Annotated in this window: 98 protein-coding genes, 4 tRNA genes, 1 pseudogene and 1 riboswitch (2 of these 104 running past the window's edge); of the genes and pseudogenes, 55 read left to right on the top strand and 48 right to left on the bottom strand. The window is 67.6% G+C overall.

Annotated elements, in window-relative coordinates:
• On the bottom strand, window positions 1-1398 hold the 5' portion of the coding sequence (locus ACE11G_RS06090; protein ID WP_375003936.1) for a DNA/RNA helicase domain-containing protein. Its footprint begins 483 nt before the window's first position; 1398 of the gene's 1881 nt are visible here — the first part of the coding sequence; it begins with the start codon at window positions 1396-1398; its stop codon lies off the left edge, out of view.
• A 308-nt stretch (window positions 1399-1706) separates the two neighbouring features.
• On the opposite strand from ACE11G_RS06090, the gene ACE11G_RS06095 reads away from it, so the two are divergent.
• The 6 genes from ACE11G_RS06095 (at window position 1707) to ACE11G_RS06120 (ending at window position 10246) form a co-directional block, all read left to right on the top strand.
• Window positions 1707-2885, top strand: coding sequence for a hypothetical protein (locus ACE11G_RS06095; protein ID WP_375003937.1), 1179 nt, complete (start codon window positions 1707-1709; stop codon window positions 2883-2885).
• Window positions 2882-3463 (top strand): hypothetical protein, encoded by a 582-nt coding sequence (locus ACE11G_RS06100; RefSeq protein ID WP_009677650.1) that lies wholly within the window; start codon window positions 2882-2884, stop codon window positions 3461-3463. Before ACE11G_RS06095 ends, ACE11G_RS06100 begins: the two co-directional genes overlap by 4 nt.
• Entirely contained in the window at window positions 3445-5139 is a 1695-nt protein-coding gene (locus tag ACE11G_RS06105; protein ID WP_040517331.1) for a DEAD/DEAH box helicase, read from the top strand. Before ACE11G_RS06100 ends, ACE11G_RS06105 begins: the two co-directional genes overlap by 19 nt.
• A gap of 85 nt (window positions 5140-5224) precedes the next feature.
• Window positions 5225-7687: an AAA family ATPase gene (locus tag ACE11G_RS06110; protein ID WP_375003938.1), complete on the top strand. Its 2463-nt coding sequence runs from the start codon at window positions 5225-5227 to the stop codon at window positions 7685-7687.
• A complete protein-coding gene (locus tag ACE11G_RS06115; protein WP_009677653.1) occupies window positions 7684-8019 on the top strand; it encodes a hypothetical protein in 336 nt (111 codons plus the stop codon). The genes ACE11G_RS06110 and ACE11G_RS06115 overlap by 4 nt, the downstream gene beginning before the upstream one ends.
• Window positions 8020-8149: 130 nt before the next feature.
• A complete protein-coding gene (locus ACE11G_RS06120) occupies window positions 8150-10246 on the top strand; it encodes a DUF262 domain-containing protein (protein ID WP_375003939.1) in 2097 nt (698 codons plus the stop codon).
• A gap of 39 nt (window positions 10247-10285) precedes the next feature.
• Here the strand turns inward: ACE11G_RS06120 and ACE11G_RS06125 are convergent, their stop codons facing one another.
• The 4 genes from ACE11G_RS06125 to ACE11G_RS06140 form a co-directional block, all read right to left on the bottom strand.
• Window positions 10286-11416 (bottom strand): aminotransferase class V-fold PLP-dependent enzyme, encoded by a 1131-nt coding sequence (locus ACE11G_RS06125; RefSeq protein ID WP_009677655.1) that lies wholly within the window; start codon window positions 11414-11416, stop codon window positions 10286-10288.
• Between the two features lie 102 nt (window positions 11417-11518).
• Window positions 11519-13147: a DUF726 domain-containing protein gene (locus tag ACE11G_RS06130; protein ID WP_009677656.1), complete on the bottom strand. Its 1629-nt coding sequence runs from the start codon at window positions 13145-13147 to the stop codon at window positions 11519-11521.
• A 74-nt stretch (window positions 13148-13221) separates the two neighbouring features.
• Window positions 13222-19266, bottom strand: coding sequence for a DUF4011 domain-containing protein (locus ACE11G_RS06135; protein ID WP_375003940.1), 6045 nt, complete (start codon window positions 19264-19266; stop codon window positions 13222-13224).
• 153 nt (window positions 19267-19419) lie between these two features.
• Entirely contained in the window at window positions 19420-20163 is a 744-nt protein-coding gene (locus ACE11G_RS06140) for an N-formylglutamate amidohydrolase (protein ID WP_375003941.1), read from the bottom strand.
• 206 nt (window positions 20164-20369) lie between these two features.
• Here ACE11G_RS06140 and ACE11G_RS06145 point away from each other — a divergent pair, with 206 nt between their 5' ends.
• Window positions 20370-22034, top strand: a complete 1665-nt coding sequence (locus ACE11G_RS06145; RefSeq protein WP_375003942.1) for a DUF222 domain-containing protein — start codon at window positions 20370-20372, stop codon at window positions 22032-22034.
• Between the two features lie 93 nt (window positions 22035-22127).
• On the opposite strand, the gene ACE11G_RS06150 is transcribed toward ACE11G_RS06145, so the two are convergent.
• Complete coding sequence (locus tag ACE11G_RS06150) at window positions 22128-22709, bottom strand: TetR/AcrR family transcriptional regulator (RefSeq protein ID WP_375003943.1); 582 nt, start codon at window positions 22707-22709, stop codon at window positions 22128-22130.
• Between the two features lie 57 nt (window positions 22710-22766).
• Between ACE11G_RS06150 and ACE11G_RS06155 the strand changes: the two genes are divergently transcribed.
• The 3 genes from ACE11G_RS06155 to ACE11G_RS06165 are packed head-to-tail and all read left to right on the top strand — an operon-like array spanning window position 22767 to window position 24812.
• Window positions 22767-23804: a hypothetical protein gene (locus ACE11G_RS06155; protein ID WP_375003944.1), complete on the top strand. Its 1038-nt coding sequence runs from the start codon at window positions 22767-22769 to the stop codon at window positions 23802-23804.
• Between the two features lie 48 nt (window positions 23805-23852).
• Window positions 23853-24536 (top strand): IMPACT family protein, encoded by a 684-nt coding sequence (locus ACE11G_RS06160; protein WP_375003945.1) that lies wholly within the window; start codon window positions 23853-23855, stop codon window positions 24534-24536.
• Window positions 24537-24593: 57 nt separating this feature from the next.
• Complete coding sequence (locus ACE11G_RS06165; RefSeq protein ID WP_006897834.1) at window positions 24594-24812, top strand: dodecin; 219 nt, start codon at window positions 24594-24596, stop codon at window positions 24810-24812.
• A 13-nt stretch (window positions 24813-24825) separates the two neighbouring features.
• Here ACE11G_RS06165 and ACE11G_RS06170 read toward each other — a convergent pair whose 3' ends face one another.
• The 3 genes from ACE11G_RS06170 to ACE11G_RS06180 are packed head-to-tail and all read right to left on the bottom strand — an operon-like array spanning window position 24826 to window position 30334.
• Window positions 24826-28230 carry an ATP-binding protein gene (locus ACE11G_RS06170; RefSeq protein ID WP_006897833.1) on the bottom strand — a complete coding sequence of 1135 codons (3405 nt, stop codon included), beginning with the start codon at window positions 28228-28230 and terminating at the stop codon, window positions 24826-24828.
• Window positions 28227-28826 (bottom strand): DUF4194 domain-containing protein, encoded by a 600-nt coding sequence (locus tag ACE11G_RS06175; protein WP_006897832.1) that lies wholly within the window; start codon window positions 28824-28826, stop codon window positions 28227-28229. Before ACE11G_RS06175 ends, ACE11G_RS06170 begins: the two co-directional genes overlap by 4 nt.
• Window positions 28823-30334 carry a DUF3375 domain-containing protein gene (locus ACE11G_RS06180; protein ID WP_006897831.1) on the bottom strand — a complete coding sequence of 504 codons (1512 nt, stop codon included), beginning with the start codon at window positions 30332-30334 and terminating at the stop codon, window positions 28823-28825. The genes ACE11G_RS06175 and ACE11G_RS06180 overlap by 4 nt, the downstream gene beginning before the upstream one ends.
• A gap of 112 nt (window positions 30335-30446) precedes the next feature.
• Between ACE11G_RS06180 and ACE11G_RS06185 the strand changes: the two genes are divergently transcribed.
• Together ACE11G_RS06185 and ACE11G_RS06190 are read left to right on the top strand one after the other, a co-directional pair.
• On the top strand, window positions 30447-30932 hold the full coding sequence (locus ACE11G_RS06185; RefSeq protein ID WP_062366583.1) for a PPOX class F420-dependent oxidoreductase: 486 nt from the start codon (window positions 30447-30449) through the stop codon (window positions 30930-30932).
• Window positions 30933-30972: 40 nt separating this feature from the next.
• On the top strand, window positions 30973-31473 hold the full coding sequence (locus ACE11G_RS06190; protein WP_062366585.1) for an O-acetyl-ADP-ribose deacetylase: 501 nt from the start codon (window positions 30973-30975) through the stop codon (window positions 31471-31473).
• Between the two features lie 34 nt (window positions 31474-31507).
• Here ACE11G_RS06190 and ACE11G_RS06195 read toward each other — a convergent pair whose 3' ends face one another.
• Window positions 31508-31852: a VOC family protein gene (locus ACE11G_RS06195; RefSeq protein ID WP_062366754.1), complete on the bottom strand. Its 345-nt coding sequence runs from the start codon at window positions 31850-31852 to the stop codon at window positions 31508-31510.
• Between the two features lie 127 nt (window positions 31853-31979).
• A complete protein-coding gene (locus ACE11G_RS06200; protein WP_231875676.1) occupies window positions 31980-32534 on the bottom strand; it encodes a S1 family peptidase in 555 nt (184 codons plus the stop codon).
• 376 nt (window positions 32535-32910) lie between these two features.
• A riboswitch (M-box (ykoK) riboswitch) is annotated at window positions 32911-33088 on the top strand.
• Window positions 33089-33351: 263 nt separating this feature from the next.
• Here ACE11G_RS06200 and mgtA point away from each other — a divergent pair.
• On the top strand, window positions 33352-36108 hold the full coding sequence (mgtA, locus tag ACE11G_RS06205; RefSeq protein WP_375003946.1) for a magnesium-translocating P-type ATPase: 2757 nt from the start codon (window positions 33352-33354) through the stop codon (window positions 36106-36108).
• Between the two features lie 69 nt (window positions 36109-36177).
• Here mgtA and ACE11G_RS06210 read toward each other — a convergent pair whose 3' ends face one another.
• The gene (locus tag ACE11G_RS06210) at window positions 36178-37005 is read right to left on the bottom strand and encodes an alpha/beta fold hydrolase (RefSeq protein ID WP_375003947.1); all 828 of its coding nucleotides are present in this window, start codon (window positions 37003-37005) and stop codon (window positions 36178-36180) included.
• Between the two features lie 144 nt (window positions 37006-37149).
• Here ACE11G_RS06210 and ACE11G_RS06215 point away from each other — a divergent pair, with 144 nt between their 5' ends.
• Both ACE11G_RS06215 and ACE11G_RS06220 read left to right on the top strand, forming a co-directional pair.
• Complete coding sequence (locus tag ACE11G_RS06215; RefSeq protein ID WP_062366591.1) at window positions 37150-38520, top strand: FAD-binding oxidoreductase; 1371 nt, start codon at window positions 37150-37152, stop codon at window positions 38518-38520.
• Window positions 38521-38745: 225 nt separating this feature from the next.
• A complete protein-coding gene (locus ACE11G_RS06220; RefSeq protein ID WP_375003948.1) occupies window positions 38746-41784 on the top strand; it encodes a hypothetical protein in 3039 nt (1012 codons plus the stop codon).
• Here the strand turns inward: ACE11G_RS06220 and ACE11G_RS06225 are convergent.
• Entirely contained in the window at window positions 41774-42523 is a 750-nt protein-coding gene (locus tag ACE11G_RS06225) for an AraC family transcriptional regulator (protein WP_062366595.1), read from the bottom strand. The genes ACE11G_RS06220 and ACE11G_RS06225 overlap by 11 nt on opposite strands.
• Window positions 42524-42686: 163 nt before the next feature.
• Between ACE11G_RS06225 and ACE11G_RS06230 the strand changes: the two genes are divergently transcribed.
• The 6 genes from ACE11G_RS06230 (at window position 42687) to ACE11G_RS06255 (ending at window position 50812) form a co-directional block, all read left to right on the top strand.
• Window positions 42687-43691 (top strand): ABC transporter substrate-binding protein, encoded by a 1005-nt coding sequence (locus ACE11G_RS06230; RefSeq protein WP_006897821.1) that lies wholly within the window; start codon window positions 42687-42689, stop codon window positions 43689-43691.
• Window positions 43691-44164: a siderophore-interacting protein gene (locus ACE11G_RS06235; RefSeq protein WP_052692453.1), complete on the top strand. Its 474-nt coding sequence runs from the start codon at window positions 43691-43693 to the stop codon at window positions 44162-44164. The genes ACE11G_RS06230 and ACE11G_RS06235 overlap by 1 nt, the downstream gene beginning before the upstream one ends.
• Window positions 44113-45483 (top strand): siderophore-interacting protein, encoded by a 1371-nt coding sequence (locus ACE11G_RS06240; protein ID WP_375003949.1) that lies wholly within the window; start codon window positions 44113-44115, stop codon window positions 45481-45483. Before ACE11G_RS06235 ends, ACE11G_RS06240 begins: the two co-directional genes overlap by 52 nt.
• Complete coding sequence (locus tag ACE11G_RS06245) at window positions 45480-46532, top strand: iron chelate uptake ABC transporter family permease subunit (protein ID WP_375003950.1); 1053 nt, start codon at window positions 45480-45482, stop codon at window positions 46530-46532. Before ACE11G_RS06240 ends, ACE11G_RS06245 begins: the two co-directional genes overlap by 4 nt.
• A complete protein-coding gene (locus ACE11G_RS06250) occupies window positions 46529-47557 on the top strand; it encodes an iron chelate uptake ABC transporter family permease subunit (protein WP_006897818.1) in 1029 nt (342 codons plus the stop codon). The genes ACE11G_RS06245 and ACE11G_RS06250 overlap by 4 nt, the downstream gene beginning before the upstream one ends.
• Window positions 47558-47623: 66 nt before the next feature.
• The gene (locus tag ACE11G_RS06255; protein WP_375003951.1) at window positions 47624-50812 is read left to right on the top strand and encodes a BTAD domain-containing putative transcriptional regulator; all 3189 of its coding nucleotides are present in this window, start codon (window positions 47624-47626) and stop codon (window positions 50810-50812) included.
• Between the two features lie 16 nt (window positions 50813-50828).
• Here the strand turns inward: ACE11G_RS06255 and ACE11G_RS06260 are convergent, their stop codons facing one another.
• The 3 genes from ACE11G_RS06260 to ACE11G_RS06270 form a co-directional block, all read right to left on the bottom strand.
• A complete protein-coding gene (locus tag ACE11G_RS06260; RefSeq protein ID WP_278124236.1) occupies window positions 50829-51671 on the bottom strand; it encodes an ABC transporter permease in 843 nt (280 codons plus the stop codon).
• Window positions 51668-52708 carry an ATP-binding cassette domain-containing protein gene (locus tag ACE11G_RS06265; protein ID WP_062366756.1) on the bottom strand — a complete coding sequence of 347 codons (1041 nt, stop codon included), beginning with the start codon at window positions 52706-52708 and terminating at the stop codon, window positions 51668-51670. The genes ACE11G_RS06260 and ACE11G_RS06265 overlap by 4 nt, the downstream gene beginning before the upstream one ends.
• A gap of 65 nt (window positions 52709-52773) precedes the next feature.
• Window positions 52774-53250, bottom strand: a complete 477-nt coding sequence (locus ACE11G_RS06270; RefSeq protein WP_006897814.1) for a DUF4262 domain-containing protein — start codon at window positions 53248-53250, stop codon at window positions 52774-52776.
• Between the two features lie 155 nt (window positions 53251-53405).
• On the opposite strand from ACE11G_RS06270, the gene dnaG reads away from it, so the two are divergent.
• From dnaG to ACE11G_RS06285, 3 genes are all read left to right on the top strand, one after another.
• On the top strand, window positions 53406-55316 hold the full coding sequence (gene dnaG, locus ACE11G_RS06275; protein WP_375003952.1) for a DNA primase: 1911 nt from the start codon (window positions 53406-53408) through the stop codon (window positions 55314-55316).
• Window positions 55317-55428: 112 nt separating this feature from the next.
• Entirely contained in the window at window positions 55429-57432 is a 2004-nt protein-coding gene (locus tag ACE11G_RS06280) for an OPT family oligopeptide transporter (protein ID WP_006897812.1), read from the top strand.
• 38 nt (window positions 57433-57470) lie between these two features.
• Window positions 57471-57544, top strand: a tRNA-Ile gene (locus ACE11G_RS06285).
• 51 nt (window positions 57545-57595) lie between these two features.
• Here ACE11G_RS06285 and ACE11G_RS06290 read toward each other — a convergent pair.
• Window positions 57596-58330 carry a hypothetical protein gene (locus ACE11G_RS06290; RefSeq protein WP_375003953.1) on the bottom strand — a complete coding sequence of 245 codons (735 nt, stop codon included), beginning with the start codon at window positions 58328-58330 and terminating at the stop codon, window positions 57596-57598.
• 111 nt (window positions 58331-58441) lie between these two features.
• Between ACE11G_RS06290 and ACE11G_RS06295 the strand changes: the two genes are divergently transcribed.
• The 4 genes from ACE11G_RS06295 (at window position 58442) to ACE11G_RS06310 (ending at window position 62527) form a co-directional block, all read left to right on the top strand.
• On the top strand, window positions 58442-59638 hold the full coding sequence (locus ACE11G_RS06295; protein WP_006895157.1) for a sensor histidine kinase: 1197 nt from the start codon (window positions 58442-58444) through the stop codon (window positions 59636-59638).
• A complete protein-coding gene (locus ACE11G_RS06300) occupies window positions 59635-60276 on the top strand; it encodes a response regulator transcription factor (protein ID WP_006895159.1) in 642 nt (213 codons plus the stop codon). The genes ACE11G_RS06295 and ACE11G_RS06300 overlap by 4 nt, the downstream gene beginning before the upstream one ends.
• A gap of 119 nt (window positions 60277-60395) precedes the next feature.
• The gene (locus ACE11G_RS06305; protein ID WP_375003954.1) at window positions 60396-61160 is read left to right on the top strand and encodes an ABC transporter ATP-binding protein; all 765 of its coding nucleotides are present in this window, start codon (window positions 60396-60398) and stop codon (window positions 61158-61160) included.
• Entirely contained in the window at window positions 61157-62527 is a 1371-nt protein-coding gene (locus ACE11G_RS06310; protein ID WP_062366605.1) for an FtsX-like permease family protein, read from the top strand. The genes ACE11G_RS06305 and ACE11G_RS06310 overlap by 4 nt, the downstream gene beginning before the upstream one ends.
• Window positions 62528-62616: 89 nt before the next feature.
• On the opposite strand, the gene ACE11G_RS06315 is transcribed toward ACE11G_RS06310, so the two are convergent.
• Together ACE11G_RS06315 and ACE11G_RS06320 are read right to left on the bottom strand one after the other, a co-directional pair.
• Complete coding sequence (locus tag ACE11G_RS06315; protein ID WP_375003955.1) at window positions 62617-64275, bottom strand: MDR family MFS transporter; 1659 nt, start codon at window positions 64273-64275, stop codon at window positions 62617-62619.
• Window positions 64272-64886 carry a TetR/AcrR family transcriptional regulator gene (locus ACE11G_RS06320; protein ID WP_045539747.1) on the bottom strand — a complete coding sequence of 205 codons (615 nt, stop codon included), beginning with the start codon at window positions 64884-64886 and terminating at the stop codon, window positions 64272-64274. Before ACE11G_RS06320 ends, ACE11G_RS06315 begins: the two co-directional genes overlap by 4 nt.
• A gap of 97 nt (window positions 64887-64983) precedes the next feature.
• Here ACE11G_RS06320 and ACE11G_RS06325 point away from each other — a divergent pair, with 97 nt between their 5' ends.
• A complete protein-coding gene (locus ACE11G_RS06325; protein WP_375003956.1) occupies window positions 64984-66183 on the top strand; it encodes an NAD(P)-binding domain-containing protein in 1200 nt (399 codons plus the stop codon).
• On the opposite strand, the gene ACE11G_RS06330 is transcribed toward ACE11G_RS06325, so the two are convergent.
• Window positions 66081-66575: an FBP domain-containing protein gene (locus ACE11G_RS06330; protein WP_045537654.1), complete on the bottom strand. Its 495-nt coding sequence runs from the start codon at window positions 66573-66575 to the stop codon at window positions 66081-66083. The two genes, ACE11G_RS06325 and ACE11G_RS06330, sit on opposite strands and share 103 nt — an antisense overlap.
• A gap of 387 nt (window positions 66576-66962) precedes the next feature.
• Here ACE11G_RS06330 and ACE11G_RS06335 point away from each other — a divergent pair, with 387 nt between their 5' ends.
• Together ACE11G_RS06335 and ACE11G_RS06340 are read left to right on the top strand one after the other, a co-directional pair.
• Window positions 66963-67550: an HdeD family acid-resistance protein gene (locus ACE11G_RS06335; RefSeq protein ID WP_006895167.1), complete on the top strand. Its 588-nt coding sequence runs from the start codon at window positions 66963-66965 to the stop codon at window positions 67548-67550.
• 254 nt (window positions 67551-67804) lie between these two features.
• Window positions 67805-68563 (top strand): SigB/SigF/SigG family RNA polymerase sigma factor, encoded by a 759-nt coding sequence (locus ACE11G_RS06340; protein WP_375003957.1) that lies wholly within the window; start codon window positions 67805-67807, stop codon window positions 68561-68563.
• 22 nt (window positions 68564-68585) lie between these two features.
• Here the strand turns inward: ACE11G_RS06340 and ACE11G_RS06345 are convergent, their stop codons facing one another.
• The 3 genes from ACE11G_RS06345 to ACE11G_RS06355 all read right to left on the bottom strand — a co-directional run bounded on the left by ACE11G_RS06345 (window position 68586) and on the right by ACE11G_RS06355 (window position 70953).
• Complete coding sequence (locus tag ACE11G_RS06345; protein ID WP_278124216.1) at window positions 68586-68951, bottom strand: VOC family protein; 366 nt, start codon at window positions 68949-68951, stop codon at window positions 68586-68588.
• A 44-nt stretch (window positions 68952-68995) separates the two neighbouring features.
• The gene (locus ACE11G_RS06350; RefSeq protein ID WP_006895170.1) at window positions 68996-70168 is read right to left on the bottom strand and encodes a zinc-dependent alcohol dehydrogenase; all 1173 of its coding nucleotides are present in this window, start codon (window positions 70166-70168) and stop codon (window positions 68996-68998) included.
• 80 nt (window positions 70169-70248) lie between these two features.
• On the bottom strand, window positions 70249-70953 hold the full coding sequence (locus tag ACE11G_RS06355) for a PAS and ANTAR domain-containing protein (RefSeq protein ID WP_006895171.1): 705 nt from the start codon (window positions 70951-70953) through the stop codon (window positions 70249-70251).
• Window positions 70954-71101: 148 nt separating this feature from the next.
• Here ACE11G_RS06355 and ACE11G_RS06360 point away from each other — a divergent pair, with 148 nt between their 5' ends.
• Window positions 71102-71752 carry a response regulator transcription factor gene (locus ACE11G_RS06360; RefSeq protein WP_006895172.1) on the top strand — a complete coding sequence of 217 codons (651 nt, stop codon included), beginning with the start codon at window positions 71102-71104 and terminating at the stop codon, window positions 71750-71752.
• Here ACE11G_RS06360 and ACE11G_RS06365 read toward each other — a convergent pair.
• From ACE11G_RS06365 to ACE11G_RS06375, 3 genes are all read right to left on the bottom strand, one after another.
• Complete coding sequence (locus tag ACE11G_RS06365; RefSeq protein WP_006895173.1) at window positions 71749-71976, bottom strand: CDGSH iron-sulfur domain-containing protein; 228 nt, start codon at window positions 71974-71976, stop codon at window positions 71749-71751. The two genes, ACE11G_RS06360 and ACE11G_RS06365, sit on opposite strands and share 4 nt — an antisense overlap.
• Window positions 71973-72695, bottom strand: coding sequence for a HemK2/MTQ2 family protein methyltransferase (locus ACE11G_RS06370; protein ID WP_375003958.1), 723 nt, complete (start codon window positions 72693-72695; stop codon window positions 71973-71975). Before ACE11G_RS06370 ends, ACE11G_RS06365 begins: the two co-directional genes overlap by 4 nt.
• A gap of 130 nt (window positions 72696-72825) precedes the next feature.
• Entirely contained in the window at window positions 72826-73323 is a 498-nt protein-coding gene (locus ACE11G_RS06375; RefSeq protein WP_006895175.1) for a DUF6098 family protein, read from the bottom strand.
• A 143-nt stretch (window positions 73324-73466) separates the two neighbouring features.
• On the opposite strand from ACE11G_RS06375, the gene ACE11G_RS06380 reads away from it, so the two are divergent.
• Window positions 73467-74474 (top strand): iron-containing redox enzyme family protein, encoded by a 1008-nt coding sequence (locus tag ACE11G_RS06380; protein WP_006895176.1) that lies wholly within the window; start codon window positions 73467-73469, stop codon window positions 74472-74474.
• Between the two features lie 545 nt (window positions 74475-75019).
• Here ACE11G_RS06380 and ACE11G_RS06385 read toward each other — a convergent pair.
• The 4 genes from ACE11G_RS06385 to ACE11G_RS06400 form a co-directional block, all read right to left on the bottom strand.
• Window positions 75020-75280, bottom strand: a complete 261-nt coding sequence (locus ACE11G_RS06385) for a hypothetical protein (protein ID WP_278124204.1) — start codon at window positions 75278-75280, stop codon at window positions 75020-75022.
• 222 nt (window positions 75281-75502) lie between these two features.
• Window positions 75503-75925, bottom strand: coding sequence for a hypothetical protein (locus ACE11G_RS06390; protein WP_006895178.1), 423 nt, complete (start codon window positions 75923-75925; stop codon window positions 75503-75505).
• Between the two features lie 84 nt (window positions 75926-76009).
• Window positions 76010-76348, bottom strand: coding sequence for a hypothetical protein (locus ACE11G_RS06395; protein ID WP_006895179.1), 339 nt, complete (start codon window positions 76346-76348; stop codon window positions 76010-76012).
• Window positions 76349-76986: 638 nt separating this feature from the next.
• Window positions 76987-77928, bottom strand: coding sequence for a GlxA family transcriptional regulator (locus tag ACE11G_RS06400; RefSeq protein WP_003941078.1), 942 nt, complete (start codon window positions 77926-77928; stop codon window positions 76987-76989).
• Window positions 77929-78036: 108 nt separating this feature from the next.
• Between ACE11G_RS06400 and ACE11G_RS06405 the strand changes: the two genes are divergently transcribed.
• From ACE11G_RS06405 to ACE11G_RS06415, 3 genes and pseudogenes are all read left to right on the top strand, one after another.
• A complete protein-coding gene (locus ACE11G_RS06405; protein ID WP_375003959.1) occupies window positions 78037-78348 on the top strand; it encodes a putative quinol monooxygenase in 312 nt (103 codons plus the stop codon).
• 643 nt (window positions 78349-78991) lie between these two features.
• Window positions 78992-80318, top strand: a pseudogene (locus ACE11G_RS06410) (ISL3-like element ISPfr2 family transposase).
• Between the two features lie 49 nt (window positions 80319-80367).
• Window positions 80368-80598: a hypothetical protein gene (locus ACE11G_RS06415; protein ID WP_157225309.1), complete on the top strand. Its 231-nt coding sequence runs from the start codon at window positions 80368-80370 to the stop codon at window positions 80596-80598.
• A gap of 93 nt (window positions 80599-80691) precedes the next feature.
• On the opposite strand, the gene ACE11G_RS06420 is transcribed toward ACE11G_RS06415, so the two are convergent.
• From ACE11G_RS06420 to ACE11G_RS06430, 3 genes are all read right to left on the bottom strand, one after another.
• Window positions 80692-80763 (bottom strand) — tRNA-Asn (locus tag ACE11G_RS06420).
• A 64-nt stretch (window positions 80764-80827) separates the two neighbouring features.
• Window positions 80828-81517, bottom strand: a complete 690-nt coding sequence (locus tag ACE11G_RS06425) for a GntR family transcriptional regulator (RefSeq protein ID WP_006895185.1) — start codon at window positions 81515-81517, stop codon at window positions 80828-80830.
• Entirely contained in the window at window positions 81507-82646 is a 1140-nt protein-coding gene (locus tag ACE11G_RS06430) for an acyl-CoA dehydrogenase family protein (protein ID WP_006895186.1), read from the bottom strand. Before ACE11G_RS06430 ends, ACE11G_RS06425 begins: the two co-directional genes overlap by 11 nt.
• A gap of 127 nt (window positions 82647-82773) precedes the next feature.
• Between ACE11G_RS06430 and ACE11G_RS06435 the strand changes: the two genes are divergently transcribed.
• Window positions 82774-83445, top strand: coding sequence for a hypothetical protein (locus ACE11G_RS06435; RefSeq protein WP_278124201.1), 672 nt, complete (start codon window positions 82774-82776; stop codon window positions 83443-83445).
• Here ACE11G_RS06435 and ACE11G_RS06440 read toward each other — a convergent pair.
• Window positions 83390-84652 (bottom strand): TetR/AcrR family transcriptional regulator, encoded by a 1263-nt coding sequence (locus ACE11G_RS06440; RefSeq protein ID WP_278124198.1) that lies wholly within the window; start codon window positions 84650-84652, stop codon window positions 83390-83392. The genes ACE11G_RS06435 and ACE11G_RS06440 overlap by 56 nt on opposite strands.
• 173 nt (window positions 84653-84825) lie before the next feature.
• Between ACE11G_RS06440 and ACE11G_RS06445 the strand changes: the two genes are divergently transcribed.
• The 7 genes from ACE11G_RS06445 to ACE11G_RS06475 all read left to right on the top strand — a co-directional run bounded on the left by ACE11G_RS06445 (window position 84826) and on the right by ACE11G_RS06475 (window position 92014).
• A complete protein-coding gene (locus tag ACE11G_RS06445) occupies window positions 84826-85626 on the top strand; it encodes an enoyl-CoA hydratase/isomerase family protein (protein WP_062366624.1) in 801 nt (266 codons plus the stop codon).
• A gap of 63 nt (window positions 85627-85689) precedes the next feature.
• The gene (fadD5, locus tag ACE11G_RS06450; protein ID WP_006895192.1) at window positions 85690-87288 is read left to right on the top strand and encodes a fatty-acid--CoA ligase FadD5; all 1599 of its coding nucleotides are present in this window, start codon (window positions 85690-85692) and stop codon (window positions 87286-87288) included.
• A 125-nt stretch (window positions 87289-87413) separates the two neighbouring features.
• Window positions 87414-88544, top strand: coding sequence for an NDMA-dependent alcohol dehydrogenase (locus tag ACE11G_RS06455; protein ID WP_039866974.1), 1131 nt, complete (start codon window positions 87414-87416; stop codon window positions 88542-88544).
• 120 nt (window positions 88545-88664) lie between these two features.
• A complete protein-coding gene (locus tag ACE11G_RS06460; RefSeq protein WP_045537672.1) occupies window positions 88665-89543 on the top strand; it encodes a hypothetical protein in 879 nt (292 codons plus the stop codon).
• Between the two features lie 27 nt (window positions 89544-89570).
• Complete coding sequence (locus ACE11G_RS06465) at window positions 89571-89951, top strand: hypothetical protein (RefSeq protein ID WP_045537674.1); 381 nt, start codon at window positions 89571-89573, stop codon at window positions 89949-89951.
• A gap of 11 nt (window positions 89952-89962) precedes the next feature.
• Window positions 89963-90784, top strand: a complete 822-nt coding sequence (locus ACE11G_RS06470; RefSeq protein ID WP_062366625.1) for a serine hydrolase — start codon at window positions 89963-89965, stop codon at window positions 90782-90784.
• A gap of 105 nt (window positions 90785-90889) precedes the next feature.
• Window positions 90890-92014, top strand: coding sequence for a hypothetical protein (locus ACE11G_RS06475; RefSeq protein ID WP_062366626.1), 1125 nt, complete (start codon window positions 90890-90892; stop codon window positions 92012-92014).
• 87 nt (window positions 92015-92101) lie between these two features.
• Here ACE11G_RS06475 and ACE11G_RS06480 read toward each other — a convergent pair whose 3' ends face one another.
• The 7 genes from ACE11G_RS06480 to aceE all read right to left on the bottom strand — a co-directional run bounded on the left by ACE11G_RS06480 (window position 92102) and on the right by aceE (window position 101382).
• On the bottom strand, window positions 92102-92620 hold the full coding sequence (locus tag ACE11G_RS06480; protein ID WP_045537680.1) for a DUF3145 domain-containing protein: 519 nt from the start codon (window positions 92618-92620) through the stop codon (window positions 92102-92104).
• Between the two features lie 272 nt (window positions 92621-92892).
• Complete coding sequence (locus tag ACE11G_RS06485; RefSeq protein WP_006895204.1) at window positions 92893-94344, bottom strand: acyl-CoA carboxylase subunit beta; 1452 nt, start codon at window positions 94342-94344, stop codon at window positions 92893-92895.
• Window positions 94345-94371: 27 nt separating this feature from the next.
• Window positions 94372-95637 carry a KasA/KasB family beta-ketoacyl-ACP synthase gene (locus tag ACE11G_RS06490; RefSeq protein WP_062366627.1) on the bottom strand — a complete coding sequence of 422 codons (1266 nt, stop codon included), beginning with the start codon at window positions 95635-95637 and terminating at the stop codon, window positions 94372-94374.
• Between the two features lies 1 nt (window position 95638).
• Window positions 95639-95941 (bottom strand): meromycolate extension acyl carrier protein AcpM, encoded by a 303-nt coding sequence (gene acpM / locus ACE11G_RS06495; protein WP_006895207.1) that lies wholly within the window; start codon window positions 95939-95941, stop codon window positions 95639-95641.
• 107 nt (window positions 95942-96048) lie between these two features.
• Window positions 96049-96960 carry an ACP S-malonyltransferase gene (locus ACE11G_RS06500; RefSeq protein ID WP_375003960.1) on the bottom strand — a complete coding sequence of 304 codons (912 nt, stop codon included), beginning with the start codon at window positions 96958-96960 and terminating at the stop codon, window positions 96049-96051.
• 195 nt (window positions 96961-97155) lie between these two features.
• Complete coding sequence (locus tag ACE11G_RS06505) at window positions 97156-98433, bottom strand: CdaR family transcriptional regulator (protein WP_006895210.1); 1278 nt, start codon at window positions 98431-98433, stop codon at window positions 97156-97158.
• Window positions 98434-98595: 162 nt separating this feature from the next.
• A complete protein-coding gene (gene aceE, locus ACE11G_RS06510) occupies window positions 98596-101382 on the bottom strand; it encodes a pyruvate dehydrogenase (acetyl-transferring), homodimeric type (protein WP_278124189.1) in 2787 nt (928 codons plus the stop codon).
• Between the two features lie 224 nt (window positions 101383-101606).
• On the opposite strand from aceE, the gene ACE11G_RS06515 reads away from it, so the two are divergent.
• The 3 genes from ACE11G_RS06515 to ACE11G_RS06525 all read left to right on the top strand — a co-directional run bounded on the left by ACE11G_RS06515 (window position 101607) and on the right by ACE11G_RS06525 (window position 103197).
• Window positions 101607-102131 (top strand): hypothetical protein, encoded by a 525-nt coding sequence (locus ACE11G_RS06515; RefSeq protein ID WP_278124187.1) that lies wholly within the window; start codon window positions 101607-101609, stop codon window positions 102129-102131.
• A gap of 167 nt (window positions 102132-102298) precedes the next feature.
• Window positions 102299-102715 carry a DUF3052 domain-containing protein gene (locus ACE11G_RS06520; protein ID WP_006895215.1) on the top strand — a complete coding sequence of 139 codons (417 nt, stop codon included), beginning with the start codon at window positions 102299-102301 and terminating at the stop codon, window positions 102713-102715.
• Entirely contained in the window at window positions 102715-103197 is a 483-nt protein-coding gene (locus tag ACE11G_RS06525; protein WP_006895216.1) for a redoxin domain-containing protein, read from the top strand. The genes ACE11G_RS06520 and ACE11G_RS06525 overlap by 1 nt, the downstream gene beginning before the upstream one ends.
• Before the next feature lie 49 nt (window positions 103198-103246).
• Here ACE11G_RS06525 and ACE11G_RS06530 read toward each other — a convergent pair whose 3' ends face one another.
• Window positions 103247-104125 (bottom strand): SGNH/GDSL hydrolase family protein, encoded by an 879-nt coding sequence (locus ACE11G_RS06530; protein WP_375003961.1) that lies wholly within the window; start codon window positions 104123-104125, stop codon window positions 103247-103249.
• 121 nt (window positions 104126-104246) lie between these two features.
• Window positions 104247-105059 (bottom strand): maleylpyruvate isomerase family mycothiol-dependent enzyme, encoded by an 813-nt coding sequence (locus tag ACE11G_RS06535; RefSeq protein WP_062366632.1) that lies wholly within the window; start codon window positions 105057-105059, stop codon window positions 104247-104249.
• Window positions 105060-105183: 124 nt separating this feature from the next.
• Between ACE11G_RS06535 and ACE11G_RS06540 the strand changes: the two genes are divergently transcribed.
• Window positions 105184-105258: transfer RNA gene (locus tag ACE11G_RS06540), tRNA-Val, on the top strand.
• Window positions 105259-105300: 42 nt separating this feature from the next.
• Here ACE11G_RS06540 and ACE11G_RS06545 read toward each other — a convergent pair.
• The gene (locus ACE11G_RS06545) at window positions 105301-106107 is read right to left on the bottom strand and encodes a GNAT family N-acetyltransferase (protein WP_062366634.1); all 807 of its coding nucleotides are present in this window, start codon (window positions 106105-106107) and stop codon (window positions 105301-105303) included.
• Window positions 106108-106218: 111 nt separating this feature from the next.
• Between ACE11G_RS06545 and ACE11G_RS06550 the strand changes: the two genes are divergently transcribed.
• A complete protein-coding gene (locus ACE11G_RS06550; protein WP_156479411.1) occupies window positions 106219-107340 on the top strand; it encodes a hypothetical protein in 1122 nt (373 codons plus the stop codon).
• Between the two features lie 11 nt (window positions 107341-107351).
• Here ACE11G_RS06550 and ACE11G_RS06555 read toward each other — a convergent pair.
• A tRNA-Cys gene (locus ACE11G_RS06555) sits at window positions 107352-107426 on the bottom strand.
• 57 nt (window positions 107427-107483) lie between these two features.
• Window positions 107484-108314 (bottom strand): spermidine synthase, encoded by an 831-nt coding sequence (locus tag ACE11G_RS06560; protein WP_375003962.1) that lies wholly within the window; start codon window positions 108312-108314, stop codon window positions 107484-107486.
• Between the two features lie 35 nt (window positions 108315-108349).
• Between ACE11G_RS06560 and ACE11G_RS06565 the strand changes: the two genes are divergently transcribed.
• Together ACE11G_RS06565 and ACE11G_RS06570 are read left to right on the top strand one after the other, a co-directional pair.
• Complete coding sequence (locus ACE11G_RS06565) at window positions 108350-109303, top strand: cobalamin biosynthesis protein (RefSeq protein ID WP_375003963.1); 954 nt, start codon at window positions 108350-108352, stop codon at window positions 109301-109303.
• Between the two features lie 85 nt (window positions 109304-109388).
• Window positions 109389-110036 carry a hypothetical protein gene (locus ACE11G_RS06570; protein WP_045538697.1) on the top strand — a complete coding sequence of 216 codons (648 nt, stop codon included), beginning with the start codon at window positions 109389-109391 and terminating at the stop codon, window positions 110034-110036.
• Window positions 110037-110052: 16 nt separating this feature from the next.
• On the opposite strand, the gene ACE11G_RS06575 is transcribed toward ACE11G_RS06570, so the two are convergent.
• Both ACE11G_RS06575 and ACE11G_RS06580 read right to left on the bottom strand, forming a co-directional pair.
• Window positions 110053-110994: an SURF1 family protein gene (locus ACE11G_RS06575; protein ID WP_045538695.1), complete on the bottom strand. Its 942-nt coding sequence runs from the start codon at window positions 110992-110994 to the stop codon at window positions 110053-110055.
• Window positions 110995-111028: 34 nt separating this feature from the next.
• On the bottom strand, window positions 111029-111517 hold the full coding sequence (locus ACE11G_RS06580) for a low molecular weight protein-tyrosine-phosphatase (RefSeq protein WP_006895231.1): 489 nt from the start codon (window positions 111515-111517) through the stop codon (window positions 111029-111031).
• A gap of 287 nt (window positions 111518-111804) precedes the next feature.
• Here ACE11G_RS06580 and cobC point away from each other — a divergent pair, with 287 nt between their 5' ends.
• The 4 genes in view from cobC to ACE11G_RS06600 are tightly spaced (at most 50 nt apart) and all read left to right on the top strand, a layout consistent with a single transcriptional unit that may run on beyond the window.
• Window positions 111805-112947, top strand: coding sequence for an Rv2231c family pyridoxal phosphate-dependent protein CobC (gene cobC, locus ACE11G_RS06585; protein ID WP_081598072.1), 1143 nt, complete (start codon window positions 111805-111807; stop codon window positions 112945-112947).
• Window positions 112944-114089 (top strand): Nif3-like dinuclear metal center hexameric protein, encoded by a 1146-nt coding sequence (locus ACE11G_RS06590; protein ID WP_006895234.1) that lies wholly within the window; start codon window positions 112944-112946, stop codon window positions 114087-114089. The genes cobC and ACE11G_RS06590 overlap by 4 nt, the downstream gene beginning before the upstream one ends.
• On the top strand, window positions 114086-114844 hold the full coding sequence (locus ACE11G_RS06595; protein ID WP_006895235.1) for a zinc ribbon domain-containing protein: 759 nt from the start codon (window positions 114086-114088) through the stop codon (window positions 114842-114844). The genes ACE11G_RS06590 and ACE11G_RS06595 overlap by 4 nt, the downstream gene beginning before the upstream one ends.
• Window positions 114845-114894: 50 nt before the next feature.
• Window positions 114895-115343 carry the 5' portion of a histidine phosphatase family protein gene (locus tag ACE11G_RS06600; RefSeq protein WP_045538702.1) on the top strand. The gene runs 175 nt beyond the window's last position, so the window shows 449 of its 624 coding nt (coding positions 1-449); the start codon lies at window positions 114895-114897; the stop codon falls past the right edge of the window.

Raw genomic sequence — 115343 nt, forward strand, 5'->3', positions numbered from 1 at the left:
CTGAAGTCGGCGTTCGAGGTCCCACGGGCTGTCGACCACTTCGACCTGAAACTGTGGGTCTGGACTCCATGGGTTGGGTGCCGCCGGACCGGCGAGGCCGAGCAATCGTTGGACCCAACGGACGTACTCTTCGCTACCGCCACAGCGGAACTGTGATTCCAACGGAATGTGGACGACCTCGAGTCCCAGAGACTTCGCATAGGCGGTGATCTGCTCCAGCGATCCCATCTCTCCTGGGCGGACCACTTGGTGCTCGTCGAGTAGGAACACCGGTACCCGGGCCGCGGAGATCAACTCGTCGACCTGCGGGCGCCCGGTGCGGAGTTCGGCCTTGGTGTATCGGTCGACAGACGTTTCGCGTACACGGTGCGCCTCGTCCATGATCAGCACGTCCAGGCCGTTGGTTTCCGCGGTCATGAAACTGTTGAAATAGGCGAACATCTTCTGAACGCGCGGTGCTCGATAGCCAGCGACCTTCCGCAGGGTCTGGGTGAATGATCGGGACCCCGTCGCATGCAGGACGGACCTGCCCTGCCGTGCGATCTCGCCGAGTAGCTCCAAGGCGATCACGCTCTTACCGCTGCCGGGACCGCCCGTCACGACGATGACGCGTTTCGAGTTGGACCTCCGTGACTGCTCGACTTGATGCAGCACCAGGTCAACAGCGAGTTGCTGGTTGCCCAGCAACTGGAACTGCGAGCGGTGCTTGACCTCGTCGGCCGCAACCTTCAGCAGCTGGCGAGAAGGGGCGACGTGCGAGTTGAGCAGAAGATCGGCAGAGGTCTTGCCTGCGACCCCGGCAGCGAGTCGAGTCCGGAGGAAGTCGTGGAATCGTCCGCGTTCGGCAGCAGTGAACAGCTGCCCACGAGTACTGACCGGGACGCCGCGGAGGTCGGCGACGAGCGAGGGATCGGTGGCATTGTGCAGGTACGCGACGCCGGCGAGCGAGTCCGGTTGATCCTCAAGGACGCGCGCGAAGTCGGCGAGGTAGTCGCAGTAACCGCGCACCTGATTGATCGGATTCAGCTTCGGGCCGCCGGGCATGCCGGGTACGTCGACGAGTTCGCTGCTGTCCTCGAAGGCGTACGCGGCCGTCCACTGCTTGAGCTCGACAACGACGTACGACGGCGCGCCGGTCTCCGGGTGAACTCCCGCTAACACCACATCGGCGCGCTGTGACGTCAGTGGCATGTGGTACTCGATGAGCATTTCGACGTCTGCGAGGCCGGCGTCGCGAAGGTCGTCGGCGAGCGTGGGAAGGCTGCGACGCCAAGAATTCTGCTCGCGCGGGCCTGCCCTACGTCCGGTGGCGAAGACCATTTGCTCCAACAACTGCTCCACCAGCGAATCAGGTTGAGAGAAGCGCACGTCAGTGGCGGTGGTGCGAAGCAGCGTCACAGATAAGTCCCCAGGGCAGCACGAAACATCGTGCGGGTGGGGACATATCAGGCGGTGCGGTGCACCAGAAGTCCGTCGGGCCGCTTTTGGTCAGGTTAGCGGATGTGCGATGGGTCCGGAACGACCCGCGGTGGCGGTGAGTCTCGTTGACTGGTCGATTGTGCGTCGAACAGTGCGGCAGGCGCGTCAGGAAGAAGTTATTCACCCAAATTGTCAGAGTAGCGTGCGACACTTCGTTCGAACTTCCTGGCGGACCTGCACCAACGGTGGAATCGCCTGGAGCTGAGCGATTCTGGTGGAGGTGCTAAGTGGCTGCGGTGCTCGAACGCCTGCTGTGGATCTGGGGCGATGACGGCAAGTTCGTGATCGACGACCGGCACCTGTGGCTGCTCCGAGAAGGCGGTGGCGCGGACCGGGATTCGGCCCTGCGTCTCATGATTGCGCAGATCGACTCCTTTGCGGTCGCGGAAACGGCTGACCGTCGATATCGCGTTCGACCTGTGCTGACCTCGTTGGCGAAAAAGCCCGGCGCGGAACTGGTGCAGAATTCGGCTCGAGACGCGATTGAGATGCCATACGAGGAGTACTGGCGGTTGTGTGAATGGGCCAGAAGCAGGGGCCTGCAGATCAAGAATCCGTCGAAGGACCAGCGGAACGCGTCGATCAGGAGATCTGTTGACCCGCCGACGTCGACCGTTGTCGTGCCGAGGCCTGCGCGGCCGACGCCGCGTGAATTCGTCGATGTGCTCGACCGTTCGTGCGGAATCGCGACCGTGGGGGAACTGGTCGCCGCCCTGGGCACGCGTCTTGAGGCGTGGGGCGTCGACTCGAAGGATGACGCAGCGGTGGTCGAGGCGTTCGCTGCCGTCTCGGCCAGTACTGAAGTGCGAGGGCGGCTCGTCGTGGTGCGGCGTCAGGAAGGCAAGCAGAAGGGGCGCCATCGCAAGATGATGAAGGTCTTAGCCGCCATTGACGCGCACGGACGAACGGGCGACCCGATCATGCTCCGGGAACAACTGAAAGAGCTTCGCCGGTTTGCCGCCGGCAGTCGATTCCGAGCGTTGTGCGACGCGCTCGGTCTGGCACGGTCGGAGTCAGTCCACACGGAAGGCCGCAGTCGACCGCGGTCGGATCACGCTCGGAGCAGTGGGAAGGGAGTCTTGCCAGAACTTCCTGACAGCCGTGCTGAATCGCGTCGACTGCTGGCTATGGCGCGGGACTGGCCGGTGTCCATGGGCAGCATCGTCAGGGTGAGCCTCGATGCCGGTGAGCAGCGAATCAATGGCGTCTGCGACACGTCGACCGGACGCACTCGGATCACGAGCGGGGCTTTGGACGGTCGGAACTTTCTTGATCCGACTTCGGCTGCGATCGCGGCTGTGGGGCAGAGTCGCCCCGGCACGGAGCTGCCGACCGACGGTTGGGCAGTCTGGGTCGCGAACGGACGCACGTTGGCAGAACTGGTCGGGGAGAGGGCGACGCGGTGACGGCGCAGAGTGTGCGAGTCGTTCGGCGGCCAGCGCCGGACGGTATCGCTGATTCAGAACTCGTTGTACCAACAGGCTGGGTCGAGGTTCCGGCTGTCGAGGTTCCGGACGGTGGGCAGGAACTACTCGATCGTGTCTCGATCTGCCGAAAACGGGGCGTCGCCGAACTCCTCGACATCGCCGACGCGCTCAACCTCGACGCGGGGCTGGTCCGCTATGCGCTGACCGTGCTCAGCCCGCTCGTCGAAGTGGTCCCGATTCTTCCAGATTCAGACACGGTGCAATCCGATGGTGCCGACTCCGAGTCGACCGTTGTGATTCCGCAGGATCCGGCTGTGAGCCGTGCTCTGAAGTCGGCCGCCGAACTCGCTGCCGCGCTGCCGACGGCACGGATCGAGACCGCGAGACTGCTGTTCAAGGTCGCCGCTGCAACTCGGCCACTGACTGTCGAGCGCGCGAAAGCGATCACACGGTTGGGCGGCGATGACTTCGAGGACATACTCGATGACTTGGTTGTGTCCGGTGATCTGATTCTGACCGCAGAGGAAGGACCACGCGCATGGACCCGAATCAAGTGACGTTCGACAAGATCGAACTTCGGGACTGGCAGCGCGAGGCGCTTGATTCCTGGATCGGCACTGGGCGTCGGGCAATTGTTGAGGCGGTGACAGGATCCGGTAAGACGACCCTCGGTTTGGCTGCGGCCGCCGACGCGTTGAGCAGAGGAGTCCGAGTACTGGTCATCGTGCCGGGAACACCGCTCGTTGAGCAGTGGTATAGGGCAGTACGCACCGCGCTCGGGCCGATCCGGATTGGCCGATCAGGCGACGGTTTTCATGATGAGTTGGGCGACGTCGACGTTCTGATCACAACAGTTCAGTCGGGATATCGCGATACGTTCGCAGTTCCCGACTGTCAGATTCTGTGTATTGCCGACGAGGTTCATCGGTATGGGTCGGAGAGCTTCTCTCGGGCATTGAGGGACTCGTTCACCGAGAGGTTGGGCCTCACTGCGACCCTTGAGCGATCGGACGACGGCGTAGAGGAGAAGCTCCTGCCGTTCTTCGGCGAATCCATCGTCGGCTGCGATTATCGGCGTGCCCGAGCGGACAAGATCATCGCACCGATTCGGGTGATGACCGTCGCGGTTCAATTCTCGGCACTCGAGTTCAATAGGAATCAACGACTCGAGGACGAACTCAGACGCGAACGCCGGAGCCTGATCGACAACTACGGGTGCAGCGAGTCGTCGTTCGGGGTGTTCTTTCGACAAGTGCAGGATCTCGCCAAGAACGGCGATTTCCGGGCAGCCAGGACAGCGGGCCGGTACTTGCACGCGTTCTCTGCACGACGTGAACTGCTCGCTACGTGTCGGGCGAAGCTGAAGGCCATTGAGAAGCTCGGTGCGGTCCTCGCCGGCGCAGGCAAGACACTGGTGTTCTCCGAGACGAAGGAGTCGGCGCGAGGGTGCGCCGACGCGCTGGCGAGCGCTGGCGTCTATGCCGAGTCGATGTCGAGTGACGACGTCGGCGCCGAGCGAACCAGGCTGCTCCGGCAGTTCGATGAAGGGCGAATCACCGCACTCGCGGCACCGCGAATCCTCGACGAGGGAATCGACGTTCCGGAAGCGGATGTCGGAATCATCGCTGCAGCGAGTTCATCCCGTCGACAGATGGTGCAGCGGATCGGCCGAGTGATCCGGGTGAAACCGGATGGACGACCCGCATCATTCGTCATTCTGTACATGCAGAGCAGCATTGAGGACCCGGCCAGAGGGGCGCACGAGTCGTTCCTCGAGCAACTGCTGGAGATTGCGGACGAGAAACTCGACGTACCGGCCGACGGCGCTGCGGTGCAGCTTGCGAACTGGCTGGGGCAGTCGATGGAGACGGTGGAATCGGCACGAAGCATGCCGCGACTCCACGCCCTCAGCGCTGTCGTGAACGGCAAGGACGTTATCGATCCGGTTCGCGCTGGCTCTGTAACTAACGTACTTCTCCATGAAGCGATCAGGGCGGATCCAGATCGATTCGATCTGCTGCTGTCATGCCTGGCGATTCTCTCGCCGCAGCAGATCCGGGTCATCGTCACGAGATTCGGCCTCGGCGGCGGGCCTCGGCGTTCGGTCCGTGAAACCGCTCAACTTCTGAGGATCGGCGCGCGCGACGTTGTCCGGGTAGAAGACGAGTCACTCGGTCGCCTCGAGGGTCAGGACGTGCTGCCGATCATACAATTGCTGTGCGGTGAAGCCTGATTGCGTGATCGACGATGCGACCGCTTGTCACAGCCCTATGCCAAGGTGAGGGTAATGAACCTCATGACACCGGACGGAGGCCACAATGTCTGGCGGGATCGGCGCACGGACTACAGAAGAAGAAGTTTGGGACCTCTTCGAGCAGACCGATACCCAGGATGAAGTGGCGTTCATCGTCGCCGCAGCGATGAAGGGTGACGCTGAGCTGGCGACTCAACTCGGTGATTCCGGGGCCCAGCAACCGAAGCCGCACCCCGGTGGCGAGCTGCGTGCCGATCCAGTCAAAGCCTACGTACGGAGCATCGCCGTTGAGGGTTTCCGCGGAATCGGTGCCAGGGCGACACTGAACGTGAGCCCGCGCCCGGGCATCACGGTGGTGAGCGGGCGAAACGGGTCGGGCAAGTCGAGCTTCGCAGAGGCGCTCGAGTTCGCCATCACAGGTAAGAGCTACCGATGGTCGAAGGACAAGAAGGCGGCGTTCTGGAAAGACTCGTGGCGGAACAAGCACCACGGGCATCCATGCACCATCTCGCTCAACTTCGTGGGTGAGCCCGACGACTTGGACCACGATTCGTTCGCCGTCCAGGTCGGCGTCAAGTGGGCCGCCGATGAGAAGGACGTCGAAGCGGCAACGTTCTGGGCCAAACTCGGAGACGGTGCCAAGACCGACCTCGACACGTTGGGATGGACGAGGCCGGCCGAGATCTATCGGCCGATTCTCAGTTACGACGAGGTCGGCGGATTGTTCGAGGACGGCCGGTCCGCGCTGTACGACGCACTCAACAAGATCCTCGGACTCGACGAGATCGGCGACGCGGAGAAGCGGATCAATGCAGAGTGCAGGGCCGCAGGCGAGGATCGCAAGGCCGCCGACGCTTCGTTGCGCCTCTTGAAGAAGTCGTTGGCGGCGTGCGACGATCCGCGTGCTGCGGCGGTGCTTGCCGAGGTCAAGCGTCGCCCGTACGACCTGGAGGTCGTGTCTGCGGCGATTGCGGGCAGCAGTTCACCGCAGACCATGGTCATCCATGCGTTGCGGGCCTTCGCCGAGCAGCCCAGGGTGACGCTCGATGACGTTGTCGGGCGCACTGCCGAGCTGCGGTCAGCTCACGCGGCGGTGGTCGGAGGGACTGCCCGGGTTCTGGAACTACTGGCCGAGAAGGCCGACTTGCTGCGTTCCGCGCGTGCCTACGTGGCGGCGGCAGAAGCGGACGACTGTCCGGTCTGCGATCGTCCCCTTCCGGAAGGGTGGGATGACCGCGCAACGACAACGCTCCACGAGTCGGATGCCCGGCTCGGTGAGCATCGCACAGCGCTGGCCCGACTCGTATCCGCGAAAGACGACGCGGAGTCGATTCTCGGCGGACTCGCGACGATGGACGTGAGCGGGATCGAGCTCGAATCGCATGACGCCTATCAGACGGCGGTCGCCGCAGCGCGCGCTCTGCCCGACGATTCCGCAGAGTGGGCTTCGCATCTCGATGCGAGGATGCCCGAGGTGATCGACGCCGCGGAAACGCTTGCGGCGGAATCGAGGCAGCGTGCCGACGAGCTGGAGGACGCGTGGTCGCCGGTCGCCGTCGAGGTCGCAGCCTGGATGCGGGCGGAAAAGACAGCACGAGAGAAGCAGGGACGACTCGATCGTTTGACCGCGGCCAAGGACTGGCTGCGCGATCAAGGCGAGGTTCTCAGGGAGCGACGACTGGAGCCGATCGAGTCAGCCGCGCGAGACATCTGGGCGCTGCTCCGGCAGGAGAGTGGCGTCGACCTCGGCAGCATCGCGCTCGAAGGCTCCGGGACCTCGACTCAACGGCACGTGAGCGTGCGCGGGGCCGTGGACGGCGAGGAAACCGGCGTGCTCTCGGTGATGAGTCAGGGGGAGCTGCACGCGCTGGCTCTCGCGCTGTTCATCCCGCGTGCGACAGTCGGTGCGAGCCCGTTCGGGTTCCTCGTGCTCGACGATCCGATCCAGGCGATGGACCCGGCGAAGATCGACGGCTTCCTCACTGTCTTGGAAGAGCTGTCGAAAACCCGGCAGGTGATCGTGTTCTCGCACGACGACCGGCTGCCTGCCGCCATCCGCAGGATGTCGGTGGAAGCAGATTTGATCGAGGTGAGCCGCGAACCTGGATCGCGGGTCATCGCGAAGCGCGCCGAGTCGCCGGCTCACCGGTACGTCGACGACGCGTTCGCGCTCATCGTCGATGACGGGGTCACCGATCTGGTGAAGGCGCGGGCGGCACCGGGACTGTTCCGCCTCGCGGTGGAAGCTGCGGCCCGGCAACGATTCTTCACTGAGTCGATGAAGGAGGGGAACGCCATCGGTACGGCGGAGAAGCGGTGGTCGGACGTGCGAAACACGGGCCCGTCGGTGGCGCTGGCGGTGTATGGCGATCAGAAGAGGCCGCTGGGCAGTTGGGTGAATCATCGGCAGTACCGCAACGCGACGCTCAGGGTCTGTACCAAGGGTGTTCACAACGGTCAGATCCTCGATCGCGGATCGGTCAGAGACTTGCGCAATACGGTGGACGACATTCTGGACGGTCGATGAACACGGCGGCGCTCGCGCTCCTCGGCCATGCGTCCGCGCTGCTCTCCGGGGGCGTCACCGTTGAGTCGGGCAACTCCGCGCGCCTCGCGGCGTTCCTCGCGCGGCAGGCAGCCGAGATCTTGATCGATCAACGGTGCGAGGAACTCGGCGCACCGTGCCCGAACGGAACGATGCGGTCGAAGATATCGATCCTCAAGTCGCTTGATCGGCACGGTCCCGGCACCAACCTGATCTACGCCTGGCATCGACTGAGCGAGTGTTGCCACCACCACTCATACGAGCTGCCGCCGACCGTGTCCGAGGTGCGTGCGCTGTGCGCAGCGCTCGTGTGACGCGACGGCGGTGAGCTGATGAACGTGGACTGAGTCGGTCGAAACGGCGATGACGAGTTCTCTTCGTGCAACGTCTTCCTGTGGCAGAAGATTCGCACAGGCTGTCCGCGATGCATGTCATGATCGCCGTGTGGAGACCAACAAGCGCACACCACAGGAACTGTTCATCCAGCCTCAGCACTTCGTGATTCCGCTGTTTCAGCGAGGGTATGTGTGGAAGCAGGAAGAGCAGTGGGAACCACTGTGGAAGGACGTCTGTCGAGTCGCCGACTTCCACCTGGCAGAGCCGGGCCGAGTCGTCCAGCACTTCCTCGGCGCTGTCGTGCTGCAGGGAAGTGAATCGCGGAGCTACACGATGCCGATGTGGAACGTCATCGACGGACAGCAGCGGCTCACCACGTTGCAGATCATGATGGATGCAGTCAGTGCCGCCATCATGCGGGACGGCACCGATCGCTATGGTCGCCGTCTCGAGGCGTTGACGCACAACTCTCCTGACTACGTGCCAGTGGGCGAGAGCCGACTCAAGCTGCGCCACCTCAACAATGATCGCGCCGCATTCGACGAGGTGATGGATGCCGAGCCGCCGGTCGACTATCCCGCATTGGTTGCCGGCGATTCACTGATCGTTCGCGCACACCAGTTCTTCACTACGGCCGCCGCGCAGTGGCTTGGAGACGTTGACGACGACAGATTCGTAGACAGGGCGGAGGCTCTGGCGACGGTGCTGCAATCCGATCTTCAGCTGGTCACCATCGAACTCGCGGCCGCAGAGGACTCGCAAGAGATCTTCGAGACGCTGAACGCCCGTGGCACCCCGCTCACCGCGGCCGATCTCGTCCGCAACTTCGTTTTCCAGCGGATCGAGGCCGAGGGCGGAGACGCCGAAGAGGTGTACAAGGAGGTCTGGCCCTTCGAGACCAAGTTCTGGGCGGCGGAAGTCAGTATCGGACGCTACCTCGCGAGCAGGAGCTCGGTGTTCATCAATCAGTGGCTGATGGCGCGGACCGGCGAGGATGTCCGCCTCCAGGCGACCTTCACGCGATTCAAGAGCTACGTCGAACATCTCCCCGACAGTAGGGTCGGGGAGTTGCTCCCCGTGATCAAACAGCAGGCGGACGCGTACGAAGGGTGGACGAATGCTGCGAGCCGTGCGGAGGGTTCCCTGGATCGGACCGAGCTGGCCGTTTATCGAATGAAGGCCGCCGGATCGGAGGTGCTCAAGCCCCTCCTCATATGGCTGCACGAGCCCGCTCGTCAGCTGCCATCGTCGGTCATCGACCAAGTTGTGGGGGTATGCGAGAGCTGGGTCCAACGTCGCCAGCTTCTTCGGCTGACGAACACCGACATCGGTCGCGTCGTCGCCGATCTCATGCGTGTCAATACAGCGACGCCGGCAGACGAACTGGTGAAGCGTGTGACGGAGTACCTCTCGAGGTTGAACTTCACCAGCAGCTACTGGCCGGGGGACGCGGAGGTCCGAAGCACGTTGGTGTCGGAGAACGTCTACCGGCGGTTCCCGAGGCCACGTCTGCGGTCGCTTCTTGAAGCGATCGAGAACGAGTACCGGGCCGAGACCGGTCAACCTCAAGTGCCGCGCAGTGGCCTTCCGATCGAGCACATCCTGCCTCAGAAGTGGGAGGAGAACTGGCCCGTAGGCGACGATGCCGCGGCGCTCAGACGCCAGGACCATGTGCATCGCCTCGGAAATCTGACGTTGTTGACCCAGAAGCTCAACTCAAAGGTGTCGAACTCACCGTGGCCGATCAAGCGCTCGGCGTTGCTCCAGAACAACACCCTCACGCTCACCGGCAGACTCGTTGAGTCGACGAGTGGCGCCGAATGGGACGAGGAGATGATCGACCAGCGGACTGAATCGATGATCGACACCTTGTTGACCGTGTGGCCGGTGCCGGATGGTCATACGGGCACGGTGCTCGACCCGCAATCTAAACCACAGGAGTGGGTGGAGCTCAAGCATCTGATCGACGCCGGCTTGCTGGCCCCGGGGGAGGTCGTCCAGCCAGTTTCACAAGACTTGGCGGGAACCCGGGCAATCGTGACGGCGCACGGAACGCTTGCACTCGACGGGCGTGAGTTCAGCACGCCCTCTGGCGCCGGTCACCACGTGCGGAAGCGTGCCACCAACGGGTGGCATTTCTGGGTCCTCGACGACGGACGGAAGCTCAACGACCTGCGAGCGGACTTCCTCGCTTCGAAAGGATAGCCTCCGCCGTTACGTCGGGGTCTGTACGCAGGCCAGTCCCTACCCCTGCAGCCGCTTCAGCGCAGCACTCAACCGCTCAACGGTCCCATCCACATCCATCAGCTTGTCCACGCCGAACAGGCCGATGCGCAGCGATGAGTAGTCCTCGCCCTCGCCGCACTGCAGCGGGACGCCGGCGGCGATCTGCAGACCGACCTCCTTGAACGCGGCGCCGGTCTTGCGGGTGGCGTCGTCGGTGAAGGCGACGACCACCGTCGCGGCATCGAAGCCCTCGGCGGCGACCGACGGCATGCCGTGTGCGGCGAGCAACTCGCGGACGCGGGTACCCAGCTCGATCTGGCGCTTGCGCAGTTCTTCGACGCCGAGGTCGACGGTCTTCTGCATGAGCTCGACGTTGTGCGCAAGCGAGTCGGTGGGCATCGTCGCGTGGTACGGCGCCTGGCCGTCGACGTACGAGTCGCTGATCGACAGCCACTTGCGCAGGTCCATCGCGAAGCTGGTGGACGTCGAGTTGAGGACGGCGTCGCGGCCGCGCTCCCGCAGCATCACGTAGCCGGCGCACGGGGTGCCGCTCCAGCCCTTCTGAGGGGCGGTGAGGAGGACGTCGACGTCGATCGCCTCCATGTCGACCCACAGCGCGCCGGATGCAACGCAATCGAGGACGAACAGTCCACCGACCTCGTGGACTGCGGTGGCGAGAGTCGTCAGGTAGTCGTCGGGCAGCACGATGCCGGACGCGGTCTCGACGTGGGGCGCGAAGACGATCTCCGGGCGCTGCTCGCGGATCGCGGCGACGACCTCGTCGATCGGTGCCGGGGCCCACGCGGTCTGGTGCGCGTCGCTCGTCGGACGAGCCATGCACACGGTCACCTGATCGGTGATGCCGCCGGCCTCGAGGATCTGCGACCACCGGAAGGAGAACAGGCCGTTGCGCACGACGAGCGCACGACGACCGGTCGCCAGCTGACGGGCGACGGCCTCCATGCCGTAGGTGCCGCCGCCAGGCACGACAGCGACGCTGCCTGCCTGGTAGGTGGTGCGCAGGATGCCGAGAAGATCCTGCATGACGCCGATGAACCGCTTGGACATGTGGTTCAGGGAGCGGTCGGTGAACACCACCGAGTACTCGAGCAGGCCGTCCGGATCGATGTCGTCATGAGGAAGAGTCACCCGTCCAGGGTCTCATGTCGTGGTCGTTCGCACGTAGTCGGCCTGGAGCGATCGCAGCTGGGCGAGGGTTCGCCACCTCGGTATCCACATTGCCCGCGCGGCCTATCTCAGCCGAACGTTGGAGAAGTACTCGGAGTGGCCCGACACGTTTGCCGTGACGTCGTGATCCTTGATCTTCGGAAAGCTTGAGCCGAAGCCGTACAGACCCAGCGGCCTACTACCGGCTTGGGCTGATTGGTAGGCGAACTTCAGAACCTTGTCGTTCTTAGACATGTAGTTATGCACGCACTCATCCACGGCGTCGTTCAGGGGACGCCAATCGCCCTTGGCTCCTTCTGCGGCTCCGAGTACATGCAGTGCTTGGATTCGCGGTGCACCCGCGCTGGTGCCGAGGGTCTCAGTTGCGGTGATCATCGCTCGGGCACCTAGACTGTGGCCGACCAGTATGTAACGCTCCGCAGTCGTCCGCGCAATCACACCGGCGAGCGCGACGCCTGTGCGGTCGGCCCGAACAAGTGCGGTGTGCCACGGATTTTTGACGACCTCGGTGCCGATGAAAAGCGCACCGGCCACTGGCACCTTCTTGGCGGCGACCTTGCCGGCCCGCGCCGCTGCGCCGGCCACTCCAGCGGCAGCCTGTTGGGCCCCGATGCCCTTCAGCGCGAGCTTGCTGAGTGCTTTCAGTTCCTTACTGCCCCAATGCACGCGGTAGATCGGCGAATCAGGATAACGACGTTCCACCATCTGCATCGCGGCACTCCATTCGGTGTCGCTCTCCGTCAGGAAGCCGCGCGCGACGATCACGGGGGTTCCGGTGCCGTCGCGAAACTTCTTGATACTGAACGAAGGGTCCTCGCCGATGTAGGAGTTGGTGATGATGCTGCCCATTGCTCCGCCCAGCGCGGCGCCGGCGGCAGTGACGACATATGTCCCGCCGACCATGCCGAATGCGAGGGCTCCTCCGCTCGCGACGGAACCTCCGCCGAGCAAGGCGAGACCGTAACTGGTCGCGGCAGCGCCGGTGTACCCAGCCAGACTTCCGATAGCTCCGCCGATCGCCGGCGCGGCGAGCATGCCGCCCGTCGCCACGACGCCAGCTCCTGCTCCGATCGCCATCGCAACCTTGGACAACCGGGAGAGGTTTCGCTCGTCGAACTCGTGCAACTGCGCGTAGTCGGCGATGTCGTCGACCTTCTCCGTGGCGCGCTCGAAGCTAGGGATGTCGTGCCGATGCTCGGCACAGAAGCGAGGTACTCGCACCGCTCCCGGCCGGCGGATCGCCATGTAGGTGCAGTTCGGGGCGGCACAGGTGAGGGTCGGCGTCCCACATTCCTGACACAGGTACGTCGGGACGCGTGTCGCTGAGGACTTGACACTGCGATGATTGGCGAGCGTGTAGCACCCCGAGCAGTAGTCAGACTTCAGTTTGTCGCCGGGTGCTTCCACCAGAGGAGCCAACTCCTTGACGACCTTTTCGTGGGCAGCAGCTTGCTTCAGATGACTTTGTTTCTTGTCGGCAGCCTTCGAACGTCGGTACAGCTTCTCGTGACGGGCGTACGCCCACGTGTTGTGCACGAGTGCCCGGTTCTCGGTCATCAGGTTGTCGCCGTCGACGACAGGTTCGACATCGCTCAGGTCGCCGGAGACAGTGAGACGGAAGCCGAGAGGGGAACGAACTTCACATGACATTCCCGAATGAGATGCCGGCGTGAACGTGAGTGTGGTGGGCATAGGTCCTCGCGTGATGTAAGAGGTGGTGGTTGAGGATTGATCGCTAGTTCGGGTGAGGGTTCTGAGACAGACGTTCAGCGGGCGGCCCGGTAGACACCGTCGTCGAAGGTGATCTGGCCTGTTTGAAGTGCCAGGTCAAGACACGACTCGAGACGATCTCTCGAAGGCTGCGCAAGTCGTGTCAGGCCGAATTCGCCAAGAGCCGCGCGAACCACCTGCTCCGCGTCCTTTCGACGGCCATCGGCCGCGTAGACGAGGGCATTGATGATCTCCTCCGGGGCGATCTCGTCGAGTGCGCGCTTGTCGTCGCCGACAGCGGGAACTCGGAATGCCGACCACGTACCCGGATCGAGCTGGACCGGCCACACGAACGACCCCAGATCTCCGTACTTGATCAGGTTCGACGGCAGCAGAGTCTCGACGAACTGCCTGCGGCGTCCGTGAGCCTTCTCGAATCCGAAGCGGCGCACGATGCTTCCGCTGAGGGCGGTCAGTTCGATCGGCCCGCAGGTGTTGACGGTGTCGATCAATGCGTTGCGAATCGTGGCGCGCAGGGCCGCGTCGTCGGTGTTCTCCAGATCGTCGCGGGAACCGAGTGGTGTGGTCGGTACCTGCTGATACACCTGCTTGACGGGCACGCGAGACGTCGGCTCGTCGATCGTCGCGGCCGCGGTGCTCGCGATGACCAACGATGGTTGGGATGCCGGGGCGTCGTCGTACCCCTCGGGGGCCTCCGAGGGGATGGGGGATTCGAGGACGGTCTTGGATTCGGGCGCCGAAACGTCTGCAGGATCCTCGGATTCCTCGACGGCAGGAGCCGCAACGACTTCGTCCGGGGGTGACGATTCGTCATCGACCGGCACGTCGTGGGGCCGCTCGCCGTTCGCGGACGCGGCTGCGACTCGCTCGGCCGCAGCCTGTTCAGCGGCAGCACGTTCGGCTTCCGCCCGCTCCTCCTCGGCCACCTCCACAGCTGCCCGCACCTGAGCGATCGCGGACTGGGAGTCGCTCAGCCACTCCGGCAGCCAGACGCGCAGCACGCTGCTCCAGCCCATGCGGTCGTGCAGGAGACCGGGCATCACGTCGCGGTCCGTGACGGTCTCGCGGCGATCCCACCGCGGCCCGTCGAGCATGACGGCGACCTGCCACCGCTCCGACTGCGGCGAGCGGACGGCGATGTCGACCACGAAGTCCGACATCCCGTAGTTCTGCTGGACCTCGAATCCGTTGTCGCGCAGCGTGTCCGCGATCTGCGTCTGCAGGGAGTCGGAGCTCTTCGGGTCGAAGGTCTCGGTGCCGGAGGTCTGGGCCGCGGCGGCTTCGAGGTAGCCGCGCAGGTGCGCCATGCCGATCGAACGCGTCCGGCTCAAGTCGATGTCGGTCGGGTCGAACGAGCTGAACACGACCACCTTGCGCTTGGCGCGAGTGACGGCGACGTTGAGCCGCTTCTCGCCGCCGGCGCGTGTGAGCGGACCGAAGTTCAGCGGCATCTGCGAGTCGCCGGGCCGCTTCGAGAACGCGGTCGAGAACAGGATCACGTCGCGCTCGTCGCCCTGGACGTTCTCCAGATTCTTGACGAACAGACCGTCGACGGCGTCGGCGTCCAACAGATCCAGAATGGTCTCGTCCTTCGTCTCCTCCAGCAGATTGAGGACCATGTCCTGCTGCTGGCGGTTGAAGGTGACGATGCCGATGCTGCGCTGCGGAGGAGTGGCGTGGACGAGGCGTCGAACTTCCTCGACGATCGCGTCGGCTTCGACGCGGTTGGTGCGGTAGTCGTTCTTCGTGTCCTCGCGGTTGAAGTGACCGTCGACGCGGCGCCACTCGATCCCGGCGTCGGCACTTCGTCCCGGGCTGGGCAGACTGGCGAGCTTGGAGTCGTAGTACTTCTCGTTCGAGAACGCGATCAGCGACTCGTCCTGACTCCGGTAGTGCCAGGTGAGTGGGAGTCGGGGCACGCCGGATTCGACGCACTCGGTGAGGATGCTCTCGAGATCTTCGGGAACCGATTCCTCAAGATCCTCCTCGTCCTCGGCGTCACCGCCGGAGGCGACGCCGATCATCGTGGGCGGCATCTGCTTCGAATCGCCGACGATGACCGCGGACTTCGCGCGTCCGAGGGCGCCGATGGACTGAGCGACGGTGACCTGGGAGGCCTCGTCGAAGACGACGACGTCGAAGGTGATGGAGCCCGGCGGCACGTACTGCGCCAGTGAGCTCGGACTGACGAGGAAACACGGTGCGGCGGCCTGGATCTCGGGGCCGTACTTGTGGACGAGCGACCGCACGGTCGACGCATTGCGCTTGCCGCCGAGCGCGCGATGGAGATCGCCGAACTTCCCGGTGAGGCGATCGGGATCGAAGGAGCGCTGGGCGGCGAGCTGCGCGGGGAGCGCGTCGGCGAGCAGTTCACGGATCCTGTCTGACGCGGCGGCGAAGTCGCCGACGTTGCCGTCCTGTTTGGCCTGAACGAACTCGGTGAGACCGCCATGCGCCAACCGCTCGCGGACGGAGGTCCGGGCGAGGCCGGCGAGGAATCGCGCCTCGCCCTCGGCTGCGGGGGTGCGGCCGGCGAGGAGGTCGTCGGCGATGGCGTCGAGCCCCGCGTTCCGCAAGGGCTGGAGGTGGTTCTGCAGGGTGACGTATCGCCGCACGACCGCCGCGCCGCGGTCCGTGATGTCCGACGACCACGCCGCCTGGGTCTGGTCCCACGCGTCGAGCCAGCGACGACCGCCGCGCCACCGGGCCTGGGAGTCGATCGTGGCACCGAGGGCTCCGACCCAGGACCGCCACGCGGCCCCGAGCTCGGACAGCACGTCGAGGGTCTGTGGGCCCACCGCGCTCTCGGCTCGCAGCGCCTGCCACTCGCGGGGGTGGTTCCGGGCGAACTCGAACACCGTCGACAGCCGCGCGGCGACGCCGTCGAGGATGGTGCGAGCGGCGGGGTCGAGCGGATCCCACGTGGTCGGGAGGTGGCTCCCGAGCACGTCGGCGACGGAAGCGCGGAGGCTCTGGTGCTCGGCGCGCAATCCGGGGATCGAGTCGAGGAGAGGCAGAGCGTCCTCGAGCGTGACGTCGACGCCAGGGTTGAGGACCGCGCGCAGCAGGACCGTGGCCTGTTCGGCGCGCTTGCGCTTACCGAGCATTCCGTGTTGCGAGTCGCGGATCGCGGTGGCGATCGTCGCGGCGTCGCCGGTGGTGAGGAAGGTCGGGATGAAGCGATCGGTGTACGGCCGCGTGCGCTCGATGAATGTCGTGAATTGGCCGGTGCAGTGCTGATACTGCTGCTGCCAGGCCGGATTCTGGAACCTGACGAGTTCGTCCGCCGTCACGACCGGCGAGCCGGCCTCCCACCGCGCATGGGCGACGAGCGTGTCGATCGCGTCGGGATCGTCGAGCGTACCGGCGATGCGTTCCGCGGCCGGGTCGGCGTGAAGTGCGGCAAGAGCTCGCCCGGCCCGGGCGCATTCCGCAGCGAGCACATCGTCGGTCCCGACCTCGGCGCCGATCACCCACGGGCTGTCGGGGACGGTGTCGGCCGGTCTGGCGGTGCGGCCGAAGTCGAGCAGGGCGTCGCGCACGACGCGCATCTGCTCGGCCGAGGTGGTCGCGGCGAACGTCATCGGAATGTCGAGATACGGACTGTCCGGGTTGCTCGCGACCGCCTGCGCCGCGCTCCACAGCGAGTCGTTGGCGGCGTTGCGGTCGTGGATCAAGCCCGGATACACGTCGAGAGTCTGATGCCGGACACGCCAGGTCGCGACCTCGGTGTCCCAGGTGCGCTGGTTGTAGTCGGCCTTGAACTCGAGGGCGTCCTTCAACTGCTTGCGGATGTTCTCACTCTTCTGCGCGGCACCGTGCAGGTCGAGCGTGAAGGGCGCCAGTCCGACGGCCTCCAGACGTCGCTTCACGACCTGCAGCGCGGCCTGCTTCTCCGCGACGAACAGAACGGTTCGTCCGGCAGCGAGGTTCCGGGCGATCAGGTTGGTGATGGTCTGGGACTTGCCCGTGCCGGGAGGTCCCTCGAGGACGAACGTGCGTCCCGCCGCGGAGAGCTCGATCGCCTTCAGCTGCGAGCCGTCGTAGTGGACGGGCAGCGGATGCGTGGTCTCGCGCGGTTTGAACGCGTCGAGCGGCTCGTCGGAGGTGGCCTCGGGATCGATGAACGTCTCACCCGCGGTGTGCGTGAGGTGGCGGACGAGTGGGCTCTGCTCCAGCGTGTCCCACGACTCCTGCAGGTCCTGCCACAGGCCGAGGGTGCCGAACTTGAAGATCGCGATCGCCGCGGTCTCGTCGATCCGGAAGTCGAGGTTGTTGTGCAGCAACGCTTCGCGGATCGCGGACAGTGCGGCGGGGATGTCGATGCCGGACTCGTCGGTAGGCGGGTTGTTCAGGGCGTCGATGACGACGTTGTGCTTGACCCGCAGCCATTCGATGAGGCAGTGGTTGGGTGCGGCGATACCGGTGGTGTCGACGATGATCTCGTAGCGGCTCTTGCCGGTCCCGCCGACGACGCGGACCGGGAGGAGGAACAGCGGAGCGTTGGCCTCGCTGCCGGTCGTGGTGCGGTGGACGAGCGACCCGAACGCGATGAACAGGTTGGTGTTGCCCGTTTCTTCCAGGAGTGTGCGGGCGCTGCGCTGCAGGTGCTTCATCGTCGCGAGGTATTTCTGCTCGCTGACCATCGCGAAGACTTCGCGGCGCTTGGCGAGGACATCGATGAGCGCGTCTTCGCCGAGGTCGAACGGCGAGCGGACGCCGCTGAGGACCTGCACGCCGCTGAAGTCGTCGCCGGGGCGGAGCGTCAGCTTCTTGCCCGCATGGACGAGATCGTCCGCCATGGCGAGTGCCTGTCCCGGCAGGACGAGATGAATCACCTCCCGCGACGGCCGCATGTTGAGCAGGCGATTACGGGTGCTGAGGTCGAGCAGTGCGCGCTTCCACTTCTTGACGCGAGTGGGGGCGTTGTCGGTGAGGTCGAGCACCTGGTCGTCGTCGCGGATTGCGGTCAGGGTGGCGGGCAGCGACAGATCACGAGTGGCCGCAGCCTTCGAGAGCTCGGCCTGCGCCATCTGCTGCTCGGTCTGCACGCCGGTCGCGAAGGGTGTGACACCGGCGTTGCCTGCCGCGCGGACGTCGAGGACGAACATCAGGCTCGACGGATTCGCCAGGTGCTTCGCCGCCGCGTTGACCGCCTGGAGGAATGTGGGAGCGTTCTCACCGCCGTAGAAGGCGGCCTCCAGGATCACCGCGCGGCCCGACTCGGCGAGGTTCAGCATCTTGTTGGGCTCATCGAGGACCGGGCGCGGCAAAGCGGTGTCCTCGCGCATGAATCCTACGAAGGCGTGACCCTTCGTCAGCCAGATCAGCGGGTTCAAGCCCGCTTGTTCGAGGCAGGCTGCGTACAGCACCGCAAGGTCGATACAGGTGCCGAACCGCTGATCGAGAACGTCCTGTGGACTGCGGATCTTCTGACCGAGGTTCTCGAACGACGCCGGCGGGTTGATGTAGCGGAGGTTCCGGGCACACAGAGCGGCGTAGACGGCGGCGGCGATGGTGCCGGCACGCTGGGGACCGCCCTGGTAGCCCTCGAGCGAATTGCTGCCGGTGGAGGTCTGGAGGATGTCCGACGCCTCGCTGAGCAGGGCGTGCACCCCGGCCGTGTTCGGCTGGACGAACGATGCGAGCGATTCGAAACAGAAGGAGGCGGCGAACCATTCGTTCTGGGCGAGGAGTCGCAGCGGGATGTCGACGGAGATCGACCGTTCGTCGACCCCGGCCGCGACGACGATCTGTGCGTCGTACGCCTCGTTGAGGGTGCTCAGGTGGTGGCGCGAGGGAGCGACCGCGCGGATCAGTTCCCAGCGATGTGCTTCGCCCGGCGCGAGTCGCGGCAGCGTCTCCGACCACTCGGGAGCAGTGCCGTCCGCCAACCCGGACAGTCGTGCCGTCACGCGCAGGTCGTCGATCGGCCGATCGCTGACGTTCGTGATCTGAACCGACCGCAAGATCGGCACATTGTTGTGCAGCAGAGCGAGATTCGCGATCGGGTGGGCGAAGACGTCGAGCTTGACCGCGCCGTCGGACGCGTCATGACCGAGGACGAGAGAAGGGGTCACAGTGATCTCCTGGAGCGCGTTACTGGAGGGTGAATAGGAGGGCGGAAGAGCGGTCGACTTGAGCGATCTCGGTCGATTGGCCGGGAAGTCGGTGCCACGATCCTCCAGTTTGAGTGAGATGCCTTACTTGCCTTACTTGCCTTACTTAAGGGCTTAACTATAGGACTGGGGTCTGACATTCGTCCGTTCGATCGACAGGTCTGGGGAGCTGTCGTCCTGGTGTACCGCGGGTGGTGACACCCGTGCCCCGATCACTTCGCCGATCGCTCGGCCCAGTCGCTCGACCGACTCCGGGTTGACCGCGAAGTGTCCGTCGAGCAGGACGTCGTTGCGGATCGCCACCGTGATCGCCTGGACACGCTGGTCGTTTCCGTACTGTGTCTGGGGCACGTACCGCCGCGGCTGCGGTATGTCGGGTCCGGCGGAGACCAACTCACCGAACGCGATGACCGCCGCATCGAGAAGCGCCGCCGGAGTGTGTGAAAAGTCGATGCCGCGACAGACCTCGGGGTGTGGCTGCGGCTGATCGTCGACTGGAGTCGACTCGTTCGGGTACGAACTAATGTCGACGATCACGGCGCGGCCGGTCGCGGTCAACCGCTCTTCGATCAGATCGGTTACCAGCCAGGCGTAGGGCTGGATGTGGTCGATCGGGTCCGCATCACCGGGCAGACGTGCTGCTTCTGGTAGCGGCGAGAGGTCGTTCACGATCAGGTGCGGGCGAACCGCCGCGTGCGTCCGCGCGCACTTGGCCACCGATTCGGTTGCGGCGTCCAGGGACTCGAGTGGGATCGACGGTGCGATGGAATCCGGCAGCGCGAGCTGAGCACGGCGGGCGACATGAAGCAGGACCGGCGAGTCGGGGTTTCCGTTGAGAATCGTTGCGCGAGGGGGCATGTTGGTCCTTCACACGTAGTGGCGCCGACGAACGGCACGTCCCCGCCCATGCGGCAACGTGACAGACAAGCACGGGCCTACGACAATCCGGATCCTCGATCTACACGTGGCGGTCCGCTCAGGGTCGGCGGAAGTCCTCGCGATCATTCATGTCAGACCCTCCGGATAACATCGAATGCAAGTTCGATTCGAACGGAGGGGGATCAATGAACATCAAGGTCAGAGGTGATTCGGGATCCGCGTCGGCGGGCTCGTCGGTGGTGGTCGACGAGAGTGCGATCGTGATTCGGATCGGTCGTCCGGGAGCTACGGGAGAGTCGGCGGACTGCACCTCGCGGGCCGATCGTGCTGCTCTGCTCGGGTTCGCGGCGCGGGCGGACTGCTACCAGGGGCTGGTGTTGTGGCATCGCTACGAAGCGGTGCATGCACTGCTGCTAGCGAAGCAGGCCGAGTCCGATGGCCCGGCCGGCGGTGTCGAGTCGGGTGCCGACGCGTACACACGGCTCTACGATCCGCTGTGCCAGGTCGCGGCGTCTTATGCGACGGTGGCGGGGGTGAGGCAGTGCACGGCCGAGCATTTCGTGGAGGCCGCGGTGGCGTGCATGGAGCGGATTCCGGCGGTGGGCCGGTTGATGCGTGACGGCCTGATCTGCCCGGCGTGGTTTCGTCGGGTGGTCGAGCAGACGGCGCTCGTCGACGATTCGGATCTGCTGGCTTTCATCGACGCCGAGATCGCGCACACGCTTGCCGACGCAGGCGCGCTGTCGGCCGCCCGGGTGGAATCGCTGGTGAGTTCGATTGTGGCTGAGCATGATCCAGATGCCGTGACGTTGACCCGCGAGCAGGTCAAGCTCGCCAAGCAAGTGCGGGTGAACACGCTCGGCGAGGGCGTGTCAGAGGTGATCGTGACGGCCTCGGCTGAGGACGCGATGGTCGTGAAAGACGTGCTGGACGCGGTGATCGCCGGGGTGTGCCCGCACGATCCGCGGACGCGCGGCGAACGTCGATCGGCGGCGGCCGTCGCGCGGCTGACGGGGACCGACTTCGCATGCGAGTGCGGTCGGGACGATTGCACCGCCGAATTGTCGGCGGAGGCGATCGCGTCGCGGTGCGCACGGGTGGTGCTGCACGTGGTGGTTCGCAAGGAGACTCTCGGAGGAGAGTCCGACACCCCGGCCTATCTGGACGGGTACGGTCCGATCTCGGCCGAGCACGCGCGGGAGCTGGCGGCTTGTCCGGACGCGGTTCGGCGAGAGGTGGATCTCGATGAGCTCGTCGATCATCAGGCGCAGCCCGGCAACGCCTATCGGCCGACTGCGGCAGTGGATGCGGCGATGCGGGGTCTGTTCGGTACCTGCTCGTGGCCGGGATGCGAGCGGGCGGCGTGGAAGTCGGACCTGGACCACGTGTGCGAGTTCAACCACGCCGATCCGACTGCCGGCGGCCCGACGTGCGTGTGCAACCTGAATCCGAAGTGCCGCTTCCACCATGGTCTGAAGACCTTCGTCGGCGGATGGGTCGACGATCAGGTCGTGGACGCGAACGGTGTGATCTGGACAGAGGTCACCACGCCGGAGGGGTTCACGGTACGTCAGCGGGCGTTGAACATGTGGCTCCTGCCGGAGCTCGGCCACCTCACTTGCAGACACCCGGCGCCGACACGCCCAGGATCCGGACACGCCGGTGTTGCACCGGAACGACCGCGTACGCGAGTGGAGGCCAAGCATCAGTACCGGATGCGGCGGCGGGCGGCGAATCGTCGAGCTCGTGAGGTCGTGGAGGCTGTGGTGCCGACTGGAGCTTCGGTGACGGAGTGCGGGACGGAGTGCGGGACTGCGTGGGGGACGGAGTGGGGTGAGCCCCAGTTCTGAGGGTGCGAGAACGCCGGCCGCGCCACCGAGCGGGCGGATGAACCGGTGTGTCATCGCGTTCGAGCTGATTGAGAATGCCGATCGTGGCGCCGGTCAGATCTGGGTGAGGGCACCGAGATGGCGGTCGACCGCCTCGATCGCGCCGGCCGCCGACAGTCCCCGCGGGTCGCTCAACAGATTCAGCAGGAGTCCGTCGATCAGAGCGACGGTGGTCCAGGCGGCTTGATCGGCGTCGAAGACCGTCACGTTCTGGCCGCGTTGCTGCGCGAGCCGGAAGGCGTCGGCGCAGAGCCGATGCTGTTCGGTGATGAGGTCGTGGCGGATGGCAGCGAGCGTCGGCTCCACCACCGCTCGCGTGCTGAACGCGAGGTACACCGCCGCCTCGCGGCGGCGCACGTCGTCGATAGGGAGGAACTCGAGGAGGGCGCGTCGCAACACGGCACCGACCGGCCCGTCGTACTCGATCGCGTCGACCCGGGCGGCGATCCGCCGGTTCACTTCGTCGAAGGCCATCGTCAGCATCTGCTCTTTGGAGTGGCAGTAGTACTGCACGGTGCCGATCGACACCGCGGCGGCGGAGGCGACTTCCCGCACGGTGACGCCCTCGGCGCCGCGTTCGGCCGCCAGCCGCAGCAGGGTGTCGAGGATGCGGTCGCGGACGGAGGAGGCGGGCATGAGAACAGTGTAGCCGAGTATCTATACACTCGTATGATACGAGCGTATGATTCTAGTATGGCTGGCACGCGAGACCTGGTCCTCGACCGCCGCTCCGCATCACGGCGGAGGCGACGGCCCGGTCGCGCCGTCTGGCTCGCGGCCGCCGGATGGTTGGTGATCAACGCGGTGCTGATCGCGGTGGCCGGACGGCATCTGCCGCTGCACGCGAGCGAACTCGCCGAACCGCCCACCGCCCAGAAGGTGATCGGCACCGACCTGATGTATCTCGAGGTCTTCGCGCTGATGGTCGTCGTGCATCTGCTCACGCGCCATCGGAGGGTGCCCGACGTCGCGACGCGGGCACCCGAGCGGACCAGGGCGCGCGCCGAGGTGGCGGCGACGCTCGGCTACGGCGTCGCGGGCATGGTCGGCGGCTTCCTGCTCGGGCGCGCCTTCGGCTGGCACGCCTTCAGCTTCCACCTCGACGGCATGGTGATCCGCACCGACCAGCCCGTGACGATTCCGGAGACGCTGAGCTGGGCGTTGTACAACCTCATCGTGTTCGCCGTGGTGCCGCTGATCGTCTTCCGGCGGCGGTACACCTCCGAGCAACTGAGCCTGACGTCGTCCGACCGCCGTGCCGACCTCGTGCTGATCGTCGTGGTCCTGCTCATCGAGTCGGCCGTGCAGTTGGCGGTGGCGGGATCGTCGTCGATCCTCGGACTGCCCGCGCATCAGGCACTGCTGGGCGCCCCGCTGACCCTCGTGCTGGGGTTGGCGGGCACAGCTCTGCCGACGATGGTCTTCATCTACTGCATCCTGACGCCGCGGTACCTGAAGCTGACCGGGTCGGTGCCCGCGACGGTGGTGCTCGGCGGTCTGACATATGCGACCCTGCACTTCTTCGACGGATGGACCAACTTCGCCTCGCCGTCGGACGCACTCGTCTCAGTGCTGTACCTGTTCCTCTTCTACACCGGTCCGGGGATGTTCAAGACCTTCATCACCATCCGCAGCGCCAACGCGTGGACGCATCTGTGGGCCTATCACGCCATCGCACCGCACACCCTGCTCGATACGCCGATGTTCGTGAAGATCTTCGGGATCAGATGAGTTCGCGCTCGCGGCGATCGCAGCCGGTGGTACGGCAAGATGAACTCCATGGACACTCGGCCGCCCCGGACAGAACCCGACGCCGGCCCGACCGGTCATCTCACGCTCGCCGGCGGGCCGGACGCCGTCGCGACGCTCGATGTGAAGCGCTCGAAGTTCCTCGCCGTGGTGCGCCGCGTGGACTCCGAAGCCGCGGCCCGCGAACTGATCGCCGAGCAGAGGCGCGCTCACCGCGACGCGCGGCACCACTGCTCGGCATTCGTGCTGGGAGCCAGAGGCGAGACGACCCGCACCAACGACGACGGAGAGCCGTCGGGCACCGCCGGCGGCCCGATGCTCGACGTGCTGGTGGGAGCCGGACTCAGCGATGTCTGCGCGGTGGTGGTGCGCTGGTTCGGCGGAACCCTCCTCGGCGCCGGCGGGCTCGTCCGCGCCTACGGCGACGCGGTGTCGCTGGCATTGCAGACGGCACCGCTGGTGCGCCGGGAGCCGCGCTCGCTGTGGCGGATCCGGCTGGCACACGCGGACGCGGGACGTGTCGAGGGGCTGCTCCGCTCGAAGGGCGCGCAGGTGATCGACACCGAGTACGGCGCCGACGTGACCCTGGTGGTCGCGGCCGAGGCCGACGACGTCGAGGCGGTGGTCGCGGCGGCGACCTCGGGTGCGGGGACGGCCGAGCCGGCGGGCCGGACATGGGTGGACGTGCCAGTTCCAGACGCCCAAACCCGCTGACGACCGAGCCGGAACTGATAGACAGGGGAGAGGCACCCCAATCGATAGGAGCGAGTCATGGGCGACAATGTCTACCGCGTGATCGAGGTCGTGGGTTCGTCGACCACCGGCACCGACGACGCCATCCGCAATGCGATCAGCCGGGCGGGTGAGACCGTCAAGAACCTCGACTGGTTCGAGGTGGTGTCGACCCGCGGCCACATCGAGGACGGCGCCATCGCGCACTTCCAGGTCACCGTCAAGATCGGGTTCGCACTGGAACCGCGCGATACCTGAGCAGGCTCCCGACTCAGGCCTCGTGCACCAACTCCCGCACCGCACGCTTCTCGCGGTACTGCTCGATGGTGAGGCACTGGAGCTGTGAGTAGCTGCCGCCGCGGTTCTCCACGTATCCGACCGCGGAGACGAAGGGTTCGATCGTGTAGATCTTCGTCAGCGGCGTGACGATCAGCAACTGCAGGCCGAGGCGCGCGAACAGCGACAGCGCGTAACGGGCCGAATCGTCCGAGCCCCGGCCGAAGGCCTCGTCGATCACCACGAAACGGAAATCGCGCGAGCGGGTGGCTCCCCACTTGAGGTCGAACTGATAGGCGAGCGATGCGGCCAGGATCGTGTACGCGAGCTTCTCCTTCTGGCCGCCGGACTTGCCGTCGGAGTCGGTGTAGTTCTCGTACTCCCCGTCGCCGTCGAGGTATCGCTCCGACGCCGCGAAGGTGACCCAGTTGCGCACGTCCGTGACCTGCTCGGTCCACTTGCGATCGAGGTCGGTGAAACCCTCGCGGCCGCGGAAGCGCTCCACCAGAGCCTTGACGAGGAGGAACTTCTCCTCGGCGTACTGATCGTCGCCGCCGGAATCGAAGGAACCGTCACTGCACTTGCGCAGATCGGCGCGGAACTCCCGAATGTCTTGCGCGGCCGTTGGATTCACGTCGAGCCGGATGTAGCGTCCCGGGTTGTACTCGATCCCGGCCAGCGACTCGTTGATCGTGTCGATCTTCGAGTGGATCTGGTGGACTTCTTTGTTGAGCTTGGCGGCGAAGATCGCGATGTCGCGGATCGCATTGGTGTTCAGATAGTTCTTGAACTCCGATTCGAAGCGGGGGAGATCGTCCTCCGCCAGCCGACGATGCAACTCGCGGTACTCGTCGGCCGATGCGATGTCCGCGTCGAACTCCGTGGTGAGAACCGGATGGTTGCGGTTGAACTCCGACATCCGGTTCACCACACGCGTCTCGTACGTTCCCGCACGGCTCGTGTGCTGCTCGGATTCGTCCGTGAGCTTCTCGGTCAGCGACGCCTCCAACTCTGCGCATTCGGCGACGGTGAGCACTTGGTCGGCACCGCCGTCGACCTTGGCTCGGTAGGCCTGGACCGCCTCGGCGATCGCTTCGAAGTAGGCTTCGGCCTCGGCGAACTCCGGTTCGGCGAGCACCGCCTGCGCCGCATTGCGCGCCTTCTCTCCTTGATCGCGCGCCATCTCCAGGCGGGAGACCTTGTCGCGCAATCCGTCTCGAGTCGCGTCGGCGGCCGACAGCTGTTCGCGCGTGGCGGCGACGGCGTCGGTGACTTCCGCGAGTTCGGTCGAGGAATGCTCGAGCTCGGTCTTGCGCTCGGTGATTTCGGCGATCCGGGCCGCCGAACTCATCCAGTCGATGACATCGAAGCTCGGGTAGGCGTCCAAACCGGTGAGCGCATTGCGGCGGTCCATCAGGGCTCGCCGCCGATCCTCGAGATCGGCGATCTCCTGATCGACCCGGTTGAGGTCGTCCTGCACCCGCTGGCCGGCGGTGAAGAGCGCGGTGATCTTCTGCTCGTTGCTCCAGCCGAGGACGAAGTTCCGACGGTCGTCGACCCGCTGGGAATCGTCCTTCTCGTGCCGCCCGCCGCCGGAGCGGACCTGCCCGTTGACCGTCACCGCGTAGTCCGCGGCGCGGAACTCCTCGAGCGTCTCGGCGCACACATGCCGGGCCCGCTCGAACAGCCGGCGTTCCAGCCAGGTCTCGAAGCGTCCCTCCTTGATGTCGATCTTGTGTGCGAGCGCGGTCGGCGGCGGCGTCGGCGCACCCTTCGACGAGACGTGATCGGACACCTTGAAGTAGACGACGCGCCCGCCCAGATGATTCGCGTCGATCCATGCCGAGACCTCGTCGTACAGGTCGGCGGCGACCAGCAGGGACAGGCCGAAGCCGCGCAGCACCCGTTCGGCGGCGCCCTCCCAGCGGCTCTCGTCCGCGCGGACGCCGATGAGTTCGCCGACGAACGGCAGCTCGTCGTGCGGAAGGCCGACGCCCTGGCAGATCAGCTCGCGGATCCGCAGATTGCGTTCGGGGATATTGCTGGTCCGCCCGCGCAGGCTGGCGATCTCGCCGGCGACGCGCCGCCCCTCGCCGTCCAACTGCCTGCGGCTGTACCGGACCTCGTTGAGCGCGTTGTCGACCTCCGCGGCCTCGGCGTCCAGCGCCTCGACGGCGTCCGCGACCTCGGTGCGGCGCTGTTCGAACTGTCCGCGGTCGGAGACCGGCGCCAGCCCGGCGTCCTCGATCATCCGGGTGTACCGCTCGTGTGCCGCGGCGCGTTCCTCGCGTTGGCGCGCAGCGTCGACGATCTGCTGTTCGAGCGCCGCGATGTCGGTGCCGCCGAGACCCGCCTGGCGCAGCTCCAGCTCCCGCAGGCCGATCCGCAGGTCGGCCAGATCACGGTCGACCGCTTCGAGCGCCGCGCGGGTGGCCGCGAGGTCACGGTTGTGGTTCTCCAGTTCACCGGCGAGAAGGTCGTGGCGCTGCTGGGCGAAGTAGTGGCGCAGGGCGCCGCGCCGGGCCTTGAGCTCGGCGGCCATCTCGACGTGACGGCGGTAGCGGTCGTCGTCGGCGAGCAGCGGTCCGAGTTCCTCGAGCTGAGTGCGTGCCAGGACCACCGCGTCGTGGGCGGCGGTCAGGTCCTCGAAATGCGAGACCATCGTGTCGACCCATCCGCTGGAGTCGAACGGCTCGAGCATGTGGTCGCGGACGAAGTCGTTGAGGTTGCCGACCGCCTTCATCGACACGGTCTGATGGAACAGTTCCATGGCCTGCTCGGAGCGGATGGCGAGCGCCCGCCGGTAATCGCGCCCGTACTCCGGGAAGTGCTCGTGGATGCGGGTGTCGCCGTCTTTGAGGCGCTTGCGGAGGGCGCGCAGGTCGGAGCCGAAGTCGGCGAAGTCGGTGGCGATGTCCAGGGCGCGGTCGGTGACGGTGAAGAACCGCTCGGGCTGGCCGCTGTCGTGCCGCATCGAGAACACCTGCGCCAGCGTGACCGTCTCGTCGTGGCCTTCGTTGTGGAAGACGCCGAGGATCACCGAATAGTTCGACATCCCGCGCAGTGCCACCGGACGCGACGCGCCGGTCACCTCGTTGCGCTCGGACTTGTAGTAGCCCAGAACGTATGAGCGCAGGTCGCGCTCGCGCGACTCGCCGCCCGCGGCCTTGTTGTAGGCCACCCGGTGGGCCGGCAGGAGCAGCGTGGTCAGGGCGTCGACCAGCGTCGACTTGCCGGACCCGATGTCGCCGGTGAGCAATCCGTTCTGGCCGTCGAGCACCAGCGTCCACACACGCTGGTCGAAGGTGCCCCAGTTGAGCACCTGGAAGCGCTGGAGCCGGAATCCCGACCGTGCCGAATCGGCGTTCTCGAGTTCGGTGGGCGCGAACAGTCCGGTCATCGTCGCTCCTCGGTGGCGATCTCGGCGTACTCGGCCAGGTGGGCGTCCAGATCCGACAGCCACTGGGCGTCGACGTAGGCCTTGATGACCCGCCGGACCTCGTACTCGCCGTCCTGGCCGGGCATGCGGCGCAGGAAGCCGAGTTCGACGACGCGCCGGATCGCGGTGTCCGCCTGGTCGGCGATCCGAGCTTCGTTGGTGGTGGCGGGGAAGAAGGGGCTGACCATTTCACGCAGCTGCGCACCGGTCACGATCAGACGGTTGCCCGCATCGGACGTGTCGTGCTCGGCGAGCTTCTTGCGCAACAGGGCCAGCAGCAACGACGGATGCAGCGGCAGTTGGTGGCGGGCGACCAGACGCCCGATCCCGAGGTCGGCCAGCTCGTCGTCGCTCTTGGACCGCAGGAAGGCATATCCCTCGGCCTCGTCGATCACGACGGTGAGACCGAGCGTGGCGACGTAATCGCTCACCTGCGCGGCCAGGCCGAGGACGTGGCGCCAGGCGGTCTCGGCGGTGTCGCGGTAGACGACGCCCTTCATCAGCGAGGTGACCGCGAGCGAGAGGTTCAGCTCGTCGCGGGGGACGGGGCGGCTCATCGAGTCTCCTGGTCGGGGGCGGTGGGGTCGGCGGTCGGATTCACGGTGGGGCCCGCGGTGGGGCTCGCGGTAGGGGACGGCCGGGTGTAGATCACGCGCGGGACGCGAGCGACACGGCGGCCACCGCTCTCGTCAGTCCACGAGACCGTCTCGTCGGCGCTTTCGTCGAAGACCTTCCCGAAGCCGTCGTCGGTGAGAGACAGATAGGTGACCAGTTCGGCGAGCCCCTGTTCGAGGGGACGTTCGGCGAGGACTTCGGCGAGCGTGACCTGGCCGGAGCGGCGCAGCGCCCGTCGGACGCCGTCGATCAGCGGCGCGGGGTCGACGTGGATCTGCTCGAACAGCGCTTCCGAGGCCCCCTGAGCCTCGCCCTCCTCGATGCCCTCGCTGGCGACCTCGACCGCCGCGGCGGGACGGTACAGCGGACGCTCGAGGGGCAGATTCACGCTCGGTGCCGGGGAGTCGATCTCCTGGGCGAAGTCGTCGACGCGGCGGTCGCGGATGGCGTAGGCCGACGACTCGATGCTCCGCAGCAGGTCCATGACGCGGCGGTTCTCGAGCCACGCCTGGTCGTCGAGGAAGCGGCGCAGCTGCTCCGACAGCCGGCGGACCGTGTCCTGCGCGCGGGTTCCGGCGTCGAGCCAGTCGTGGTGGATGTTGGTGAGCCGGATGTCGGAGTCGGCGACCTCGTCGAGGCCCTGCGCATGCCGGACCAGTTCGTCGAGCTCGTCGAGTCGGTCGGCGGAGAGCAGGAGGTCGTAGAAGGCCTGGAAGCTGCGGCCCTGGTCGGAGTCGCTGATGACGTTTCGGCTGCCGACGATCTCGTCGAGCAGTTCGCCCTTGGTGCCGCGCCAGGTGGCGATGCGCTCCCGCATCTGGCGGTCGAGGGTGCGGAAGTTGGTCTCCACCTCACGGAAGTCGGAGAGCAGCGCGCGGGCGATGTCGGCGAACTGCTGGTAGCGCTCCCGTCGGCTGGTGGCGTCGAGGACCTGGAACTCGCCCCGCTCGGCGGCCTCGATCTCCGCGTCGAGTTCGGCGCGACGGCGGCGCAGTTCGGCGAGCCGGACCTCGGCGTCGGTGGTGGTGCCGTAGACGATCTGCCGCAGTAGTTCCAGCACGGTCTTGAGACGTGACTCGGTGCCCACGAAGTCGCGGTCGCGCAGCGACCGGACCCAGGCCACGGCGCGCTCGACCGCCGGGGTCGCGTCGTAGTGCGGCTCGTCGCTCTCGATCACGTAGTACTTGCGCAGCCACGCAGTATCGGCGGCCGACCACTCGTCGAGGTAGGCCTTCGGCGATCGCGGATAGGTTCCCTCGCCGAGCCGCTCGTTCAACGAGTACAACTCCTCGTCGAGCAGGCTGACCAGTGCCGACTCCGAGATCTCGCGGACGTTGTCGTCGACGAAGACCCGTCCCAGGAACGACAGCAGCAACGGCGCGTTGTCGGCCCTCAGCAGTCGCCAGGCAGCATTGCTCCTCCGGACGGCGACGATCTCGTCGAATTGCACTGGGTCAGGGTAGCGGGGTCCGGAGCGTGGGCGGGCTCACGGTGGCGGCGCCGCCGGACCGATGATCGCCGAGCCCTGTCCGGAGCGCAGTGCTCGGACTACCCTCGGCGACATGGCACGCACCATCGCAACCAATACCTCTGTGACCCTGCCCGAAGTCCTCGACTTCGCCCGATCGCGGCATCACATGATCCTCTCGACGACGCGGCGGGACGGCACCGCGCAGATGTCACCGGTCACCGCGGGAGTGGACGATCAGGGCCGGATCGTCATCGCGACGTATCCGGGCCGGGCGAAGACCGCCAACGCGCGCAGGAACCCGATCGTCAGCGTTCTGGTGCTCTCGGAGAGCTTCAACGATGCGTGGGTGCAGATCGACGGGACGGCCGAGGTCCTGGACATGCCCGAGGCCGAGGACGCCCTCGTGGACTACTTCCGCAGCATCGCCGGTGAGCACTCGGACTGGGACGAGTACCGGGCGGCGATGCGGCTGCAGAACAAGTCCCTGATCCGGATCACGCCGCAGCGGTGGGGGCCCATCGCGACCGGTGGCTTCCCCCAGGAGGTCGCGGACCGGCTGGACGCCGCGGAGAACTGAGGACACGGGAACTGAGGACACTGAGGAGACGGAGGAGACGATGGCGAGCATCGACGTGGTGCGCGCGGACATCACCACCCTCGACGTGGACGCGATCGTCAACGCGGCCAACAACGCGATGCGGGGCGGCGGGGGTGTGGACGGCGCGATACATCGCGCCGGCGGGCCGGCGATCCTGCGTGACTGCATCGCACGGTTTCCGGACGGCCTCGCGACCGGCGATGCCGGACACACCACCGCGGGCGATCTCCCGGCGCGATGGGTGATCCACACCGTGGGGCCGAATTACGCAGCGGGACAGAGGGATCGGTCGCTGCTGGAGTCGTGCTACCGCAGGTCGCTGGAAGTAGCCGACACGCTGGGGGCGGCGACCGTCGCATTTCCGCTGATCAGTGCCGGTGTGTACGGGTGGCCCAAGTACGACGCCGCCGCGGCGGCGGTGCAGACGGTCCGTGCGACGCCGACCGGGGTGTCGTCGGTGCTGCTCGTGGCGTTCGACGGCGCGCTCGAACAACTGCTGCGCGAGGCCGTCGCGCACTGAGCATCCGCGGTTGCGGCGCTTCCGGGGTCCCGGTTCAGTCACGGTGCTGAACTATGTTCAGCACGGTTCCGTCGGGTGCACGGACGAAGAACCGGCGGACACCCCATTCCTCGGTGGTCAGCGGGTAGACGATCTCGTATCCGGCCGCCTGTGCCTCGGCGTAGGCAGCGTCGACGTCGTCGGCGTGCACAGACAGTGCCGAATCGACCGGGGCGGTCTTGTCGCGTGAGACGAGTTGGACGTGCGCGCCGGAATCGGGGTCGGTGCAGCGGGCGACCCAGCCCATGTTGAACTCTTCCTCGCGCAAGCCGAGGAAGTCGGTGTAGAACGACTTGGCGCGGTCGACGTCGTCGACCGGGATGCTGGTGCTGATCTTCATGGTGCGCACAGTCGGCTCCCTCGGTTCGGCGTCACCCTCGGCTTCGACGTTAGTACTCGCGCCCGCCGAGACGGCGAGAGCGGACCGATCCGTGAGAATCGGTCCGCTCCGGCGGTGGGCTCCGGCGTCAGACTGTACGGAATCCCGCGCCGACGAGACCGCTGGCGTTGAGCGACCGCAGAATGTCGGTCATCTTCGTGGCCGCCATCGGCGTGTAGACCGGCAGTGCCGGATCGACGCACGCGATCGACGTGCCGGGGCCGGCCAGACGCAGCGAGCCGTTCAGCATCCCGACGACGCGTCCGCGTTCGATGATCGGCCCGCCCGAGTCGCCGGGTGCCGAACACACGTAGCTGTAGCTTCGCGAGCCGTTCACCAGCAGAGTGGGACCGCAGGTGAATCCGGTGGTGCGACCGGCCTTGCAGACATTGCTGAACGGCTGCGGATAGACGCCGACGCCGGTGATCCGGGCGTGCCCGACGGTGCGGACCGCGCGGACGCGTGCCGGATCGAGGCGGATGACGGCGACGTCCCAGCCCTTGCTCTTGGTGACGATCCGGCCGATGGTGCCGGCCCGGCGGTTGCGCTCGAGGCTGACCGCGTCGCCGACATCGCCGCAGTGGCCGGCGGTGAGGCCGACCAGCCTGCCGCCGCGGTCGTGACCGACGCGGTCACCGTGCACAGCGACCGATTGTCGATGACGATGCCGCTCCCGCCTCCGACGGCGGCGGCCGGCGCGGCGTGCGCGACCGCGGCCGGGCTCAGCGCGACGGCGGCAGCGCCGATCGCGATCACCGCTGTACGAAGTCTCTTCATTCATCCTCCCCAGAATGTGCCGATCGGGTAGTCGACCGACGCCGCGACACGGCGCAGTGCCGGTACCGAAGGCCGACAGCCTTCCCCCGCAATGGAATTGCGACGATATGCCGAATCCGGAGTCAGTCCAGCACAGCAGCGGGCCGAACTCAAAACGCGGATCTGCCGGATTCGCCGAGAACAACGCCTCCGGCGCGCCGCTCGAGTTGCGGTGTCACGTGTAGCGACGCACAATGGTCGGGCAAGCACTTCGTTAGGCGAAGCTCCTGCACGAACACAGGCCACTGATCTCACGACGTCGAGAGACGCCCAAGGTTAGGACAGGTCCTCCCGGATTAAGGGTTGACCCGAAGTGGCTTCCGTCCGCTCCCGCGGACGGACACGTCGTGCAGTGCCGAAGCTCTTACGTGGAAGTCGTTCGTCGATCCATCTCCGTGGTTCCGGCCTCCTCGTGCGCGTCGTGTATGCCGAGCGTGAGGAGGTGATCGGCCGTGAGCGACGACGGAAGTAGTCGATTGCCGTACCCGCGCAGGCCGACCGGCCTCGGCTCTCGTAGCGACGGCCGCTGAGAACGGTCCTGCCCGGGTCACCGTCCCATTCCTTTCACCTCGCACTGGCGTGGAGAACCGCGCTGCCCCAGGCAGCGCGGGGCTCCGTCGTGCCCGAATCACCGGGGATTCCTCATGCAGAATTTCAGCACTCCATTGGACGTGCTCGGCCGACGCGCCGAGCACTCGCACGACAGCCGGCCATCCGGCGCCGACGTGCGCCGGCAGGCCACGACCAGCACCATCGACTCCACGCGCGTGCAAGCGTTGCTCGACGCCGCCACCGGCACCGCAGACGCGGTGCTTTCCGCGCAGTCGACCTCGCTCGACGGCCTCGTCGACGAGGCGGTCGGTGCACGCCGACTCCGCTACGGCGCCAATGAACTCGATCATGACAGGCCCGCGCCGGTGGTCGTGCAATTCGCTCGCGCCTTCGTCAACCCCTTCATTGCGATCCTCGTATTCCTGGCCGTCGTGATGGTGTTCACCGATGTAGTCTTCGCCGATCCGGCCGGCGGCCGTGACTACACCGGCGTCGTCACTGTCGGTGCGATGGTCCTGGTCAGCGCGATCTTGCGGTTCTGGCAGGAGTACCGGTCGGGGAGGGCGGCCGAGAACCTCAAGGCGATGGTCCGGACGACGGCGGCGGTCACCCGGAACCGGCGGGGAGTCGCGGTGACCGAGGAACTCCCGGTCGAGCACCTGGTGCCGGGAGACATCGTCCGGCTCGCGGCGGGCGACATGATCCCGGCCGACGTGCGGCTGATCGCGGTCAACGACCTCCAGATCAACGAGGCCATGCTCACCGGCGAGGCATTGCCCGCCGAGAAGACCGCCGAACAGGTCGTCGAGGTGACGGCAGCAGACCTGCTCGATGCCCCCAACCTGGCCTTCATGGGCACTTCCGTGGTGTCGGGATCGGGCACCGCCGTCGTCCTCGGAACGGGAAGGAACAGCTATTTCGGCTCGATGTCGAAGGCTATCGTCGGTGAGCGACCGGAGACCGCTTTCGACGTCGGGATCAAGAAGGTCAGCTACACGCTGATCCGGTTCATGTTGGTGATGGTGCCGGTGGTGTTCGTGATCAACGGACTGACCAAGGATTGGACCACCGCATTCCTGTTCGGCGTCACGACCGCCGTCGGACTCACGCCGGAGATGCTTCCGCTGATCGTGACCGCGAACCTCGCCAAGGGCGCGAACTTCATGGCGCGGAGGAAGGTGATCGTCAAGCGGCTCGGCAGCATCCAGAACGTCGGCGCGATGGATGTGCTGGCCACCGACAAGACCGGAACGCTCACTGAAGACCGCATCGTTCTGGAGCGGCACATCGACGTCACGGCGAACGACAGTGACGATCCGCTGTGGTACGCGGCGGTCAACGCACACTTTCAGACGGGGCTGCGGAATCTGCTGGACGATGCGGTGCTCGATTCGGCCGGCTCGCGGATCGTGCGCCGCATCGAACGCGAGTACACCCTCGTCGATGAGATTCCGTTCGATTTCGAGCGCCGGCGGCTGTCGGTGGTGGTGGACGACGGACTGTCGCACCTGATCGTCACCAAGGGGGCCGTGGAAGAACTGCTCGACAGGTGCGTCGCCGAACGTCGCGACGGGACCGAACTGCCGCTGACCGTCCAGCGCCGCACCGAACTCGACGATCTGGTAGCGGAACAGAATGCGCTCGGAATGCGCGTGCTCGCCGTCGCCGTCCGGTCGGTCGTCGCAGAACGCGGTGACCACCCCGAGGGCGGTCTCACCGAGAACGAGTACACCAAGGACGACGAGGCGAGCATGACGCTCGTCGGGTTCCTGCTGTTCCTCGACCCGCCGAAGGATTCGGCCGCGGCGGCGATCACCAGTCTGCGGCTACGCGGCGTGGCGGTGAAGGTGATCACCGGCGACAACCCGATGGTGGCCGCCACCGTCTGCCGGAAGGTCGGCGTCGACGCCCGGCGGGTGGTGAGCGGCGCCGAAATCGACGACCTGTCCCTGAAGGAGCTCGCCGAACTCGCCGAGCGCACCAGTGTGTTCGCGAAGGTGAACCCCACGCAGAAGGCGCGGATCGTCGAGGCGATGCGGACGCGGGGACACACCGTCGGGTTCCTGGGCGACGGCATCAACGATGCGCCCGCTCTGCGGACCGCGGATGTCGGAATCTCGGTGGACACGGCGGTCGACATCGCCAAGGAATCGGCCGACATCATTCTCCTGGAGAAGGACCTGACAGTTCTCGAATCGGGAGTGATCGAGGGCCGGCGGACCTTCGTGAACACCATGAAGTACATCAAGATGACGGCGTCGTCGAATTTCGGCAACATGTTCTCGGTGCTGGTCGCCAGCGCATTGCTCCCGTTCATCCCGATGATTCCGATCGTGGTGCTCGTGCAGAACCTGGCCTACGACCTCGCGATGCTCACTCTGCCGTGGGATCGCGCGGACTCGGAGGACCTGGCGCGTCCGCGCAAGTGGGAGAGCCGCGGACTGGGGAGGTTCATGGTGCGGATCGGTCCGTTGTCGTCGATCTTCGACATCACGACCTACGCGCTGATGTGGTTCGTCTTCGCGGCGAACTCACCGGTTCACGCGGCGCTGTTTCAGTCCGGCTGGTTCGTGGAGTCGATCATCTCGCAGACGCTCATCGTGCATCTGCTGCGGACCGGCCGGGTTCCGTTCGTCCAGTCCCGGGCCGGACTCCCGGTGGTGCTCGCCACTGCCGCAGTCTGCGTGTTCGGACTGGTCCTGCCTTTCACCGGCTTCGGTCAGGGCCTGGGTCTGGTGCCGCTGCCGTGGTCGTACTTCCCGTGGCTGATCGTCACGTTGGTCGGTTACTGCGTCGTGACGCAAGTGGCGAAGCGGATGTTCGTGCGCCGATACGGTGCGTGGATCTGACCGCGGCAGAAACTTTGGCTCCCGGAACGGTCTCTCACACCGTTCCGGGAGCCAAAGTTTTCACAGTTCTCAGTTCTCGATCCGGTCGAGGATGATCTCGGTCAGTTCGGCGGCGTTCTGTTCGGGGATCCAGTGGTTGGCGTGTTCGAGGATCCGGAGCCGGAAGTCGGCGTCGACGTAGTCTCCGGCCAGCTCGGCGCCGCGGCGCGCCAACGCGGTGTCGCCTGCGCCCCACACGTGAGTGGTCGGCACGGTGATGCGGCGCGCCAGAGCGCCGGGGCGGCCGAACGGAAGCGCGCGATACCAGTTCAGGCCGCCGGTCAGTGCCCCCGAGTCGATGATCTGCCGGTGGGTGTCGGCGATCATCTGATCGTCCATGCCGGTCGCGGCGAGCATGCGGTCGAAGAACTCGGGTTTCCGGGCGATCAGCAGTTCCGGCAGGCGGGGCGGTTGAAAGGCGGCCATGTACCAGGAGCGGCGGAACTGGTCGCTCTGCAGCATCGATTTCAGGAAGGCCGCGGGATGCGGCACCGAGACGGTGGTGAGCGTGGCGACCAGGTCCGGTCGCGTGGCGGTCAGCATCCACGCCACCTGCGCTCCCCAGTCGTGGCCGACCAGATGCACCTGCCGCGCATCGGACTGGATGATGAGGGACTCGATGTCGGAGACGAGTTCGCCGATGCGGTACTCGACTCGCCTGCGCGGCCGGGCGCGGGGAGAGTAGCCGCGCTGGTCCGGCGCGATGGTGCGGTAGCCCCGCTGATTCAACAGCTCCGATACTCCGGTCCACGACTGCGAGGTCTGCGGAAAGCCGTGCAGCAGAACGACTGTGCCGTTGTCGGCGGTGCCCGTGTCGGCGACGTCGAAGGTGAAACCGGCTCGCGAAAAGGTCTCCATGACTGCTCCCGAGGCAAGCCGCGGAAATTTACGTAACCGCGGGTAACGGAAAAACTCTCTCTGCCGAACGCTATGTGGTGCCCGAGGCCCGGTCAAGGGTTCGTTCACCGGTCCGCACACTCCGGTGCTGCCTATCGTGGACCCATGACTGCACCGGACCTGACGTCGTTGATCGAGTCGCTGCCCCGCGGGATGGTGATCACCGACCCCGACGTGCTGAGCGCCTATCGATACGACCGCGCCAACGACCCGGACGCGGGGACACCGGCAGCGCTGGTGCGGCCGATGACGACCGAGCACGTGCAGACGGCGGTCAGATGGGCGGCGGCCCACGACGTGCCGATCATCACCCGGGGCGCTGGGACGAGCCTGTCGGGAGGATCGACCGCGGTCGACGGCGCGTTGACGATCTCGACCGAGAAGATGCGGCAGCTCACCGTCGACACCGCGACCCGCACCGCCGTCACCCAACCGGGAATGCTGAATGCCGAGGTGAAGGCGGCCGCGGCCGAGAAGGGGCTCTGGTATCCGCCGGACCCGTCGTCGTTCGAGATCTGCAGCATCGGCGGCAACGTCGCGACCAACGCCGGTGGGCTGTGCTGCGTGAAGTACGGGGTCACCACCGATTATGTGCTGGGCCTGGAAGTGGTCCTGGCCGACGGCCGGGCGCTCCGGCTCGGCGGCAAGCAGTTGAAGGACTCCGCGGGCCTGCCACTGACCAAGCTGTTCGTCGGCAGCGAGGGCCTGCTCGGCATCGTCACCGAGGTGACACTGCGACTGCTGCCGCCACAGGCTCCGGCCTGCACCGTCGTGGGCTCGTTCGGGTCGGTCCGGGCGGCCGTCGAGGCGGTGCTGGCGGTGACGTCCCAGATCCGGCCGGCGATGCTCGAGTTCATGGACGGCGTCTCGATCAACGCCGTCGAAGACATGCTGAAGATGGGCCTCGATCGCGAGGCGGGCGCCCTGCTGGTGGCGCAGTCGGACGCGCCGGGACCCGCCGGTGCGGCGGAGGTGGCGCTGATCGAGGAGGCCTTCGGCGCCTGCGGGGCCGCCGAGGTCTTCGCCACGTCGGATCCGGTCGAGTCGGAGGCGTTCACGGCCGCGCGGCGTGCGGCGATCCCCGCGGTGGAGCGGATCGGCGCGCTGCTGCTCGAGGACGTCGGCGTGCCGCTGCCCGCCCTGCCGGATCTGATCGACGGCGTCGGCGCCATCGCAGCCGAGAACGACGTGCTGATCTCGGTGATCGCCCACGCGGGTGACGGGAACACCCATCCGCTGATCGTTCACGACCCCGCCGACGCCGAGGAGACCGCCCGCGCCAACCGCGCCTTCGGCCAGATCATGGACCTCGCCATCTCGCTCGGCGGCACCATCACCGGCGAACACGGTGTGGGCCGGCTCAAGAAGGGATGGCTTCGCGACCAGGTGGGCGACGACGTCATGGACCTGATGGAGATGATCAAGTCGGCCGTCGATCCGAAGGGGCTCTTGAACCCCGGCGTGATGCTCTCGTAGCGCCATCAGTCGACTTACGGTGAGCGTGTCCGGGAGGCGTTCGTCAAGCCCGCGTGAACATGGACACAGACCTCGAAGCGGGTTCGGGGAAAGCTCTCGGCACCGGGTAATGTCCGTCTGTCTCGGTGGCCTCCCCAATTGATCGCCACCCATTGGTGCGGCCCTGCCCCGGGGTCGGTAGACGTTGCGAAAAGGTGTGGTGAGAACGCTCGAATGACCACTTCGGTGACTGATCGTGCGACCGGATTCGAAGCCGAGCTGCGGAACGCTTTCACCGCCGACGGGCTGGTGCTGGACGCGGACCTCGACGCGCGACAGTATCGATGCGCCCGCGGCCAGATCGGTGCCCTGATGGGGGAGATCCCGCCGGGGGCGTACATCGCCCTGCTGATGCGGTTCCCCGCTCTGACCCTCGCCGGGCTGGTGGGTCACGCGGCGCTGCGGACCGACCCGAAGGACGACTACTGGCCGGACTTCTGGGACGCCATCGGCCGCGACCGGGATCCGGCGTTCGAGACGGTGGTCGGACAGCTGATCGGCGACCTGCTGCGCGAATGCGGGCTCCGCGACGTGCCGTCGCTGCGCGAGAGCTCGGTGGTGCCGCTGCTGAAGCTCCACGCGGGTCCGACCGTGCCGACGGTGGACGCGCTCGTGGGGGTGATCGAGGATCATGTGGCAGCCGGGCACGAGCCCACCGGCGTCGCCGTTCTCGAACGCCTCACCGAGCAGGGCTTCGAGCACCGGCGCCGCGCCCTGCCCGCCGACTATCGCGTGCTGCTGCAGCATGCCCCCGAGGTGGCCGTCGGTCTTCTCAATCGCCTGTGCGAACTTCTGCTCGCGACGGTCGTGCATCCGGACACCTGGACGCCGGACGCGATCACTCCGGGCACCGCGGATCTCCCGCGGGCGATGCTCGAATCGGTGCTCGACCGAGTGCGGCGCACTCCCTTCCTGAACGACGATGCCGCCGCGCGCGACCTGTGCCGCCACCGCGCGCCCGACCTCCGCTTCGACGCGATCGACGGCGAGGTGCGGATCGTGGTTCCCGCGCGGGACGACGCCGCGGTGTGGCGGGTGTGGACCGGCGACGCCCCGGAGGAACTCGCGGTTCCGGCCGGTGAGGCGATCGCACTTCCGATCGGCGTCGCGGTGCGCGAGAGCGTCCTGATCCGGCTCGACACCGGCGTGCGACGCTCGGTACCTCTGTTCGATCCCGCCGACCCGATCATCGTGTTCGCCGACGACGGCCGTCGCATCTCGCGGTTCGAGTCGCTGCCGGCGGGAGAGGTGCTCGTCCTGATGCCGCGCGACGCCGACCTGGTCTCGGGCACACGGAGGAAGATCGCCGTGACCGATACCGTGCCCGCCCCGTGGGAGGGCTGGGAACTGCGGACCGTCGACCTTGCCGGGCACACCGAACTGACCCTGAAACGCGATGGAAGAGCCGGGCGCACGCGCCGGATCCTGCCGGTGGAGTCGCCGGCCTACGCGCTCCCGGAGCCGATCGCGGGCGTCACCACGGCAGACGGCGATCCCGTCTACGGCGAACGCCCGCTGGTGGATCTGCCCGCGCACGACGGAGACGACACCAAGGAGTGGCGGGTGCGCGTGCGGCGAGCGGGCGACCTGGACTGGCTGATCGACTATCCGTGGGCCGCTGCCGATTACGTGACCTCGGCCGACCCGTTCGACGGTCTCGAGGAACCCCTGGTGGGACGGTTCGAGATCGCCGCCGGCGACTCGTACGGACTCGATCGGCGACTGACGGTGGTGCTCGCCGAAGGGCTCGAGGTGACCCATGATCCCGTCGTCCGACTGCCGCAGGCCGACGGACTCGCGGAATCGGTGAGCGAACTCGTCGCCGAGACCGGACTCAAGATCGACGAGGGCGAACTGGCGTTCGGTCCCGGTGACACCGAACGCGTCGCGACCGTCCATGCGGGCGACGACGATCTGCCGCTGCTGATCCGTCCGCCGCACGCCGAGATCCGCTTCGAGCATCCGGGCCACCCATCGGCCTGGCAGACCTCACTGCCGACGATCGGAGTCGACGACGCCGGTGCCGGTCGTCTCACCGTCCGGGTGCCCGGCGCCGTGGACGTGTCGTTCGCGCTGCTGGACGGGGACGGCGACATCGTCCGCGAATGGGCGGCCGACTCCCGCGCGGGCACTGAGTTCACCCTCGCGGCCAGGTCGGTCGTCGACGCCGCCAAACGGCTTCTGCGGGGCAGCCTCGTCGCGTTGATCGAGGATGAGCACGGAGATTCCGAGGAGGCGGAGGTAGCCCGCGTGGCGCGCTCGGCGTCCACCTCTCAGGCGCCGGTGGCGGACTCCGCAGCCGGCGCCGACGCCCTCACCGCCGAATGGCTGCGTCTGGACACCGTCCAGGCCGCGGAGGTGGCGGCGCCCGCCCCCGATGCGGCACCGATCGAGGCGGTCGGGGCTCCGGCCGATGAGTTGTTGACCGCGGACCCCACCGCCTCGCTCATCGCCCTCGGCGACAGCCCGGTGGCGCCCTCGCGCATCCCGGCGCTGCTGATCCGGTCGGGACTGGCCGAGAGCGTGTTCACCGCACCCGAGCCGTACGACGGCGCCCACCCGAACCCGTACGTCAGCTGCCTCCTCGCGACCTCGGCCATCGTCGACCCGGCCAGTCCGCAGCGCGACGAGTTGCAGTCCTACCTGGCCACACGCGGCGGCGACGATCTGCTCCGGGTGATCGCGACCGGCCGCATGGAGGACCCGCGGACCGGTGTCTTCGACCGGAACGTGCTGGCCGTCGACGCGATGGCACGGGCGCAGGTGGAGTCGCTGTTCGAAAGTTTCCGCATCGTTCCCGGCCCGCTGGTCGATCTCGACATGCGGACCGCGGCGACCATCGAGGCCTTCCATCGCCGCGCCGAGTGGATGACCGATCCGGTCAGCCTGGAGGCGCCGCGGTACGTGAACAAGACGCTGCGCGATGTACGCCGCGCCTCGCCCGAACTGTACGACCTGATCGCCGCGCGCAACGAGGCGCTCGACGGCGTCGACACGATCAGCAATCCCTGGATGCTGCTCTCGATGCAATCGCTGGCGTTCGCGGCCATCGGGCGCCTGCAGGCGTACGGCCGGCTCAAGCAGCCGGTGCTGACCGACGAGGGTCGCGCGATGTGGGCCACGCTGGCCGACTACTGTCCGGCTATGGTGGCCGCCGACCTGCTGATCGCGAATGCGGTGGCGGTGCGTTCGGACGCGCTCGACCGGGTGCGCGCTAAGAAGTGAGTCGTGTGCGGCGAGCGGATCGAATCGATTCGGCGTCCACCCCGGCCTCACGCCGCAGCGCCTTCTGCAGGCCCGACGCGGTCTCGTAGCCGGCCGCGAGCGCTGCGCGGCGGACGGAGGAGCCCGCGCGCAGGCGGTCGATCGCCACGTTGAGCCGGGCGCGGACTCGCCACTGCCGGAACGGGATCCCGGTCTCTGACACGAACAGGCGTTGGACGTGCCGGACGCTCGTTCCGTGCCGGTCGGCGAGTTCGTCGAGCGGCCGTGCCGACAGCGGTGCCTCCACCGCGATCGCGGCCGCCACCGGATGTCGCGGCATCGGCAGGGCGAAGTACGGGCCGCTCAATCCGGCCAGGACCTCCTCGATCGCCTCGCGGAACACCGCGACCTGTTCTGCGGTCGAGGGCGCTGCCCCGAGCACACCGGTCATCACGGCGGTGAGAGCGGGCACCGAGCCGAGCCGATGCACCGGCTCGGGTGGGGTGGTCGTCGGCGACAGCAGCGGGCCCAGGACCAGACTGCCGGGGGAGTAGCGCGCCGAATGCGGAAGGTCGGCCGCCAGCCACACGGCCTCCTGGTCCGCGAGCAATACCTGCTCACCGGCGACGTCGAGTGTCGCCGAACCGGCCGCGACGTAGATGAGGTGCGGGAGGTGGTGGCTGTGCGTTCCGTGCCCCAGGAACTTCGGAGCGGCGCCGGGGACCAGGGTCGCGAGGCGGCTCGGTACGCGTTCGGCCATCGTTCACACCTCTCATCGTGTCGGCGACCGGCATGTCAGGTTGGTCGGCAGATCGTGTCACGTCCGGACCGAATCCGGTCGTTCGGTCCATTAGCTTAGTCTTGCCTAATAAGATGTGCGCGCTGGGCCGTCTCCCGTGCGCCGAACCGAGATGGTGGAAGTGATGCTCAGATCTCGTGCACTGCCTGCGACGATGCTGGCCGTGGTCGCCGTGCTGACCCTGGCGCTCGGGGGCTGTTCGACGTCCGGGGGCGATGCGTCTGGACAGACTCGTGCGGTCAAGACGTCCCAGGGCGAGGTGGACGTCCCGGTGGCACCGAAGCGGGTGGTGCTGCTCAACTACGCCCTGGCCGGCTATCTCTTCGATATGGACGTCCCGGTGGTTGCGACGACCCCCGAGGTGACCGACGGCAAGCACGAGTTCAACGCCGCGTGGGCCGAGAAGGCGCAGAAGGCGGGCACGACCTTCCTCCCCTGGAGCAACGACGGATTCGACATGGAGTCGATCCTGGAGGCCGAACCCGATCTCATCGTCGCAGGTGGTCTCGGATTTCCGCTCAAGCACGCCACCGCGGCGTACCCGGAACTCAGCAAGATCGCGCCGACCGTCGTGGTGAGCGGAGATCTGACCGAGTGGCGCGACCAATACGAGTTCCTCGCCGACGACGTCTTCAACCGGCCGGAGAAGTTCGCCGAGGCCTCGGCGGCCTACGACAAGCGAGTCGCCGAAGTCCGCGACGAGATCACCGTCCCCGAGGGTGAGATCACCTTCCTGTCGCTCACCGCGGCGGGAGACGTGTACGTGCCCATCGAGACGCGCGGGCTGCCCGCCGAGTTCGCGAAGCTCGGCTTCCGTCCCGCACCGCTGTTCGCGACGGGCCGGTTCCAGCCGTACACCCCGGGCGGCGACAGCTTCGCGCTCTCGACCGAACAGGTGGGCCAGTGGATCAATCAGGACACGGTGTTCGTCCTGGGCTTCAACGCCGACGTCACCTCCGTCGCCGAACTCGCCAAGCAGCCGATCTACGCGGCACTGCCGGCCTTCCAGAAGAAGCAGGCACACGACCTTCCGTACTGGGTGCAACGCAGCGACTACCACGAGGCGATGGCGATGCTCGACATCGTCGAGGGCATGTTCGGCGGAGCGGGTCCGGGACAGGAGCACTGATGACTCAGTCGCGGCTCACACCGCTGCCGATCATCCTGCGACGGCTGGTCGTGGAGTCCAACGAGCTCGTCAACCCGCGGCTGCGGCGCGTGCGGCTCGGCGGCGAGGAACTGGGGGCCTTCGAGCGTGACGGTGTCCTCTTTCCGGCCTTCGCCAGCCCCGGGTTCGACGACCATGTGAAGCTGATCTTCGCACCGGGCGGCGACATCGCCGACGCGCTGCCGGTGCAGCGCGCGCACGGTATCGAGTGGACGGCGTCGCCGGTGCGCGAGTCGCGCGACTACACGCCGGTCGAGGTGGACGCGGACGCGGGCACCATCGCATTCGATTTCGTCGTTCACAGCGATTCGGGGGACCGATCGGCGGCGGGGCCCGCCGAGGCCTGGGCGGCCGCCGCGCGACCCGGTGACGACCTTGGATCGTGGGGCCCAAGTCGTCCACGGTGGTGCCGCCGAATGCGACATGGACGCTGATGGTCGCAGACGAGACCGGTTTGCCCGCAGTACGCCGATTCCTCACGGAACGACCGGTGCCGGGGCCGGTCCGAGCCGTCCTCGCCGTCGCCGACCCCGTCGCACAGCAGGTCCTTCCCGTCGGCCCGGACGACGAGATCACCTGGGTGTGCGCTGAACCGGGCGATGGCGCCGCTCTGGCCGATGCCGTCGCGGGGATCGTGCCGCTCGACGGTGCCCCCTACATCTGGGGTGCCGGGGAGAGCCGCAGCCTGCTGCCGATCCGCAAGTACGTCAAGCGAGAGCTCGCGGTGCCCAAACGGGACGTCGACATCACCGGATACTGGCATCTGCGCGAGCTCGTCCCGGAGCAGGCCGCCGCGGACGACGGCGCGCCGACCGCCGGACCGGCGGTTGTGGAATCGCCGGTGACCTGGTTCGCGATCCGAGCGGCCCTGCGACTGGGACTCATCGAGGCGGTGGACGCCGGTCGTATCGGTCGCGCAGGGCTCGCGCGACGTCTCGGCATTCCGGATGAGCGGCTCGCCCCGCTCGTCGACCTGCTCATCGCGTGCCGGGTGCTGAGCGCCGACGGGACGGCGCTGACAGTCGGGGAGAGAGGCGACGTTCTCCTCACCGACGATCATGCGCGTGAGCAGTTCGACGGCGTACGCGCCGAGCAGATCCTGGCGCTGACCGAGCTGGCTGAGTGTCTCCCGGCGGCTGAGCCGGCGTGGCGCCGCCGGACCGGCACGAGTTTCGCTCGGTTCGCCGCGTCGGACGCGGCTGTGTACGCCGAACTCATCGAGGACGCCGAGCGCCTGCAGTTCCTGATCCCCGCGCTTGCGGCGCTGTCCGCGCTGTGGACCGGATCGCCGGTCTTCTTCGGGCCCGGCGCCGTCACCCTCGCGCAGGGATTGCGGACGGCGGGCGCGATCGGACCCGGTGCGGTGCCCACCGTCGTCGCTCAGGGCGCGCCACGCGCCGTCCTCGAGGAGGCCGCGGGTGCCGGGGACATCCTGTTCACCGACGACTGGCCGAGGGCTCAGACGGCGATTGCGGCGTGCGCGCTGGCGCACTGCGAGGACGAGGAGGCGGTGGCGCTGCTAGCGGCTCCGCGGCCCGCGGTGCGCAGGCTGGTGATCGTCGAATCCACTTCTCCGGACGCGCTGAGTCCGCGCGTCGCCGAGGACGCAGTTCTCTCGCTGGCCCTCGTCGGACGAGCACCGCGCGACCGCGAGCAACTCGGTCGCCTCGCGCGCGATGCGGGCTGGCGGGTCGTCGACGAGGCCGCGCTGGGGTGGGGAGTCTCGGCGCTCGTGTGTGAGCCCGCGGAGTGAACAGCGGCACCGAGACGGCCGTGCGGCCGGATCAGGGCCGGCGGCAACCCACGGAGCGCCGGATCGGCGGACGCATGGCGGCGCTGATCGCAGTGGCCGCCGTGCTGGTCTTCATCTGCGGTCTCAGTCTCGCCGTCGGTTCAGCGGCACTGCCGCTCTCGACCGTGTGGGCAGCGCTGACCGACCGCGATCAGTCCATCGACCACATCACCGTCATGGACGTGCGCCTGCCGCGCACACTGCTCGGACTGCTCGTCGGAGCGGCGCTGGGAGTGGCGGGCGCATTGATGCAGGCAGTCGGCCGTAACCCGCTCGCCGATCCCGGGATTCTCGGCGTCAACGCCGGCGCGGGCCTCGCGGTCGCCGTCGGCGTGGCGTACCTCGGATTGACGACCATCTCCGAGTTCGTGTGGCTCGGCATGGTCGGCGCCGTGGTGGCGGCGGTTCCGGTGGCCGCGATCGCCGCGCGCGGTCCCGGCGGAGCCACGCCACTGCGGCTGACGCTCGTCGGGGTCGCGTTGACCGCGGTCCTCAACGGACTGAGTCTGAGCCTCTCGCTGGTGAATCCCAGCCGCTTCGAGCGCATGCGGTTCTGGGGTGTCGGCAGTATCACCGACCGGCCCCCGGGCACGGTGGAGTTCGTCGCGCCGTTCATCGTCGCCGGACTCGTCCTTGCCCTCGCTGCGTCACGTTCGCTGAACGTGCTGGCTCTCGGCGATGACGTGGCGCGGTCGGTCGGCGCCCGGCTCGGGCTCACGCGGGCCGCGGCGGTGGTCTCGCTGGTCCTCCTGTGCGGCGCGGCCACGGCGGCGGCCGGACCGATCGCGTTCGTCGGACTCATGGTGCCGCATGCGGTCCGGATGCTGGTCGGTGCCGACCAACGGTGGGTGATCGCATTCTCTGCGCTGGCGGGCCCGGTGCTCGTGCTGGCGGCGGACCTGTTCGGCCGAGTGGTGGTGCGGCCTGAAGAACTGGAGGTCGGGATCGTCACGCCCCTGTTCGGCGCACCGGTTCTGATCTGGCTCGTCCGACGGACGCGACGTCTATGAGCGCGCACCGGACGGTGGAGGTGCTCGCCGGGCCGATCGGTCTGCGCGTGACCCGGCGCGCCGTCGTGGTCAACTCGGCACTTCTGATCCTCATCGGGGCCCTGCTGGTCGGCGCCCTGGTTCTCGGGCGCAGCGGCCTCGGCTTCGACGACCTGCTCGCGCTCATGCGCGGCGAGGGGTCGAGGAAGCAGGAACTCGTGTTCTCCTGGCGGGCGCCGAGAGCTCTGGCGTCGGTTCTCTTCGGCGCCTGTCTGGGGATCAGCGGCGCGATGTTCCAGGCCATCACCCGCAACGCGCTCGGCAGTCCGGATGTGATCGGCATCAACTCAGGTGCCTACACCGGAGTGATCGTGGTGTTGATGGCCGGCGGCTCCGGATATGCGGCCACCGCGGCCGGGGCGGTCGTCGGATGCACACTGGCCGCACTGACAGTCTTCGTCCTCGCGTACAGGCAGGGAATGGCCGGATTCCGGTTGATCGTGGTCGGCATCGCCGTCAGTGCGGTGCTCACCTCGGTCAATCACTGGTTCAGCGTGCGCGCCGACCTCGACGAGGCGCTGCAGGCGGCGATCTGGGGTGCGGGAAGTCTGGGCGGGATCACGTGGACTCCGCTCGTCGCGACACTGTGCGCGGTCGCGCTCATGCTTCCGGTTCTGCCGGTGATCGCGCACCGCATGCGGGAACTGGAACTGGGTGACGACGTGGCCGCCGCGCAGGGAGTGGATGTCGAACGCACCAAGCTCCTGATGGTTCTGGTCGGGGTGTTCAGCACCGCGATCGTCACTGCGGTCGCCGGGCCGATCGCCTTCATCGCACTCGCCGCTCCGCAGATCGCGCGCCGGCTGTGCCGCGCACCGTCGCTCAGTCTGACCGGATCGGCGCTGGTCGGCGCCGTGGTGCTCGCGGCATCCGATCTGATCGCGCAGTATCTGCTCGCCGGCGCGCGTCCGCCGGTCGGCGTGGTCACCGTCACCGTCGGCGGCTTGTACCTCATCTGGCTGCTGCTGCGCGAGTCGGCGCGCTGAGACGGTGACTGCGCTGAGACGGTGAGTGCGATGATCGTGTCGAGGTCTTCTCGGTACGCTGACCGAGTGCCTGACGACGACCGCGCCGGGAGCGCGCCGACCGTGATCGGTGTGCTCGGACCGGTGACGATCGACGGCCGTGAGGTGCCCGGCCAACGTGCCCGGCGGTTGCTCGTGGCCCTGACGCTGGCCGAGGGCCGAGCGGTCCCGGCCTCCCGCCTGATCGACGAGGTGTGGGGCGATCAGCCGCCCAAATCGCCGGGTCCGGCTCTGCACACGCAGGGCTCCCGCCTGCGCGGGCTGCTCGGCGGCGCGAGTCTGGACGGCACCGGAAGCCGGTATCGGCTGACCGGCGTGGTCACCGATCTGGAGCGGGCCCGGCGACTGGCCGCGGCCGGTCGGCCGGATGCCGCGCTCGCTCTCTGGCGCGGCACGCCCGGCGACGACCTCGGCGGGGGCGACCTCGCGCGCGAACTCGCCGACCTGGCCGACGGGGTGCGCCGGCGGATCGACGAGGCGGCGGCGGAGGCCGCACTCGCGACCGGTGACTACGCCGTCGCCGAAGAACTCGCCAGAGAACGGGTGAACGCCGATCAGCTCGACGAACCCGGCTATCTGCTGCTGATGCGCGCGCTGGCCGGCCGCGGCCGCCGGAACGAGGCGCTCGCGGTGTTCGCCCGGCTCCGGCGCACCCTGGCCGAAGAACTGGGCGTCGACCCCGGACCGGAGGCGACGGCACTGAACGCGGACCTGCTGGCCGCGCAGCCGCCGACCGTGGCCGTGCCGCGGCGCAGGCCGACCGGCGCGCGGGTGGGACTGCGCGAGGACGGCAACGTGCTGATCGGGCGGGCCGACGACCTCGCCGCGCTGGAGAGCCTGCTGTCCGATCGGAGAGTGGTGACCGTGCAGGGGCCGGGCGGCGTCGGGAAGACGAGGATCGCCAATGCGGTCGGCCGTCGCCTGAGCGAGCGCGGGACCGCCGTGTACTTCGTCCCGCTCGCCGCCGTCCGCAACGGTGACGACGTGGTCGCGGCGGTGGCCGCGACCCTCGGCGTCGGTGAGTCGGAGCTCGGCAGCAATGCCCGGCCGCGCGTCGTGTCCGGCAGCTTGTCGGACCGGTTGACCGACGCGCTGCGCGGTGGTGAGTCGGTCCTGATCCTGGACAACTGTGAGCAGGTGATCGACGCGTGCGCGGCACTGGTCGACTCGCTGATCGCCGCGGAGCCGGGTGTGCGTGTGCTCACCACGAGCCGGTCTCCGCTGCTGATTCCGGCCGAGCAGGTGTATCAGCTCCCCGTGCTCGGCGTCGCCGGCGATCGTTCTCCGGCCGCCGAACTGTTCGCCCTGCGCGCTCGTGCGGTACGCCCCGACGTGGAGCTCGAACCGTCGACCGTCGCGGCCCTCTGCGAACATCTCGACGGGCTGCCGCTCGCGATCGAGCTCGCCGCGGCGCGTGTGCGGACCATGAGCGTGGAGGACATCGCCGAGCGCATCGCTGAACGGTTCGAGCTGCTCCGCTCCACCGACCGGACGGCACCGGACCGCCACCGCACGCTGTATGCCGTCATCGACTGGAGCTGGGAACTGCTGGACCCGAGCGCCCGTGCGGCTCTGGCGCGGCTGTGCCTGTTCCCCGGCGGATTCTCACGCGAGGCCGCGGCAGTGGTCACCGGGACCAGCGGCATCGCGCTCGACGACGCATTGGCCTCGCTCGCCGACCAGTCACTTCTGCAGGTGGACGACGCCGGCGGTCGTGCCCGGTTCCGGATGCTCGAGATGGTCCGTGAGTTCGGTGAGCAGCGACTCACCGAGACGGGAGCGACGGGCGAGGTGGTCGACGCGATGCAGCGGTGGGCCCGCGAGCTCTGCCGCGACATCCGCGCCCGATACGACGTCGAGGCCGATCGCGACCTGGCGGCCGAAGTGGACCGCGAGGCCGACAATCTCGTCTGGGTGCTGCGGCGGGCCGTGGAACTCGGCGCGCCCGCGTGGCCGACGATCGTCACGGTGTTCCCGGTGCTGAGCGCATTCTGGTCGAGCCGCGGGCTGCATCAGGAGGTGCAGTCGTGGGGTGAGCGGATCGTCGACGCATTGCCCGTGCCGCCGTCCGATCTCGACGACGCCGAGCGCGAAGCGTGGCAGGTGACGCTGATCGCCGCGGCCCTGCACTTCATTCCGCGCCGGCGTCAGCGGTCGACGGCCCGAGTCCGCACTCGGCTGCGTCGGCTGCATCGCCCGGAGCACACATTCGACGATCCCGCGGAGTTCCTCTCGGCGCTGCTGATGAGCCGCACCATGATCGAGGTGTACCGGACGATCGTGCGCGGCTCTGCTTCCGGCCACGCGGCGGTGGTGCGCGCCATCGCCCTGACCCTGCTGCTCAATATGAAGGAGAACGGCGGAGACCTGGTCGGTGCGCTGCGGATCAGCGCTCAGCTCACGGAGTTCCCCGCTCGGCCGGACTCGTTCGCCGCGGCGATGGTGGACATGAGCACTGCGAGTCTCTACAGCCAGCAGGGTCTGTGGCGCGAGGGTCTGCGCCTGTACGAAGGCAGTCTCAGACGCTTCCGCGAACTCGGAGCCCAGGACGACGCCCAGCAGGTGGGCGCGTACGTCGTCGCGGCGTTACTGCAGCTCGGGGAGTTCGATCGGGCGCGCGGGCAACTCGACGCCATCGCGCACGGCTGGGCGCCGGGCGCCCCGACGCCGCAGGGCGACCCCGAGGCCGTCGCGGTGATGATGCTCGCGACTGCCGAGTACCGGCGGATGACGGGCGACCGATCGCGGTCGGCATATGAGGAGGCGGGTGATGTGCTGCTCGCGGGGCACCCGCTGGCCACCCGCGATCCCGGTGCGGTGATGACGCTCAGCGCGGTGGCCGCGGGATTGATAGAGATCGGAGCCTGCGAGGCCGCAGAACGCTACGTCGCGCCCCTCGCGGACTCGCTCGGCGCCACCATCGCCGAACTCGGATGGTACGACCTTCCGCAGACAGGAAACGTGGCGCTGGTGAGCGGCGCACTGCGGTGCGCACTGCGGCCCGGCGACGAACGCGGGGTGGCACTGCTGGTGCTCGCCGAGCGGCTGCACGCGCGACGCGACTATCCCGCGATGCAGGAGTTGATGGAACGCCGGCGCGAGGTGTCGGGCGCCGCCGACGAGGTGTGGGATCGTGCCCGGGCGCGATTAGGCGGTCTGGGACGCCAAGCGGCCCTCGCCGAGACCGTGAAGATCCTCGGCGAGGGCCGCGACTGACGGCTGTTCGATCGGCTCAGCGCGCGTTGCGGATGTATGCCCGCACGGCCAGCGGGGCGAACACCGCGGTGATGACCGCGGCACCGATCAGGCTCCACAGCACATGCGAACCGACGTGCCCGTCGTTGCACATCTCGCGGACCGCCGTCACCAGGTGGCTCACTGGATTGACATTGACGAATCCCTGCAGCCAGCCCGGCATGGTCTCCACCGGCACGAACGCGTTCGACATGAAGGTCAGCGGGAACATGATCAGCATCGACACGCCCTGCACGGCCGACGCCTTCTTCACCAGGCAGCCCATCAAGGCGAAGATCCACGACACCGCGAAGCTGCACACCAGAACCAGCAGGGTGGAGCCGAGGACGCCGAGGGCGTCGGGTCGCCAGCCCATCGCGATGCCTACCGCGAACGTGATGACGGTGGCGATGAGATACCGGACGACGTCGGCGAGCAGTGCGCCGGCGAGGGGACTGATCCGCGCGATCGGCAGCGATCGGAAGCGGTCGAAGACGCCCTTGTTCATGTCTTCGCGGAGCTGCGTGCCGGTGACGATCGACGTCACGATCACAGTCTGCACCAGGATTCCCGGAATGATGACCGGGAGGTAGCTCTTGGTGTCGCCGCTGATCGCGCCGCCGAATATGTAGGTGAACATCAACGTGAAGATGATCGGTTGCAGCACCACGTCGAAGAACTGCTCCGGATTGCGGAGCATCTTGATGATGCTGCGGCGGGCCAGGGAGAACGACTGGCTCACGGTCTCGCCGAAGCCGATGGAGCGCTTCGCCTGCGTCCGGACCTGTTCGATGCTGATCGCGGTCCGGGGAGAGGGAGGGGTCAGGGTGGTGGTGGTCATCGGAGTGCCTCCTCGGCGTCGGTTTCGGTGCGCGGGTCGGACTCATCGGATTCGGAGTGCCCGGTGATCGTGAGGAAGACCTCGTCGAGGGTGGGCTTGGAGACGGTGATCTCGTCGATCTCGATCTGCTCGTCGCGCAGGGCGAGCAGGACGTCGGGCACGCGGTCGGGATGGTGCAGTGCCACGGTGATGCGACCGGCCTCGGGGCTGAGGGTCGCGGACTCGCCGAGGACCCGCTCGGCGAGTCGGGCCACGTGCGCGGCGTCGTCACGATCGGCCGGCGTGAGCATCAGGGTGCTCGAGCCGATGGACTGCTTGAGTTCGTCCGCGGTTCCGTCGGCGATCACCAGACCGCGGTCGATGACGGCGATCCGATCGGCGAGCTGATCGGCCTCGTCGAGGTACTGCGTGGTGAGCAGGACCGTGGAACCCTGTGCGACGAGCTTGCGGATGGTCTCCCACATCTGCGCGCGCGTGCGCGGATCCAGTCCGGTGGTCGGCTCGTCCAGGAACAGCAGCGGTGGAGTGTCGATCAGGGACGCCGCGAGGTCCAGACGCCGGCGCATGCCGCCGGAGAAGTCGCTCAGCGGACGGTTCGCGGCCTCCTCCAGTGAGAAGTCGGCGAGCAGTTCCTCGGCACGGCTGCGCGCCTGAGCCTTCGACTTGCCGAGAAGCCGGGCGAACAGCGTGAGGTTCTGCGCTGCGGTCAGGTCTTCGTCGACCGACGCGTATTGACCGGTGACGCCGATCAGCGATCGCACCGCGACCGGATCCTCGACCACGTCGTAGCCGAAGATCCGGCCGTATCCGGCGTCGGGCTTCAGGAGGGTCGCCAGCATGCTGACGGTGGTGGTCTTGCCCGCACCGTTGGGACCGAGGACCCCGTAGACCGTGCCTGCGGGCACCGCGAGGTCGACGCCGTTGACGGCTTTCGTCGACCCGAAGTGCTTGACCAGACCTCGGGCGTCGATGGCGAGATCGGAGTCACGCCCGGTTGAAGCGCTCGACCGGGGGAGCGTTGAGGAGTATGTGTTCATGCCGGAAACCATGCGCCCGTGCGCTTTCACGGCGCTGTCGTCGGCTTACACCGATCGCGCGCCGCTTACGCGGCCTCCGATTCGGGCACGCCGAGCAGCGGTTGCACCCGTGCCGGGATGGAGTACCCGGACTGCCACGGGTACCGGCCGTCGTCGTCGGGCCAGACGAGTTGTATCGCATCGAACCGGGCGCCGTAGACGACCCGCGTGAGCCGCAGAGCTCCGGCGTCGATGACGTCGATCGCACGGAACCGGACCGGGCGGCGCAACCGCGCGGGTACGTCGGACCCCGGGCCGAAGCCAGGGTCGGCGACCACCGCCCGTGCCGCGTGGTCGAGCAGGATCCCGGCGAGATCCGGCGGGAGCCCGGTCATCACCAATTCCGGGCGTCCGTGCTCGGTCAGCCCGGTGGTGTAGGTCAGGGGCGGGTTGGCGGCGTCACCGAGCACGCCGGTCACCGACCAGCGTCCCTCCGCGATGAGCGCGAGGGCGTCGCCGACCAGATCGTCCGCGCCGTCGCACCGTGGGTCGAACTCACACATGACATCCTCCTGACCGATTCGATCATTTGTTCGATTGGTGGTGTCACTGTACGACGCGGGTCCGACAGAAGTCGGCTTCAAGAGAAAGCGGCGAGGTGCGCCGGGCGAGTCGCGCCCGGCCGACCCCGTTCGGGCGCGGCGCCTAGACTGGGTGCGTGCCAGGCCGAATCCCCGATCGCGACATCGCCGCGATCCGTGAGCAGACGCGCATCGAAGACGTGGTCGGAGACTATGTCACGCTGCGCAGGGCCGGCGCGGACCGCATGACCGGGTTGTGCCCGTTCCACGATGAGAAGACACCGTCGTTCCACGTCCGGCCTCATCACGGGCACTTCCACTGCTTCGGGTGCGGCGAGGGCGGCGACGTCTACACGTTCCTGCAGAAGCAGGAGCACGTCAGTTTCGTCGAAGCCGTCGAACAGCTGGCGGACCGGATCGGTTACACCATCAACTACAAGGGCGGCGGCACCGCGATCAAGCGCGACCGCGGCACGCGCGCCCGGCTCGTGGCCGCCAACGCGGCGGCGCAGCAGTTCTACGCCGAACAGCTCGCGACGCCCGAGGCGCAGGTGGCGCGCGACTTCCTCACCGAACGCGGCTTCGACGGCACTGCGGCGGCGCATTTCGGCTGCGGGTACGCCCCCGCCGGGTGGGACACGATGACGAAGGCCCTGCTGAAGCTCGGCTTCCAGTTCTCCGAGCTGGAAGCCGCCGGGCTGTCGAAGCAGGGCCGCAAAGGGCCCATCGATCGGTTCCATCGGCGTCTGCTGTGGCCCATCCGCAATCTCGGCGGCGATGTCATCGGGTTCGGCGCGCGCAAGCTCTTCGACGACGACAACCTCGGCAAGTACATGAACACGCCCGAGACCATGCTGTACAAGAAGTCGCAGGTGCTGTTCGGACTCGACCTGGCCAAGCGTGACATCGCCAAGGGCCACCAGGTCGTGATCGTCGAGGGCTACACCGACGTCATGGCGATGCACATGGCCGGTGTCACCACGGCCGTGGCCTCTTGCGGCACGGCGTTCGGAGAGGACCATCTGGCACTGATCCGCCGGCTGATGATGGACGACTCGTACTTCCGCGGCGAGGTGATCTACACCTTCGACGGCGACGACGCCGGTCAGGCCGCGGCGCTGAAGGCCTTCGAGGGGGAGCAGTCCATCGCCGGTCAGACCTTCGTGGCCGTCGCGCCCGACGGTATGGATCCGTGCGAGCTCCGACAGTCTGCCGGCGATCCGGCGTTGCGTGATCTCATCGCCCGGCGCATCCCGATGTTCCAGTTCGCGATCAAGTCGTTGATCGCCCAGCAGAACCTCGACACCGCGGAGGGCCGCGTGGCGGCCCTGCGGGAGACGGTGCCGGTGGTGGCGAGGATCCGCGACGTCGCGCTGCGGGACGAATACGCGCGCCAGCTCGCCGGGTGGGTCGGCTGGGACGATGTGGCCCAGGTTCTCTCGCGCGTGCGCGCCGAGGCCAAGCGACACGGTGGCCGGCGCGGCGCGAACGCGCGGCAGCGGAACTCGCGCACTCGACCCGAGGCGATGTCGCCGCCGCCGACCGCGCGACCGCTGCCGAACGACCCGCGGCTCTGGCACCAGCGCGAAGCGCTCAAGGCGGCGCTTCAGTATCCCGCCATCGCGGGCACGGTCTTCGATTCCCTGCCCGGCGAGTGCTTCACCGATCCCTCGTACCTGGCTGTCCGCGAGGCGATCGCGGCGGCCGGGGGAGCGGCGAGCGGTCTCGGCGGCGCCGCCTGGGTGGACGCCGTCCATCACGGCGTGATCGACGACCCCGCGGTGGCTCCGCTCGTCACCGAGCTGGCGGTGGAGCCGCTCCCGGTCGAGGACGACCGTGTGCCGCAGTACATCTCGAGCGTCCTGGCGCGGTCGCAGGAGATCTGGGTCGGCTCTCAGATCGCCGACATCAAATCGAAGCTGCGCCGGATGTCGCCCGCCGGGGACCCCGACGGTTACAACGCGCTCTTCGGCGACCTCGTGGCGCTCGAAGCGTATCGGCGCAGTCTGCTCGAGCAGGCCTTCGACGCCGGAGCGGACGCGGTCTGAGTGGTTCCGGCGGCGGTGTCCATCGGCGGGTTCTCCCCAGCATCGTCTGCGGTGCGTCGTAAGGTGATTCTCTGCTGACGGACGCCCTCGTCCCGGCGGAAAGGGTAAGCGCATGACGCAGGTGATGAGGAGCTCGGTGCGCGAGCTGACGACTCGCGGCGTGATCCTTGGTGGTCTCATCACCCTGGTCTTCACCGCGGCCAACGTCTACCTCGGACTCAAGGTCGGTCTCACGTTCGCCACTGCGATTCCGGCGGCGGTCATCTCGATGTCGGTACTGCGCTATTTCCGCGATCACACGATCGTGGAGAACAACATCGTGCAGACCATCGCGTCGGCGGCGGGCACGCTCTCGGCCATCATCTTCGTCCTGCCCGGTCTCATCATGATCGGCTGGTGGACCGGCTTTCCGTACTGGATGACCGTCGCGGTCTGCGCGATCGGCGGCATCCTCGGCGTCATGTACTCGATCCCGCTGCGGCGCGCGCTCGTCACCGGCTCTGATCTGCCGTATCCCGAGGGAGTGGCGGCCGCGGAGGTCCTGAAGGTCGGCGACTCGTCCGGGCGCGACCCCGACGCCGTCGACCCCAACCGCGGCGGTATGCGAGCGATCGTTCTCGGTGCGGTGGGCGCCGCGTTCTTCTCCCTGCTCGGTTCGCTGAAGCTGATCGCCTCCGAGGTCGCGGTCGCGTTCCGTGTCGGCTCGGGCGCGACGATGGTGGGTGCCAGCCTGTCGATGGCGCTGATCGGCGTCGGCCACCTGGTCGGCATCGGGGTCGGTATCGCGATGCTCGTCGGCCTGGTGATCTCTTTCTTCGTCATCCTTCCGACGCGGACATGGGACGCCATTCCCTCCGGCGATCTGCTCGACGGTGTGAACAGCGTCTTCAGCGCCGACGTGCGGATGGTGGGAGCCGGCGCGATCGCGGTCGCGGCCGTGTGGACGCTGCTGACCGTCATCGGCCCGATCCTGCGCGGCATCGTGGCGGCCGCGGCCAGCGCACGCAAGCGCAGGTCGGGCGAGAGCGTCGACGTGACCGAACGCGACATCCCGATCCAGTACGTCGGCCTGACGATCATCGTCGCGCTCATCCCGATCGGATGGCTGCTCTGGGACTTCATGAAGGGGACCGCGCTGGTCGGGAGTGCCACCGGCATCCTGATCGTCACGATCATCTTCGTCTTCGTGATCGGCCTCGTCGTGGCCGCCGTGTGCGGATACATGGCGGGCCTGATCGGATCGTCGAACAGCCCGATCTCCGGTGTCGGCGTGCTGGTGGTCCTGTGCGCGGCACTGCTGATCAAGGTGACGCACGGCCCCGCCGACAGCACGAGTCAGACCGAGGCGCTCATCGCGTACACGCTGTTCACCTCGTCGGTGGTGTTCGGTGTCGCGACCATCTCCAACGACAACCTGCAGGATCTCAAGACCGGTCAACTCGTCGGCGCCACGCCGTGGAAGCAGCAGGTCGCGCTCATCATCGGCGTGCTCTTCGGATCCGCCGTGATCCCGCCGATCCTGGGACTGATGAACAACGCCTTCGGTTTCCAGGGCGCCCCGAACGCCACGGAGAACGCCCTGGCCGCCCCGCAGGCCGCACTGCTCTCGACACTGGCGAAGGGCGTCTTCGGCGGCGACCTCAACTGGGCCCTGATCGGCCTCGGCGCGGCGATCGGCGCCGGCGTCATCGTGGTCGACGAGGTGCTCAAGAGGACCACCTCGAACCTCAAGCTGCCACCGCTGGCCGTCGGTATGGGCATGTACCTGCCGATGTCGCTCACGCTCATCATTCCGATCGGTGCCTTCATCGGTCTGGCGTACGACAAGTGGGCGCTGCGCGACCCGATCGGCGGCGAACGGAAGAAGCGGCTCGGCGTGCTCCTCGCGACCGGCCTGATCGTCGGCGAGAGCCTCTACGGCGTCGTCTTCGCCGGCATCGTCGCCGGCACCGGAGACGACTCGCCGCTGGCGATCGTCGGCGACGGACTCGGCAACTGGATGCAGGTGATCGGCGTCGTGGTATTCGCCGTGATGCTCACGGCGATGTACAGCTACGTGAAGCGGATCGGTTCCGACGACGGGCCCGCCGCCACTGCGGTGCAGACCAAGAAGTAGGCGGAGGGTAATCTCTGTCCTCGGGCCGATTCGGCTCAGGGGCGATAGCTCAGTCGGTTAGAGCCGCTGACTCATAATCAGCTGGTCGCGGGTTCGAGCCCCGCTCGCCCCACTGAAACATCCCTGCGTCCGTCAACATCCCTGCTCCCGCCGACCGCCCCGCTCAGGCCCGGGTCACCCCGATCGACGGCAGGAAGAAGTACGAGGTCCGGCCGCGTCGCACGGTGCCGTAGACGGCGCACACCACGACGCCCTGGCCGGTGTCGACCAGACCTCCGCGAACGCCGTTCGACGGGATCACGCGCAGCGCTCGTTTGAGGCGAGAGACCGTGCCGGCGTACATCACCGGCGGAATCGGTGCGGACTTCACACGCTTGGAGACCGCGTCGATCACCGTGTCCGTGAGTCCGCCGAGCGGCGCGCCGAGCCCACCGCGCAGCGTGGTGACGTTCAACCAAGCAACGTGGACGCCGGACTTGTCGCCGAAGTCGGCGAACACGCCCACGGGCAGGAAACCGTAGAGGATCTCGCCGCCGCGCACCGCGTTCACGCTGACGTTCGCAATGGTGAGGTTGCCGATTCCCGGGGTGTACGGACCGGCCACGGCGCCGCCGACCGCGACCGGAAAGGTGAGGTCGGTGCTGAGTCCGACGGTCGGCGTGAACGTGGTGATGCCGAGTTGGCGCAGCAGCCGGTTGGCGGCTTCCACACCGTCCACCGGAACCGGGGCGGACTGTGCCTGAATCGGGCTGGTGAAGGTGCGCGCGGTCGCCAGGGCTCGGGCTCCCGGCACTGCGAGGGCGTCGGTGGCGGAGGCCGCGGCCCGGCCGACCAGTGCGGTCGACTGCTGTGCGATGCCCGTGACGCTCCGTCTCCCACGGTCTGCTAACGAAGTCACACGTGAACGGTACAACGCTCATTGGCACAATCGGCGGATCGAGCGTCGAATGCAGCGCCGGTCACAGGGGATCGAGTCGGCCATGCGTTCCGGGCGTGGCACGGTAGTGGCATGGTCATGATCGGCAGGTACCGCGTCGCCGACCCCCTCGCGTTCCCGAACCTCTCTCGACGGTCGACGATCGCCGACGCCGTCATCGGTCTGATTCTGCTGGTGTTGATGCTGGCCTTCTCGTCGGGTCTCACCACGACGGTGCAGGTGGTCAGCCTGCTGATCGGGCTGGCTCTGATGTGCCGCCGGTCCGCGCCGTCGGTGATGATGCTGCTGGCGGTGACGTCGGCGGTGATCCAGGTGGCGACCTACGACGTCGCGGTGGGACCGTGCCTGCTCTACTCGGTGCTCTACTACACGGCGGGCAATCATCCGGATCGTCGGGTCCGGGGCGCGTCGCTGGCCGTGGCAGTCGTGGGTTCGGCGATCGCGGCGTGGGTGTATCCGAGGTCGACGGCGTTCGGCACCGATGCCGAGGCGTCGACGATCGTCTCGCACACGATGACCTTCGTCGGCATCGCGGTGCTGCTGGTGGGCAGCTGGACCTTCGGATTCATCCGGTATCAGCGCCACAGCGTGGAACAGGCGAGGATCGCCGAGCAGATCTCCGAACTCGAACGACGGCGACTGCTCGACCTGTACGACGAGCAGGCCCAGCGGTCGAGTCTGGCCCGCGACATGCACGACGTGGTGGCGCACTCGCTCGCGGTGGTGGTGGCGCAGGCCGAAGGAGCACGCTTCGCCCTGGACGCCAGTCCCGAGGCGGCGAAGGAGGCGCTCGGCGTCATCGCCGACACGGCGCGGCAGGCGCTCGCCGACGTCCGGGGCGTGCTGGAGGAACTGCGCAGCGCCGAGTCGACGGCCGAGCACGCGCGAACCGACCGCGACCAGCTCTACGCACGGATGCGCGCAGCCGGAATGACGTTGCAGTCCACCGAGATCGGTGACGAGGACGCGGCGTCGCCGCTGAGTGTGCGGGTCGCCTTCGCGGTCCTCACCGAGGCATTGACGAATGCGCTCAAGTACGGCGACCTGGGTGCGCCGGTGTACGTCCGGCAGGACTGGTCGGACGGATGCCGGCTCACGGTGGCGAACTCGCTGTCGGAGAAGCCGCTGGCTCCCGGTGGCGCGGGCCACGGCATCAGGGGCATGGCAGAGCGGGCCGAACTCGCCGGCGGTACGCTGACCAGCGCCGCCGTCGAAGGCGGCTGGCTCGTCGAACTCGTCATCCCCGCTCGTCCGGAAGGACCGTCATGATCCGCGTCGCCCTCATCGACGATCAGCCGCTGTTCCGTGGCGGGATCGCGATGATTCTCGACAGCCAACCCGATGTGGAAGTGGTGGCGCAGGAGTCGTCGGCGCTGAACCTCTCGTCGACGGTGCGCGCGTCCGCGCCCGATGTGATCCTCATGGATGTGCGCATGCCGGGCATCGACGGGATCACCGCGACCCGTCAACTCGTGGCCGACCTCGGCGACGAGGCGCCGAAGATCCTCGTGCTCACCACATTCGACGTCGACGAGGCCGCCGCACGGGCGATCGAAGCCGGTGCGAGCGGATTCGTCCTGAAAGACGCGCAACCGGAGTTCCTGCTGGCCTCGGTGCGCGCGGTGGCCGACGGCAGCCAGGTGGTCGCGGCATCGGCCACCCGAAGGCTCTTCGAGCGGCACGGAACCCGTACCGCCCGTCCCGGACCGGAGTACGACGCGCTCACGGTCCGCGAACGCGAAATCCTGGTGCGTGCCGCGTCCGGGCTGTCGAATGCCGAGATCGCGCAAGCCGAGTTTCTGTCGGAGGCGACGGTCAAGACGCACATCTCCCGGATTCTCGCGAAGCTGTCGCTGCGCGACCGCGTACAACTCGTGGTGTACGCGTACGAGCACGGCCTCGTCTGACGAGCCGGAGGACGCAGCGGTGTACATCTGCGGGATGACCCCGCACCCGCCCGTCGGAGGATGCGATTTGCGCCGGTAGGCGGACGCGAAGAGCCAGGTCAGAGCCATAACTTCGACGTATGAACGCCAACGAGATCAGTACCGGACCCGCCGTCGTCATGCGCCACGTGTCGCGCACCTACGGTGATCCGGCGAACCCAGTCCACGCGCTGCGCGACGTCTCGGTCGACATCCGCCGCAGCGAGTTCACCGCCGTCATGGGCCCGTCGGGGTCGGGCAAATCGACCCTGATGAATGTGATGGCCGGACTCGACGAGGCGACCTCCGGTCAGATCTGGCTCGGCCAGACGCCCATCGTCGGGCTCGACGACACCGCGCGGACGCTCCTGCGCCGCACCAACATCGGCTTCGTCTTCCAGTCGTTCAATCTGGTCCCGACGCTGACCGCGGACGAGAACATCCGGCTGCCCTTCGTCCTGGCGGGACACAAGCCGGACGCCGTGCAGCAGGCGTGGATCGCTCACCTGGTCGGTTCGCTCGGACTCCGCGATCGCCTGGACCATCTGCCGTCCCAGCTGTCGGGCGGACAGCAGCAGCGGGTGGCGATCGTCCGGGCCCTGGCCGGCCGCCCGACCATCATTCTCGCCGATGAGCCGACCGGCGCCCTGGACACGCGCACCAGCCGCGAGGTGCTGACCTTGCTGACCACGGCCGCTCGCGAGTACGGGCAGGGGATCGCGATGGTCACGCACGATCCGGTGGCCGCGTCGTACGCCGATCGCATCCTGGTACTGGCAGACGGCCGGATCGTCGGAGAGTACCGGGGCCTCGACCCGCACCAGATCTCCGACCTCCTGATCAATCTCCAGGGGGCGGCGGCATGAGGGCCACGGACTACCGCCTGACGGCGGGTTCGCTGCGGGAACTGTCGACCGTGGGCGTGGTCTGCGGCCTGTCGGCGGCGTACGCCGGAATGGTGCTCACGGCCTCCGACTTCCTCGGCCGGGCCGGTGAGCACAACGGCGGCAACGTGGGAGTGGTGCTCGGCATCGTGTCGTCCGTGTTCATTCTCATCGCGCTGTTCGTGGCCGCGCTGGTGATCGGCAACGGTGTCGACACGGTGATCGCCGGCCGACGCAAGCAACTCGAGCTGCTGCGGTTGATCGGCGCCTCGTCGAGACAGCTGCGGTCGAGTCTGGTGCGCGGGGTCGCGAAGGTCGCGGCGATCGGTGCCGGGATCGGGCTGGTCGCCGGAGTGACGCTGGCCGACGCCGCACGGACCGTCATGGTGTCGCGGGACATCCTTCCGTCCATCCGGTACAGCTACCTTCCCCCGACCACCGTGCTCGCGGCGATCGTGGTGGTGGGTGTCGCGGTGGGCGCGACAATGGTGGGTTCGCGGAAGACGCTCTCCGGAGCCGCCGTCGTCGCGCCGAAGGGCTCGATGCGGTGGCTTCGCGGCACCGCGGCCGTCATCGCGACCGGTGTCGGCGCGCTCCTGCTCGGAGCCGCGTGTCTGTTGGGGGAGGAGGGGAGCATGAGCGGATTCGTCGTGGCCTTCCTCGGCACCGCGACGGCCGCGGTGGGACTGCTGGTCGGTGCGCCGATCCTCGTGCCCGCGATGGTCGCCGGTGTGGGACGGCTCCTGGGCGCGAGCCCGGCGGCGATCCTCGCGCGCAAGAACTCGGTCGCCGACCCGGGCCGCACCACACGCTCCACCGTCGGACTGTTCATCGGCGTCACCCTGATCACCACGATCGTCGCGGGTATGAGGTCGTTGCAGCAGTCCATCGACCGCTGGGATCTCACGCCCGAACAGGTGGAGGAGAACCGGCACGTGATGTCGATGATGACGTGGGTGCTGGTGGGACTGATTCTCATCTCGGTGCTCATCGCAGCGGTGGGCTTCGTGTCGACGATGTCGTTGACAGTGATCGGGAGGACTCGTGAGATCGGCATGCTGCGCGCGATGGGCTTCACCGCCAGGCAGGTCCGCGCCACGATCACTCTTGAATCGATCGCCTTGTCCGGGACGGCGATGGTGGCGGGTCTGGCGCTGGGCGTGATCTTCGGGGCGGTCGGCAGCCAGTCGCTCATCGGTGCGATCACGCCGGGATTCCCGATCGGACTGCCGCTGGGCGCGTTCGTGGGAATCGTCGCGGGAACGGTCGTGCTGGTGGCGATCGCCGCCCTGCCGCCCAGTCGTCGTGCGGTGTCGGTGACGCCGGTGGACGCGCTCGCCGTCGCCTGAGACGAGGGTACGAGAAAGGGGTGGAGCGCATCGATTCCGATGCGCTCTACCCCTTTCTGGCTGAGCGGGTGACGGGCTCGCGCCGACGACTACTCGCGGGAGCGGGTCGCCGCGGCCTTGTCGTTGCCGGCCTCCTCTGCGGCTTCGATGGTGATCATCTCGGCCTCGGTCAGCAATTCCTCCTCGGTGAGCAGTTCGGCTGCCTCTCGTTGGACGGTCGTCGCGAGCGGCTTCTCCTTCACGAACAGCAGGACCACGAGTGCGATCCCGGCCAGCGGAACGAAGAACAGGAAGATCGGCAGCAACGCCTCGTTGTACGACTCGATGATCGGGATGCGCACGGCGTCGGGCAGGGCGTTCACCGCTGCCGGCGTGAGACCGTTGCGACCCGCGTCGCCGCCGGCTCCCGCACCGCTGCCCGCGAGCTTCTCGGTGAGCAGGGTGGCCAGCCGGGAGGCGAAGATCGATCCGACGACCGCCGATCCCAGGGTGGCGCCGACCTGACGGAAGTAGTTGTTCGCGGCGGTCGCGGTGCCGACCATGGTGACCGGGAACGAGTTCTGCACGATCAGGGTCAGGATCTGCATCGACAGGCCGATGCCGATGCCGAAGACGGCCAGATACACGCACATGAGCCAGGTGGGTGTGGTGATGTGCATCGACGCGATCAGCACCAGGCCGACGCCCATGACGATGGAGCCGACGATCGGGAAGATCTTGTAGCGGCCCGTGCGTGCCACGGCCTGACCGGAGGCGATCGAGGTGATGAGCAGTCCGCCCATCATCGGGATCATCAACAGGCCTGCGACGGTCGCGTCGACTCCGGTGACCATCTGGATGTAGGTCGGCATGTAGCCCAGAGCGCCGAACATGGCGACGCCGATCATCAGGTTCGCGACGGTCGTCAACGTGAAGTTGCGATCCGCGAACAGCTTCATCGGCATGACCGGGTTGTCGGCGCGCAGCTCGGCGACGACGAATCCCACAGCCAGGACGACGGTCGCGACCGCGAGGCCGAGGATCTGCGGGCTCAGCCAGTCGTAGGTGTGCCCGCCCCAGGTGCAGATCAGCACGAGGCTGGTGGTGGCGCCGGCGATCAGAGCCATACCCAGGTAGTCCAGTCGCGGTCGCACCTCGTGCTGCACCTTCGGCAGCTTCATGAAGGCCAGGGTGGCGGCGATCGCGAGAGCACCCAGCGGGAGGTTCAGCCAGAACGCCCAGCGCCAGCCCGGTCCCTCGGTGAGCCAGCCGCCGAGCAGCGGGCCGGCGACCGAGGAGACGGCGAAGACCGCGCCGAGGAAGCCCATGTAGCGGCCGCGTTCCCGGGCGGGAACCACGTCGGCGATGGCCGCCTGCGACAGGATCATCAATCCGCCGCCGCCGATGCCCTGGAGGATGCGGCCGAAGATCAGCCAGGTGATGTTCCCGGAGAGTGCGCCGACCACCGAACCGCTGAGGAAGATCAGGATCGCGGCGATCAGTACGGGCTTGCGGCCCAGCAGGTCGCTGATCTTGCCGTACACGGGCATCACGATGGTGGACGCGAGGATGTAGGCGGTGATGACCCAGGTCATCTGGTCGACGCCCTGGAGCTCACCGACGATGGTCGGCAGAGCTGTCGAGAGCACGGTCTGGTTCAGCGATGCCAGCAGCATCGTGATCATCAGTCCGATGAACAGCAGCATCACGCTGCGGCGCTCGGTATTCCCGGTAGTGCCGTCCGTTGGTTCGGCGAGGGAAGTGGTCATAGCAGGTCCTTGATGGTTCGGCGGAAGACTGCGCCGGCGTCGGCGAGGGCGGGCGAGTCGGGGTTGTCGAGGACTTCGGGGTCCTTCTTGTAGGCGAAGCGCAGGACGGCGCCGGCGAGCATGATGAGCGCACGGGCGTCGTCCACCGATTCCGGGCCGGCTCGCTCACCGATCTGTTCGGTGATCACCGAACTCAGCAGCTCCTGCGCGGCAGTGCCGTGCTGCTGCATCCGTTCGACGAGCTCGGGAAACCGACGGATCAGCTCGCGGTGGTCGGAATGGGGGCCGCCGCCCTGTCGGATGCTCTTGGCGACCGCCATCACCAGATCGACGGCACGGTCGAGGCGGTCCGGGCCGGGACCGGCTTCGACGAAATCCTTGAGCGCCTGGTCGGGCACTGTCGGCGGCACGGCTCCGAGGACGGCGTCCTCTTTGCACGCGTAGTAGTTGAAGAACGTCCGTCGTGACACTCCGGCGCGGTCGGCGATCTCGGCGACCGTGGTGTCGTGGAGTCCGTTCTCACCCACCAGTTCGACGGCGGCCGTTCGCAGTGCTCGCAGCGTCTCAAGACGCTGGCGTTCCCGAAGGCCTAGTTCAGAAATATTTTGCACTAGTGCAGTATTGCACGAGTGAAAAGTTTTGTGCACGCAACTGTGACTGACGCAACTGTCTCGGAACACCGAGGAGTTGCGTGCGGTTGCCTCAGTCATGAGCCGCGACCCAGAAGTGCCGACGACGCTGACTGCGGCCGCAGTCGACCGCCGGATCGTGGTGATCGGCGCCGGCCAGGCCGGACTCTCGGCCGCCTACTTCCTCCAGCGCGGCGGATTGCGTGCGGGCAGCGACTTCGAGGTGCTCGACGCAAACCCGACTCCGGGCGGAGCGTGGAGCCATCGCTGGGACGCTCTGACCTTCAGCCTGGTGAACGGCGTCCACGACCTGCCCGGCACACGGCTCACCGGTGCCGATCCTGACGAGCCCGCGCGCGAGGTGATCAAGCGCTACTACGGGCGTTACGAGGCCGAGCACGGTCTCCGGGTGGCGCGCCCGTGGCGAGTGGTCGCGGTCGAACCGACGGGCGAACCGGTGTGGCGCTTCCTCGTCCGTGCCGAGGGCCCCGACGGAGCGACGCGGACCTACCGTGCGTCGGCGGTGATCAGTGGTACCGGCACGTGGGATCACCCCTATGTGCCGTGGTACCCGGGTCGTTTCGCGGGCCGTCAACTGACCACCCGGGACTTTCCGGAACCGGAGGACTTCGCCGGACAGCGGGTCCTGGTGGTCGGCGGAGGCATATCCGCTGTCGAGTTCGTCGTACTCCTGGACGAGGCCGGTGCCGTCCCGATCTGGTCGACGCGCACGCCGCCGCGCTGGCGCGACACCCCGTTCGACGCTCGATGGGGGCTCGCCGTCGAGAACGGTGTCGCGGCCCGGACCCGTGCGGGTCTGCGACCGCTGAGCGTGGTCGCGGCCACGGGGCTGCCGCGAACCCCGCGGTTCGCGCCGGCGATCGACAGCGGTGTCCTGTCCTCGCGCGGTCCGCTCGCGCGTCTGGTGCGTAACGGTGTCGAGTTCGCCGACGGCACGAGCGAACCGGTGGACGTGATCATCTGGGCCACCGGCTTTCGGCCGTCGCTCGCACACCTGGCCCCGCTCGGGATCCGGGAGCCCTCCGGCGGCGTGCTGATGGCCGACGACGACGTCAGCGTGGTCCGGGTCCCCGGTCTGTTCCTGGTGGGCTACGGCCGCAGTGCCTCGACGCTCGGCGCGACCCGCGCGGGCCGACGTGCGGCCCGCGCCGCGCGTCAGTCCTCGGTCGAGAGCACCTCGGCGACGAACGATCCGACGCGGTTGCGCAGTCCGGCCACCTGCTCGGCCCGAATGGCGTCGAGGTCGGTGGCCTTGTGATAGGCGGGCGGCAGCTTACGGGCGTGCTTCGAGCAGTGGAACCCCGAGCACACCAGCGTGCCGATGGTGTCGCCACGCCTGCCCTGCGCACCGGTGCGCCTGGTGGTGTACAGCACCACCTCTTCGCTGAGGTCGACGTCCCGGCACCAGGTGCACATCGTGCGGCGCGACGGCGTCGCCTCGGCGCGGTTGAGGATCAACGACACGAGCCGGCCGTCGTGCTCCACCGCGATGTAGGCGCGGCGGGGCATCTTGCGGTCGCGCCAGCCGTAGTACTCGAGGCGCGAGAAGTCGACGTCGTCGAAGTCGAGGGGAAAGGTGACCTTCTTGATCTCGCTGCGGGTGGCGCCGCGGAACGAGTCGAGGATCTGCTGTTGGGTGTACTGCTTCATATCGATGACCGATCAGTCGAATGCGCGTGGTCGCGCGGGAGAGATGAGGTGAGGTCGGCCCGCGGGCGCGGGTGCGACGGCAGGATCCACTGGCCGATCCATCGGAATCGGCTGCGGAGCGCGGTCATCTGTTCGCGGCGCGGAACGCGCCGGACATCTCCTGAATGCGAGTGATCATGTCGACTCCACGCTAGCGCATCGCGCGGCGGGTGTGCGGACTCGGTGACGATGCCGTATCACCTGGGCCGATGTACCGGGACGGGGAAGGCCGTCCGCGCTAGTATCGTCCTGCTCCGATGAATCCGGACAGAGTTCGCCTCTCGCCCGGTTCCCGGAGACGGTCCACACCGATCGTCACCCATCGAAAGAGAAAGGCCGACGAGCACTTTGGCAATCAATGATCCGCTCAGCGCTGCGGCGCGCGACGCCGTCAAGGACATCGCGACCCGCACATGGCAGAGCCTCCTCGGAATCGGCATCGCCTCGCTGATCCTCGGCGTCATCGTCCTGATCTGGCCGGCGGCGACACTTCTGGTGGTCGCCATTCTTTTCGGCATCTATCTGCTGATCTCGGGCATCTTCCAGGTCGCCGCGACCTTCGGAGTGCAGCACACCCACGGTTGGTGGCGCGTTCTCTCGTTCCTCTCCGGCGCCATCTCGATCCTGCTGGCCTTCGTGGCCTTCCGGAACATCGAGACCGCGGTGATTCTCCTGGCACTGTGGGTCGGTATCGGCTGGATCTTCCGCGGAGTCACCGAACTGTCGGTCTTCATGGACTCGGCGAGCGGCCTGCCCGGCCGTGGCTGGGGCATCTTCCTGGGAATCGTGACCGTGATCGCCGGCGGCATTCTGATCATCTGGCCCATCTCGTCGGTCGCCACCCTCACCGTCGTCTCGGGCATCATGCTCGTGGTGGTCGGCGCAGTCGAGATCGTGCACGCGTTCATGCTGCGGTCGAAGGTCAAGTCCGTCTGACACCGAACTGCGCAGGCACTGCCGGAAAACCTATCGCCCCCGACCCGCAGGTCGGGGGCGATATGCGTCGGTGGGGCCGATTGCCTTCCGCGGGACGCTCGCAGCGGGTAGCGTCGAATCCACTCGGTTGAAACGGCAGCCGAACTCCTGCCCGGAAGGCGCACCGCGCCCGGGCGTTCACATCATCACCGCACAGCGGGCTCCGGTCACGTGTGGCCACGCCTGGGTGCGGTCGGCGTTGAAGGAGCTCTGCCATGACCGACGACGGGTACGACCACGTGCGGGACCTGCTCGCGCAGCGCGAAGCGCTTCCCGCGGGGGATCCCAGCAGAAAGTGCCTTCGAGACGAGGCGGTGGTGGCGAGCCTCCCGCTCGCTCAGCACATCGCGCAGAGGTTCGGCGGCCGAGGGGAGTTCCACGACGACCTCGTGCAGGTGGCACGACTGGGACTGGTCCAGGCCGTCGACAGGTACGCGCCGTCTCGCGGGTCCGATTTTCTGTCATTCGCCGTCCCGACAGTGATGGGCGAGGTGCGCAGGCACTTCCGGGACCGGACTGCGGTCCTTCGCACTCCTCGCAGCATCAAGGAACTGTCATCGAGGATCGGGACGGCTGAAGGACGCCTGACGCACCGACTCCATCGGGTACCGACGCGTGCCGAGCTGGCGGCCGAACTGGATGCCGACCTCGCCGACATCGACGAAGCGCGGATGGCGGCCGCCGCATCGGCTCCGGCATCGCTCGATCAGCCGGCGGGCGCCGCCGACGACCGATCCGCGATCGACCGGATCGGCCGTCCCGACCCGGCTTACGATCTGGTCGACGTCGCGCAGTCTCTCCGGCCGGCGCTCGCGCGACTGCGGCCGCGGGAGCGCCGCATCCTCGGTCTCCGATTCTTCGAAGACCTCTCGCAGAGCGCGATCGCCCAACGCACGGGGATGTCGCAGATGCATGTCTCTCGGCTGTTGCGTCAGTCGATCGCCACCTTGCGGCAGGAGCTGACGGCGACGTGATCGGCCCCGTGGTGCGCCGCGGTCAGTCGGCCGAGCCCACCGTCGCGGTGATCTCCACGGTGTTGCCGTCGGGATCGATGACCACAGCGTGCCCGGAAGTCGACGGGTAGGGGGTCCGGGGCGACGAGGCGCCGAACGCGATCAGCCGCTCGACAGCGGCGGCGACGTCCTGAGTATCGAAGGCCGACAATCGGATTCGAGACTGCGGCCGCGGCGGCATCACGCGTCGCACGATGAGCTGGACGCGCCGGCCGTCATCGATCAGTTCGGCGCGATCGGAGTCCGCGTCCCCGACGGCGAGGTGCAGCGCTTTCGACCAGAAGTCCGCCAGAGTGTCGACGTGATCGGTCAGCAATACGCATGGTTCGTCCGAGTCCAGCGCCAGCATGAGCTTCTCCTCTCGTTGTGAAACCCGCGACGGGCGGCGCGGCGTCAGGGTTCGAGGACGACCTTGACGTATCCGTCCGACTTCTCCTGGAACTTCCGGTACGCGTCTGCGGCGTCGTCTAGTGGCAGCCGATGCGAGGCGAAGCGGTCCACCCCGAGGGGATCGTCGTCGGTCAGCAGCGGCATGATCGCGTCGGTCCAGCGCTTCACATTGGCCTGTCCCATCCGGAGTTGCACCTGTTTGTCGAAGAGCTTGAACATCGGCATCGGGTCGATCGCACCGCCGTACACACCGGAGACGGAGACCGTTCCACCTCGCCGGACCACGTCGCACGCGGTGTGCAGCGCCGACATCCGGTCGACGCCGAAGGCGGTGTCGATCCGCCGACCGACCGCGTCGGGGAGCAGGCCCACGGCGTGCTGCAGAGCCTTCGCGACGGGTGATCCGTGCGCTTCCATGCCCACCGCGTCGATCACGGAGTCGGTGCCCCGGCCCGACGTCAGGTCGCGCACCGCGGTGGCGACGTCGTCGTCGGCGGAGACCGTCTCGACTCCGTTCGCGTCGGCTCGGGCGAGCCGCTCAGGCACTCTGTCGACGCCGATCACGCGGATCCCGCGGTGCGCGGCGATGCGTGCGGCCATATCGCCGATCGGCCCCAGGCCGATCACGGTCAGCGACCCGCCGTCGGGAACGTCCGCGTACTCCACCGCCTGCCACGCTGTCGGCAGCACGTCGGAGAGGTAGCCGAACCGGCTGTCGGGAGGTCCGTCCGGCACCTTGATATGGGTGAAGTGGGCTTGGGGCACGCGGAGATACTCCGCTTGACCGCCGGCGACCGAGCCGTACAGCTCCGAATAGCCGAACAACGCCGCGCCCGTTCCCTTTTCGCGGACCTGGGTGGTCTCGCATTGGGTGTAGAGCGATCTGTCGCACATGTAGCAACGACCGCAGGAGATCTGGAACGGGATGACGACGCGGTCACCGACTCGGAGGTCGCCGGTGTCGGCCCCCACCTCTTCCACGGTTCCCATCGCCTCGTGGCCGAGGACGTCCCCGGCCTTCATGAACGGCGCGAGGACCTCGTACAGGTGTAGGTCCGATCCGCAGATGTTGGTCGAACTGACGCGGATCACGGCGTCGGTCGGTTCTTCGATCCGCGGGTCGGGGACGGTCTCCACCCGGACGTCGCGTCGGCCCTGCCATGTGACGGCACGCATCGGGACTCCTCACTCGATAGACATGGTGTCCACGGTGTGGTTGCCCGGGTGCGCCCGGATCTAAACGTGCGCGCGGCGGTTCAGGCGTGCTCCGACCGGTCGCGACGGACGTGCTCGTGCGCGCTGAGCACGACTCGATCCAAGCTGGTTCGGGCGCGCGAGGGCATGTCGACGTCGACGAATCTCGACTCGATGGCGGCTGCGAGGGAGTACAGCTTCGTGTTCGACTCCTGCGAGCGCCAGACGAGTAAGTCGAAGGCCTGCTGGGCGTCGAGCCGGTAGACCAGCATCAGTGCGCCCTTGACCCGTTCGATCGTCGACCGCCGGCGGACCATTTCGTCGATGTCCATGTGGGCCCGCCCGGACGGCACCACCGCGCTGCCGCCTGCCGCAGTCCCGCTGTGCGATGCCGCGACGTAGAAGCCGAACGTGCCTTGTCGCCGACCGTCCGGGTGTTGCAGTACGTCGGCGATGACGATAACCGGAATCACCGCGCCGCGGGTGTCGATGATGCGATGTTGACTGCTGAACGGCTCGCCGGCCCGCCGGACACGATCGATGAGGTCGGCCACTCGGTCTTTGTCGTCCGGGTGCTTGTGTCTGAGCAGCAGGTCGCTGGTCGGGACCACCGACTCGGCCGACTCGTAGCCGTGCAGGCGGGCCAACTGATCCGACCACTCCCAGCGGTCGTCATCGCGGTAATACCAGAACCGTCCGAACTGGAAGGTTTGGTCGACCGCGAGCCTGGGGTCGACGGGATCGGCGACGCCGTCGTGTCCTTGCACAGGAGTGTCCTCTTCGGAGTCGGTGCGGGCCGAGCCTGCACCTGTCGTCGGGCGGAGGGATTCGATCCGCCGTCGCGTCGACCGTAAGCGACTCGAGGGGTTAAAAGGCTCACCCCTAGGGGTGTACCGGAAATGGGTACGGTTGGGTATGGATCCGATTCGAGTAGCCCTCATCGACGACTACGACGTGGTGGTGCGGGGGCTGGCGACGATGCTCCGGCGGTACTCCGACCGCGTGCGCGTACAGGCGCTCTCGACCTCGGGCGAGGTCGCCGAGGACGTCGACATCGCGCTGTACGACTCCTTCGCCAATCCGCCGGCCGACCGTTCGATGATCTCCGACCTGGTCGCGAACCATCGGGTGCGCAAGGTGGTCGTGTACGCATGGGAGGTCTCGGAGCCGGCTGTCACTGCGGCCCTCGACAACGGTGCGGCCGCGCTCGTATCCAAGAAACTCCCCGCAGGGGAACTCGTGGACGCCTTGGAGCAGATCCACGCGGCGAAACCGTCCTCGACCGTCTTCGCGAGCCGGCAGGAGACCGCGGTGAGCAGTGCGGGCGACTGGCCTGGCCGGGAGGAGGGTCTCACCCAGCGGGAGGCCGAGGTACTGGCCCTCATCACGCAGGGGCTGAGCAATGCCGACATCGCCGACAGCACCGGGTTGTCGATCAATTCGGTGAAGACCTATATCCGCACGTGCTATCGCCGCATCGGTGTCACCACGCGTGCGCAGGCCGTTCTCTGGGGTGTGCACCACGGTTTCGTGCCCGACCGGCCGCGCCGAGGTCGAGGTGCTTAGTCTCCGTTTGCGGCCTCGGCGGTGCCGGTCGGCTTCCGCGGTCGCCGCCGACGATGGGAGGCGTCGCACAGCGGCGGCGTCGCGCTGAAGCCGCACGCGCAGACAGCCACCTGGAAACGGTCGCAGTGGAGCACCGATCCGTCCGGCCGCTGCACGTCGACCGGCCCCTCCACCAGAATCGGGCCTTTCGGCACCACTCGTACTCGGCGGCGTCCGTCGGTCATGCCGGCTCCGCTCGTCCCGGGCGGTCCCCGGTCCGCTGCGCCCGGATGACGACGATCGCTTCGTCGTCCGACTCAGGGTCGAGGAATCCCGACTCCACGAGGGCGTCGTGACGCGACCTGACGACGGGCCCGAACGGAATCCGTCGTTCGGACGTGACTTCGGTCCGCAGACCCGCGGCGCGCAGTGCGGCCACCGTGGCGTCGACGCCGGACAGTTCGGATTGCACGATTAACACCGTTCCACCGTCGGCGAGCAGCCCGGGCACGATGGCACACACCACGTCGAGCACGGCGCGGCCATCAGCGCCACCGTTCCACGCGTGCCGGGGCCCGACCGCCGACATCTCCGTGCCGGGCGGGGTCGGCACATAGGGCGGGTTGCAAGTGATGACATCGAAGCCGGTCTCGCTCACGTCCGCGAGATCGGCACAGACGGTCCGTACCTCGACCCCGGCGTCCGCGGCTGACCGGCGCGTTCGGGCCACCGCATGGCGGCAGGAATCGACGGCGGTGACCTGGGCGCCGGCCAGAGCGGCGGCAACGGCGACCGCGCCTGAACCCGTGCACAGATCCAACACGCGGAGTCCTGAGAGGTCTGCCGAGGTCAGTTCGTCGACCAGCAGAGCGGTGTCCTCCTGAGGTCGATAGACGTCCTGGACACGGTGCAGCGCGGACACGTCCGACGTGATCAGGAGCGAGTCGGTGACGGCGCTTCGCACTCCGAGGGGTCGCTGCCTCGATACGGACTCAGCTCTCGACGCGGTCGTGCTCATGGACAAACCTCCGGCCATCTGGGTACGAGCACACGGGCTCGTCGGTCGAGTGAGGAGTACCCCGCCGTGCGGCCGATCAACCGTCGGATGCGTCGGCCCGGGAATCGCGGCCCGCCTCGAACATCTCCTCGTAGACCTCAGCCGCCTCCGACAGCACCTGCGGAGCGAGGCGGGCGATGACGTCGACCCGGCGGACCAGCGGCTCGTGGTCGGGCCCGCGGCCCACCACCTCGCCGGCCAGAAGCCAGGCGTAGCGGTCGGGGGCGTCGAGTTCGGCATACTTGCGAATGCGTCGCGCGATCCACGGCTTCGGGCTCCGTGTCCACCACGGTTCGGGAGTCAGCGATGCGACCGACAACCCGGGCAACGTGAATGCCGCCTCGTAGTCGAGGCTCGGTCCGGCCTCCGCGTCCGTCGCCGGACCGTGTGAGTATCTGATGTACACCGGCTCGCGGTCGGCGATCTCGTCGACGACGTCGTCCAATGTCTCGAGCGTGCGCAGCCGGGGTGTCGGCGGCGGTTGACGGGTGAAAAGGGGAGCGGTGCTCCGTTGCGGGGTGTTCTCGTCGGCCATCGATCTCGCTCCGTCTCGCGTGTTTCGTTCAGTGCCTGATGAAGCATCGGGTACCCGACCGGGCGTCAGTCACGTCCTGCGATGGTTTGCTTTCGTTCAGGGAGGGTACTTCTGCCGTGGCGATGAAAGGCAGGTGATGCCCGATGTCCCGACCGGGATCGATTCGGGAACGCGTGATTGCGCGAATGCCGGAACCGCGCGGACCGATGTCCGAAGTCCTCATCGAAGCGATACGCGCGAAGGTCGACAGTCGTCCGTCCCGGATCGACGTGCCGGACGGGCTCGATCCGTGGGGCGACGATCTGCAGCTGTCGTTGACCGTGTGCCACGAATTGCACTATCGCGGGTGGGCCGACGCCGGGAGGGATTGCGAGTGGGACCCGGCAGTCATCGACGCGCGCGTCCGTCTCGAGGACCGGTTCCTCGACGCCGTGGCGGATCGGCTGTCGCCGCTGAGCGACGAAGGCACCGCCGATGCCGAACTCGACGCGCTCGCACGGGCCGTTCCCGAGGGAGCGACGGCGCATCTGCGCCGTCACGGCACCGAAGACGAGTTCGCCGACTATTTCAAGGCGCGCTCCATCTACCACTTGAAGGAGGCCGATCCCCACGCGTGGGCGATTCCCCGGCTGCGTCGAGATGCCAAGGCGGCCTTCGTGGCGGTGGAGTTCGACGAGTACGGCGGCGGACGCGGTGAGCGTGTTCACCAGGAGCTGTACGCCGATCTGCTGTCGGCCACAGGGCTCGACCACAGTTATCTCGGCTATCTCAACGACGCTCCCGCCGTGGTGCTGGCGACCGTGAACCTCATGTCGTGTCTCGCGCTGCGAGGCTCACGCCGCGGAGCGACGGTCGGGCACTTCGCCGCCACGGAGATGACCTCGCCGGTGGGCTCGGCGTGGCTTCTCAAAGGACTCGAGCGGATCGACGCTCCGGAGGCGGCCCGGCATTTCTACCGTGAACACGTCGAGGCCGACGCCGTGCACGAGCTCGTGATGCGTGATCAAGTCGTCGCGCCGCTCATCGCCGACGAGCCGGATCTCGCCGACGACGTCGTGTTCGGGATCCGGGCCCTCCAGGCAGTGGAGAGCAGGCTGGACGATGCCTTCGTCGATGCATGGAACGCCGGGCGTTCGCTGATGCGGTGTTGACCGGCTTCGCCGTGTCGCCAGACCGGTGGGAAAACGCGAAGAGAGGGTTCGCGCCGTCGTAAGCGTCGTGCCGGATCGCGATTGCGAACATCTCCGATACCTGACGACGTAAGCCCTTCGCTTTAGCTGGGCGCCCAGACGCTTCTCGATCGATCAGCCACTCGATCGTCTACGTGGTGACCTTATTGATCCGGAGTTCGCCGATCGCGTGATCGCGAGATGGTAAGGCTCGAGGTCTGGACAGATTGTTCCGAGACCGCGGACTCCTTCTGCTCCCGCCACTTATCTGCCAGTACGGTCACCAGGGTTCGGAGTCAGTTCTGCGACTGCGGCATCAGAGACGGGACGGCCGGCGGATGCTGCACGCTCCGCTGCGCGTTTCGTGACCGCGTCGGTGGCCGCGCCTTCGGAGGGCCCGTCTGCCTGAACGGATCGGATCTTCCCGTCGCGGCATCGGACTTCTCAGCGCGCACGGTACTTATTCGAGGCGAGCGGCGTGACCGCGATTTGTCCGTGCTCGCCGACCTCGAGGCGCCGGCGCCCCATCAGGCTACCCGACGTTCGAGTTCGTCCTCGATCCACCGCCGTTCGGCTGGTGTGAGGTCGGCGACGCGGGCCTTGAGCATCGGGATATCGGTCCAGAGCTCGTCGGCGATCTCGCCGACGTGCTGCGACCAGCAGAGGGCATCGAGGAGTTGGTCGAGGGTGACGAAACGGCGCGTGGCGATGCGTTCGACAGCGGCTTCCTCGCGAGCGTGCAGAACCGGGTCAACGGGGATGAAGCAGCCGCGTTCGATGTGGCCCATCTCGTGGGACAGTGTCGAGCGTCGCTCGTCGCTGAGCGCACCGGCGCTGATCTCTATGCGGTTCCCGCAGCGCAGCTCTGGCCGCGCACCCCGGGCGGGAGGTTGTCGACGAACACGATTTCGAGTCCTTGATTCCGGATGCCTCCCGCCACGGGTGGTAGCGCATGATGATCTCCTTCGCGCGGCACGGCTGGTGAGACTGTGCCGGGGTCGTAGTCGGGGCTAGCTGGCGCGACGGTCCTGATCGGGTAGGTCATGTCGCGTCAGCAGGTGAGGCTGGTACTGGCCGTACTCGGCGCCGGGCTGGCCGGAGTTCCATGCGGCGTTCTCGGCGTCAGCACGGTCCGCGAGAGCTTTCGCGTACGCGCGGTTCGCCGCTTCCACGGCGGCTCGGTTCCCCTGGCGGATCTGCCACCATTCCCAGCCCTTCCGGCCGAGCCACCAGCATCCGATCGCGAGGTACTTGTAGAACAGCCAGACGCCGTAGAGCATCCACCACGTCAGCAGCAAGAACCAGCGCACCATCTGCCAGCAGAGGTAGAGCAGTCCGCCGGTTGCGCTGACCATGTCCTTGCCGAGGCCGCGGGGTACCAGCGGCATCGACCAGCCGACTGGCCCGATCCCTCCTCCGACATAGAGCCCCATCTTGATCCCCTTCGTGTGAGGCGCGCTGTCCTGTCGCGCACCGTGTGGCGTGGATCGTATCGGTCGTATCTGACACTGGGTCTGCTATGCCCCGTTCTCGGGACCTTCGGGATCGGGCTCTTCGCAGCGACGAGCGGATGCCCGGTTGATGTAGTCCGACTGCGACATCTCGTCGATGCGACGGGCCGCCCAGCATTCCTCCTCGATCGCATCGTCGGCGCTCGCGAACTTCGGCGTGATGATGACCGCGTCGCCCTCTCCACGGAACAGTCGTGCTGCTTCCGGGTCAACGCGCTGCTGAATCTCGTCGAGAAGCTGCTGATTCGTCGCATGCCCGAGCGCCTGCGGTATCCCGGCGAGTTCGAGTTCATCGGGCTCGAGATACAAGTCGGGCTCTTCGGCGCGGAGCGCCGCGGCGCGCAAATAAATGCCTGGACGTGGTGCCCATTCACGATTCTCGTGCGGGACACTTGCGGTTCTCCAGCGCCGTCGTAAGTGGGGACGTCGTTACGTATCGAGTCCAGCATCGTATTGAGCGTCGCTTCTACTTCGGCCGGCTTTGGCGCATTCGGTGTAGGGCATCAACTGCATCGGGACTGTCGCCTTCTGGCTGATCTGCGCGTAGCCGCTCAGCCTTCGCCTTCCTCCGGCGAGCCTCTGGTTTCGGGGCTCTTCCCAGATGAGGGTGTAGGTCGGCCGGGCGCGTCGGTCCGCAGATAGACGTCGAGGTCTCCCGACGATGGAGGTTTCTACGCCATCCATCCGAAAGACCTCGACGTGACCGACGCTACCCCGCCGGCCGGCTTCGGCCGCGCTGACCTGACCGCCTTCGCGTCTCATCCCAATCGACCCTGATCGAGTCTGCTGACCCCCTCGACGAGAACGCAGCGACATCACAGCCACCCGACCCCGACCGTCCGGGAAGCCGGGGCACGTCACATGGCCTGTGCTGCGGGTGTGTCGAGTGGGTCGTCCAGGGGCGACGCCGGGGCGTCGACGCGACGTGCTGAGAGGTGGTTCCAGTCGAGCGCTAGGACACCGGCTACAGGCATGGCGATAGGTCAGGAACGGCGTCGCTCCCTGCGCAGGAGGGAGCGCAGAGTCTCGGCGTTCGCGTAGCCGACCCGTAGCGCGATCTCGGCGGAGGTGAGGTCCGTGGTTGCTGAGAGGTGCCGAGCTCGTTCGATGCGAAGCCGTTGGACGAAGCCGAGCGGAGTGAGGTTGAGCGCCGCACGGACTCGTCGTTCGAGGGTGCGCCGGCTGGTGCCGAGCGACTGCGCGACGAAGGCGACGTTGAACGGTTCGTCCAGGCGGGCGCGCACGAAGCGTTCGAACTCGACGACGATCGGGTCTTCGTGCCGGAGATGTTCGTAGGCGACGAAGGCCGCCTGCGACGGGCGCTCGTCGATGATGAGGAGCTTGGCGACATGTTGGGCCAGGTCGGGGCTGATCGATCGCACGAGTGAGAGCGCGAGGTCGATGTGGGCGAACGCGGCGCCGGCGGTGACGAGGTTTCCGTCGACCACGACCATGGTGTCGAGATCGAGGGCGACGGTCGGATAGCGCTTCAGGAACTCCGGCCCCAGGAACCAGCTGGTCGTCGCCCGCCGATGATGCATCCGTCCGGTCTCGGCGACAGCGAACACGCCGGTGCACGCCGCGGCGATCCGGGTGGTCGCGTCGTCGAGGCGCCCGAGCGAGGCGATGACCGAACGAGCATCTCGGCTCTGGAGGGCGTCGTTGGTAGCGGCGGCCGTGAGGGTTCCAAGCGCAGGGACGACGACCACGTCGAACTCTGCGGACTCCGACAGCGGGTGGTCCACCGACAGGGTCATCGATGCCGTCGTGGTCACTCTCCGTTTCGGTCCGAGGATGGCGAGTTCGATCGGGTCGATCCGCGGGTCGACATCGCCGCGGGCTCCGTCGGCCACCCGCACGATGTCGATGACCGACGCGACAGCCGAACCGAAGCAGCCGTCGATCGCGATCAGTCCGATACGCATGGCGCAAACAATAGCAATACTGCCGTATACGCCACTTCTCACATGCCCTTGCTCGTCCTACGCTGAACTTGCTTCACCGGGAAACCTCGACACCTAGGAGAACCCCTCATGTCCACACCCGCATCACTTCCGTATGCCTTCGTCGCCAAGATCGTCGCGGCCGATGGACAGCACGACGCGCTCGCCGATCTGCTCGCCGGCGCTGTCGCGCTCGCCAACGAAGAAGTAGGAACGATTGTCTGGTTCGCGGTCAGGACCCACGCCGACACTTTCTGGATCTTCGATGCATTCCCCGACGAGGCCGCTCGCAACGCCCACGCCAACGGCGCCATCGTCGCAGCCCTGACGGACAATCAGCACCTCCTCGGCGCAGCACCCGAGATCCTGGCGGCCGACGTCCTCGCGTCCAAGCTCCCGTAGTCCGCCAACGCACGAGACGATCGCGCCCCGCCGAGCCGTCGCCAGGTCGCGACGCAACGCCACGCTGCGTTGCCGAGCGGTGCGAGGCCTATCGGCACACGGACAGGATGCCGGCCGCGAGCGCTCAGCCGGCGAGGGGTCCGTCGCAGAGGAGAGCGACGTCGGTGTCGGGCAGAGCCGTGAGGCCAGCGCATCGCGCGACCACCAGAACCGAACCGCCCCTGCCCTGCGTTTGCGCAGGTCAGGGGCTGTTCGCCGGAGCCGCCTGTCGGAATCGAACCGACGACCTAATCACGTCGGCTTTGCGTCTATCGCTTGATGCGCCCACTGGGCGAACGAGCCGCTGACCTGCTCAAACGCCGAGCGTGGGGGACGCCGCCATCCGGTGGTGACCGACGACGACCGACCAGTACCGACCAGTACCGACCGTTTCACCGGAGCTTGCGGCGGCGTCGAAGCCGAGCAAGCTCCATTCCTTTAGCTCACCGCGCCCTCCTCCTCGCCGGTCCTGTCGTCGTCGAAGACGTTTCAGGGGTCTTCTCAGCTGACGGTGTAGGTCGGCTGGGCGCGTCGGTCCGCAGATAGACGTCGAGGTCTCCCGACGACGGAGGGTTCCTACGCCATCCATCCGAAAGACCTCGACGTGTCCGACGCTACCCCGCCGGCCGGCTTCGGCCGCCCTGACCTGACCGCCTTCGCTCGACTCGACAGCCTCGGTCTGAGCGTGACCGGACAACGACTTGAACCGGATCGTGCGGTCCTCGCGTGCCGCGTGGTGGAACCAGATCAGTGGTGCCGACGGTGCGGCAGCGAAGGCGCTGCTCGTGACACCGTGATCCGGCGGTTGGCCCACGAGCCGCTGGGCTGGCGACCGACCGTGCTGGAAGTTGTAGTGCGCCGCTACCGCTGTGCCGACTGCGGACACGTGTGGCGCCAAGACACCAGCGCCGCGGCGGAGCCACGCGCGAAGCTCTCGCGCACCGGGCTGCGGTGGGCGCTGGAAGGGATCGTGGTCGCACACCTCACCGTCGCCCGTGTCGCCGAGGGACTCGGGGTCGCGTGGGACACCGCCAACAACGCGGTCCTGGCTGAAGGCAAGCGGCTGCTGATCAACGACCCCACGCGGTTTGAGGGCGTGAAGGTCATTGGCGTCGATGAGCACGTCTGGCGCCACACCAGGCGTGGCGACAAGTACGTCACCGTGATCATCGACCTCACCCCGGTCCGCGATGGCGCCGGCCCAGCAAGGCTGCTGGACATGGTCGAGGGCCGGTCGAAGGCGGCGTTCAAGACCTGGCTCGCCGACCGCGACGACGCCTTCCGTGACGCGGTCGAGGTGGTCGCGATGGACGGCTTCACCGGGTTCAAGACCGCCGCTGCAGAGGAGATCCCGGACGCGGTCACGGTGATGGATCCCTTCCACGTCGTGCGCCTGGCCGGTGACGCCCTCGACAGGTGCCGGCGCCGGGTCCAACTCGCGACCCACGGGCACCGTGGGTTCAGGGACGACCCGCTCTACAAGTCGCGGCGCACGCTGCACACCGGCGCGGACCTGCTCACCGACAAGCAGAGCGACAGGCTACGCGCGCTGTTCGTTGATGACGCTCACGTCGAGGTCGAGGCGACCTGGGGTGTCTACCAGCGCATGATCGCCGCCTATCGCCACGAGGACCGGCAACGTGGCCGCGAGCTCATGGAGAAGCTGATCACCGACCTCAGCGCCGGCGTCCCCAAGGTGCTCACCGAGCTCACCCCCCCTGGGCCGGACCCTGAAGAAGCGAGCCGCTGACGTGCTCGCCTACTTCGAACGACCCGGCACCAGCAACGGGCCGACCGAGGCGCTCAACGGACGGCTCGAACACCTGCGCGGCTCCGCACTCGGGTTCCGCAACCTGACCAACTACATCGCCCGAAGCCTGCTCGAGACCGGCGGCTTCAGACCCCAACTCCTACACCCCCGATTGGGATGAGCCGGTTTCGGTTGAGTTGGAGGTCCTGTCCGCGGCGTTTGAGGCCGGCGTGGCGGCCGCGCGAGAAGTGCGCGCGGAGGCGGAGTCGTCGCTGGCGTTGATCGACGTCGTGGACCGGTTTCCGTCGCTGACAGACGAGGACGTCGTTCAATGGTGGGCGGACGAATCGACGCCGCTCGAGGACCGGCGTGCACTGATCGCTTCGGTGATCGATCACGTCGACATCCTGCCGTTGCGGGAGTCGTCGGACCGGGACCGGTTCGTCGTTCACTGGCGGTAGATGGCTGGCAATTCCTGGGATATTCCTGGGATTTGTCTCCCGGACAGAGAAAACCCCAGGCCAGAAAGTAGTTCTGACCTGGGGTCTCTTACGCTCCCCCAATTGGATTCGAACCAATAACCGCTCGATTAACAGTCGAGTGCTCTGCCGTTGAGCTATGGGGGATTGCTCTCGTTGCGAACGAGAACAGACTCTATCCCATGTCTCCGGGAGAGTGCAAAACAGCAGTTCAGGGGGCGTTCTGCCAAATCTGAGTCTGCGACAGATGGGCGATCAGCCGCGCGGCGCCGTCGGTGAACTCCCGACGGATGCACTCGGCCGCAGCGTCCGGGTCACCGGATCGGTAGGCGGCGATCAGCTCGTCGTGCAGGTTCGCGGTCAGCTCTCCCCACTCAGGGTCCGACGCGTACAGCGCGTGGGGTGTGTAGCGGGTCGTGTTGAGCAGCACCCAGGCCAGCTTCGTATTGCCGCTGATCTGATTGTGCGTGCGGTGGAACTCGAATTCCGCATCGGTGAGGTCCTCGTGATCGCCTGACCTCACGGCGCTGCGGAACCGGGCGTTGGCCCAGGCGAGCTCGTCGATCTGCGCACTGGTCACCACCCGCGCCGTGCGACGGGCGATCCGTGCCGCGGCCTCGCCCTGGAGCCAGAACAGATCGTCGACGTCGGTCCGAGTGAGCGGAGCGACCTCGTAGCCGCGATGCGGGGCGAGGAGGACCATGCCCTCGCCCCGCAGGGTCAGCAGTGCCTCGCGGACCGGGGTGACGCTCACGCCCAGTTCCACGGCGGTCTCGTCGATGCGAATCCGCGCTCCCGGCAGCACCTCGGCGGTCATGATCTTGTGCCGGAGGATCGACGCGACCTCTTCGGACAGTTGCGGGCGTCGCCGCTGACGGACCGGGGTGGCGTCAGAGGCCATAGGTCTTTCCGATGATGTCGCGCTGGATCTCGTTGGTGCCGCCGAACACGGTCGAGATGATCGCCGACCGCATGAGACGCTCGGCGTCGAATTCGGTGGCGTAGCCGTACCCGCCCATCATCTGCATCCCGTCGATGGTCATCTTCTTGCTCGTCTCGGTTGCCTTCAGCTTCACCATCGACGCCTCCCGCGGCATCAGCCGGTCCGGATGAGCATCCGCGGCCCGGGCGACGCTGTAGACGAGCTCCCGGGTGCACGCGATCTCCGTGGCGTGGTCGGCCATCCGATGGCGCAGCGCTTGGAAGGAGCCGACCGGGCGACCGAACTGCTTGCGTTCGGTGATGAAGGCGAGAGTGTCGTCGAATGAGCGTCGCGCGAGTCCCAACTGCATCGCCGCCAGGATGAGGCGCTCGGAATTGAGCCCGGACATCAATTGGCGCCACCCGTTGCCGACCTCGCCGACGACTGCGGAATCGGGAACGAAGCAGTCGGTGAAGTAGAGGTCGTTCACCTCGCGGCCGCCGAGCGTGTCGATACCGCTGATCTTGAGCCCGGGAGTGTCGGCCGGGACGTGGAACTGGGTGAGACCCTCGTGCTTTCCGCCGGAGCGGTCGGTGCGGGCGATGAGAAGGATGCTCTTCGAGAAGTGTGCATTGGAGCACCAGGTCTTCTGCCCGTTGATCTTCCAGCCGCCCTCGACCTTCTCCGCGCGACAGGTCAGGGCGCCGACGTCCGACCCCGCCTCGGGTTCGGACATCGAGATCGATAGTGAGTCGCCCGCGACCACGCCCGCGAGCACCTCGCGCCGCAGGTCGTCGTGCGCGAACTTGGCGTACGCGGCAGCGGTGATGAGGGTCGGGCCCACCGCGCCGATCGGAGCCTGGCCGCGGACGGCCTCCTCCAGGAAGATGCACATCTCGACGTTGCCCGCGCCGGCGCCGCCGAATTCCTCTGCCACGTTGATTCCGGCCCAGCCGAGGCCGGCCATCTTCCGATACAGCTCGTCGGAGTGGGCCTCGGTCCCGTTGTTGGTGAGTGCGTCTCGCCGCTGCCGGGTGCCGACCTCGCGCTCACAGAAGTCGGCGACCGCCTGCGCGAAAGCTGCCTGTTCGGGGGTGAATTCGACCACGGGGTGACTCCTTGACATCGGCTGAATGAAACAGATCCCTACAAGTCGTATCACATATATCTAGCGATCGGTGAAGTGGCATGTGTCACATACGACCATCCTTCGCGCATCATTACAGTGGGTGATCATGGCCGACAGCAGCGACGACGAACGAGCGACGAAGCCGGAAGCAACGGACCCGGACCGAGCGGAGTTGTTGGCGCAGAACCGCGAACGCCGGGCCCGGATCCGTGACGAAGAGCGCGTCGAGAAGGCCGACGGCGATCAGGATCTCATCGAGATCGGTGTCGGCGGACCGGCCGATTCGCCGCGCAAGCTCGCCATCGCGTTCGCCGCGACGACGGCGCTTCTGGTGGTGGTCGTCGGGATCCTCGCCTACTTGCTCGTCTCGGAGGACTCGGCGGGTTCGGGGCGCTCAGACGAGCAGGGGGCGATCGTCGCAGCGAAGCAGTACGCGACCACCGTGCTGACGTACTCGGCGGGCGACTACGCCGATCTCGACAAGCGGATCCGATCGATCTCGACGCCTGATTTCGCCGACCGGTACATCCGATCCTCACAGCAGGCGCGGGAGGGCAACGACGCCGCGCAGGCCACCGGAACGGCCGTGGCCAGGGAAGCCGGAGTCGTGTCGATCTCCGACGACGAGGCGGTGGTCCTGGTCGCGATCGACCAGAACGTCAAGACGCCGCTGGCGCCCGATGCGTCGAAGGAGGGCATCGACTACCAGTCGCGCATCAAGATCATGATGTCGCGCGACGGTGATTCGTGGAAGCTGTCGGATCTGTCGGTGGTGTGAGCGCCCCGACGGTCTGTGCCGAAGCGGTCTCGCCGGTGAGCACCGCCGTGACGACGACCGCGATGGTCGGTGCATCGAGGTCGCGGTCGGCGATCGTCAGGTCAGTGGCGACGTTCAGTGCCGCGTGCACCAGGAATCGGGCGACGCCGGGGGCCACCCCGGGCCGGGCGCGCTGCAGCCACGTCGCCCATTCGTCGACGTTGACGCGCTGCTGACGCCGCAGCGCGCGCTGATCGGCGGGATCGAGCACTCCCGTGTCGCGCAGGTAGACCGTCATGATCCCGGGGTCGCCGACGCACAGTGCGCTGTACTCGGCGGCGAGCGCGACGAGTGCCTCGCGGGGAGTGTTCGCGTGTGCCAGACCTTCGGCGATCGCGGCGGTGGTGCGTTCCGAGCCGCGCCACAGGGCCGCGGCGAGAATCGCGTTCTTCGACGGGAAATGGCGGTACACGCCGGACGGCGGAAGACCGGCGGCGGCGCCGATCTGCTCGAGGGTCACGTCATGGAACCCGCGGTCGGCGAACAGTCGGATCGATTCGGTGAGGATCGTCTCGCGCCGACCGGCCGGGGCGAGACCCCGAGTGCCGGCCGCGGGCTGCGGCTCTGGCAGGTCCAGATCGATGAGAGTCTCCACTGCCGCGCACAGGACGTCGAGGACGGTACGACGGGCGAGACCGATCCGGTGCGTCACCGGGCTGGCGACGACGGACAGGGTGGCGGTCACCAGAATCCGCGCGGTCCGGTCGTCGACTTCGGGGCGCATTCCGCGCAGGAGTGCGGTGAGCCGGTTCCGGGTCGTCGCCGACAGTTCCGCAAGGCGTCGGCGATCGTCTCCCCGCAACAGCCGGGGTTCGCGCCGGTAGACGTTCCCGGATTCGCGGTTGTCGAGCGCGTTGGCGGCAATCGACCGGACGACGGCGAGCAGTTCGCTGCGCGGGTCGTCCTCGGAGGGCACCGCGGCGACCGCGGCGGCCAGTTGTCCGGCCAGATGGATCAGCGAGGCAGCGAAGAGTTCGTACTTGCCCGAGAAGTGCTTGTACAGCGCGGGCGCTGAGATTCCGGCCTCGTCGGCGATCGCCCCGAGGCGGGTGGCGTGGAATCCGGACGAAGCGAAACTGCGCGCGGCGGCAGCAAGGATCACCTCCCGCCTGTCGGCCGGGCGTCTGCGTGTGCGTTCGGCGGTGCCGCAGTCGTCTCCGGTTTCCATGAGAAACGATGCTAGCGAACCTCCGTTGCGATGAATCTGGAAACCTAGAAGAGAGAACAAGCTGGTAGAGGACAATTATTAGGGTGGTAAGTTAATTTACATTCGCATGACGTAGATCACTTCCGGTGCTACGGTGGGGGCGATTGCCAGGGTTCACCGAGTCGAGGAGCGCGATGATCAGCGAGGCCGAGTGCCGTGACGGGGTCTGGGCGAGCATCGATGCGAACGGGATCGCGCGTCTGGAGATCGACCGGCCCCGGCAGATGAACGCACTCGACGGGCCCGCGTCCGCGCGCGTGATCGCCCTGTGTGACGAGTGGGCGGCGAGTCCCGACGTCCGCGTGGTGATCGTGTCCGGTCGAGGCGGATCGTTCAGCGCGGGAGCCGATGTGGCGGGGATGGCGCAGGACGCGCGGGGCTCGGGAGGCTTCGACGAGGCCGCCTCCCGGGCGATCATCGAGAACGGGTCGAATCTGGTCCGCGCGGTTCGGGGGCTGCCGATGCCGGTGATCGCCGCGCTCGACGGTGCCGCAGTCGGCATCGGCGCGTCGCTGGCTGTCGCGGCCGATCTCGTCTACGCCACCAGCCGCACCTACTTCATGCTCGCATTCGTCAATATCGGCCTGATGCCGGACGGAGGAGCGTCGGCCCTGTTCACCGCGGCGGTCGGCCGTGCTCGGGCCAACGCGATGGCGTTGCTCGGGGAGAAGCTGTCGGCCGCCGATGCGTACGACGCCGGGCTCATCACGGCGTTCTTCGATGACCCGGCCGGGCTCGCGGCGGCCGTCGACCGGGTTGCCGGACGACTGGCCCGCCGTTCCCCGCGCGCGCTCGCGCTGACCAAGTCGGCTCTCGACCGCCATTCGCTGAGCGGATTCGACGAGGCGCTCGAGCGTGAGATCTCCGGTCAGACCGAGCTCCTCCAGTCGCCGGAGTTCCAGTCCGCCTTGACGTCGTTCGTCGCCGGCCGCTGACCGACCGGCGTCACCCGTGCTTCTCGCCGCGCCCGCTATTTCCGCACCTCGATAGGAGATGACATGACCGAGACCCTGGGCTTCACGCTCACCGACGAACCGCTCCGTTCGCGCCGCAACCATTGGAACAACCAGGTCCGCCGACACGCCGAGACCCGCCCGGACGGGGTGGCCTTGCGTTTCCTGGGCAAGAGCACCACATGGCGGGAGCTCGACCACCGGACGCATTCGCTGGCGGCGGCGCTGCTGCGCCGCGGTGTGCGATTCGGCGATCGAATCATGGTCCTGATGCTCAACCGGACCGAGTACGTGGAACTCACGCTCGCCGCGAATCTGATCGGGGCGATCCCGGTCCCGGTCAACATCCGGATGGCACCCGCCGAGGTGGCCTTCCTCGTCTCCGACTCGGGTGCCCGGGTGATCGCGACCGAGACGATGCTGGCCCCGCTGGCCGACGCCGTCTCGCAGATCACCGGCTCCGTCGAGGAGATCATCACGGTCGGCGACGTCGCGAACCCCGCGCACCTGGCGTACGAGGATCTTGTGTCCGAGCAGGGTGAGCCGCTGCCCGATATCGACGTGCCGGAGGACACCGTCGCCCTGATCATGTACACGTCCGGCACCACCGGCAAGCCGAAGGGGTCGATGCTGACGCACCAGAATCTGCAGGCGCAGGCGGTCACGTGCATTCAGGCGCTGAACACCGCATCCGACGACATCGCGTCCTGCGTCGCCCCGATGTTCCACATCGCGGCGCTCGGTGCGATGACGCCGACCTTCTACATGGGTGCGACCACCGTGATTCATCCGCTCGGCAATTTCGATCCCGAGCAGATGCTCGACGTCCTGGAGGCGGAGGGCACGACCTCCATCTTCCTGGTGCCCGCGCAGTGGCAGGCGGTGTGCGCCGCGCAGCAGGCACGTCCCCGCGAGCTCAAGCTGCGCGTGGTCAGCTGGGGCGCTGCGCCGGCCTCGGACACGGTGCTGCGAGCTATGAACGAGACCTTCCCGGACGCGATGAACGTGGCCGTGTTCGGACAGACCGAGATGTCGCCGATCACGTGCGTGCTCGAGGGCAAGGACGCCTTGCGCAAACTCGGCTCCATCGGGAAGGTCGTCCCGTGCGTCACCGCGCGCGTGGTGGACGCCGCGATGAACGACGTGCCGCAGGGCGAGGTCGGCGAGATCGTGTACCGCGGCCCCAACCTGATGGCCGGCTACTGGCAGAACCCGCAGGGCACCGCGGACGCCTTCGCCGGAGGCTGGTTCCACTCCGGCGACCTGGTGCGTCAGGACGAGGAGGGTTTCCTCTACGTGGTCGACCGAGCGAAGGACATGATCATATCCGGGGGAGAGAACATCTACTGCGCCGAGGTGGAGAACGTGCTCTTCGGCCACCCGAAGGTCGCCGAGGCCGCGATCATCGGCCGCGCGCACGAGAAGTGGGGAGAGGTGCCGGTCGCGGTGGTCGTCCTCGCCGACGGGGTCGACGACCTGACGCTGGAGGAGATGGAACCGTTCCTGAACGAGAATCTGGCGCGGTTCAAGCACCCGAAGGATCTCGTCATCGTCGACGAACTGCCGCGCAATGCCGGCGGAAAGGTCGTCAAGCCGCAGTTGCGAGAGGCGTACGGCAGCAAAGACGCCGGACTCAAGAATTGAGAACTGTAACGTGTTTCATTTTTGTCGAGAAGTGACTACCCTCACTAGCAGATGCGGCTGAGGCCGTACGTCATCTGTGGGATGCGGCCTCGCCGCAACGGGATTCGAAATCGAGGTAAATGACTGTGAAGACCAAGGGCGCCATCCTCCGGGAGCTGAACACGCCGTGGAAGATCGAAGAGATCGAGATCGGTGATCCCAAGGCGCACGAGATCAAGATCCGCATGGAAGCAGCGGGCATGTGCCACTCGGACCATCACCTGATGACCGGCGGCATTCCGATGGGCGGGTTCCCGATCCTCGGCGGTCACGAGGGAGCGGGTGTGGTCGAGGAGATCGGTGAGGGCGTCACCGACTTCGAGGTCGGCGACCACGTGGTGCTGTCGTTCATCCCGTCGTGCGGCAAGTGCCGCTCCTGCAAGGCGGGCGTGGCCAACCTGTGCGACTTCGGTGCCATGCTGCTGCAGGGCGAAGCCGTCTCCGACCACACCTTCCGCATCCACACGGCCGCCGGTGAGCCGGTGTACCCGATGACCCTCCTCGGCACGTTCAGCCCGTACATGGTGGTGCACGAGGCGTCGGCGGTGAAGATCGACAAGGAGATCCCGTTCGAGGTCGCGGCACTGTGCGGCTGCGGCATCCCGACCGGCTACGGATCGTCCACCCGCAGCGGCGACGTCCGCCCGGGTGAGGATGTGGCGATCATCGGCGTCGGTGGCGTCGGAACAGCTGCCCTGCAGGGTGCGGTCATCGCCGGCGCGCGCAACGTCTTCGCCATCGATCCGGTGGAGTGGAAGCGTGAGCAGGCCCTGAAGTTCGGTGCGACTCATGCCTTCGCGTCCGTCGAGGAGGCCATGAACGAGATCGGTAACGCCACCGAGTGGGGGATGTGCCAGAAGGTGATCGTCACCGTCGGCGAGGTGCACGGCGAGGACGTCGACACCTGGCTGAGCATCACCGCCAAGAACGGCACGTGCGTGCTGACCGGCATGGGCAACATGATGGAGAACCAGGTCACGCTCAACCTGTCGATGCTGACGCTGCTGCAGAAGAACTTGCAGGGCAGCATCTTCGGCGGCGCCAACCCGAAGCTCGACATCCCGAATCTGCTGTCGATGTACAAGATCGGCAAGCTCAAGATCGAGGAGATGATCACCCGCCAGTACAGTCTGGACCAGATCAACGAGGGCTACCAGGACATGCTCGACGGCAAGAACATCCGCGGCGTCATCCGTTACACCGACGCCGATCGCTAGGCCCCGCTCGCGAGATTCTGACATCCTGAAGATCCGCCGGCTCATCGGGCCGGCGGATCTTCATATGCAGTGGGCCCGGGCAGCGGCCGGAGGTCCGACTGCCGGCGGCGAAGGGGAGAGATGACCGAGAAGAGGAGCTCGCGTTCACGTGCCGAGCGGGGAGCGGAGATCGCCGAGCGCGAGACCGTCGAGGGCGGAGCCTGGGCGGCCTCGCCGGAGGCGAAGTCGACGGCTCTGACTCTGCGCATCGTCGCCGCAGTGCTGTGGACAGTTGCGATCGCGGGTGAACTCGTCACCATCTTCTGGGTGCTGCGTCAGGATCCGCTCCGGATGTGGCTGCTGATCGTGATGATCGTCGTCATCGGCGCGTTCGCGCTGGCCGGATCGCTGCTGTGGAAGAAGGCCAATCGCTACGATCCGGCGTCCGAGAAGGACCGGGTCCGATTCTTCGTTCAGAACCAGCTCGGCGTGATCGTCACGGTGATCGCCTTCCTCCCGCTGATCGTCCTGATCTTCCTGAACAAGGACATGGACGGGAAGCAGAAGGGGATCGCGGGCGCAGTGGCGATCGTCGTCGCGGCTCTGGTCGGATTGGCCGGCGCCGACTGGGATCCGCCCTCGGTGGAGCAGTACGGCGTCGAGACCAATGTGGTCGAGCAGCTGACGGGCAAGAACCGCGTGTACTACACCAAGGGCGGTTCGGTCTTCCACGTCTGCGCCGACGTACCCGATCTCCGGCGGTCGGCGACGATACTCGACGGCACGGTGGACCAGGCGCACGCTGACGGCAAGGACCGGCTGACGAAGAAGTGGGTCTCCGAGGCGATCAACAACTGCGGGATCCCGGTGGAGCGGGTCGACGCCGTGCTCGGCGACGTCGACGACGTCACCTCCACGCTCGACGACGACCAGTTCACGACGGGCTCCGACGGCAAGCCCTCGGTCAACACCGATGTCGAGACGCCCGCTCCCGCAGGCACGCCGACGCCGGTCCGCTGACCGCACCGATCGGAGACGGGGAGTGCCGTGCGTGAGCTGACGAGTGACGATCTCGGGCTACTGCTGTCATTGTTCGCGGTCCTGCTGTTGGCGTTCGCGGCCAACTTCCACTTCTCGCGTACGTCGGTGCGGCGTCATCGGCGGGCCGCGTTGCTGTTCGTGGTGGTGAGCTTTCTCGGCGAACTCTCGACGGTGGTGGCGTTGATGCTGACGTGGGTCGCGCTGTGGAGTCCGGCCGCATGGGACAGGATCGACGATCTGCTGGTCTTCGTACCGGGCACGATCGCGATCCTGTGCGCGGTGGTGCTGACAGTGGAGTCGGTCTACGCGCGGTCGGTCAACATCATCAGGGCGGAGCGGGATCCCGCCACGCCGGGACACCGAACGCGCGATCGTGCCGGTGAGTAGGGTCGGTAGGCGTGAGATCACTCGAGACGCTTTCGGACTGGCCTGTCGACAACGTCTCCGCGGCCGTGCTCACCGCGGAGGGAACCGCCGGAACGTTCGGCGACCTCGCCCGCGTGTACGAGCTCGCGTCGGTCACCAAGCTCCTCGTCGCGCAGGCCGTGCTCGTCGCGGTGGAAGAGGGCGCGATCGATCTGCGGACTCCCGCCGGCCCGCCCGGAGCCACCGTCGCGCACCTGCTGGCGCATGCATCGGGCCTGGCCTTCGACAGCCGGCAGGTGGTCGCCGGCGTGGCCGAACAGCGGATCTACTCGAGCGCGGGATTCGAGGTGCTCGCCGAAGCGGTGGAAGCGGAGACCGGCATCGCCTTCGCCGACTATCTGCGCGAGGCCGTCTGCGATCCGCTCGGACTGACGGCGACGGAACTGTACGGTCCGGCCGGGCACGGTGCGCGGTCGACCGTCGCGGACCTCTCCCGGTTCGCCGCCGAGCGGCTCGCACCCCGGCTGATCTCCACCGGTCTCTCAGCGGAATCGGCGTCGGTGCAGTTTCCCGGGCTCGACGGATTCGTCCCCGGCTACGGCAAGCACCGGCCGAACGATTGGGGCCTCGGCTTCGAGATCCGGGGAACCAAGAGCCCGCACTGGACGGCTCCCGCTCATTCCCCGCGGACTCACGGGCACTTCGGCCAGGCCGGGACCTTCCTGTGGGTGGACCCCGATCGGCGGGCCGCCGCGGTGGTCCTCACCGACCGGCCTTTCGGGCCGTGGGCCAAGCCCCTCTGGAGTGAGTTCAACCAGGAAATACTCGACGAACTCGACGGCTCCGGCGGGTAGCCTCGGAACCAGGACGCGGTCTCGCCTCACATCCGGGTGGAGTCAGTCGGGTGCGGGGGCGCGTCGTCGCCGCGTTCGCACCCGAGAACCCGAAGGAGGCGTTTCGTGGCACGTTATGAACTCCCGACCACGACGGAGCTGCTCGAACTCGGGTCGCCGCGCGATCACGCGGTGACCGTCTATGCGCAGGCCAGTGCCGCGCAGTACGATCTCGCCCGAACCACGGTCAAGAGCGCGATGGACCGCGCCATCCGGTCGCTCCGCAACGGCGGCGGGAACCACGCGCTGGAGTCGGCCCTGCGCGAGAGGACCACGGCGATTCTCGCCGACGAGGGGTGGCGCAAGCTGTCGCACTCGCTGGCGGTGTTCATCACTCCGGAAGAGGGGGAGATGTTCGTCCTCCCGAACCAGTTGGAGAACCAGCTTCAGGTCGGCAGCTACTTCGACGTCGGGCAGCTGGTGCGCGCGGCGGCGGCCCCGCAGGACGCCTACGCGCTGACGCTGTCGGCCGACGGGTGGAACCTGTGGCAGGCGTCCGGAACGGAGCTGGCGTCGGAGATGGAGGTGGAGGCAGACGGCATCGGCGATGTCGCGGAGGCCACCAATCGCGCGACGGTGCGCGGACGGATCCATGCCCGTCGGCTGCACGGCGACGAGGGCACCAAGCTGCTCCTCGAGACGTACGCCAAACGCGTGCACGAGGTGGTGGTGAAGGCGATCGACGCCGATGACCCGTCCGCCGAGCGCCCGCTGTTCGTGTTCGCCGCCGATCCGCTGCTGGACATGTACCGGAACCTCGACCGCGGCTTCCGCGAACTCGTCGCGGTGCCCGGAAGCCCCGACGAACTGACGGCGGTGCAGATCGATGCCAGGATCCGCCAGGAACTCGCGGACATCAACTCCCGCCGCGCCAACGCGACGGTTGAGAAGATCGCCGACGGCGTGGCCAAGGGCCTCGTCGCGACCGACCTCGTGGATGTGGCACGGGCGGCGGTCGCGGGCAACGTCGACACCCTGGTGTACGACTTCACCGTCGACGTCCTCGGGCGCCTGGACAACGAGACGGGCGACGTCACGTACGCCGACGACGGCTACGACCTGCTGTCACGCATCGCGGTGTGGGTGCTGCAGACGGGCGGCCGGGTGATTCCGGTTCGCGCGTCCGAGATCGTCTCCGACATCTGGAACGGCACCGTGACGGCTCGGCTGCGTTACCCGCTGAGTACCTAGGACAGAGCTCGCGACAGACGACGGCCGCTCGGAGCAGAACGCTCCGAGCGGCCGTCGTCTGTCGAAGAACCGGGGTGCGGCGGCGGTTCAACCCACCCGCTGGCGCAGCCACGTGACCTCTGCGCCGACACCGCCCATGCGGTAGTTCTCCAGGCCCTCGTCCCACGCGGTGCCGAGGATGGCGTCGAGCTCTCCGGCCAGGCCGGCACTGTCGGGCTGTGCGTCCATCAGCGCGCGCAACTGCATCTCTCCGACGATCACGTCACCGTTGGCTCCGGTGGACCCACGCCACAGACCCAGCCCCGGCAGATAGCAGAAGCGTTCGCCGTCGACACCCTCGCTGGGGTTCTCGGTCACCTCGAAGACCAGGCCGGACCATTCGCGCAGCGCATTGGTCAGCCGTGCGCCGGTACCGACCGGCCCCGTCCAGTCGACGGTCGCACGCATGCGGCCGGGCTCGGCGTCCTGTTCGGACCACTTCAGGTCGGCCCGCGCATTCAGAGTCGACGACAGCGCCCACTCCACGTGCGGGCACAGCGCGACGGGAGAGGCGTGGATGTAGACCACGCCGCTCGTCATGTCCGCAAACTGATTCAGATTGCGCACCTTTTCACCTCCGGTTCGACGAGGAACGTCTTCCCCAAGCGCACCTACGCCGGAACTCGGATATCACACTGCTGATACAAAGTATGCCTTGTGATGTGCGTGTTGCGCTAGTTCTTTTTGGTGCGGATGTGTTCCTCGACGGACGACGGACGACGGACGACGGACGACGGGCGACGGACGACGGGCCGGCGCAGTCCGCCGGGAACGACGATGTCCCCGGCGCCGTACAGGCGTCCGGGGACATCGTCGAACTCATGCGCTCCAAGTGCGCGTCACAGCGGAATGTTCTTGTGCCGTCCGCGTCGGGCAGGCGCCGAAGCGAGGGCCTCGGCGATGATGCTGCGAGTCTTGGCCGGATCGATGATCTCGTCGACGACGCCGATCGACTGGGCACGGCCGACGCCGCCTGCGATCTGCTCGTGCTCCTGGGCGAGGCGCTCGTGAAGCTCCTCGCGCTCCTCCTCCGGGGCCGCGGCGAGGGTCTTCTTGTGCAGAATGCCGACGGCGGCCTTGGCGCCCATGACGGCGACCTCGGAGCCCGGCCAGGCGAAGACAGCGGTGGCGCCGAGGGCGCGCGAGTTCATGGCGATGTAGGCGCCGCCGTAGATCTTGCGGGTCACGAGCGTGACACGCGGCACCGAGCACTCGGCGAACGCGTGCAGCAGCTTGGCGCCGCGGCGCACGACGCCGTTCCACTCCTGGCCGACGCCCGGGAGGTAGCCGGGGACGTCGGTGATGACGATGATCGGCACACCGAAGGCATCGCACAGGCGCACGAAGCGGGAGGCCTTCTCGGCGGCCTCCGAGTTCAGGCAACCGCCCATCCGGAGCGGGTTGTTCGCGACGATGCCCACGCTGCGGCCCGACAAGCGGCCGAAGCCGACGGTGATGTTCGGGGCCCACTTGGCCTGGAACTCCTCGAAGGTGGTGACCTCCGACTCGCCGTCCGCCGCGAGCTGGGTGTCGAGGAGGGCCTCGACGATCGGGTGGACGTCGTAGGCGCGCCGATTCGACTCGGGCAGCAGTGCGCGCAGGTCGGTGTCGCCGGCCTCCGCCTTCTCCCGGTTGAAGTGACCCTGCTGCGAGAACGTGCCGACCAGACGGCGGGCGCGCCAGTACGCGTCGGCCTCCGAGTCAGCGGTGATGTGGCTGACGCCGGAGCGCTTGCCGTGGGTGTGCGGTCCGCCGAGCGATTCCATGTCGACCTGCTCGCCGGTGACGCTCTTGACCACGTCGGGCCCGGTCACGAAGACCCGGCCCTCCGGAGCCATGATCACGACGTCGGTCAGGGCCGGTCCGTACGCGGCACCGCCCGCGGCGAACCCGACCACCACGGAGATCTGCGGCACGTAACCCGATGCGCGCACCATGGCCTCGAACACGCCCCCCACAGCGTGCAGGGCCTCGACGCCCTCGGCCAGTCGAGCGCCGCCCGAGTGCCAGATGCCCACGACGGGCGCCTGCTCGGCGATCGCGGTGTCGATCGCGTTCACGATGTGAGCGCAGCCGACGATCCCCATGGCACCGCCCATCACGGTGCCATCGGTGCAATAGGAGACGGTGCGAACACCGTTGACGTCGCCGATCGCCGCCAGCACACCCGATTTGTCTCGGGGATGCAGCAGCTCGACGGTTCCGTCGTCGAAGAAGCTAGTCAACCGCAGCAACGGATCGCGCGGATCCGTCGCCTCCTCACGGCCGGGGATGGGTGCCAGTGTGGTCATCGGGTTCTCCTATGCGGGGGTTGGGGATCAGTATCGGCCGAATGCCAAGGCCACGTTGTGCCCACCGAATCCGAAGGAGTTGCTCAGCGCGAAGTCGATCTGTCCGCGGCGAGCCTCACCGTGTACGACGTCGATGTCGCCGCACTCCGGATCCAGGTTGTCCAGATTCAGCGTCGGGGGAATGACGGAGTCCTCCACCGACTTGATGGTCAGGACCGCTTCGAGAGCGCCGACGGCGCCGATCGAATGGCCCAGGGCTGACTTGGGCGCGTAGATGGCTGCGTGGTTGCCCACGGCGGCCTGGATGCCCAGCGATTCTGCGGTGTCTCCGATGGGGGTGGACGTCGCATGCGCGTTGACGTGCGTGATGTCCGATTTCTGCAGACCGGCGGTCTGCAGGGCTCGGGCCATCGCGCGGGTGTTGCCCTGCCCCGAGGGGTCGGGGGCGACGATGTGGAACCCGTCCGAGGTGATGCCGGTGCCCATCAGCCGAGCGTGGATGTGAGCACCGCGCGCCTTGGCGTGGTCCTCCCGCTCGAGGACGAGCATGGCCGCGGCCTCGCCGAAGACGAATCCGTCGCGGTCGGAGTCGAACGGGCGCGACGCGGACGCCGGATCGTCGTTCCGGGTGCTCATCGCGCGCATCATGCTGAAGGCTGCGATCGGCACCGCGTCGATGTGTCCTTCGACGCCGCCGCACACGATCATGTCGGCGTCGCCCATGACGATGTGACGCCATGCGTGTGCGATCGCCTCCGCACCCGACGAGCATGCCGAGACCGGGGTGATGACGCCGGCGCGTGCGCCGATGTTGAGACCTGCGACGGCCGCGGGCCCGTTGGGCATCGCCATCGAGACGGCCAGCGGCGACACCTTGCGGTAGTTGCCGGTGTCCTTCAGAGCTCGGTCGGCGTCGATCAGCGAGTCCGCGCCGCCGATGCCGGTGCCGAGAACCACGCCGAGCCGGTCGGGGTCGACCTCCGGCTCGCCGGCCTGCGCCCACAGGCGCTTGCTCATCACATGCGACATCCGCTCGACGTACGACATGCGTCGCGCCTCGATGCGAGTCACTTCGTTGGTCGGGTCGTCGACGAGACGACCACCGATGCTGACCGGCAATTTGTACTGCTCGACGAAATCGTCGGTCAGCTCCCGAATGCCGGTCTTACCGGCGACGAGATTTTCCCAGGTCGTGTCGAGATCAGCTCCCAGGGACGTGGTGGCGACCATGGAGGTCACCACCACGCTGGGGAACTCTCCACCGCGAGTGGAAAAGTCACGCAGCTCGGTCATGCTACGCCTGGCCGCCCTCGATCTGGGCGGCGATGGCTGCAGCGGTCTCGGGGTTCTCGGCCTCGAGCTTCTGGACGTAGGCGACGGTGTCGCCGACGGTGCGCAGGCTGGCGAGATCCTCGTCCGGAACCTTCACGCCGTACTTGTCCTCGACCTGGACGGCGATCTCCACCATCGACAGCGAGTCGATGTCCAGATCGTCGACGAACGACTTCTCCAGCGTCACCTCCGACGGCTCGATGCCGGTGACTTCCTCGATGATCTCGGCGATGCCTGCGACGAGCTGTTCCTGAGTGGCGGCCACGGTGTGGCTCCCTTCTTCGTTTCTGTACTGCTATGTGGTTTTCCGGAGTCAGCGTGTGCTGAGTGGACGGGCCGTGAGGCCTTCCGGGGGTCGGGTGCTGCCGACCGCTATCCAAGTCCTGGGAGGTCCTCCAGATCGGCGGGGACCTTGACGGCTCGCGAGGGCACGCCCTTCAATTCACGCTTGGCGATGCCCACGAGCGTCCCGCCCGGCGCGAGTTCGACGATCGCGTCGGTGCCCGCCTCGCGGAGGTAGTCCGAACAGAGGTCCCAGCGTACGGGGCTGGTGACCTGAGTGACGAGTCGGCGCAGGGCTTCGGCGCCGGTGGGAACGGGGCGACCGTCTGCGTTCGAGAGCAGGGTCCGGGTGGGGTCGGCGGGCGTGATCTGCGCCGCTGCCTCGGCGAACGCGTCCTGCGCCGGTGCCATGAACCGAGTGTGGAACGCTCCAGCGACCGCCAGTTTGCGCGTGCGCGCCTTGGCGGGCGGCGCCGAGATCAGCTTGTCGATGGCGACGACCGAACCCGCGGCGACGATCTGTCCCCTCGCGTTGCGGTTGGCGGGCACGAGGTCGAGATCGTCGAGGAAGGCGAGCACCTCGGTCTCATCGCCGCCGAGGATCGCGGCCATGGTGGTCTCCTCCAGCGCGCAGGCCTTGGCCATCTCGGCGCCGCGCACGCCGGCCAGGATCATCGCCTCATCGGCCGTCAGGACGCCCGCGACGGCGGCGGCGGCGACCTCGCCGATCGAGTGTCCGGCGATCACGACGTCCGCGGGCAACTCGCCGTGGCGGCGGCGGAACTCGTCGAACGAGAGCAGTGCGGCGGCGACCACGAGCGGCTGGGTGACCGCGGTATCGGTGATCTCCTCCGCCGTCGCTGTGGTTCCGAGGCGTTCGAGGTCGAGTCCGATGGCCTCGGACCACGCGGAGACGCGGTCACGAGCCCCGGGCAGCTCCAACCATTCGGTGAGCATGCCGGGTGTCTGGGAGCCCTGGCCGGGCGCAAGCAACGAAAGCACGTGACTAGGGAACACCTTTCAGCTGTGTCGTAGTGGTGTTGCTGGGTACGAACCTTGGCGGCGATATTTGTAGGGTTCCTACAAAAGTGACTCTGTCGGTGTTCCCATCGTCATCGGGTTGAGATCCGTTACGCGATCGAGTCTGACAAACACCGAACAGGGTCTATACGGCTACTTTGCCGTGACGAGTGTTACTCAGGGGGCTGAATGGGGCGTTCCTTGATGGTTTCGTGCCAATCTCCCGATGGTCAGTGCGACACGCAGAACGAAAGCGTCTCGGGGGTTAGATGCGTCACGTCCGGTGATGTCGGCCACCTTCTTTAGGCGATACCGCACAGTATTTGGATGGATATACAGTTCCCTGGCACAAGTTTCCACCTGGCCGCCGCTGTCGAGGTAGGCCTCGACGGTGTTGACGAGGGTCTCCGAACCGCTCAGGGGTTCCACGATCGTCTCGTCCATCGTCTCGATCGCTGAGCGGTCGCCGTTGAGCGCCCGCTCGGGAAGCAGATCCCAGCTGTAAGCCGGTCGCGGCGCGTTGGGCCATCCGACCACCGCCCGGAGTCCGGCCATGGCCTCGACAGCGCTCGCGTGGGCCGATCCCAGGTTGGGCGTGGTCGGGCCGATCACCACGGGACCCTCGGCGAAGTGCTCGAGGAGGTCGGTGAGAAAGCGGTCGGACGGCCGCAGCGGCCCCTCGACGATCGCGACGAGGGTGCTGCCCTGCACCACCGAGAGTGCGGCGCGGTCGTACTGTTTGGCGGTGTTGTGGAGCGTCAACGCGACCGACACGTTCTGTTCCGGGGGCGGAGATCCGACGATCACCGTCGCCGCGGCGTCGGTGGACCAGTTCAGTGCCGCCGCGCGCGAGAGCAACTGCGGGCCCTCGTCACCGCGCACCACGGCGTCGACCACGAGTGCCTCCATGCGCGAGTCCCACGCGCCGCGCGACTCGGCGGCCGAGGCGTAGATCGCGGCGGCGGCGAATCCGATCTCCCGGCCGTACCGCAGCACCGATTCGGTGAGTGCGCGAAGCTGGGCGTCGTTCCGGGCCAGGAGCGGAAGCCACTTCTCGAAGAACTCCATCGCCACGCGCACCATCTCGACCGTCTGCAGCAGTGAGATGCGCCGGGCCAGGTCCTGGGGGACCACCTGGAATGCCTGGACGGTGAACTTGACGTTCCCCTCCGGGTCCTGGATCCACTCCACGAAGTTGACGACCGCCGTCTGGACCACCAACTGCACGCTGGCCCGCTGCGCCGCGTCGAGGTCGCTGAAATAGGGCAGTTGCTCGGACATCGAGTGGATCGCTTCGGTGGCCAGTCGGCCGCTGTACTGCTTCACGCGGCGCAGCAGGGTGTCGGGCAGCGCGTCGTGCACGGTGGCCGGCGCGGGCACGTGGGCGCCGCGCGCGCCGAAGACGTCGGTGGCGCGCGTCGTCTTCAGACGGGGGTCGGGTTCGGCATCAGGCACGGATTCAATGTAGACCGCTCGCGACCCGCTGTGGCCGGGTCGTATCGGCCGGCCGGACTGGGCCGATGGTCGCGGGCGCTGTCCGTCGAACGTCCCCCCCCTGCGCCGAGACGACCGAACGCCGGCGACGCGAGGTCGCCGGCGTTCGGGTGGTCGGACCGGTCAGGCGACGCCGGGGTCGCTGGTCTGCTCGGGAGCAGCCGAGACGTCGTCGATCTGGTACTTCCGGGCGGCGTCGGCCGCGACGGTGCGGTCGATCTTGCCGTCGCGGGCCAGCGCCACCAGCACTCCGACGACGATGGATTCGGCGTCGATGTTGAAGTAGCGGCGTGCGGCGGGGCGGGTGTCGGAGAATCCGAAGCCGTCGGCGCCGAGGGTGAGATACGTCCCCGGAACGTACGCGCGGATCTGTTCCTGGACGCCGCGCATGTAGTCCGAGACGCCGACGAACGGGCCCTTGGCGTACTGCAGCACCTCGGTGAGGTACGGCCGCGTCGACGACCCCGGGTTGCGCAGTTCGGCCCGATCGGCGGCGATGCCGTCGCGGGCGAGCTCCGACCACGAGGTCACCGAGTACACGTCGGCGGCCACGTCCCACTCCTGCGCCAGCAGGTCCTGGGCGCGCAGGGCATCGCCCATCGTGACGCCCGAGACGAGGATGTTCGCGAAGTGCGCCGCGGGCTGCGGTGCCCTCCGGTACCGGTAGATGCCCTTGAGCAGCCCCGCGACGTCCAGATCCTCCGGCTCGGCCGGCTGGGTGATGGGCTCGTTGTAGACGGTCACGTAGTAGAAGACGTTCTCCGCATCCGGACCGTACATGCGCTCGAGACCGTCGACGACGATGTGCGAGAGCTCGTACGCGAACGCCGGGTCGTAGGAGATGGCGCCCGGGTTGGTCGCGGCGAGCAGCGGAGAGTGTCCGTCGGCGTGCTGCAGACCCTCACCGGTCAGCGTGGTCCGGCCCGCGGTGGCTCCGATGACGAATCCCCGGGCCATCTGGTCGGCCGCGGCCCAGAGACCGTCGCCGGTCCGCTGGAAGCCGAACATCGAATAGAAGATGTACAGCGGGATCATCGGCTCGCCGTGCGTGGCGTACGACGTGCCGACCGCGGTGAAGCTGGCTGTGGAACCGGCCTCGTTGATGCCCTCGTGCAGGATCCGGCCGTTCTCCGCCTCCTTGTAGGCGAGCATCAGTTCGGCGTCGACGGACGTGTAGTTCTGGCCGTGCGGGTTGTAGATCTTCAGGGTGGGGAACCAGGAGTCCATGCCGAAGGTCCGGGCCTCGTCCGGGATGATCGGAACGATGCGCTTGCCGACCTCCTTGTCGCGCAGGAGCTCCTTGAAGATGCGGACCAGCGCCATGGTGGTCGCCACCTGCTGGTTGCCCGAGCCGGATGCCACGGCCTTGAGGGCGGGTGCCGGATCGGCCTGCAGCGGCTTGGCCGCCACCTTGCGGCTCGGGACGAATCCGCCGAGCTGCTTGCGCCGTTCCAGCATGTACTGGATCTCCGGAGAGTCCATACCCGGGTGGTAGTACGGCGGCAGGTACGGGTCGGCCTCGAGCTGCGCATCGGTGATCGGCACATGCGCGGTGTCGCGGAAGGCCTTCAGATCGTCGAGCGTCATCTTCTTCATCTGGTGGGTCGCGTTGCGGCCCTCGAAGTGCTTGCCGAGCGTGTAGCCCTTGATCGTCTTCGCCAGGATCACCGTGGGCTGTCCCTTGTGGGCCATGGCGGCGGCGTATGCGGCGTAGATCTTGCGGTAGTCGTGACCGCCGCGCTTGAGGTTCCAGATGTCCTCGTCCGAGAGATCGTTGACGAGTTCCTTGGTGCGCGGATCACGGCCGAAGAAGTGGTCGCGGATGAACGCGCCGTCGTTGGCCCGGTAGGTCTGGTAGTCGCCGTCGGTGGTGCGGTTCATCAGGTTGACCAGCGCACCCTCCTTGTCGGCGTGCAGCAGATCGTCCCACTCGCGGCCCCACACCACCTTGATGACGTTCCAGCCCGCGCCGCGGAAGAACGACTCCAGTTCCTGGATGATCTTTCCGTTGCCGCGGACCGGGCCGTCGAGCCGCTGCAGATTGCAGTTGATGACGAAGGTCAGGTTGTCGAGCCCGTCGATGGCGGCGACCTGCGCCAGACCGCGCGACTCGGGCTCGTCCATCTCACCGTCGCCGAGGAACGCCCAGACGTGCTGGTCGGAGGTGTCCTTGATTCCGTTCGCGTGCAGGTATTTGTTGAACCGGGCCTGGTAGATCGCGTTCATCGGGCCCAGGCCCATCGAGACGGTGGGGAACTGCCAGAACTCCGGCATCAACCGGGGATGCGGGTACGACGGCAGCCCGCCGCCTTCGCCGGCGTGGCTCTGCTCCTGACGGAAGCCGTCGAGCCGCGCCTGGTCGATGCGTCCTTCCAGGAAGGCGCGCGCGTAGATGCCGGGTGAGGCGTGGCCCTGGATGAAGACCTGGTCGCCGCCGCCGGGATGATCCTGGCCGCGGAAGAAGTAGTTGAAGCCGACTTCGTAGAGCGAGGCCGACGACGCGTACGTCGAGATGTGGCCGCCCACGCCGATGCCGGGCCGCTGTGCTCGGTGGACCATGATCGCGGCGTTCCACCGGATGAAGGCGCGGTAGCGGCGCTCCAGATCCTCGTCCCCGGGGAACTCGGGTTCCAGTTCGGTCGGAATCGTGTTGACGTAGTCGGTGTTCGTCAACGCGGGGATGCCCACACGCTTGTCCTCCGCGCGTTCCAGAATGCGCAGCATGAGGTACCGCGCGCGCTCGGGGCCCGCGTCGGCGAGCATGGCGTCGAAGGACTCGAGCCACTCGTCGGTCTCCGTGGGGTCGTTGTCGACCAGGTAGGACGCGACGCCGTCCCGAATGACCTGAACGCGGCTCCCGCTCGACGCCGGCGCGCCGGCCTTGTCGGTGCCGGCGATCTGATCAGTCACTGTCTGCCACCTATCTCGCAGTCCACCGAAGCGATTGCCGCCGCGAACTGCATGTCGGGGCCGCCGGGGTGGGGCGGCCGGATACGTGCCGCGGAACGATGGTGCGGCCTTGCCTATATCGTGCCGCAAATCACCGGCTCTGGCGCAAGATGTGTCCAGTCACATGCCGCTCGGGTGCGGTAGCGTCGGCGTATCCGCTGCTTCTCTCCCGAAAGGGGGACCTCGTGGGCCGGACGGCTCGGTCGATCGTGGTCGCGGCGACGGCGCTGACCGCTGTCGCCGCCGTCCCGGCGTGCTCATCGGACGACGAGTCGCCGAGTCCGACGGTCTCGGTCGGCACGGTCACCAGGACCGTTGCCCGCGCGGGATCCTCCGAAGCGGAGAAAGTCGCCGTCGTCCGATTGTGCCAGCAGGTGATCACTTCGGCCGGTGTGATGGCACGCGATTACAACGCCTTCGTCAAACGCCTCAACGAGGTCCAGGATTACGCGAAGGTCGGATCCGAGGACCGCTGGGCGGTCGACACTCTCGACACGGGTGCCGAGGAGGTCCGCAAGGCCGTCTCGCCCGAGGTGCCGGAGAAGGTCGACGCGCAGGTGGAGGCATTCGTCGCCAGTGCCGAACGCCTGGCCGAGCAGATTCAGGCGAAGCGGCGCCAAGCGCTCAACGGCGCCTCCGACAGATGGGACGCGGACCGTACCGCACTACTCGACACGTGCGCGGGGTATCTCCCCGCGGGATCGGCGTGAACCGTCCCGAATCCGTTGCAGAGAAGCACCAATCCCGTACTTCGGGCGGTTAGACACTGTGCTCGGGGGTAGTTTGCCTTTACGCTGTCACATAAGTTGCGCCGTCGTGGCGTGGCCCGGCACGTGCGGAATGCACGGCCCGCTACATCGAATGGAGGTCGTACGCGGTGGTAACCGCCCCAGAAGGCAGGGCTGTCAAGCTCGGTTTCACCAACGGCATGGTGGTGCAGGAGATCGGGTGGGACGAGGACACCGACGATGATCTCCGAATCGAGATCGAGGACGCGATCGATGCCGAGATGCTCGACGACGATGCGGACGACGTCATGGACGCCGTGGTGCTGTGGTGGCGCGACGACGACGGAGACCTCGTCGATGCGCTGATGGACGCGATCGGTCCGCTCGCCGAAGGCGGGTTCATCTGGGTGCTGTCGCCGAAGACCGGCCGCGACGGTTACGTCGATCCCAGCGAGATCGCGGAGGCCGCGCCGACCGCCGGACTCACGCAGACCTCCGTCGTCAATCTCGGAGACTGGTCCGGCGCCCGTCTGGTCACGCCGAAGGCGCGCGCGGGTAAGCGCTGATGGCCGCTCAGTCGGTGGCCGCACCCCTCGCGACGGGGACTCTCGCCCCGGATTTCGAGTTGCGGGACCAGAACAATCAGGTCGTCAAGCTCTCCGCGCTGCGCGACCGCAATGTGCTGATCGTCTTCTTCCCGCTGGCCTTCACCGGCACGTGCGAAGGCGAACTCGGCTTTCTGCGCGACAATCTGCCGCGTTTCGACAACGACGACGTCACCGTGGTCACGGTGTCGGTGGGCCCGCCCCCGACTCACAAGGTGTGGTCGTCGGCGCAGGGTTTCCTGTTCCCGATCCTCTCGGACTTCTGGCCGCACGGTGCGGTGGCGGAGGCGTACGGCGTCTTCGACGCCGAGCGCGGCTTCGCCAATCGCGGGACGTTCGTTGTCGGGCGCGACGGTGTCGTGGCGTACTCGGCGATGGTCGGCCCGGGCGAACAACGCGGCGACGAGACCTGGGACGCGGCGTTGGCGGCTGTCGCGCAGTAGCGCCGTTCCACCGGTCGGGCCGCGTGACGGGGTGCCCGAGGCGCCGGGCTCAGCGCCGGGGGAACGAGGTGGCCAGCGCGGTCGCGAGCAGGCGGTTGCGCTGAATCATCGCGTCCGGGGTGTAGTGCACCCCGTCGACGTACCAGGACCGGTCCGTATGCGCGGCGAAGTCGTAGACCCGCAGGTTCGGGTAGCGGTGCGCCGCACGCCGGAGCGCCGCGTTGAATGCGAGCATGTGTGCGTCGGCGTACTGGGGTAGAGCTCCGTCGCCCGTGCGCACCGTGGGCCAGAGAACCGGTCGGCCGGCCAGACGGTGCATCACCAGGTCGATGCGGCGGTCGGCGCTGATATGACTGCCCTCCGCGATGCGTGCCGCGTCGTTGGCTCCGAGGGCGATGACCCAGCAGCCGTCGTGGCCGCTGCGGAGTTGATCGTCGATCGCTTCGAGTCCGCTGGGGCGGCCGCCGGCCGGTTCGACGACCGCACGGCCGTTGGCCGCGTCGAGGTAGACCTTCTTCGCGCCCACGCGCCGGTACTGGGGGGTCATGCGGTCGGTGGGGCTGGGCACGCGAAGCGAGTTGTCCAGACCCACCGACGTCGAATCGCCGATCTGAACCACGGTGTTGCACATCGTCTTCTGATTCGGGCGCGGCAGGTTCTGAGTGCCGGATCCGAGCGGATGAGTCAGCACCCAGAGGTACGACGGAACGTCGAACGGTGTGTCGGAGACTCCGCGCTGCGTGCTCAGATTCTGAGTGATGATCCGGGAGACGGCGTCGAGCGTTCCGGCGACGTCGGTCTTGGCCGACGCCGCGGGCGCGACGATCGTCGTTGCGGCGGCCGCCGCGATGACAGCAGCAGTGAGTCGCCGCCCGCGGCGGAAGCGCGTGCGGCGGCGGTCGTCGGTAACAGGAGTCTCAGTAGTCACAACAATTACATTGCACCGGACGTGCGACACTCGCCGCAACGCCCGAGCGTGTCGGTTGAGTCACAGTTCCCGGTCGAGTCGAACGTGGTCCCGGCGTCGGCGGGCGGGGGACCGGGAGAGCTCAGATGAGGTAATGCAGGCTGCGGATGATCGCCGCGCCGAGTTCCGTATCGCCGGTGACCTCCACCTCCGCGTCGCCGGCGCTGGGCCGTCCGCCGACCGAACGGGCGAGGTCGAGCCCGTCGAGGCGGAGCGTGACGTCGGGCTCTCCGTCGACGGCCGGCACCACCGCGGCGCGGTCCTCGGTGACGACGAAGAAGGTGAACGGATACAGGCCGGTGATGTCGAAACGGACAGTGCTGCCGACCTCGGCGCGAGCCTTCTTGCCGACGACGTACGGCATCGAGCTCTCGATCTCGCGGAGCGCCCAGTGCGCCGGCTCCACGTTCTCGGGGACGCCGAGGCCGAGCGCGTCGCGGATGTCGATCTCGTGCACCCAGCAGTCGAAGTCGCGGACCCGCATGAATCGCCCGTAGGTGTCCGGACCGGCGGGCGTGGCCGTCTCGGCGTCCCACTGGCCTTCGGTCATGCCGCGCAGCGCCTTGCTGCGCTCAGCGGTCACCGTGCGGAGGTCGGTCATCAGCTCGTCGCGGGACCGCGATCGGTAGTGGTCGATCCACCGCTCGTTGAGTTCGCCGATCGGGTTCTTCACGTGGGCGATCTGCGAGGTGTCGATGGACGACGCGGGCTGCCTGCCGGCCAGCATCGACTCGGTGCCCGCGATGTGTGCGACGATGTCGCGGATCTGCCACCCGGGCAGGGGCGACGCGGCGGTCCATTGCGCGTCGGATAGTGGGGAGACGAGGTCGTCGATGGCCTTCCACTGCGTCTCGAGGGCGCTGATCAGCGGTTCCTGCGGCACGATGGTCGTCACTGGGCATCCTTCCGTGGAATGGGGGCTCCGCTTCACGCTAGCCGTAGCGGCCGCGCGTATCCCGGTTTGGGCCCGACGCCGCCGAGCCGATATCTTGGTGTGGGCCGCAGCACGTCTCGGCCGGGCGCGTATAGCTCAGCGGTAGAGCTCTGGTCTTACACACCAGCGGTCAGGGGTTCGAATCCCTTTGCGCGCACCACCCACCTGATGCTCGGTGACGGCTCGGCATCGCACCCCGGCATCACGCCACCGGACGCCGACCGTAGCTCTGCACGCGGCAGATCTCCGAGAATCCCAGCCGTCGGTACAGGCCTTCTCCTTCGGGCGAGGCGGTGAGCACGCACGTCTTCGCGCCGCCGAGCACGGCGCGGTCGAGCGCGGCTTCGGTGAGACGCGTTCCGATCCGACGGGAGCGCCACTCCGCAGCGACGATCACGTGTTCCACAGCCGCGGACACTCCGGCGACCACCGCCGCTGAACACCCGACGACTCTTCCACGGTGGAGCGCCAGAAAATGCGTCACGATCGGTGCGGCCGAACCGCTTTCGGGCAGGCCGAATCCGGTGAACGGTGCCAGCGCCGCAGTGATACCGGGAAGGTGCTCGGAAGCGGCATCCTCGGCAGCCCAGAAGCGCGCCCAGCGATCGAGATCCCTGAGCGACCTGCAGGCTTGGATCGTCACTTCGGAAGCGTCGCGGTCGGTCGTCACGTCGTCCGTCGGCAACGCCCACCGCGCGAGTGGCAGCGTCATGAGCGGCTCTTCCTCCACCGCAGCGAGGCCTGATTCGCGCATCGCTGCCTCCACGTCGGCGAAACCCTCGGTCCCCGGCCACAGCGACCAGAGCGCTGGCACGTCGTCCATCAGTTCGAGGCAGGCGGGGACATCGTCCGCGGTGAACCACAGCACCCGATTGAGCTCGGCGTGCCGGGCGCCTGTCCGTGCCCAGACGAGCGAGGGCGTCTCGCCCCACCGCTCCGCGCGGGCCAGATGTGTCCGCAGGTAGTGACCTCGTGCCGCCGCTGCCGTGGCTTCGGTTTCGTTGCACACAGTCTGTGACGCTAGCCCACCGCCGGTCCGGAATCATGACGAGGAACCGGGCCGCGGATCGGGGACGTCCGCTCGCGTTTGGCGACGATCGAGTCGGGTACCCGCGTCGGCGTGGGTGAATACGTCTCGAACGCAGCAGATGCACATGGAACCCGCGCCGACGCGGCCGAGCCGGACGATCTCCGGCTCTGGCCGCCGCCGACGGTCGGTCTGCTGGCGGACCCCGGCGCACCCCGGCAACTCGCGGAGGCGATCGGCGGCGGCCTCGCTGAAGATCTCGGTGACGACCTCGGCGGGCAGTGGTCGGTGGAAGTCAGCGAGGAGTCGTTGCCGATCGCTCCGAGCGGCGCGATTCCCCTCGCCGAACGCACGCCGGACCTCTTGCGGCGCCACCGATGGCGATACGTCGTCTATCTCACGGACCTGACTCACTATCGAGGGCGGTCGGCCCTCCGCTATCTGCTCGCCGCGGGTGAACCGGCGGTCGTCGTGTTCGTCCCGACTCTCGGCTGTACGCGACGGCGCACCAAGGTGCGCACGCTCGTTCGCGAGATACTCCGAGCGGACGCAGAGACCGACACCGGCGTGGACTACCGCCCGGGCGGCCACAGCCACGTCTGGCCACCCGCATCTCAGCTACCCGACGATGGTGTACGAGGTCCGCTCGGACATGCGCGAATGCTGACCGGGATGGTGCACAGCAATCGGCCGGCCGCCATGGGGCGGGCGCTGCGCGGCTGCACGGCCGTCGGTATGGCCTCGGGGGCCTTCGGCATCTTCTTCGGGAGCGTGTGGCCGATCGCCGACTCGATGTCGTTCGCACGTCTGGCGGCGGTCAGCGTCTGCGTGATCGCTGCGCTCAGCTCGTGGCTGATCCTGCGCAACGGGCTCTGGACCCGTCGACGTCGGAACCTGGCACCGCAGAGCGGCTCGCTGGACAATGCCTCCACCGTCGTGACCGTCTCGTCGGCGGTGACACTCATGCACGTGATTCTCTTCGTCGGACTGACCGTACTGGCCACGGCGGTCGTGGAGCCGGCGTATCTGGCGAGCCGACTGGGCCACGCCGTCTCGGTTGTCGATTACCTCGTCATCGGCTGGTTCGCGGCGTCGATGGGGACCATGGCCGGTGCACTCGGCTCCAACTTCGACAACGAAGAGGTGGTCCGAGAGGCCACCTACAGCCAGCGATGGCACCAGCGCCGTCTCATGTTCGAGGACTACGGCGGCTGAACGCGGATGAATGGAGCGGATGGCAGGATTCGAACCCGCGTCGCACGGTATTGCAGACCGCTGCCTCGCCACTCAGCCACACCCGCAGGTCTTCGACGATGCCGGGCGAGGACGCCGTCGTCGACCGTTGTGCCCGCAGTGAATCAAACAGTGCCGGGCCGGGTGGCGGGGCCGTCGCGCAGGACGGCGCCGGAACCGAACGCCCGCGCGGCGTCGCCGGTCATCAACCGGGCCGGTTCGGGATCGGAGCGCAGCCGCCGTTCCAGTTCGGGAGAGTCGGGGACCGGGCCGTCGGACGCCACGACGACCACGTTGCCGCTGCGCCGCCCTTTGAACATCGACGGGTCGGCGATCAGGGTGATGTTCGCGAACACCTCGGCGACGGTGGCGACCTCGCTCCGGACGGACTTGAGGTCGCGACGGTCGCCGCAGTTGGCGATGTAGAGGCCTCCGGGGGCGAGCACGCGACGCACCGCCTGGGTGAACTCAGCCGTCTTCAGATGGTCGGGTGTGAGGCTCTCGGCGAAGGCGTCGCGGATCACCACGTCGCGCGTCTGTTCGCGCAGACCGGTCACCACCTCCCGCGCATCGCCCACCCGGATTCGCAGACGGGGTGCGCGCGGGAGGTCGAACCATTCGCGGGCGAGCCGGGCGAGTTCGGCGTCGATCTCGACGGCGACATGGCGTGAGGCGGGATAGGTGTGCGCCAGAGCGCGGGGCAGCGCGCATGCCGCGGCGCCGAGGTGTAGGAATCGCAGTCCCGCGGACCGGTCGGAGTAGCAGTCCTCGACGGCGGCGACCGCCTGCCGCATGTACTCGAACTCGAGCAGGTCCGGACGAGCGGGCGCGATGTGACTGCTCTGCACACCGTTGACGGTCAGCAGCCAGCCACCCTCGCGGTCGGAGGCGAGCTCGGCGACGCCGGTGGAGATCTCGAATGAGCCCGGCTCGGGCTCGGAACGTGCGGTGGCCATCGGGGACCGATTCTAGTCGCCGATACGATCACCGGATGCGCAGGAATCGGGCGGAGGCGGCGGGACTGGCGATCGGAGCGGCCGCGGATGCGGCCTTCGGCGACCCGCGGCGAGGACACCCGGTGGCGCTGTTCGGCAGCGCCGTGGCCCGGCTGGAGCGACGGGCGTACGCCGACGTCAGACCGGCCGGCGCGGTCTTCGCCGGAGGATGGATCGCAGTCGCGGTCGCGGTCGGTGCCCTGGCGCGGCGGACGGGCCCGGCGGGCACCGCGGCGGCGACCTTCACCGCGCTCGGCGGCACGTCGTTGTGCCGGATCGGCGACGACATCGCCGGAGCCCTCGAATCCGGTGACGTCGACCGGGCGCGCCGGCTGGTATCGGGACTGGTGGGACGGGACCCCGATCTGCTCGACGAGTCCGGGATCTGCCGCGCCGCCGTCGAATCCATCGCGGAGAACACGTCCGACGCCGCGGTCGCACCGCTGCTGTGGGGCGCGGTCGCCGGCGCGCCCGGCCTGCTCGGCTATCGGGCGGTCAACACCCTGGACGCGATGATCGGCTACCGCTCGGACCGGTACCGGAACTTCGGGTGGGCGGCGGCGCGGATCGACGACGCCGCGAATCTCGCGCCGGCTCGGATGACGGCGGTGGCCGCGGCGCTGGTGAGCGGCCGGCCCGTGACCGTGTGGCGTGCGGTGCGCAGAGACGCCGGAGCACACCCCAGCCCGAACGCCGGGGTGGTGGAAACCGCGTTCGCGGCGGCCCTCGGCATCGAACTCGGCGGTCGCACGGTGTACCCGCACGGGGTGGAGGACCGACCGCGGCTGGGCGACGGCCGGGCGCCGCTCGCATCCGATCTGCGCGCGGCGGTTGTGCTGTCGCGCCGGATTCAACGGCTCTCGGCCGTCGTCGCCGTGGCGGTGGCGGTGCGTCTGGCAGGCAGGCGCGGACGGTCAGGAACGACGCGCGGTGACTCGCATCGGTGGTGAACGAACAGGTGAACGGCGTCCGAGCGCGCGGTGGTGATTCGTCTGAATTGATATCGTTCGCGAACCATCCTCGAAGGGAGACCCGATGAAGCACGGTGCCAAACTCGCAGTACTCGGCGCAGCAGCAGGAACACTGACGGTGCTGGCTCCACCGGCGAATGCGGTGCCGGCCCCCGGTACGCCCGAAGGGGCCGTCACATTCTCGGCGAAGAACCTCGGCGGCTGCAAGGCCGAGTTCTCCATTGTGAACAAGACGAACGTGACGACATACACGATCGACTGGCGTATCGACGAAGAAGCCGGACGAATGGTCGAGGATATTCCGTTCGAGATCTACCGGACCGGTGGCATGTCATCGAAGGCTGCTTCGCCGACCTGGCCGGACGAGGTACCCGATAACACCGTCGACAACCGCACCATGGTCTCGGACCGGGCACCGGTGACGGCGACCTACGTGCAGGATCTGAAGAACCCGACCGGGACGTTCAACCCGGCGCTTCCGAACCCCGGTGCCTCCACCCATCGCGTCGACTACCGAATCGTGCTCGGCCCTCCCGGAAACAACGGCCAGACGCCGAACGAACAGCCGGAGTGGCTGGGCGACCGCCAATGGCGCAGCGTCACGGTCACCGGATGCGGGTCCGGCCCCGACATGGGCAGCAGCGGATCAGTCGGCAGCAGCGGGTCCGTAGCCGGCTCGCTCGGCGACCTGCTGAGCGGATTGTTCAGCTGACCGTGCGCATTCTCCGTCAGCTGCGGTAGCGCTGCGCGAGCTTGGCCTTCACCTCGTCGTCGGTGTCGGCGGGCGCCGCGCCGCCACCGATCTCGGCGGTCTTCTTGGCCGTCATGTCGTTGCCGGTGAAAGTTCCCGCTTCGCGCAGCTGGCTGCGGATGCGCTCGCGGTCTTTGCGCGGCGGGGGCGGCGGAGCGGCGGTGTCGTCGCCGGTCTTCTTCGCGGCGCGACGCGCCTTCACCTCGGAGTAGATGAAGTACGCGGCGCCCAACGGGGCCATGACACCGAAGGCCAGCCACTGCAGTCCGTACGAGAGGTACGGGCCCGACTCGAGTTGCGGCAGAGCGATCTCGCCGAGTGAGCCGGGCTGGTTCGGAGACAGCTGAAGATAGAGATTCTCGCTGGTCAGGCCGGTGGACTGCCCCAAGAGGCGGGTGTCGATGGTGTATGCGGTGCGCTGCCCGTTCTCGACGCGGGGTTCTTTGCCCGGGCTCGTCGACTCGGTCTTGCGCAGGCGCGCGGTGACGGTCACCTCGCCGGTCGGTGCGGGCGCGACGTCGACGCGGTTGTTGTCGCCGGGCCGCACGTAGCCGCGGTCGATGAACAGAACGCGATCACCGCCGGCCACCTGGAAGGGGGTCACGACCTCCACGGAGGGACGCTCGTCGGCACTGCGGAGGCGGATGAGGGTCTGTTCGTCGTCCAGGTACCGGCCGGTGACCTCGACCTCGCGCCACTCGGAATCCGGATTCAGCGGCCGGCCGGCCGGGGCGAGTTCGTCGATCGGGACCGGAGCGGTGGACTCGGCCGTACGGATCAGGTCGTTGCGGTGCTCGGTGTCGGAGTTCTTGCCCAGCTGCCACGGCGCGAGAACCGTGAAACAGGCGGCCGCGAATGTGACCACGAAGACGGCCAGGAGCAGCCAGCCCGGTCGCAGGAAGGTCTTGAGCACACGCACGACTCCAGGTTACTGGCTGCTGGAATCGGCTCGGTCAGTCGTCGTCGGCCAGGGTCGCGTGCACCCACGCCAGCAGCCCGGGAACGGCGGCCTCGACCTGCTCGCGAACCAAGGTGAAATCCGCCGGACTGCCATAGAACGGATCGGGGACATCAGCGCCGTCGGCGTCGGGATCGAAACTGCGCAGGAGCCGGACCCGATCCCCGAGTCGCTTGCGTTCCAACTCGGCGACGTGACCGCTGTCGGCGGCGACCAGCAGGTCGGCCGACAGGTGATCGGGCGTCAGCTGGGCGGCGACGTGCTGATCGGAGTAGCCGTGGGCGAGCAGTTCGGTCCGCGCGCGGTTGTCGGCGGGCTCGCCGATGTGCCAGCCGCCGGTTCCGGCGCTGCTCACCCGGACGCGGTCGGCCAGGCCGGCCTCCTCGATCGCCGAGGTGAAGATCGACTCCGCCATGGGCGAGCGGCAGATGTTGCCGGAACAGACGAAGCACACGTGCAGTGTGCGGGGCGAGTTGTCAGACACCGAGTTCCTCACACGATTTGGTGAACCGCGTCGCAGTCCAGTCGTTTGTTGTTCTTCCCATCACGGCTGCGTGCCCGGCGGCAGCCATCGCGGCCGTGACCTGTCCGGGGAACCGATCCTCACGCCGACCGTCCCGACTCGGGGCGTTGTCACATTCGACTGTAGTACGTCGCACACGTGACCGACGCCCTCGGACGAGGCCGGGCGTGTGGCCGCGGCAGTCCTTCGACGTGCCGGGCGCGGGGCCCGGGCCCGTGCCGTCGACCGTGCACGTAGTGTCAGAGGTCATGAAACCGGGCAACTCGCAGACGACGTCCGTCGTTGAGCAGACGCCGTCCGGATCGGCCGAGTTCTTCGATCCCGATCGGCACGGCGACGAGGACACCGCTCCGGGTGTGATCGACTTCGCCGTGAACGTGCGGCCGGGCCCGCCGGAATTCCTCGTCTCGGCGTTGCGCGATCGGATCGCCGATCTGGGCCGATATCCGAGTGCGGCGGACCTGACCGCGGCCACCAGCGCGGTGGCGCGCCTGCACGGCCGCGATCGGTCGGAGGTGCTGTTGCTGGGTGGTGCGGCCGAAGGGTTCGAACTGCTCGCCAAGCTCGCACCGAAACACGTCGCGCTGGTCCAGCCGTCGTTCACCGAGCCCGAGCGCGTGCTGCGTGCCGCCGGTGCGCGCATCAGTCAGGTGATCCTGACCGACCCCTGGTCGCTGGCGGACGTCCACGTTCCCGACGACGCAGACATGGTGGTGGTCGGCAACCCGACCAATCCGACGTCCGTGCTGCACACGCGCGCGCACATCGACTCGCTCCGGCGGCCGGGCCGGACCGTGGTGATCGACGAGGCCTTCGCCGATCTCACCCTCGACCCGGTCACCGGCGCCCACGAACCGCAGTCGCTGGCAGGAGAGCGCTCCGACGATCTGATCGTCGTCCGGTCGATCACGAAGACGTTCGCGCTCGCGGGGCTGCGCGCCGGCTACCTGCTGGCCTCGCCTGCGATCATCGCGCGGCTCTCGACGGGCCGCAGGCACTGGCCGCTGGGCACGCTCGCGCTCGTCGCGCTCGCGGTGTGCGCCGGCGACGAAGGGCAGGCGTACGCGCGGGCCCAGAGCGAGGCGGTGGCAGCGCATCGCGCGTATCTGAGCACCCGGCTCGCCGAGTGCGGGTGGCCGCCCGCGGCGGACGCGGCGGCATCCTATGTGCTGATCCGGGTGCCGAACGCGCTGCAGGTGAAGGAACGCCTGCGTCACCGCGGGATCGGCGTTCGCAGCTGCGCCAACTTCGTCGGGCTCGGACCGGACCATCTGCGCATCGCGGTCCGGAGCCCGGAACTCACCGACGTGCTCGTCGGCGCGTTGCAAGATGTGATGGCGGAGAACGCACCGCCCTTCACCCGACAGAGCCGAGAGAGTGAGGCCACATGAGTCCCCGTCTGCCGAGCCCGCGACTGGACGAGGTGATCGCGGAGCTGGAGCGCGTGTACCCGCCCCGGCTCGCCGAGAGCTGGGACGCCGTCGGCTTGGTCTGCGGCGACCCGGCCGAACCCGCGGACAGCGTGCTGGTCTGCGTCGACGTCACCGACGCCGTGGTCGACGCCGCGCTCGAAGCCGGTGCGACGCTCATCGTGGCCCACCACCCACTGCTGATGCGGGGCGTCACGTCGGTGGCCGCCGACACTCCCAAGGGCCGCATCGTGCATCGCCTCATCCGGGGCGGATGCGCGCTGTACGCCGCGCACACCAACGCGGACAAGGCACGCCGGGGCGTGTCGGATGCGCTCGCGGAGACGCTCGGTCTCCTCGACACCGTGCCGCTGGCTCCCGAGCCCGCGCCGGCATTGGACAAATGGGTGGTGATGGTCCCCGAGGGCAGCGCGGATCAGGTGAGTGAGGCGATGTTCAACGCCGGGGCGGGCGCTCTGGGCGAGTACCGCAATTGCCAATGGAGTGTGGTCGGTACCGGACAATTCCTGCCGGTGGACGGTGCCTCGCCCGCTGTGGGGGCCGTCGGAGCCCTGACCCGGGTGGATGAGGAACGGCTCGAGATGGTCGCGCCGCGGCATCTGCGCCGGTTGGTCCTCGGTGCGCTGCGCGAGGCGCACCCGTACGAGGAACCGGCCTTCGACGTGTTCGAGCAGGCCGTCACGGACGGTGACGTGGGTCTGGGCCGGGTGGGACGACTGCCCGAGCCGATGACCTTCGGCCAGTTCGTCGCCCACGCCGGACGCGTCCTGCCCGCCGCGGCGTGGCCGGTCCGCGGGGCGGGTGATCCGGCTGCGACGGTGGAGACCGTCGCGGTGTGCGGTGGTGCCGGTGACTCGCTCATCGGTGCGGCGAGCGCGGCCGGCGCCGACGTCTACCTGACCGGCGATCTGCGCCACCACGTGGTCGACGAATCGCTACGCGACCGATCGCCGGCCCTGGTCGACGCCGGCCATTGGGCCACCGAGTTCCCGTGGTGCGAGAGCGTCGCCGATATCCTGACCGAGATCGGTTGCCGGACGACCGTATTCCAAGACCCGACCGATCCCTTCACGGTGATCGCCGGCCCCAAGGAGCAGCAGTGAAGGTCCCGAACGCTCAGCAGCGCCGACTGCTCGACCTGGCCGAGATCGATGCCGATCTCGCGAAGGCTCGCCACGAACGCCGCAGCCTCCCGGAGGTCGCGGAGCTGGCCCGACTCACCGAGGAGATGGAGAAGATCCGTGAGGACCGCGCCCGTGCTCAGGTGGCGGTCGACGATCTGCAGAGCGAGTACGAGCGCATCGACGCGGAACTGTCGGGCACGACGGAGCACCTGCGGCGCGACCAGGCGCAGATCGAGTCGGGTGCGCTCAACCACAAGGCACTTGCCGAACTCCAGCACGAGGTGACCGGTCTGCAGCGCAGGTCGGAGAACCTGGAGACCGAACTCCTCGAGATCATGGAGCAGCAGGAGGCGACGACGGCGGAAGCCGAGCGCACCGAGGCCGCGCTGTTGCACGCCACCGAACGCGAACTCGACCTGATCGCACGGCGCGACGCCGCGGGCGTCGCGGTCGACGAACGCATCGACGACCTCGCCGTCAAACGGACGGCCGTGGTGGAGGGCGTCGACGAGTCGCTGCTGGCGGTCTATGAGAGGCTGCGGTCGCAGGGCAAGGTCGGCGCCGGACTGCTGCGCCAGCGTCGATGCGGCGCGTGCCGGATGGAACTCGATCCGCGGACGCTGTCGAGAATCGCCGCCGCCGACGAGGACGAGGTGGTGCGCTGCGAGGAGTGCGGGGCGATCATGGTGCGGACCGAGCAGTCGGGTCTGCCGCGACCCGGATCGGCTCAGTGACCGCCGACCGCCGGACCGGACCGCGGAAGTCGCCGAACTGGCAGGGACAGATGGAGGAGCCGACCCGGATCGTCCTGCTCCGGCACGGCCAGACGGCGCTCTCGGTGGACCGTCGGTACTCCGGCCGCGGCAATCCCGAACTGACCGCCCTCGGCCGCGCACAGGCCTCCGCGGCAGGCGAGCGGATCGGCGGGGGAGGCCTCGGTCGAATCGACGCGGTGCTGTCCTCTCCGCTGGTGCGGGCGATGGATACCGCGACCGCCGCCGCGGAACGGCTGGGCGCCGAGGTGGAAGTGTGCGACGGGCTGATCGAGACGGATTTCGGTGCGTGGGAGGGACTCACCTTCGGCGAAGCCGCCCGCCGCGACCCCGAGGTGCACGGCCGGTGGCTCGCCGACGCCGACGTCGCCCCGCCCGGCGGAGAGAGCTTCGCCCAGGTGCAGGAGCGGATCGCCGCGACCCGCGAGGACATCGTCGCCCGATTCCCCGGCCGGACCGT

The sequence above is a fragment of the Gordonia sp. PS3 genome, assembly GCF_041950545.1.
GTDB classification, from domain to species: domain Bacteria; phylum Actinomycetota; class Actinomycetes; order Mycobacteriales; family Mycobacteriaceae; genus Gordonia; species Gordonia sihwensis.

Bases quoted from the DNA above. Each gene is read 5' to 3' on its own strand.
- ACE11G_RS06105 (WP_040517331.1), top strand. From the start codon at position 3,445: ATGGACCCGAATCAAGTGACGTTCGACAAGATCGAACTTCGGGACTGG.
- ACE11G_RS06110 (WP_375003938.1), top strand. From the start codon at position 5,225: ATGTCTGGCGGGATCGGCGCACGGACTACAGAAGAAGAAGTTTGGGAC.
- ACE11G_RS06115 (WP_009677653.1), top strand. From the start codon at position 7,684: ATGAACACGGCGGCGCTCGCGCTCCTCGGCCATGCGTCCGCGCTGCTC.
- ACE11G_RS06130 (WP_009677656.1), bottom strand. From the start codon at position 13,147: ATGCCCACCACACTCACGTTCACGCCGGCATCTCATTCGGGAATGTCA.
- ACE11G_RS06140 (WP_375003941.1), bottom strand. From the start codon at position 20,163: ATGCCCCCTCGCGCAACGATTCTCAACGGAAACCCCGACTCGCCGGTC.
- ACE11G_RS06145 (WP_375003942.1), top strand. From the start codon at position 20,370: ATGAACATCAAGGTCAGAGGTGATTCGGGATCCGCGTCGGCGGGCTCG.
- ACE11G_RS06150 (WP_375003943.1), bottom strand. From the start codon at position 22,709: ATGCCCGCCTCCTCCGTCCGCGACCGCATCCTCGACACCCTGCTGCGG.
- ACE11G_RS06155 (WP_375003944.1), top strand. From the start codon at position 22,767: ATGGCTGGCACGCGAGACCTGGTCCTCGACCGCCGCTCCGCATCACGG.
- ACE11G_RS06160 (WP_375003945.1), top strand. From the start codon at position 23,853: ATGGACACTCGGCCGCCCCGGACAGAACCCGACGCCGGCCCGACCGGT.
- ACE11G_RS06165 (WP_006897834.1), top strand. From the start codon at position 24,594: ATGGGCGACAATGTCTACCGCGTGATCGAGGTCGTGGGTTCGTCGACC.
- ACE11G_RS06170 (WP_006897833.1), bottom strand. From the start codon at position 28,230: ATGACCGGACTGTTCGCGCCCACCGAACTCGAGAACGCCGATTCGGCA.
- ACE11G_RS06175 (WP_006897832.1), bottom strand. From the start codon at position 28,826: ATGAGCCGCCCCGTCCCCCGCGACGAGCTGAACCTCTCGCTCGCGGTC.
- ACE11G_RS06185 (WP_062366583.1), top strand. From the start codon at position 30,447: ATGGCACGCACCATCGCAACCAATACCTCTGTGACCCTGCCCGAAGTC.
- ACE11G_RS06190 (WP_062366585.1), top strand. From the start codon at position 30,973: ATGGCGAGCATCGACGTGGTGCGCGCGGACATCACCACCCTCGACGTG.
- ACE11G_RS06195 (WP_062366754.1), bottom strand. From the start codon at position 31,852: ATGAAGATCAGCACCAGCATCCCGGTCGACGACGTCGACCGCGCCAAG.
- mgtA (WP_375003946.1), top strand. From the start codon at position 33,352: ATGCAGAATTTCAGCACTCCATTGGACGTGCTCGGCCGACGCGCCGAG.
- ACE11G_RS06210 (WP_375003947.1), bottom strand. From the start codon at position 37,005: ATGGAGACCTTTTCGCGAGCCGGTTTCACCTTCGACGTCGCCGACACG.
- ACE11G_RS06215 (WP_062366591.1), top strand. From the start codon at position 37,150: ATGACTGCACCGGACCTGACGTCGTTGATCGAGTCGCTGCCCCGCGGG.
- ACE11G_RS06225 (WP_062366595.1), bottom strand. From the start codon at position 42,523: ATGGCCGAACGCGTACCGAGCCGCCTCGCGACCCTGGTCCCCGGCGCC.
- ACE11G_RS06230 (WP_006897821.1), top strand. From the start codon at position 42,687: ATGCTCAGATCTCGTGCACTGCCTGCGACGATGCTGGCCGTGGTCGCC.
- ACE11G_RS06235 (WP_052692453.1), top strand. From the start codon at position 43,691: ATGACTCAGTCGCGGCTCACACCGCTGCCGATCATCCTGCGACGGCTG.
- ACE11G_RS06250 (WP_006897818.1), top strand. From the start codon at position 46,529: ATGAGCGCGCACCGGACGGTGGAGGTGCTCGCCGGGCCGATCGGTCTG.
- ACE11G_RS06260 (WP_278124236.1), bottom strand. From the start codon at position 51,671: ATGACCACCACCACCCTGACCCCTCCCTCTCCCCGGACCGCGATCAGC.
- ACE11G_RS06265 (WP_062366756.1), bottom strand. From the start codon at position 52,708: ATGAACACATACTCCTCAACGCTCCCCCGGTCGAGCGCTTCAACCGGG.
- ACE11G_RS06270 (WP_006897814.1), bottom strand. From the start codon at position 53,250: ATGTGTGAGTTCGACCCACGGTGCGACGGCGCGGACGATCTGGTCGGC.
- ACE11G_RS06280 (WP_006897812.1), top strand. From the start codon at position 55,429: ATGACGCAGGTGATGAGGAGCTCGGTGCGCGAGCTGACGACTCGCGGC.
- ACE11G_RS06295 (WP_006895157.1), top strand. From the start codon at position 58,442: ATGGTCATGATCGGCAGGTACCGCGTCGCCGACCCCCTCGCGTTCCCG.
- ACE11G_RS06300 (WP_006895159.1), top strand. From the start codon at position 59,635: ATGATCCGCGTCGCCCTCATCGACGATCAGCCGCTGTTCCGTGGCGGG.
- ACE11G_RS06305 (WP_375003954.1), top strand. From the start codon at position 60,396: ATGAACGCCAACGAGATCAGTACCGGACCCGCCGTCGTCATGCGCCAC.
- ACE11G_RS06310 (WP_062366605.1), top strand. From the start codon at position 61,157: ATGAGGGCCACGGACTACCGCCTGACGGCGGGTTCGCTGCGGGAACTG.
- ACE11G_RS06315 (WP_375003955.1), bottom strand. From the start codon at position 64,275: ATGACCACTTCCCTCGCCGAACCAACGGACGGCACTACCGGGAATACC.
- ACE11G_RS06325 (WP_375003956.1), top strand. From the start codon at position 64,984: ATGAGCCGCGACCCAGAAGTGCCGACGACGCTGACTGCGGCCGCAGTC.
- ACE11G_RS06330 (WP_045537654.1), bottom strand. From the start codon at position 66,575: ATGAAGCAGTACACCCAACAGCAGATCCTCGACTCGTTCCGCGGCGCC.
- ACE11G_RS06340 (WP_375003957.1), top strand. From the start codon at position 67,805: ATGACCGACGACGGGTACGACCACGTGCGGGACCTGCTCGCGCAGCGC.
- ACE11G_RS06345 (WP_278124216.1), bottom strand. From the start codon at position 68,951: ATGCTGGCGCTGGACTCGGACGAACCATGCGTATTGCTGACCGATCAC.
- ACE11G_RS06350 (WP_006895170.1), bottom strand. From the start codon at position 70,168: ATGCGTGCCGTCACATGGCAGGGCCGACGCGACGTCCGGGTGGAGACC.
- ACE11G_RS06360 (WP_006895172.1), top strand. From the start codon at position 71,102: ATGGATCCGATTCGAGTAGCCCTCATCGACGACTACGACGTGGTGGTG.
- ACE11G_RS06365 (WP_006895173.1), bottom strand. From the start codon at position 71,976: ATGACCGACGGACGCCGCCGAGTACGAGTGGTGCCGAAAGGCCCGATT.
- ACE11G_RS06375 (WP_006895175.1), bottom strand. From the start codon at position 73,323: ATGGCCGACGAGAACACCCCGCAACGGAGCACCGCTCCCCTTTTCACC.
- ACE11G_RS06380 (WP_006895176.1), top strand. From the start codon at position 73,467: ATGTCCCGACCGGGATCGATTCGGGAACGCGTGATTGCGCGAATGCCG.
- ACE11G_RS06385 (WP_278124204.1), bottom strand. From the start codon at position 75,280: ATGGGCCACATCGAACGCGGCTGCTTCATCCCCGTTGACCCGGTTCTG.
- ACE11G_RS06390 (WP_006895178.1), bottom strand. From the start codon at position 75,925: ATGGGGCTCTATGTCGGAGGAGGGATCGGGCCAGTCGGCTGGTCGATG.
- ACE11G_RS06400 (WP_003941078.1), bottom strand. From the start codon at position 77,928: ATGCGTATCGGACTGATCGCGATCGACGGCTGCTTCGGTTCGGCTGTC.
- ACE11G_RS06405 (WP_375003959.1), top strand. From the start codon at position 78,037: ATGTCCACACCCGCATCACTTCCGTATGCCTTCGTCGCCAAGATCGTC.
- ACE11G_RS06425 (WP_006895185.1), bottom strand. From the start codon at position 81,517: ATGGCCTCTGACGCCACCCCGGTCCGTCAGCGGCGACGCCCGCAACTG.
- ACE11G_RS06435 (WP_278124201.1), top strand. From the start codon at position 82,774: ATGGCCGACAGCAGCGACGACGAACGAGCGACGAAGCCGGAAGCAACG.
- ACE11G_RS06440 (WP_278124198.1), bottom strand. From the start codon at position 84,652: ATGGAAACCGGAGACGACTGCGGCACCGCCGAACGCACACGCAGACGC.
- ACE11G_RS06445 (WP_062366624.1), top strand. From the start codon at position 84,826: ATGATCAGCGAGGCCGAGTGCCGTGACGGGGTCTGGGCGAGCATCGAT.
- fadD5 (WP_006895192.1), top strand. From the start codon at position 85,690: ATGACCGAGACCCTGGGCTTCACGCTCACCGACGAACCGCTCCGTTCG.
- ACE11G_RS06460 (WP_045537672.1), top strand. From the start codon at position 88,665: ATGACCGAGAAGAGGAGCTCGCGTTCACGTGCCGAGCGGGGAGCGGAG.
- ACE11G_RS06485 (WP_006895204.1), bottom strand. From the start codon at position 94,344: ATGACCACACTGGCACCCATCCCCGGCCGTGAGGAGGCGACGGATCCG.
- ACE11G_RS06490 (WP_062366627.1), bottom strand. From the start codon at position 95,637: ATGACCGAGCTGCGTGACTTTTCCACTCGCGGTGGAGAGTTCCCCAGC.
- ACE11G_RS06525 (WP_006895216.1), top strand. From the start codon at position 102,715: ATGGCCGCTCAGTCGGTGGCCGCACCCCTCGCGACGGGGACTCTCGCC.
- ACE11G_RS06560 (WP_375003962.1), bottom strand. From the start codon at position 108,314: ATGGCCACCGCACGTTCCGAGCCCGAGCCGGGCTCATTCGAGATCTCC.
- ACE11G_RS06565 (WP_375003963.1), top strand. From the start codon at position 108,350: ATGCGCAGGAATCGGGCGGAGGCGGCGGGACTGGCGATCGGAGCGGCC.
- ACE11G_RS06570 (WP_045538697.1), top strand. From the start codon at position 109,389: ATGAAGCACGGTGCCAAACTCGCAGTACTCGGCGCAGCAGCAGGAACA.
- cobC (WP_081598072.1), top strand. From the start codon at position 111,805: ATGAAACCGGGCAACTCGCAGACGACGTCCGTCGTTGAGCAGACGCCG.
- ACE11G_RS06590 (WP_006895234.1), top strand. From the start codon at position 112,944: ATGAGTCCCCGTCTGCCGAGCCCGCGACTGGACGAGGTGATCGCGGAG.